The sequence below is a fragment of the Acinetobacter guillouiae CIP 63.46 genome, assembly GCF_000368145.1.
GTDB lineage: Bacteria > Pseudomonadota > Gammaproteobacteria > Pseudomonadales > Moraxellaceae > Acinetobacter > Acinetobacter guillouiae.
Window position 1 is genome coordinate 1,265,168 of record NZ_KB849283.1, and the last position, 115,343, is coordinate 1,380,510.

Consider the following 115,343-nt stretch of genomic DNA (forward strand, 5'->3'; position numbering starts at 1 on the left):
TTTGTGGCGATTCTGCTGGCAATGCCTTTTATTATTTATCAGCTCTGGAGTTTTATTAAACCTGCACTTTATGAAAAAGAAAGATCACTGGCACTTCCCTTGTTGTTAGGTAGCATCCTATTATTTTACGCAGGAATTGCCTTCGCTTACTTTATTGTACTACCTTCTATTCTGCACTTTTTCATTAGCGTCTCTCCCGAAACCGTCGCACCCATGACCGATATCAATAGTTATCTCAGCTTTTGTTTAAAGTTATTTTTGGTGTTTGGGGTAACTTTTGAAATTCCAATGATCACACTTTTATTGATTTTGATTGGTGTGGTTAGCACTCAGAGTTTAATTGCAAAACGCCGCTTTATTATAGTGGGCTGTTTTTTTATCGCTATGTTTGTAACACCACCTGATGCAATTTCCATGATTATGCTTGCGATCCCAATGTGGTTATTGTTTGAGCTGGGTTTATTATTTGGAAAATTACTGGAAAAGCGAAGAAAGCTCTAAACTCATCCAACTAGCTTAAAACACTAAACCTCCAATCTAAGACTAAACCCAAAATTTAAACTTAAAAAACTTATAATCAAAGAAATGGCATGCTCCTCAATGAGCATGCCATGCAAGATTATGCAATTTTAATAATCGGTTTGAGTGTAATACCCTTGTGACTATCTATCGCAGCTTGATTGATTTCATCAAATGCATAGAATTTTACAAGTTGGTCAAAGGGAAATTTCCCTTGTTGATATAAGCGGACTAACTCAGGGATAAATTTCTTGGGCGAACCACTCCCCTCAACGACACCTAAAATCGTTTTCCCACCCAATAACAGATCATTTACATCAAATTGTGCAGTTGTGCCTAATTGAGGTGCACCTACCACGGCGATTTTACCTAAAATACCCAGCGCATCAACACCTTGTTTTAATATCTCAGGTCGCCCAGTAGATTCCAATGCAAAGTTGACTCCACCATCAGTAATCTCTTTAATCGCAGCCACAGGATCTTGAGTTTTACTATTGATCACATGAGTTGCACCCAATTGTTTTGCCAATTCCAAACGTGATTCAACAATATCAACAGCGATAATGATCGAAGCGCCACACACTTTTGCCGCAAGTAAAGCACTCAGACCAACAGCGCCGGCACCCCAAGTCACAAAACTACTGGCAGGTGTCACTTTTAAAGCATTTATACATGCGCCAGCACCTGTTTGAATACCACAACCTAATGGTCCTAATAGTTCAATTGGTACGTCTTTGGTCACTTTAACCGTGTTATTTTCACGACTTAAAGCATAGGTTGCAAAGGAGGATTGGGCAAAAAAATGATCATTTACCACGCCTTGATCATGGGTACAAAGCGCATGATTCCCTTCTGAATCTGCCCCACTAAAATTTCGTCCAAAAAACTCTGAACAATAGGCAGGATTACCAGTATTACATTGGGTACATTTCCCACAATAACCATAGCTTAAAACCACATGATCGCCGACTTGAAGCTCGGTTACGTTAGGGCCAATCGCCTCAATAATTCCTGACCCTTCATGTCCAAGGACGGCAGGCAGCGGTACCGGATAATATTGATCACGTACAATCAAATCGGTGTGGCACATTCCTGTAGCAACCACTTTTACCAATACTTCATCACCTTGCGGCTGACGTATTTTTAAAGCTTGCAGCTCAAAGTCAGCACCTTTACATGGGGTCACTGCGGCAATAATATCTTTTAATTCACTCATGGTATAACGTCCTGTCATGATTTATTTAATTGTTTAAAAAGGATAATGTGGCGCTTGAGCCTGTACTGTAATCCATTGCCACTGGGTAAATTCATCGGCATTGGCAGGGCCGCCAATACGCGTACCATTACCTGATGAACCAAAACCACCAAATGGATTGACCGTTTCATCATTTACGGTCTGATCGTTGATATGTAGCAAGCCCACTTTGAGCTGCGCACCGAGTTGCATACCTCGTCCCACATTGGAGGTAATAATGCCTGCTGAAAGCCCATAATCGCCGTCATTGGCTAATTCAATGGCCTGTTCATCTGAGCTAAACGGGATCAATACCGCAACAGGACCAAAAATCTCTTCACTAAAAATCGAATTGTTTGCAGTCACATCTGTCAGTACAGTCGGTTGAAAAAATACCCCATCGGCATGCCCGCCGATTTCCAATGTTGCGCCTTCATTAACCGCAGCACTGACCAATTGTTCTACACGTTGCGCTTGTTTAGCATTGATCAATGGCCCAATGGTGACATTCTTGTCACAAGGATTCCCTACCACAAAATTCTGCACTTTTTCAATTACACGCTGTTTGACCTGTTGATAAATTTTTTGGTGAATCAAAATCTTGCCAGAAGTCATACAAATCTGCCCAGAATGTAAAAATGCACCCCATGCAATATTTTCTGCTGCTAACTCAATATCCGCATCATCCAAAATAATCAGTGAGTTTTTCCCACCCAGTTCTAGAGAAACTTTCTTTAAGGTCTTTGCCGCATTCGCCCCAACAATCCGTCCAACTTGGGTTGATCCCGTAAATTGGATACTGGCAATATTTTGATCCAAAGTCAGTGCTTCACCAACTTCTACCCCACCTGGCAATACATGCAGCAGCCCCTTTGGTAATCCTGCAAGTTCAAAAATCCGTGCAATCACATAGCCACTGCACACTGCTGTACGCTCATCAGGTTTTAACACCACCGCATTACCAAAGGCCAAAGCAGGTGCCACAGCACGTAAAGCTAAGTACAGTGGAAAGTTAAATGGAGAAATGACCCCAACAACACCTAAGGGCAAGCGTTTCGCTATACTTAGTTTGCCATTTTGCGTAGGTAATAATGTGCCCTGTTCATTTGTAGGTGAAGCAATACAATGTTTAAGCACTTGAATCGCAATACTCACTTCAAAGCCTGCTTTCAGTTGTAATGAGCCACTTTCCTTAACCAGCCACTCAATCACTTCCGCTTGATTTTCTGTCAGTAAAGCAGCAGCTCGCTCAAACACTGCCTGACGCTCTTGATAATTTAAAGCCCACCACTGTTGTTGAGCGGCTTTGGCTTGTTGTGCAGCACTCACCACATCAGCGGCAGTGGCATAACCGATTTCACCAAGCACTTGACCTGTTGCAACCTCAATCACACTGTAGGTGTCTTGGGCTGACTGCCATGAACCGTTAAATAATTTTTTATCCCAAAGCTCTTTTGTGAATATAGACATGATGACCTCTTCAAAATTTATTTAGACAATTGCTTTACTGTTCCAACTGCATCCTTGTAAAAATGACGCAATCAATGTGTTACACCTGCTTTAAATTAAAAAATGTAAAACACACGAAAATTTAGACCGTAATCTTTCTTAAATCCGCTTTCTGTTCGTGTGTCTGAAAGCAACTGTGCACTTAATTGAGTTTTTGCATTCAGCATTTGCTGAAACTCCAATCGCGCTTGTTGCTTTTCCATGTTCTGATCCAGTTTGATTCCATCCAGCTGTTGTTCACCCCCATAATTTGCGGCATAACCGAAGGCGATTCTCTGTTTAGAATTCAAGTCGTAACGTAAGTTAAATTGAGTTTGATAGCTGGTCGCTTGTGAAAGTGTTTGATCACCCTTTCCTGCTTCATCGTTGTCTCCATACCAAATCACATCTTGATAAAGTTCAAAAGCAAACTTGCCATATAGCGGCTGTACCCATGCCAGTTGAAGATCATACTTAAATCGATTTTCGCCTAAATTCACCGCATCATTTCGATCATATTGCCCAACTGGCAAATAAATAAATGGGGTAAATGCCAGATAACGACCCGATGAACCTTGTTCAGGTTGATTAATCAACCAAAATGCAGAAGCAATCACTGGATCTGCAAAACCTGAGGCATTGTTTAAATCAGTATCGCCAATTTGCGTATGCCGTACTGTTCCAAACGGTAAAATTATTTGAGGTGTTGCACGTAACCCAGCGATGTCGGTGTAATGAATAAAGCGCGCGATACCGATATCCGATTTAGATTCAGCTCTGGTTTTTTCACCATTTTGATAATAACCCTCCATTTGACTATGTTGATAATAGAACACACCTGCATTGGTGCCTTTTGGCAACGCTGTATAATCCCCCACATTTACATCAATCGCATGGCTATACTGTACAAACATGCCACTCAACATAAGAAGCAGGCTATTTTTATTGCTAAAACGCATTATCTATTCCCTTTAGTTTCAAGCATCCTTTTCACTGCTCATTGCACTTGTTTAAATTTTGAATCAAAAATCAATCTATTTATCCATGACGAATCGACCATCTACACTTGATAAATCGACTGATAGATTTGTTTTAATCAAATATGAGCCATAGAATATTTGCAGTTAGCGTGCCAATATTTTTATAATTAATAATCATAGACTTAAAATAAAGTCACATTCCCAATGTCCAATAAATGAACAGCATTGAGAAAGCGCTGTCCAATCAATGGACAATCACTGGGGGCCTAAAACAAGGATGGGTTAGCGATGTTGACGAGTAGATGAAATATCTTCTAAACAATTAAATATGGCGCTTGTTGAACTGGTCGTGAACGATAAAGCAAAATTATGTTAGTAAGACAAAAATTAAAATATAAGTTATTAAAAAACACATATGACTAATTCTTAAATTTACTATTTTAATAAATCGTACGATCAGAACATGAAAGCTATAAAAAGACTGTCATTACTTTGAGTAAATAAATTTAAATTATTAAATATAATTAATAATTCAATTAAATTTGTCTTAATATTTGGTTTTATGTTTTAATCTCTATGTTCTTCATTCAATAACAATAATTGGACTAAGTATGACGAAACCTAAATTTTTACATGAACTACCAATTGAACAGTTAAAACAAATGTCTCAACAAGACATAAAGCAAACAATAAAAGCAGAACAGCTTTATTTTCGACATAGGCCGAAAAAGATCTATTACCTTGCGGTAAATAGAGCTAAAAGCAAAAAAGGTGGATTAGTTAAAGCGAGTGCGTTAGTAGGAAGCTTCTTAGAGAATGGTGATGAGATTGTCGATAGCCCTAATAACTCTGTAGCTATAAATATCTTTATCGGTGATAAGGCCCCTGAAGGCTTTTTGTGCCAAGAAGGTGTTAATCATGGCTAAAGGTTTTGCAATTCATAACTCTATGACAAATCATGGAGGAATCATTCAAGCAACACAACAACGAACCTCTCAAATGGGAAACCTATTTCTACGTGCTGGAGATGGTCACTTTTGTCCTAAGTGTAAATGCTGGTCTACAATACAACCAAGTCATAACCATATCATTATGGACGGAAAACCAGTCGCTTACGTTGACGATCTATTAAGTTGTGGAGCTAAAATTTTACCTAAACAAGATCATGTTGTTGGAACAAGTCAAGGGGAAAACTATAGTAAGAATACAAACTCATCAAGCTTTTTAGCTCAAGGCTTAACTCTATATTCAGGTCAATATCAGTTAGTAAATAATTCAAATAATCAACCCTATAGCAATGTAAAATACATTGTTACCTATGCTGATGGTCGTACTATTGAAGGTGTCACTGATGAAAATGGCATGACAGAAAAACTAGAATTTACAGAAAAAGCAGAAGATATTGAAATTAAACTTTTTGAGGCTGATTCATGGTAGATCAACATCAGACTACAACAACCAAAATTGCAAAAGTAGAAATTGTAAAATTAAAATCACCTACCCGCCTCGTCCTATACGGTGGTGCCCGATCTCTTGGAGATAATGGGGCTTTTTTTCATGCCTCTAAAATGTGATTGCTGATTATAAAAATGATCTACCTCTGAAATCTTATTTTATTTCAAATGGAATGAGGCAGTTTATTGATCTAATAAATGTTCAACCTGAAAATTCCATTCAATCTTTAGACGTTTTTAGCCATGGTTCTGATCTAGGTCTTTATAGTGTGATTGGTGCTTCTTTAAAAAAATCAATGACATTTGAATATTCTCAGTCAAATAATTTATCATCTAATTTATATAGAAATAGATCAACAAAATTGGATCAATATGAATTTTTTGGTGGAGCTAATTGGAGAAATTCATTCATTATTTCAGACATTAATTTTAAAGTTTTTACAAATGAATCAAAAATAGAAATACATGGTTGTAATAGTGCATTTGATGGAGAGCTAGACACTCTTAGCTCTTTAATATCAGTTGCTTTATTCAAAGCTGGTAAAAAAAGAAGTGTTGTTATTGGGCATGCGGATTTTGCTAGTCCAAATAGAGGGGGGACAAAGGATATGTCTAAACAAGATTATCGACATGAGACACGAATAATTTATAATAATGGTAAAGTCATTGCTAAAACACGCAGAGAAGGTCGTCTTTCAGCCGAATTTATAAAAAAAGCTTTAGGAGGGTGAAGTCGTGGAAAATTATGAATACTGGGTTAACGTTTATTCTGCTGTTTTTTCAATATTAATTATATCTTTAAGCTTAAATTCTATTATTTTTATAAAAGATAAAATTAATAAAGTACTCTCTTTTTTTGTCTTTACTGGTCTATATTCTTTAATTTTAAGCTACTTTTTTGAAAAATCTTCAATTGGTTATACACAACAAGAACTTTTACCAACGTTTATTTATAAAGGATATAATTCTCATATATTCCAAGGGAATACATATTTGTTAATAACTTTAGTCCTTTTCATTCTATTAATTATAAGACTATTAATTAATAGAAAAACCCACATGGACAAGTAAAGGATTGATCATCTTGAATTTTTCAGGCTCTCTTTCAGCTGAATTTATAAAAAATGAACTAAAGGGCTGAATAGAAAATTACAATTAATTGCCAATATATTTATAAATCGTTGTTCTTGAGATATTTAAGCGCTTCGCTGTCCTTGCGATATTGCCATTTTCTTCTTGTAACACCTGCACAATCATTTGCTTGGTCAAGCTATTTAAGTTTTTATTTTCATCTAATATCAGTTGCTTACTTTGCTGCTGAATCGCTAAATCAGCTTCAGGTAAATATAAATGATTTAAAATTTCACTGTCTTTAAATGCTGCGGATAGCTTCACTACATGAATTAATTCACGAATATTTCCTTCCCATGCGTGCCTATTAAATTGTTGTTCTACATGGCTCGACCATTGCGCTATACCAAATTGATCCAGAACGTGATGTAAAATAACCTGTTTATCTTGACGTAAGCGTAAGGGTTGTAAATGTACCTGAAAACCGCAAATACGATAATATAAATCACGGCGGAATGACTGCTGTTGTATTTTACTTTTTAAATCCTGATGTGTTGCACATAACAGTTTAAATGCTGACTTGATCGGTTTACGTCCTCCAACCCGATAGAACTGCTGATCTTGTAGCACTCTTAAAATTTTCACTTGTAAATGTAAAGGCAAATCACCAATCTCGTCGAGAAAGAGTATGCCCTGATCTGCCAGTTCAATTAAACCTTTTTCGCCTTGCCGTTTAGCACCTGTAAAAGCGCCGCCTTCATAACCAAATAATTCTGCTTCAAGCAAATGATCTGGTATTGCACCGCAATTAATCGAAATAAAAGGTAAATCTACATCCAGCTTCTGATGTAACTGCTGAGCAAAATGATCCTTACCTGTACCTGTTTCTCCGGTAATCAATACAGGAATATCGGCTTTTAATGCTTTCAGCGCCTGATCAAGCAAATGCTGTGTCGTGATTTTGCTTGTTTCATTCTGCAACCGCCCATTCACACTACGTAGCTGGGCATAAAAAAATGCATGGTCAAAACTTTGAATAAAAAAACAATCACTCGAATTTAATGGATTCAAATGCTCAGTGAGTAAAAAATGATCCATTGGTTGCTGCAACAATTGCTCAATAGAACAATTTAGCAGTTTCAACGCCATTTGGTTGGCTTTGAGGATTTTTCCTGATTGATCCAGTACGATCATGCCCGTATAGGCATTGTCCAACAAATCTTTAGAATGTTGAAAATAAAGGACCCGTTGATCAGGTTGTAGTGCTGCCTGAATAATCTTATTTTCCAAAATATAACTTTGGTAAAGTAAGTGACGCAACCAATTGCTCGCCAAAAGCCCTTGTGGTGAAGTGATATCTAAAGCACCGAGTACATCACCACAGCCATTGAATATCGGAACCGATGCACAAGAATAATTTGAAAACTCATCTAGATAATGTTGATGCCCTGTCATGATCATAGGCTGTTTAGACATCACACTACATGTCGGTGCAATCGCACCAAACACAGAGGGCTCAATAATACGACCCGTGCATAAATAATGATATTGGTCATCTAAATCAGGATTGTGACGTTCAGCAATAATTTTAAGCTGATGATTAATTAAGAAAACGATAACATCCTGTTGCCCAAATAAGCGCCAGACATCATTTAATACACCTTCAGCCAATGCGGCTAATTTTATATCGCCCTGTGAAAGGTCAGCGACAGGAAACTCGTCTAAGTCAGTGATTTTGGAGAAAGGACTTAAGCCCGAATTTTTTGCACTTTCCCAAAGCTGTAAAATAGGTGAATCTCGTTGCACAATCTCTGGCAGTTCTCCAGTATTGTAAAAGTTATATTTAATATTTTGCCAAGAAAATTCAGATAACCCATCCATAAGCCTATTCCAAATCCAGCAGTTGCTTTCGATCATCCCTTTGATGATCCCAATATAAAATCACCCTCTCTAGAATATGACAAGGGCTAAATACAATTAAATATGTAGCACAAAATCTGCATCATCACAAAATCCCATACGGAGATTTAAAATAAATACTCATGTAAATCAATTATATTTCACATTGCATACTGTCTTTAAATGCAGTCTAGACTTCATTCTTAAATGTTATTTTTCAATCTAAATAAAATGAAATCAAACAATATGTTTAATCAATGAAATCATAAAGGGCGCAAACAACACCATGATGATTCCTGAAATAATCATGGATAGACTAGCAATCACTCCTTCTAACTCATGACGTTGTCTTGCTCGCGCAATCCCCATCGCATGAGCGGCATTTCCTAGAGCGGCGCCTTGTGCAATACGGTTTTTATAGCGCATCCATAACAGTAAAAAATCACCAAATAACATCCCCACTAAGCCTGTTATGACCGTAAACAAGGGAATTAAACTGATTGAGCCGCCAATTTTTTCAGTCAATTCCAAGGCAAATGGAATAGAAATCGAACGTGCCAAAAGACTATTTTTCAAAATTTCGTCGAAATTGAACATACTTGCCAATAGCCAACTACTTAAAATCCCCACCAGCATAGACACACTAGAACTGATGATTAAAACGAAAAAATACTGTTTGACGATCGCTCTATAACGAAATACAGGAATCGCAAATGCCACTGTAATTGGTCCTAACATGGCAACCAAATATTGGGTATATTGGTAATAGTCTTGAAAGCGATGCTGAAATATAAAGATCAAAATAATACTAAGACTCGGCACCACAATAATCGGAGAAAAATATATTTTCTGGGTAAAAACAAATAAGCGCTTTGCCAAGAAGTAACACAGTACCGTCCAAAGCAAGTAAAAAATTCCCCACAACTCCGTCATTCCATATCATCCTGTTGCAAGAATATTTTCACCATCAACACAGAGCTTGCCATCACCAAAGCTGTACTGAGTAAAATCACCAGAAATATTTTCCAACCACTGATCAAAAGCAATTGCTGATACTGAATCACACCGACCACTGGTGGAATAAAAAACAGCAACAGCTCACCCAATAGAATATCTGCACCTAGACTCACCTTTTCCAAGTTAAGCCATTGCATTTTCAATAAAATCAGCAATATAAAAAAACCTAAAACACCTGATGCAATGGGTAAATTCAACAGTTTTTGCAACATATATGCAAAACCCCAAATCGCTATAATCAAGCTGATTTGGTAGCTCGCGCACTTAATGGTGGTTAACTCAGATATTGTATAAAACACTGTCATTTACATCCGTATATTCATCATGACTCAAGCTAAATTTAACGGTACATACCTTTTTTCAACTTAAAATTGAGTGATATATCCATAGTTTGCAGTGCATTAAAGAAAAAATATAGCAACAAAAACAGCCGATAAAAATATAACAGTTTAGCCATTTTTTAAAAATCTGTTATATTTTTTCTCCTCATTTTCTGTACCTACATCCCAACTAAATAATGGTGCAAGATCATAATAATTATTTCTAAGTAGGTAGTTTTTATGGAACGATCTATGGTTTTTTCCAAACTTAATCATGACGGTCATGGGTCTATAGCGATCCAATGCCTCAAGCAACGATGGGGCATGCAATGAGTCTCGGATTAACTGCACTAGAACTGGCAAGAATTCAGTTTGCTTTCACTGTGTCTTTTCACATTATTTTCCCTGCAACCTCTATTGGTTTAGCCTGTTTCCTTGCACTGCTGGAATGGAAATGGTTGCGTACACAAAACCCAGTTTACAAAGACCTTTTCAAATACTGGATTAAGATTTTTGCTGTTGCATTTGCTATGGGTGTTGTTTCAGGCATTGTCATGGCCTACCAGTTTGGTACCAACTGGAGTGAGTTCTCGCGTATCTCAGGGAGTGTGACGGGGCCATTACTCACCTATGAGGTTTTAAGCGCATTTTTCTTAGAAGCAGGCTTCTTAGGAATCATGCTTTTTGGTTGGGGCCGAGTCACCGCAAAAGCACATTTTTTTGCCACACTTATGGTCGCCATTGGAACCTGTATTTCAATGTTCTGGATTTTGTCCTCCAACAGTTGGATGCAAACACCGCAAGGCTTTGCAATAGAAAATGGCATCATTGTTCCGACGGACTGGTGGGCAATTGTATTTAACCCATCGTTCCCCTATCGCTTTGCACATATGGCAACAGCTGCATTTTTAGTGTCTTCATTATTGGTTGTGGGCACAGCTGGCTGGCATCTGCTTAAAGGTCGTCGTGATGAATTAATTAAAAAATCATTCTCTATGGGTTTATGGATGGTACTGGTAACTTCTTGTTTACAGGTAGTTATTGGCGACAACCATGGTTTAAATACCTTAAAACACCAACCAGCGAAATTGGCAGCAATTGAAGGACACTGGGAGACCAACCGTGACCATGCGATGCCACTTCTGCTGTTTGCGACACCAAACATGCAACAAGAAAAAAATACAACTGAATTCGGTATTCCCTATTTAGGCAGTTTGATTCTAACCCACTCCTTAGATGGCGAAGTCACTGGATTAAAGGACTTTGCAGCTGAAGATCGTCCAAATGTAGTCATCGTTTTCTGGAGCTTCCGTGTCATGGTGGGTCTTGGCATGTTAATGGTGCTGCTGTCTTTAACAGCCTTATGGCTACGCAAAAAGAATCGGCTATACGAGTCTACATGGTTTCATAAATTCGCCATTGTGATGGGCCCAACGGGTTATATCGCTTTACTCGCAGGTTGGGTTACAACAGAAGTAGGAAGACAGCCTTGGGTGGTTTATGGCGTATTACGTACCAAAGATGCGTTATCGCATACCGTAACAGCAGACCAAGTGGGACTCAGTCTGATCATTTTTGTACTGGTGTATACCGTTGTATTTGGTGCAGGGATTTATTATATGTTCAGACTCATGAAATCTGGACCTGAGTTTTTAACTCATTTAGATCCTGAAATAACAGGTTTAGGGCATTTTAAAACCCCATTACGCACCCTCAGTGCTGTGGATGATCCAATCGATGGACAACAAGCGCCGCTAGATCAAAATAAGGAGAAACATCATGATTGATCTCGCTTTAATATGGGTCGGCATTATCGGTTTAGGTGTACTGATTTATGTAGTGATGGATGGCTTTGATTTAGGCATTGGAATTCTCTTTCCATTTATTCCAGACCGACAAGAACGTGATGTCATGATGAATACGGTCGCCCCTGTCTGGGATGGTAACGAAACATGGATGGTGCTTGGCGGCGCGGGATTATTTGCAGCCTTTCCGCTGGTCTATTCTACGGTACTCTCTGCTTTATACCTTCCCATTATATTTATGGTGGTCGCATTGATTTTCCGTGGTGTTGCCTTCGAGTTCCGCTTTAAAGCAACTCGAACCAAATACTTATGGGATCAAGCCTTTATTTGGGGATCGATCTTATCTAGCTTTTTCCAAGGGGTTATCCTTGGTGCATATATCCAAGGTATTCAAACCACTGCGGGTATTTATAGTGGCGGTGTATGGGATTGGTTTACCCCTTTTTCACTTTTCACTGGTTTAGGTGTTGTTGTCATGTATGCCACTTTAGGTTGTGGCTGGTTGATTTTAAAAACGGAAGCGCGTTTACAAGACATCATGTATACGCTGATGCCAAAGCTGTTAATTACGTTAATGATTATTTTTGCTGCCGTCAGTATCTATACCCCGATCACACATCCTGAAATTGCCCAGCGCTGGTTTGCATTACCAAACCTTATATATTTCAGCCCTGTGCCTATTTTAGTTATACTCTTTTCTGGTTTAATTTTACATGCTTGTAAGCAACGGCACGAGGTCAAACCTTTTGTCTATACGCTGGCATTGGTTTTTCTAGCATTTACTGGATTTGTAATTAGTTTATGGCCCAATATCATTCCACCTTCAGTTTCAATTTGGCAAGCCGCTGCACCAGAATCAAGTCTTAAATTTACCTTGGTCGGCGCGGCAATTCTGATCCCAATTATTATCGCTTATACCTTCTTGTCTTACTGGGTTTTCCGAGACAAAGTCCGTATTGGTGATGAAGGCTACCATTGATCAAGGAGTTTTAGATGAACAAATACATCAAACAACTCAACCCTGCAACATGGTTTATTTTGTTGTGGTGTTTCGGTTTTGCAGCATTGGCTTTAATTGCTGGTTTATTTAGATTAATGCTTAGTTTTGCCTATTAGGCATATACCTGTTGATGATCTGACTAGCGAAGAAAGGATAAGCATTTAACTATGCTTATCCTTATTTATTTGGACGCTTAAATATCCTGACTGCTAAAGATGATGCCCCATATTTTTAATAAGGGGCATCATTCGATTTATCGGATTGAGCAAAAATTAGAATTTAAAGGTATAGGTTGTGATAAAACGATTTTCCACAAAATCTCTACCTGGAAGGTTTCCAACACCATATTTAATATCAGCATCAATATAGCGCCATTCCACTCCAAGTCCCTTTAACCATCCTTCTGGAACAGTATAGTTTACAATCAAATTTTTCTCGGTTTCTTTATTATCCTTAAAGCCAGCCCGATAAATGTCACTACCATTCAAATAACGCAAGGTCAGTTTCAAGCCCGGTACGCCATGATCTTTAAAGTCATAACTATATAAGGCATGCCAAGTAAACTCTTTCGCTTTATAAAAAGCAATTGCAGACCAAGTCTGTAAATATCCCTGTGGGACATAACCATTTAAAAGTGGAATATTATCCTCACCGAAATGTTTTTGCACACCCGCTAAAAAGGTATTTGGACCATGTTGTGCACTCGCTTGTAATCCTACAGACTGGACATCGATATTTCCAAAATAAGCATCGCCATCCTCTTTATAATTAAAATAGCGTGCATCTACTTTTAGCTTGGTCTCATTGACTTTTTCTGTATAAACCGCATTGAAATAGTGTTGTTGGTAAATATCTTCCAACTGACCAAACCAGTATGAACCAGTGAAGTTTGGGGTGAGCTTATAGTCTAATCCGATAAAATTTAAACCATCACTTCTTTTGTTGGGATCTGTGGAGTTGCCCAAAGTGAATTTTCTATATTCATCATCATCTCGGGCATTGACATGAGTAAAACGACCTGCGGACAGTTTTAAATTTTGAATGTCTTGGCTTTCTAACATTACCCCAGCATAGGTCGTGACCAATTGTCGAGAATCATCAATAAATAAAACCGGTGTTTTTGGAAAAAGCTCCCCCACTTTAAGCTCTGTATTTTGATATTTAAGTTTTAAGGTGGCCCCTAATTTTAAATAATCCCGTGCTTGTTGGGCTTCACTTTTGTCATATTTAAAAACGGTATCTAAACGTTCATCATAACGATCATTTAAACGTAGGGCATATTGAAAACCAAAATCCAAACCAACTTGTAGCGCAGTGTCGCTATAACCCGATTCAAAGCGCCCAGATGCCGCCTGCGACCAACTGCCGAGGTCATGTTTGGTATCTTCGTAGTCACGTTCATTATAGAAATTACGTAAATAAATACTGGTGTTACTCTCTTCTAAAAACTCGGCATAAGCAGCATCTATACTCAGACATCCAAACAGCGTATAAAGTGCAACTCGTTGAGTTCTATAAAGCAGATCTAGCTTTAACATGGGAAATCCTTTCCTGAATCTTTGAAATTCTTGTTGTGTAAGTTCTAGGGTGTTCTTTGTCTTATCCTCCAGACAAAAACTTTTGCACTTCCTTAAAATATAAATAAATTCAAAATGATATAATTAAGAAAATACATCAGCATTACTCATTATCAGAATTATTAATGTAATTTTCCATGTATAATATGGTATATGTTTATACCTTTTCAGTCATACCACTGCTATTTCAAACCTAGATAAACAATTTTTTATGTATAAAAACATTTTAAGATTTTGAAAAATAAATATTTTTTATTATTTTTAATGATCTAACAACATGGTTATTTTCAAGCTATAGCATGACAGCATCACAGTTTTATGATTTGAGCGGGTTAAATATACCTTTTAAGTATTTAAAGATACCGAATTCAGTCTAGATAAGGGGATTACATTCAATTAAGGTATATAGAAGGATTTATGAACCAAGCAAGATTAGGAATGATGCTGGCTCAACGCACAACATATCTTAAAAGATATGACGCAAACCAGCATTATGGCAAGATTAAGGAGATAGCCATGACAGCCAATAATATTAGAATTTTCGAGACGGAAGAAGTACAGAATTTCATTAACCTACTCAGCGGACTTGAGCAAGACGGTGGAAATCCTCGTACTAAGCAAATCATTCATCGGGTGGTTTCTGACTTATTTAAGACCATTGAAGATTTAGAGATTTCTTCTGACGAATATTGGGCTGCAATTGCATATTTAAACCAGCTAGGTACCAGTCATGAAGCAGGCTTACTTTCTCCTGGTTTAGGTTTTGACCACTTCCTTGATATGCGTATGGATGCAATTGATGCCGCTTTGGGTATTGAGAACCCAACTCCGCGTACCATTGAAGGCCCACTTTATGTCGCAGGTGCACCTGTTGCCCAAGGTTTTGCTCGTATGGATGATGGCAGTGATCCAAATGGTCATACCCTGATTTTGCACGGTACAATTTACGCTGCAGATGGTCAACCACTACCAAATGCACAAGTTGAAATCTGGCATGCCAATACCAAAGGTTTCTATTCACACTTTGATCCAACTGGCGAACAACAGCCTTTTAACATGCGCCGTACCATTATGACAGATGCTCAAGGTCAATACCGTGTACAAACGATTCTGCCTGCAGGTTATGGCTGTCCACCAGAAGGTCCAACTCAACAATTGTTAAATCAATTAGGCCGTCATGGTAATCGTCCTGCACATATTCATTTCTTTGTATCTGCAGATGGTCATCGCAAACTAACCACGCAAATTAACGTTGCTGGCGACCCGTACACTTATGATGACTTCGCCTACGCAACACGTGAAGGCCTTGTGGTTGACGCAATCGAACATACAGATGCAGCAGCGATCCAAGCCAACGGTGTTGAAGGTCCATTTGCCGAAATGGTATTTGACCTCAGACTTAGCCGCCTTGTAGATGGTGTTGATAACCATGTGGTTGACCGCCCTCGCCTACAAGCTTAATTCAGCTAAAAGTCATTTTGTGAATCTTGAAATCAGGCGAGCTGTAACGGTTTAGCCTGATTTATTTTATGGAAAAGATATTTAGATGGATATTCATACTTTTGATGCAGCAAGCAATACTATTTTAACCGTTGTTCCTGAAGATGCGAAAGCTCTGGCTCGACTGCGTGCCATTCTACAGGCGGGGCAATTTCCAACGGTTACAGTGATTGGCAAATATAATCACGGTAAAAGCCGGCTGTTAAATGAGCTTATTGGTCAAGATATTTTCTCAGTTGCGGATAAACGAGAAACGGTGGCCCTCTCCGAACATCTGCAACATCATATCCGTTGGTTAGATGCACCGGGTTTGGATGCTGATGTGGCGACAATCGATGATCAACTTGCTCAAGATGCGATGTGGAATAAAGCAGATATTCGCCTAATGGTCCATTCGGTACGTGAGGGTGAGTTTGATCCTTATGAATTACACTTATTCCAGCAATTCGAGCAAGATGCAAAGCAAACCCAACGACAAAGCTTACTGCTGCTTACCCAAATTGACCAGATTCCAGATCAAACCATTTTAGCGCAGATTATTGGCAGCATTCAAAATCAAGCACCAACTGCAACTGTACTACCTGTATCAGCTACACGGCACCGTCAAGGTATCGAAAATTCCAAACCCGTACTGGTACAACGCAGTGGTATCCCCGAACTACAACACACACTTCATCGGATGCTTGAGCAAGTCCCCGCAATACGTCAATTTGAAAAAAAACAGATCATTGTTGATCTAAAAACGCGCTTATCCCAACACCTAGAAACCATTCAAAGCAACATTCAGCAACTTACAGCAACCTTACAGCAGCAACGCCAAAATTTTGAGCGTGATCTCAATCAAATATTAGATAAAGTACGTCAAGATTTACAACCGGTCCTACAGATCTCTGGGCAGGATAATTCGCTAGAACCAGATTCTTTTGCCAATATGTATAAAGTAACCGCAGGCAAACGTGATCGTAACCGTATTCAAGTGGCTTATTCTCGTGCCTGTATCGAAATCAATAGCCATCTGGTGCACTATGGTGTGGTGGGTTTACCTGATACGCAAAAAAGTAATGTACGCAGTCTAGATACGGTCATGGTTGCGGTGATGGGTGTCTCGGTCAAACTGCGTAAAGATCTCAATCTTATTTTTGTCGAAGAATCAGGTCGTCAGCGTTTACGTGGTGAATTTGCCCATTATTTTGAATTGTCTTCTGATCGAATGCAGTTGCAACAGCAATTACTTAATTTGCAGCAGCAACAGCAGCTCATCATACAAGCCCAACAGGCATCAACCACTTTGGAGCAGGTATAATGACCGTCCATGATTCGATTCAGACGCTGATTGCGAGCACCGAAGCTTTTGATCAGCAGGAACAGGACATCATCCTGCATTTAAATAAGATGCACACTTGGCATCAGCAACTGGCGATCAATCTCAATAAACAACGTATCAATCCCATTGGACTGACATCATATAGTCAGATTGCCCAAGACATCGCAGTACTCAATTCTCAGCTTGAAAGCTATCTCAGCCATTGGGAAACACAATTAGAAACCCTACATGCTGCACAATCCATCGCAGATCATTTTGACGATAAGATTATTTTGCTGATTTTCGGAAAATTCAATGCGGGTAAAAGTTCATTCTGTAATGTATTGGCAGAGTGTTTTCACAGACGTCAGCAAAGCGTTGAATATTTTTATCTCGACTCAGGTCAAATTATCCATAGTCAGGAGCGTTTTAAAGAAGGTGCCACAGAAACCACCACACGCTTACAAGGCGTTTGTTTAGCGAATAATCTCATCCTGCTGGATACGCCAGGACTCCATTCCGTTACGCCAGAAAATGCCACATTGACCCAACGCTTTATGGATAGTGCGGATGGTGTCCTTTGGCTCAGTAGTTCCTCCTCACCCGGTCAGGTCAAAGAATTAGCGGCTTTGGGGCAGGAATTACGCCGACATAAACCGTTATTGCCAGTGCTTACACGAAGTGATTATTTTGAAGAAGATGAAGTTGATGGCGACATTTGCCAGATTCTATGCAATAAAACCTCTGACCAACGTTATCTGCAAGAAACCGATGTTCAAACCCGTGCTATTGACCAACTGATCACAATGCGAGTTGATCCTGTGCTGTTGCAATCGCCAATTTCAACCTCCTCTCAGATGTTGAAAAATGCGGATTTCAATGATCAGGCTATGCAAATGACAGGTTTTAATCGTTTATTTGATGCACTTTTACATTTGATCCAACCTGCTCTGGCTTATAAACAGCGTAAACCTGCGGAAGCCTTGTTACATCATTTACAAGAACAAATTCTAACGCCTTTACAACTTGAAGTTGTGCCACAACTGCATCAATTACAGCAGCAGCTAAGCAATGCTAAGAGCGCCTTAGCACAACATAAACAGCAGATCATTACCCAAACATGGCGTAGTATGATTGCAACCCTGCCAAGCTTATTAGAGCAACATGCCGAGCAGCAAGCGGTGGATGAATTGTATAGTGCACTGACCCAACAGGCTCAACAGCTTCTATCACAACATATTGCAAATACTTTATCGGATTATCAACTGCAATATGCCCCTCTCAATCCGTTACAGTTTGCTGAGCATCTGGCGTATGAAGTGATTTATGCTGATGATGCAACCGAGATCTTAGCCATTGGCCATGACCGTTTATATAGCGAGATCTCACATAGTTTGTGGCAAAAGCTTGATCTATATAGCGATGAAGTTATCGCACAATGCCAAGAACTGCTAAGCAATCTTCAAGAGCAAATTGCCATCATCCAACAAGGCTTAATCAATGACGAACAGGAACTACAATACATTGCGAATTCATTAAGAATGCAAGGATAAAGACTGATAATGTCATTTTAAAATCATTGCTTTCAAATAATTAACTCAATAGATCTCATGCATAAATCAAAAAAATGATCATGTTGAGTGAATCATATTGGTATTGAAAGTCCCTTCTCCCGTTGGGCATTGGTATCTACACATCTTTTTGTAGAGACTCTAATGCAATTTCAGCAATCAGCTTAAGGTCATCAACCGAATGTTCAGATAATAATTGTAGTGTATTCAGTAATATTGACAGTCCAGCCAAAATTGCAGGAGCACTTTCCCTTGTTCCTCTTTTTTGTTGCCTTCCTGATAAACGTGTTAGAAAGACTCTAACTCTTGAATTTTTCTCATCATTTTCTCGCTGTATTCGCCAAGTTAATACACATGCCATACTTGCAATTAAGAGTCGTCTTAATATCGCTTGCGGAGTTGTTTGTAGCCATGACTCAATGTCATGGCCCGCCTGTTTTAACAACTTAAAATAGTTTTCTATTTTCCAACGCCAGTAATACCAAGTTACCAATTCTATACTTGGTATTTCTGATGATACATTACTTAATAAGCTCCAACGAGAAAGTGATTTTCCTTGCTTATTTTTAACTTCAACTACAATCAGTCGAACGGTTAATGACTTTCCCTTTTGTGGTGGAATTCTTTTTCCCGTTTCGTCTTTTTGCATTGGTCTTGCATTACGCGTAATACTGATTTGAGTTTCACCAATATAAAGTTGTTCGCAATTCCCTTTATATTGAATTGTATGGGTTTGTGTAGTTGGTATTTGGTCTGATACGTCTCTTAACTTAACATCTTCTCCTTGATATTCAACACGATTTCCTTCTTTACCTCGAATAAGAAATAAATGTTCTTGTTGATTCAATAACCTAAGATGAGCAATTGAATCTCCTTCACGATCAATAATATGTACGAGTTTCTTTTCTATTGGTAAAGACTCAATATGTTCGATTTGTTCACATAGTGCGTTTAAATGGGTTTCTTTTATTTTATGCCCATCAGTAAATGTTGAATAACGTCCAGTAGCATCACATAAAGTTTGATCTAATGGTGCAATGGGTAAACCGGTTTCAGCATCAATTAATAAACTGCTTTGTAATTCATAGCCTTTGTCACTTGCATGTGTTCTTTTGAATCTACTTAACTTGTTGTTATGTTTTAAATATTGTAGTTGAGACCAATCATGAGCAACTAAGGCATAGTGGTGATTCGATAGAGCGATTTGTTCAAGCGCAAGTTTTTGAATAGGCTGATTGAGTTGCTGAAATGAAACGTTTTCGTTATTTAAGAAACGCCAGACTGCTTGGGTGGTAGCAAAGCTAGTCTTTTGGGTAGAGGCAATATCTTTAAGCGCTGGGGCTAATGAAGCAAGTGGATTCATATTAAGTTTTACAAGACGTCCGTAGCGTTTAACTAATCGGTTATCTAAGTGTGGAATGTTAAATTGGAGAGCATGCTCTCCAATTTAACTTAAATAGATTTAATTGTGTAGATACCTATGCCCGTTGGGAGAAGGCTAGGATGAGGGGATTTTATATTGATCTCAGCGCAGGCCTATACTCGATTAATCCCCATCGAGTTGAAGTGGAATCCCTTCTTCTTCAAAGACCTGTCGAATACATTCTAAAATCTTGGGTAAATAAGGACTTTGATCCATATTTCTCACAGCTAATGAAATAGGACTATAGGCCTCTATATCCAAAATCGGAATATAGACCAGATTTTTCATGCCTATTTCACTGGCGCTTTCAGGAATAATGCATATCCCTTCCCCTGACGACACCAACCCCAAAGCCATATGGATTTCTCGAACTTCAACCATATCTTTCGGTACCAAGCCTAATTCGGTAAAAATGGATTGAATCAAGGTTGAGAAATTGGGCTTCTGTGTGGCTGGATAAGAAAAAATAGGTTCATTGATGATTTGCGATAAATAAATACCTTTATCAATATAACTGGTTAAATGATGATTTTTATGCGCGGCTAATTTTAATTTCTCTTTGTACAATAAAATGCGCTTAATCGATGGATCACTAATTCTTAAACGACCAAAGCCTAAATCTATTTTACCGAGTTTGAGTGCTTCGATTTGATCCTTGGTACTGTGCTCAATCAGCTCAACCTGAATGTCAGGGTTATTTTGACGAAATAAATAAATTACCTGAGGCAGTAATGCATACAGCAATGAACTGACATAACCAATACGGACAATTGTATTCATTGAACTAATACGCTTCGCCATAGAGGTGGCTTGCGCAGTATGAGTCAAAATTTGTACCGCATGTTGGTAAAAGAATTGCCCTGCTTCAGTTGTTCTTACTGGACGTGTGCCACGCTCAAATAGAAGAATACCGAGTTCTTCTTCTAACTTTTGAATCTGACGGCTCAATGGCGGTTGAGCAATACATAATTTTTCTGCAGCTTTGGTAATACTCTGCTCTTCGACCACTGTAACGAAATAACGAAGATATCTTAATTCCATCTCTATAAATCCCTTTTATATACCTTTTAAGTATCTAAAAATACCAAAATCGGCCTAGTTAAAGATATTACATTAAATTAGGGTATATAAATAGATTGATACTTAAGAAATAACCACGATGTACAAGTCCATAGAAACGCTGTTAATCGAAATTCCAACAATACGTCCTCACAAGATGGCCGTTGCGACAATGCAAACCCAAACCTTGGTCCTGATTAAAGTCACGACTGAAGATGGTTTAATTGGCTGGGGTGAAGCGACCACAATTGGCGGTTTAGGTTATGGCGAAGAAAGCCCTGAAAGTGTAAAAACCAATATTGAAACCTATTTTGCGCCATTGTTAAAAACGCTGTCTGGTGCCAATATTGCCCAAACAATGCAAGTGATCCATCGTAATATCAACGGTAATCGTTTTGCGAAATGTGCTGTTCAAACTGCATTATTAGATATTCAAGCGCAACGTTTAGGTCAACCCCTGAGTGAGATTCTAGGCGGTCGCTTACGTGACAGTATTCCTGTGCTTTGGGTTTTGGCGTCGGGCAATACCGAAAAAGACATTGCCGAAGCAGAAAAAATGATTGCGTTAAAACGTCACAATGTCTTTAAGTTAAAAATCGGTTCACGTCCTGTTGAACAAGATGTCGAGCATGTATTGGCAATCAAAAAAGCTTTGGGTGCAGACATCTCAATTCGTGTAGACGTTAACCGTGCTTGGTCTGAACTGAATGCAATTAAAGGGATTCAAATGCTTCAAGATGGTGGCGTTGACCTGATTGAACAGCCTTGTGCAATTCATAATATTGATGCTATGCAACGTCTTAGCCGTAAGTTTGATATCGCGATCATGGCAGATGAATCATTAACTGGTCCACAAAGTGCTTATAACTTGGCAAAAACCAATGCAGCCTCAGTCTTTGCGGTAAAAGTTGCGCAATCTGGTGGTCTGATTGAAGCATGCGAAGTCGGTAAAATCGCCAATCTGGCAGGTATTGATCTTTATGGTGGCACTATGCTTGAAGGTCCTGTTGGAACAATTGCCTCAGCACATGCCTTCTCTACATTTAGCAATCTCGCAGCGGGAACTGAATTATTTGGCCCACTGCTACTAACTGAAGAAATTTTAAAAACACCGCTTCAATATGGCAATTTTGAGCTCAAAATTCCAACTGGTCCGGGCCTCGGCATTGAACTAGATGAAGACAAAATCGACAACCTACGTCGTCAATAATTCAAGGAGCTGACATGCTTTTCCAAGTACGAATGGATGTACACATCCCCCTCGATATGCCCGTCGAAAAAGCCAATGAAATTAAAGCAATTGAAAAGGCTTATTCACAAGATTTACAACGTCAAGGGAAATGGCGTCATATCTGGCGTATTACAGGCCAATACTCAAACACCAGTATTTTTGATGTAGAGAGCAATGAAGAACTCCACAATATTTTACAGGGATTGCCTTTATATCCTTATATGAATATCAAAGTGACTGCCTTAAACCGTCATCCGTCTTCAATTCGAGAAGATGACCATTAAGCAGCGGGTGTAAATTCATTGACTAAATAACTGTGAGATAAGTTCTTTCTCACAGTTTTTTAAGTTTCTATACATGTCTATCTTTGCTAATGCGGCATGTATAGAAATTTAAAAACATGGATAAAAGGTTCATCTTATGATTGATAAAAGTAAGCTCTCGTTGTCTGAGGTTCTGTCCCACATCAAAGATGGTGCAACCATTATGATTGGTGGCTTTGGAACAGCAGGACAGCCCGCAGAGCTGATCGATGGGCTGATTGAACTTGGCGTTAAAGATCTGGTGATTGTCAATAACAATGCAGGCAATGGCGATTACGGTCTGGCTAAACTGCTTAAATCGGGTGCAGTCCGTAAAATCATTTGTTCTTTCCCACGTCAGTCTGACTCTTGGGTATTTGATGAACTCTATCATGCGGGCAAGATCGAACTGGAACTGGTTCCTCAAGGTAATCTCGCGTGTCGTATTCAAGCTGCTGGGATGGGTTTAGGTGCAGTGTTTACCCCAACAGGCTTTGGCACCTTATTGGCAGATGGCAAAGAAACCCGTCATATCGATGGCAAAGACTACGTGCTTGAATATCCAATTAAAGCAGACTTTGCACTGATTAAAGCACATCAAGGCGACCGTTGGGGCAACTTGGTTTATAACAAATCAGCACGTAACTTTGGTCCAATCATGGCGATGGCTGCAGATGTCACCATTGCACAGGTTTCAGAGGTGGTTGAACTAGGTCAACTCGATCCTGAACACATTATTACCCCAGGGATTTTTGTTCAGCATGTGGTTGCAGTTGATGCAGCCAATGGTAATGGAGAATAACAATGAGCTACCAAAAACTAAGCCGTGACCAAATTGCTGAACGTGTTGCCCAAGATATTCCCGATGGGGCTTATGTCAATTTAGGCATTGGTTTACCAACCAAGATTTCAAAATATCTGCCAACAGATAAAGATGTATTCCTGCATTCTGAAAATGGTTTATTGGCTTTTGGTCCTCCACCCGCCAAAGGTGAAGAAGATCCTGAGTTGATTAATGCTGGTAAGGAATATGTCACCATGCTAACGGGTGGCTCGTTTTTCCATCATGGTGATTCTTTTGCCATGATGCGAGGTGGACATTTGGATATTGCTGTATTGGGTGCATTCCAAGTGGCGGCTAATGGTGATCTTGCCAATTGGCATACCGGTGCGCCAGATGCGATTCCTGCGGTGGGTGGTGCAATGGATTTGGCTGTAGGGGCCAAGAAAGTCTTTATCACCACAGATCATGTGACTAAGCAAGGTGAACCTAAGATTGTTGAAGAACTGAGCTATCCTGTGACAGGTAAGCATTGTGTTGATCGTATTTATACCGACTTATGCGTGATTGATGTGACCACTGATGGCTTAAAAGTGCTTGAAAAAGTTGCAGGTCTGAGCTTTGAAGAATTACAGGCTTTGACGGGTGCTCATTTGATTGATGCGACACAGGGATAATAAATCCCTCCCTTGCGGAATGATTAAATCTCTCCTAACGGAATGATTAAATCTCCCCTAACCCCTCTTTATGAAAGAGGGGAACTTCTTCTTTTACAAAGAGGTGAGCTGCGGCTGTAGCAGCGCAAGGGAGATTATTTAAGGATATAAACAACATGAAAAACGCTTACATCATAGATGCCATCCGTACCCCATTTGGTCGTTATGCCGGTGGTCTTGCGCCAATACGTGCAGATGACCTCGGTGCAATTCCAATTCAAGCATTGATACAACGTAATCCAACAGTAGATTGGCAGCAAGTCGATGATGTGATCTATGGCTGTGCCAATCAAGCCGGTGAAGACAATCGTAATGTCGGGCGTATGTCAGCATTATTGGCGGGTGTGCCCTATCAAGTGCCAGCAACCACTGTGAACCGTCTATGTGGATCATCACTGGATGCGATTGCCATGGCAGCTCGCGCCATTAAAGCCAATGAAGCAGATTTAATCATTGCCGGTGGTGTAGAAAGCATGAGCCGTGCGCCCTATGTGATGGGCAAGTCGGACAGTGCTTTTGGACGTAGTCAAAAGATTGAAGACACCACCATGGGCTGGCGCTTTATCAATCCAAAACTCAAAGAATTGTATGGTGTGGACAGCATGCCACAAACTGCTGAAAACGTGGCAGAGCAATTCAATATTAACCGTGCGGATCAAGATCAGTTTGCGCTCAACAGCCAGCAACGTACTGCGGCAGCACAAGCTCAAGGCTTTTTCCAAAATGAGATTGTGCCCGTCACTATTCCACAGCGTAAAGGTGATGCTGTGCTTGTGGATACCGATGAGCATCCACGTGCATCAACCACTTTAGCTGCACTGACAAAACTTAAAGGTGTGGTCAAAGCTGATGGTACGGTCACGGCGGGCAATGCCTCTGGGATTAATGATGGTGCAGCGGCGTTATTGATTGCTTCAGATGAAGCTGTAGAAAAATACCAATTAAAACCACGTGGCAAAATTATTGCAGCAACCACGGTGGGTGTAGAACCAAGAATTATGGGCTTTGCACCCGCGCCTGCAATCAAGAAACTGCTTAAACAAGCTGATCTTAGTTTAGCGCAAATGGATGTGATTGAACTGAATGAAGCCTTTGCTGCCCAAGCTTTGGCGGTAACCCGTGATTTAGGTTTGGCAGATGATGATGCACGCGTCAATCCCAATGGTGGTGCAATTGCTTTAGGTCATCCTTTGGGTGCATCAGGTGCCAGACTGGTGACCACTGCCTTAAATCAACTTGAACAGATCAAAGGTGAATATGCCTTATGTTCAATGTGTATTGGGGTAGGTCAAGGTATCGCGCTCATTATTCAACGTGTTGATCAAAATTAAGGAACGAGCAATGCCAACTTTTCAATCAGCGGATGCACAGATTTATTATCAAAGTTTTGGAAACCCTAACTCCCCTGCACTGGTCTTTTCAAATTCCTTAGGGACCAACTATGGCATGTGGCAAAAGCAGTTCAATTATTTTAAAGAACGCTTTTTTGTCATTTGCTATGACACCCGTGGACATGGTTCTTCATCTGCGCCACAAGGTCCTTATACCTTGCCCCAATTGGCTGAAGATGTGATTCGATTACTGGATCATTTAAATATTGAAAAAGCCAGTTTCTGTGGCATTTCTATGGGGGGGTTAACAGGTCAATGGTTAGCCATCCATTATCCACAACGATTTAATGCTGTTGTTATCAGTAATACCGCAGCAAAAATTGGACAAGAACAAGCATGGCTAGATCGTGCCCAACTTGTCCGAGAACAAGGTTTAACCAGCATCGCAGCAACCGCTGCATCACGTTGGTTTACAGATCCCTTTATCCAAAGTCATCCTGCAATTGTCAATAATCTGTGTAACGACTTAAGTGCTGGCAGCGCAATAGGTTATGCCAATTGTTGTGAGGCTTTGGCTAAAGCGGATGTCCGCAATCAACTCAAAAATATCACGATTCCAGTTTTGGTCATTGCAGGAACGCAAGACCCTGTAACTACAGTTGCAGATGGGCAATTTATGCAACAGCACATTCCGCAATCCCAACTTGTGGAAATTCAAGCATCGCATATTTCAAATATTGAATGTCCTGAAGCATTCAATGCTGCACTTGAAAAATTTCTCTCTGAAATTCTTACGACTGAGCTTTGACACTTAATTTTTGACGCAGCATAAAGGGATAGAACATATCCCTTTATTTTTTGGCATTTCATCAAGACTTGAGAAAGCATATTTAAAATAAAATGATGAGATAAAATTAAGTCTATTTATTTAAAAGTATAAATATATACCCACAAAGTAATAGAAAATTACATATAAAAATAACAATCATTTTATTTATTCAGGACCTGTATATCGATAAATCTACTGTTTTTAGAAAACATCTAAAAGCATTTATTTCCCAACACTCTATTTCTCAACAATAATGAAAAGGATATTTCAATTGAAAAAAAGCCCCTCAAATAATCAACTGAGCGATAAACACCACTTAATCAAATTAGGTGTTTTAAGTTGTTTATTACTTGCAGGATGTAGTTCATCCTCTCGTTTAGAATCAAACCCAGTGCAAAAACAGGTCACGATTCAACGTGACAATTTTGGCACACCGCATGTCTATGCCAAGGATACTTATGGTCTTTTTTATGGCTATGCTTATGCAGTCGCAACTGATCGTTTATTTCAAATGGAAATGTCAAAACGTACAGGTTTAGGCACTGTTGCTGAAGTGCTCGGTCCCGATTATCTACAATATGATATTGCAACCCATAGTCGCTTTAATCCTGAACAGATTAAACAACAAATTGCCCGACTTTCTCCTGAAGATCGTGCCATTTTCGATGGCTATGCCGCTGGTTTTAATAAGCGTGTCCAAGAGGTCTTAGCCAATCCGGAGCTGTTGCCTAAAGAATTTATTGATTATGACTTTAAACCATCGACATGGCAGCAAGAAGATATCGCAATGGTCTGGGTGGGCTTAATTCTCAATCGCTTTTTTTCAGCCAGTTTAGAAGTCTCAAACTTAGATTTACTGACTCAACTACAAAAAGAAAAAGGTCAAGAAACAGGATTAAAAGTTTATCAGCAATTACGTTGGCTAGATGATCCGAGTGCTCCTACAATTATTCAATCTAAAGCAAAACCACAAGTTTCAGCACATCAGCAACACATGTTAAAAGGTATAGCGCCTATCTCAGACCAAGCAGCCAAAAACTATTTAGCTCAAGCGCGTATTGCATTGGGTAAAAGTGTGGTTGATGGCGTCCCTACAGCCAGTAATGCCTGGGTGGTCAAAGGAGATAAAACGGTAGAAGGCCAAACGGTTTTATATAATGGCCCTCAACAAGGCTGGTACACGCCTGCCATTACTTATGCGGTTGGGTTACATGGTGCTGGCTATAATCTCACCGGGATTACCCCCGTCGGTCTACCTGCAATTCTATTTGGAACCAATGGAAAAATTGCTTGGGGTTCAACTGTCGGTTCGCTTGATACCAATGACGTCTATCAACTCAGCTTAAATCCGAGTAATTCAAAACAGTACCGCTATCAAGGCAGTTATATTCCCTTTGAACATCAACAGATCAAAATTAAAGTCCGTAATCAACCAGACCATGTTTTAGATGTGTATCAAAGTAAACAGGGCTTTGTCAGCACATGGGATGAAAAAAATCATACCGCCTATGCACAAAAACGTAGCTGGGAAGGTGTAGAGATTGAAACATTACTGGGCTGGGCCAATGCAGCAAAAGCGAGCAACTGGCAAGAATTCCTAGATCAAGCCAAACGTGTCGCGGCTTCGATTACGTGGTTTTATGCCGATACCCAAAATAATATTGGTGTCGCTGCATTGGGGCGTTTACCGATCCGCCCTGAAAACCAGCATATTCAACTGCCTGCTCAAGGTGATGGCTCAATGGAATGGCAGGGTTTCTATGATTTCTCACATAATCCCAAAGCCTATAACCCTGAAAAAGGCTATATTAGCAGTTGGAACAATAAAGCTTATGCGGATTTACGTTCCGATTCCTCCAACTTCTCTCATGTTGACCGTGTCAATGAACTGATTGAACCCCTAGAAAGTAAAGCAAAATTAAGCCAACAAGACATTTGGGATATCAATAAAATGGGCGCTTGGTCGGATCTGAATGCGCGTTATTTTATTCCCTATATGGTCAAAGCTGCGCAAAGCCCAAACGCATCACCTCTGGCAAAGAAAGTTGCCCCAATATTGGCGGGTTGGGACTTCAAACTTCGTCCTGACAGTGAGGCTAAATTCTATCAAGGCGCAGCACCTGTCATTATGCGTACATGGCTCAATCAAATGATTGAATTGGTGCTTAAACCGAATCTATCTGAAAATATTTATGCACGTTACACAGATACCCTTTACCCAGTAAATAATGACCCACGAAGTACACAACCGGCCAATGCATCCAAACTTATCTGGAATGCACTGCAAGGCAAACAAGCCAGTGTTGCTCAAACCGTTGATTTCTTAAAAGGACAATCAGCAGATGATGTGGTGTTAACTGCCTTGGAAAACACCTTAATTCAGCTTTCAAAACAATATCATTCAGACCAACCCAATGATTGGAAAATTCCTGTTGCCACAATGGGATTCTCCAACAAAAACTCAGTGGGTATTCCATGGGCTGATCAGGCGCATCAACAACAGCTGAGCACCTATGGGAATACAGGGAGTGCAACCTTTAGAGTGGTACTCAATCCCAATCAAGTCGGCATGTGTTCAATTCTTGCACCTGGTCAAAGTGGATTTATTCATCGCAATGGAAAGACCGATGCACACTTTGCCGATCAGCTCCCATTATTTGAAAACTATCAATGTAAGGATGATGCGGTAAGCCAAAAGCAAATTGATCAAGCAACACAACAAAGTATGACTTTAACTTATTAATTTTTACTCGAAACAGCCCAATATATAGATATATTGGGCTGTTTAAATTTTAAAGCTTGTTCAACTTATATATTTTCAGAACTTATCAAGCCTATATTCGCAATCAGTAGATCACTGGAAGCGATATCACTCTTTTTAGACTGTGCTACCTACTTTTAAATATCTATGTACATTTTTAATAGCGAATCATCACTGATTTTAATTCAGTGAAATCTTCAATAAATGCATCTGAAAACTCTCGACCAGTTCCTGAAGCTTTCACACCACCAAATGGAACCGACGGATCTAAAAAAGTATGCATATTGACCCATAAAGTACCCGCTTCAATTTTCGGTATTAAACGCAAAGCTTTGGACAAATCATTGGTCCAAATACTTGCGGTTAAACCAAATCGAGAATGATTCATCAGCTGAATGAGTTCTTCATCCGTTTCAAATGGCATTAATCCTACAATTGGACCAAAGGTCTCTTCTAAAAATAATGGATCATCAATCGCTTTTAAAGAAATTAAAGTCGGTTCGACAAAATAACCTGTTTGTTGCAAAGTATCTCCACCAGCAATAATTTGATTATTGGCTTTGGCCAAATCTAAATAATGCTTTACTTTATCAAAGTGAGGTCGGTTAGACAGCGGACCAAACATACTGCTTTCATCCATAGCCGATCCAATTTTAAATTGAGATAATGCTTTAGAAAGCTTTGCAACAAGCTCATCATATTTTGTCTGATGCACAAAAAACCGTTCTGGCGATGCACATACTTGGCCTTGATGCACAAAAGTTGCTTGTATCAAGGTAGGTAAAATCTCATCTATATTTGCATCAGCCAAAATGGCAATCGCATTTTTACCCCCCAACTCCAAGCTAACACGAGTTAAATCACTGCTCATCGCAAGCTTACCAATAGCAATCCCCGTAGGTACTGAGCCTGTGAAAGAAACCTTTTTAACCAAGGGTGACTCAATCAGATATTGCCCAGTTTCGCCTTTACCCGTCACAACATTGATCACACCTGCTGGAATACCCGCTTCAATTGCTAACTCAGCTAAACGTAGCAATGACAAACTGGCAAATTCACTGGGTTTCAGCACAATGCTACAGCCTGTTGTTAAAGCTGAACCAATTTTCCAAATGCCAATCATGAGTGAAAAATTCCACGGAACAATACCCGCGACGACCCCAACAGGCTGCCTTAAGGTAAATGCGGTATATTTTTCACCTTGTGTAGAAGGAATAGAAGGTTGCATGGTTTGTCCATGAATCTTGGTGGCCCAACCAGCAAAATATCTTAAAAAAATAATAGATTGTGCCACTTCAAGATGACGGGAAATATGAATTAATTTTCCAGTAGACAAAGACTCTAGTTGCGCAAGTTCCTCAGCATATTGCTCAATTAAATCTGCCAATTTATTTAGTTTTACACCACGTTGATACGGTGTCGTTTCAGCCCAAGCATTTTGAAAAGCATGATCTGCACTGGATACTGCATCTACAACATCTTGTTGACTAGCGATACTGATCTGAGCAATGACTTGTTCGGTAGAAGGGTTTACAATATCAACTTTATTTGAATGTTGAGCAGCAACCCACTTTCCGTCAATAAAATGTCCATGCGCTCTATTCAAAAAAGTCTGTACGCTATCTAATATTTTGACTTCATTCATTTTTATTCCTCACACTTAACTTTAAAGGGCTTAATTAATAGATATATTGCAAAATCAATTGAGCATATAGATTGGTCTTATCATCATAGTTCTGAGTACCGCCACTATGGATATCTTGCTTTGGTTTATACAGCCCAATGAGCGGAATAACGGTAACGTTTTTATTTACAGACCAGACCGAAAACACATCCAACTCATGTCCATCAACATTTGTTAAAGCTTTATTTACTGTTTTAAACTTATGTGCCAAAGCACCTAATATAAAATTTTCTTTTAAATTCATCATGTAAGATATTTGATGAATATCGGCATTTTTATTGAAAGGACCCGCATAGTTTCCAGCAACCTCCCCCTGAAACCATGTTCCAAATCCCACGGTATTTCCATAAAACATGGGATCATATTGGTCTGAAAAACGACTAAAGCGATAGCCTAGCGAAGGCGTATATTTTGAGGATAAAAAGTTATAGTTCAGTCCTAAATAACCTGCATTTTCTTGGTGTTCCTTTTTGTCTTGAACAACAAATTCAGATTTAATTTGTAATTCTGGTAACAGTTGATAATTCAAACGTAAAGCATAATTTTTAAGATCTTCCCGCCCTGAAATATGCTCGGCATCGTCAAGATCTAATACATTTAAGTAAGTAAATCCGATACCTTTATCATTAAGTTGATACATCAGATCAGTTACAAAGAGTTCTGATGAAAATTGTGCTTTATTATTCGATTTTAAATAGGCCAGTTTTAAGGTTGTATGATCTTGCAATTTATATTGCAGCAGACTGGTAAAATCAAAACTGCGTCGTGCCGCCAGATAATAGGCCCCTCCACGGTCTAATGCGCCATCTGCGGGTAGTTTCCCAAGGTTTAATGCATCACCAGCAATAAAAAAACCGTCCCCAATCATTATATTTTGTCGACCAATACTTAAATCATATGTGGTCAATTGATCTTTATGAGTACCATCTTTAAAACCAATGACCCATTCATTCACATCAGTTTTACGTTCTTTACCATTACTATTTTGTCCTGCATCCCCCTCTCCAAATGTGGCTGAGCTAATCCCACTCAAACCTGCATAGAGTTGGTTGTTATTCAATGTGTATTGTCCTTTTGCACCATATTTAAGATGCCCTTCTTGCCAATTTATTCTTTGCTCAGCTATGTTTTCACCGTTATAACTTTTCCCACTGCTAAAAGCACCCAAGGTGACTTCAAACATCGGTTGGATTTCTATTTCGCTTGCATAGACAGTTGAAAAAATTGAGACAAAGAGAGTCCCTCTCATCACTTGAGAAAGTAGCGTTTTCATACAAAATTCCTTTTTGTGAACGGTCTACAAGACGCTAAGTTTTGGGTAACTTATTGGTTACCCATACTTGCTGATTGGCATCTTTAGTGATGCTCATGCTGGGTATTTTCTTTTTCATCACCCAAGTTCAAGGTCGGTGTATTGTCAAAGAAATTCCACGGTTTGATTAAGGTATAAACCCATTCTGTTGGCATAATTGGCCATTCTTCAGCACGTGCTACATGGGTTGTTCCTGTCGTCATCCAGACCACAAGGTCTTTATTCTCAATATTGTCATTGTTACGAATAAACTGTCCTAAACCAGTATCTTGCGTTGAGCGATTTGAATATTTACCTTCAGGGTAGCGTTCATCAGCATTGTACTGCGTCACCCAAATTTGCTTATCCATAAAATTCAGACGTTTAAATAACCATTCATCTTTGGCAAAATTTGCCCCCTTCGCCACAGGGTGTGTACCGCCAGCAAACGGAATCAGCTGATAAGAAACTGGGTTACCGAGTTTATTTTCCTTATTAAAGTTGGTTAGCAAACGAATAGTCGACGGATCAAACTTTTCAGCAGCGTTTTGCTCATTGCTAATCACCTGACTGTCAATTTGCATCGTACTTGTACGAACACCACCTCTGTCATTTACCTTCACGACAGGGTCCATATGCATAAAACTATTATTTTCCCCATCGACATCCAGATCTAAACGGAAGTTATAGATATGTTGATGCGTGGTACCAACAATATTATGGTCAATTAACGTGCCGTATTTAGTGTCTTCTTTGGCAGTACTGTCATGCATAGTTCGCGCTTTAACCCCTTTAACAGCTTCAATTCCTGTTGCACCAGCATTAATTCCAATGACACCATTTTGAGCAAATACCCAATCAAACATGTAATCGTAGTTTCCAACCGTACTAATCCAGCGCACCACAAGCTCACGGCGGGCTTCACTTGCATCCTGATCACCAAAAATTTCTTGATGCTTATACTCAGGTCCAGCGTATCGCTCAAAAATTGCGATCGCATTTGGAATAACTTGAGGCTGCCCTTTGTAGTCAGCAATCACGGCATCCAGTAAAACCGCATTTTCTGGCGCATCTGTACCCAGTTGAATCGATGAAGTTAGTGTTCCCATACCATACTCACCTGAGTCTAGATAAGATTTAAAGTACCATCCCATATCTGGGTCACCATATGGAACAACCATTCCACCAAGGTTGCCCTCATACATGACTTTACGCTTTACACCCTTATCTTTATAAGTCACGGTTGAAAGCTGTAGGCCAACACGAGAATCAAGTCCAACATGGAAACACCAGTTTCCCCAATGTACAGTCTGTCCAGTAATTGTGAAGTTTTTACCTTCAGGTTCAATAATGTTCAGTGGTTTAATTTTCGGGGGTTGCGTATTTTTAGTCGCATAAGGTCGATCTGCCATCGGAACGGGAATCATTGCCCCTTCTTCAATTTTAATAATTTTTTCTTTATCTAGATCAACCACAGCAACTAAATTTTCAATAGGATGTGCCCAATAATTACCATCGCCTGTATCTAGATATGACACAACTTTTAAAACGTTGAGTTGTTTGTCTAAACCATCCTTACCGCCAAAATATCCAACAGTTAAAGGATTGGTAATGACCTTTTTAACATCTGTTACGCCTCGTTTACGTAAAGCTTCCTGATATTCTTTGCTTGACTCAATCACACGCTGGACTGTCTCGAAGTTATCTAGCAGGATCATTCCATGTGTATCTTTTAATACATTCCATTTTGTAACTTGCTGAGTATGAAGGTTCACCTCACCTTCAATCGCTTGATTACCTTTTAATAAAATAAAAGATGCTATGCGGTCTTCTTTATAGTCTTTGTGGTTAATAAAATAATCCCACACTTTGGCTTTTTCAGGTTCTTTCAGCTTTAACTCGGCAAAACGCATATTTTTATAGGCATATTTTGAGCGATTAATGCTCTCAAATGTTTTTTTGATTTCTTCTGTATTTAAACTATTGAGTGGGTGAAACGTGTTTTCAATTTTAAATGTTTGATCTAATCCAGACTGAAATACTTCATTGAAAAAGTCTTTGCCAATTACAGGCTTACCCTCTTTAATAATTAATGGCACACTTAACTTTAACGACTTACCATTGACTAAAACCTGATCTGAATTTGGTTTAGCTCTCACCACTATAGAGCCTTTGCTGATCATATATGTATTGGTAAAATCATCTTTTACAACTTTAGCGCCTTGCTCGCTCATATTTTGATATAAAGGGACTAATTCTGCCTGTCCACCATGCGCATAAGCTTGTGTGTTCAGCCCCCAAAAGCTTGCAGCTATAGATAAGTTAAGCGCCAATATTTTTTGTATATCATTGAATAATCGTTGTTTACGCATCAGTTTCATCCTTTTCATCTATCCCTAAACTATCTAAGATAGATAGTTAAATGCACGTTCCTATGTGTGAAATTCGTGAGATAAACTGAATATTTTTAAGTTTATTCAGTCGTTCCTAACTGTTCTCATCGATTTAATTTCAACACACTTGCATGGGGCTAGCTTGTTCAGGAATGACCTCGAACTTGTCTAGAAGTGACATCAAAAAAACAAAAGACTTAAGTCAAGACATGCTCTCTAAATTCTTTAGGAGAGACACCATAATTCTTTTTAAAGATTTTTGAAAAATGCGCGCCATCCCAAAATCCCCATTTCAAGGCAATTTGGGTAATCGAGCTTTGCTTATTTTTTTTATCAAGCAAATCTGCTTTAATTTTTTCTAAGCGTTTGAGCTGTATATACTTGTTAATCGATAAATTTTCTTGAAGAAATAATCGATAAAGATGCCGTAACGATACACCAATATGCTCAGCAATCAGCTTAGGTGTCAGATCTGGTTTGGCTAAACTTTCAATAATATAGCGCTCTGCTTTTTCCATAAGATTATTTGAATCATGCATATTTTTATAATTAATTGTCGGCTTGATTAAAGCAATCAAGGCATCTTCAAAAGCATTGCCATCTTCAGTTGCATACCAAAGTTTAATGTTTTCAGCAGACATATTTTTCATAATATTTTTAAGTAAAAAACCACTCATATTTTGCGTAATGAGTTTGCCAAAATATTCAGAACTAATATTTTCTTTCAACAATTTTTCCCGCGACAGATGCACAGAAATTTGACTGACTAAGCCTTGTGGAAACATAGAAATTGTTTCAACTGGGTCGAGTAATACAATATCGCCCTCATTGAGACTCAAGGTTTCATTTTTATAGTTCAACTGTATTTTGCCCGAATACTGCAAAATCAAAAAACAAAAACGATTATTTACTCGATCGATTTCATCCGCTTTTCGGACAATTTTGTTTGCATTATTTTTAATAAAAGCGATCTCAGTATCGCCCAATAAAAAACATTCGACTTCGCCAATGAACAAATCACGTGTACCATCAAAATCTGTTTCAAAATTACCGCAAACATTTTTGATATTACGCGTCCAAGTTATTAGTGCATCACGTACATATTGGTTCATCCGCTCACTTCCTTGTTTTACGGTTTAAACTGTTCAAAAATCGATATTAAATATACTTCTCGCTCATAAATTCTTTTGTTTATTATATAAATAGCGAATAGTCTAAAGCTGATAGACCCTTACAACCTATCAGCTTGTTAAGCCTTATACAATCCCCGCAATATCCTTTAAAATTTTAATAAAAATTTCCTTTTCATTTTCAGGATATTTTTCAAAAACTTCATTTTGATGGCTATCGGCAATATCAAACAGATAATGTGCGGTTTTCTTGCCCTTTTCCGTTAACTTAAAAAAACCTTCCGTTTCAATCAATAAACCATCTTTTTTTAAGATAAGCGCAGCTTGTTCGATCTCACGCATCGGCATGGCAATATCACGTGGTAAATCTGCTTTATTGGATGCGGTACCACTGCCTAACACCAATAATAATCTTGCTTCACTGGTGCGAAATCCAGTGATTAACTGCTTCGGAATATAATCGGTCTGATAAAATTTAAACGCCCGACTCATTAAATAACAGACATTACTATATAAATGCCCTTGGTGTAATTCGCCTAAGTCTTCTGCTTTTACAGTATCTTTGAGCTGTAATAATGGATGAGGAATCACACCTGAATACGCACCTTGGTGATACACCAACGGACTACGCCCTTGATCATGAAACTTAACGACTTTGCCAATAATAATCCAGTGATCACCACCTTCAATAATTTCATGTCGTTCACATTCAAACACTGCTGAACAATGGTCTAGAACTGGTGATTGACCTGCACCAACCTGATAACTTGTACCTTCATACTTATCGATATTGCGACGGGAAAATTTATTGGATAACTCAATTTGAGAACCCGATAAAATATTTACCGCAAAATGCGTAGCTTGCTCAAATACAGAAAAACTCGATGATTTTTTATCGATACTCCATAAAATGAGTGGTGGGTCTAAAGACACTGAATTAAAACTATTTGCAGTGACTCCAACCTTCTCACCTTGCTCATTTTGTGCCGTAACAATGGTCACACCTGTAGCAAAATTACCCAATGCCCGTCTAAATTGCATTGGATCTATTTTGATTTCATCCATTGATTTTAATGAATTCATTATTCTCTCCTGAATCTTTTATCCTATTTAGCTCGGTATCTGAAATTGCTTAGTCCTGTTAAAAGCAATTAAATATCCAGTACCAATCGTGCTGACTTTGCACGGGAACAGCACACCAGTATTTGTTCATTACTAGCTTTTTCTTCATCAGTAAAATACACATCGCGATGATCAGGCTCACCTTCGATCACATCGCACATACAGGTTCCGCAGACGCCCTGTTCGCAAGACATTTCAATCTCAATCCCTTCACGTGCCAGTGCTTGCAGAATGGTTTCTTCGGCATTGACCATGATGATCTTGCCACTACGCTCAGCAACAACTTCAAATGCATCACCGTTGGTTTCAACCTCAACCTGAAAATATTCCTTATGAATCTGTTGCTCAGGAAAATTTTGTGTCAAAGCCAAATTAATCACCCAATCCATAAATCCATTGGGACCACAGGTATAGATATGGCTTGCTTTGTCTATGTCCTGAATGGCAGATTGAAAAAACTCACGATGGCTGGCCCCTTCCGATTTAAAATGAAAGGTGGTAAATGGCGCCAATACACTATTTCTAATTTCATCAACAAAGGCACATTGCTCTGGGCTTGCCCCGCAATAATGCAGTTCAAAAGATGCGTTTTCTTGTACCAATTGATAGGCCATGGTGATCAAAGGGGTAATTCCAATCCCCCCACCCACCAGTACAGCATGTTTGGCTTTGACTAATGGAAACAGGTTTTTGGGTTCACTGACCTGTATTTGCATACCATCTTTTAAATCATCAAAAGCCGATACTGAACCACCACGCGATTCTGGATCACGTAAAATCCCCAGTCTGAATATGCCAACATCCTTTGGGTTTTGGCATAGTGAGTACTGACGCACCATACCATTGGGTAAGTGCACATCAATATGCGCACCTGCTTCAATTTTTGGTAATGTGGCAGAATTTGCAGATTCAAACTCCATGACTGCAACATTCCCACCTTCTACATGACGGTTTCTGACAACCACGTTATAGAGTGTAGCCATGATTTATCTCCCTTTTATGCATCTCGCCCAAGGCTTAACGCATAAATAATCCACCGTTAATATCCCACGTCGCCCCAGTGACAAATGCAGCGCTTGGGCTTGCCAACAAGGCACAGGTTTCAGCAATAAATTCCATGCTACCTAATGCTTTGACTGGGATATTTTGAATAAATTGCGCCATTTTCTCGTCAGATACCACACTGTGTACAATCGGTGATTCCATTGGCCCAGGTGCTATGGCGTTTACAGTCACGCCTTTAGCAGCAAACTCTTTGGCAAAGATTTTGGTCAAAGTCACAATTGCACCTTTGGTTGCAGCATAGTGTGCTCCTGTTGCAGTACCTCCATTTTGTCCTGCCAATGAAGCCATATTGACGATACGGCCATAGCCTTGATCTGCCATATATTTGCCAATAATCTGACACGCTTGAAAGGTTCCTCGCTGATTCACTTGGGTGATCCAGTCAAAGTCAGCTGCAGTAATCTCTAAAACAGGAGTTGCCTTAGTGACCGTCGCATTATTAATCAACACATCCAATTTGCTGAATTTTTTTTGAATCCACTGCACTGCAGCATGAAAATCTTGCTCAACTGAAATATCCAGTTTTAACGCAAACATATTCTCCGCATTAGGACTACGTGCTTTGGCATTTTCAGCCTTTTCTAAGCTGCTGGCAGAGACAATCACTTGATGCCCCTGTGCTGCAAAATATTCGGCGATCACATTCCCTAAACCAGATGCTGCGCCCGTGACTAAAACAACCTGTTTCATTTTTTGCGCTCCTAGAGGATGTAACTGATACCCGCCAAAGTATCGGTCGAGTTGACTAAGTTGATAATTTTACGATTGATCTTAAAGCCTTGTTCTGGATCACGAACCAAATGAAAAATCACATCTGCGGTGTAATGTTTCAAGCTTTCCTTACGGAATTCACGAAGGTTTTGTGCACAGCGTAAAATGATTTCACCATCCTCATCTTTTACGACACGGATACGTGACACGCTACGGACGGTATTGGCTTTGGGTGCAGTCGAAATCGCTTCACCATTTTCCAAACGTTCGACCCGTAATGTACGCATATGATTATTGTCATAGGCATAGTTCAAATTATTTTCATAATCCTTGAGTGTCGGATCAATCGGAATGATATACACGCCTTTTTCATTCCAGAGATTGAGCCATTCACGGTATTCACTGTGGTCTAACATGTCAGCTTCAGCCCAAACAAAAGCAGTCACTTCATTTAATAATTGCAAATTCATGTTCATGCTACTCTCCTTAAGCCGTCATCATCTTTTTCCACTGCTGATAAGCAGCGCGCATTCCAGTTTCTGCACTGACATCGCTCTTTAAGCCATCTTCAGTTTTTACTTCGCCGGGTAAACCACGGTTCAACATGATCCATAAATCATGACCAGCATTGGCACCATGTTGCACACGTTCCCACGCTTCTGAGTCATCAGGTGTACCGAAACCAAATGGACCTTGGAAATGTTCATGTAGACGTAAGCGATATTGATTGGCAATCTGTGGACCACCATCCATCGTGATCACGGAATGATGAATTTCAGTTTCATTGACTGAAATCGGTTGCATAACACGGAAGAAGGCCATTGAACAGGCAATGTTCGGGAACAGGTTTAAGTTAAAACCAGAGCCACCCACAGCGCGTACAATACGGCGTACTTCAAGTTCTTCATGCCCTTCATCACGTAACGCCTGTGCAAGCTCTTCAAAACGTTCCTGAATTGGGCGTTCCATCAACTCTTCATCTAAATCCACCAGCTCAGGAATCATCACCATGACACTGTGCCCATTACCTAAATCTTCAACGTAGCCAGGTTGATTTTCAAAATTAAATAACTCTTCAGTCTTCTCATCGACTGAACTTAAGAATGACTTATGTACCAACGGAAAATGATAGGCATCGGTGGTATTTTCCAGCTGGATTTTCCAGTTGCCTGGGAAACGGAAACGATGTTCACCCAATACTTTAATTGGATAACCTGCGCCTTGTTTCATAAACAAATCAATCCATTTTTTCGCTGCACCTAAGAAATCTGCTAAAGGTTCAATATCGTCTTTAAAGGTAGCGAAAATCATACCGTTGTATTCTTCAACACGTAGGCTAATCAATGGAAACTCTGATTTATCCAGACATTCACCATAACTTTCAGGTGAAGGTACACCACGTAATGAACCATCCAGTGCATAGCTCCATCCGTGATATGGGCAAACAAAACTGTTGGTTTTGCCTTTTTTATGTTCACATACCGTTGCTGCACGATGGCGGCAACGATTGAGCAATACATGGACTTTTTTCTTACGGTCACGTACAACGACAACAGGTTGCTTACCAATATTAATAGTTTTATAGCTACCACCATCTGGAATTTCGCTGGCATGTGCCACCCAAACCCAAGTGCTGTAATAAATCTTTTCCATTTCATCATCAAAGACACGCGCATCTTTATATAAAGAGGTATGTGCACGATCACTTTGGACTAACTCACTGTAATCAATGTTAATATTCTGCATTGGAATAATACTGTTCATATCCATTATCCTTTTCAATTTATCCATAACTTATTGCTGAGACGGTACTGGCAATATCGCTGTACTGTTCCAGTGAGACACGGGGCGACTAAAAATATTTTCAGTCTGAAAATGTTTGATCTTCCATAGACCATCGGTTTGCTGTTTAAATTTCACACTGAGTTTTGCGGCATTTAAATGGCTATCTCCATTGAGAAAGGTCGAGGTTTGCAACATCAACCAGCTTGCATTGGCCTGATCGCCTGCAATATAAATTTGTTCTGAGCTGACAAAATGCGCATTCATCACAAAATGTGATTCGGCTTGGGTATAGCTTTTAAACATGTCAAAAATGGCTTGCCATGAAGCATAGCGACCAAAAGATTGCGCATATTTCTCACCAATTCCTTCCCAAATACTGTCCTGATCAAATAAATCCATTAATTCATTGAGGTCAGTCTTGGCATTTAATCCATCACAAATTTCCATATAACGATGAATACAATTACGAATCGCGTTTTGCGCTTCGAGCTGCTCTAAGCGTTGTAAGATAACGGTCAAATCCATTTGGCTATTCATGTCATATCATCCTTGGACATCTCGTGATTATTTAAATTCGGCTTATAAATAACCGGGTGCTGGCTGCATACCAAAGCTCACCAAAGCGGCATTTTGTAAAGTGGCATCGCCCATAAAGGCATGCTGAGTCACCACATTGGTATCATTCACAAAACGGCTAAATGGGTTATGGGTATAAATTGCAGTCATGCCCGCCAGCATTTGAATTTTGCGCGTTACGCGTGCGCAAACTCGAGCAACATGGGTACAAGACAAGCGCATCTCACTGATCTGTTCTGGCGTTGGCGTACCACCTGCAATAATCTCATTCCAAACGATTTGCATAGTGTCGTAGAACCAAACACGTGCTGCTTTAAACTCAGCTTCGACTTGGGCAAATTCATATTGAGTGACTGGGCGACTGGCAATTTCAGCACCACCTGTGATAGATAATTTGCCAGGTGCTAATTTTTGGAATTCTTCCAACGCTGCTGCTGCAACGCCGATCCCGACCACAGTTAACACCTGTGTTGCCAATGACAGTGATGGATATTTAAAAAATGGTTCCGAAAGTTTGGAAGGTTCGCCACGGATAAAGGTCCAGTCATTGTTAACAAAGACATTATCCACCAGCAGATCATGACTGCCTGTTCCCTTTAAGCCGACCGTATCCCAAGTCATTTCAATTTGTGCTTGTTTTGCAGGGATAATTGCTAAACGTGGAAGACCTTGTGTGGTGTTATTGACCTGTGGGCTAATCCCCACCCCAATAATATCGGCCCCCATACAACCACTTGAAAATTTCCATCGACCTTTTACCACCACGCCATCAGCTCTTAAATCTGCGGGTTGCGGTGGAAAAATACCTGCTGCAAATACAATATCTGGGCTCTCTTTATATAATTCTTCAAGCGTTGCTTCAGGCAGGCTACCCAAATAAGCAGGGCTCATCCCAAAACTCGCAACCCATCCCACGGACCCATCCGCTTTAGACAAACGTTCAATCAACTCACAAAATTGTTGAGGTGACCATTCATTGCCGCCAAAACGTTTCGGTACCAATGCACGATAGACTCCAACCTGCTTTAACTTATCAATAATGTCTTGACTCACATACGCTTGGTTATCGAACTCGCCTGTACAAGCACGTTCTCGAATCTCCTGACAGAGTGCTTCTAATTCCGTTATTGTTGTGTCCATTACAAATTCCTTTGTCGATAAATTATTCATTACCCAACTCCTTGTCATTTATTGCGCGGCGTCCACGATATATTTCGCAATTGCACACACAAGCTCATCCGAATTTCGTTTTGCCACGATTTGTAAACCCACTGGTTGCCCTTCACTGGTTTTGAGCGGTATTGAAATTGCAGGATGTCCAGATAAATTGAATGGACGCACCAATGAAGTTAAGTTCAACAGTGCAACCATATGTTCTGCATCGATTAATTTGGGTGGGATTTGCGGAAGGGTTGGCAGTAACACGGCATCATATTTTTCCAATAAGCCATCAATTTCATTGATAAATTGTGCTTTGACCGTTTCCGCCTCTTTTACTTGTTGCGCCGTGGTTTGCGCAGATTTGAGCAAGCGAGCATGGATGTCGTCACCCAATAAACCAGTTTTGGTTAATTCGCCATACGCCTGCCAATTTTCATAATTAATGATTTGCATCCCTGCATCATAAGCAGGTTCAAACCATTCAGATTTCACTGGTGTAGCTGACAGATTCGCCTGAGCAAGAAAATGCTGAATACAGTTCAATACCGTTGGGTTCGCATTTACCTCAAGCCAAGCCAGTTTCGGCGTATGCGCTAATTTTTCCAAAGCATGGAAACTTGGATCAATTATCTGCATCGCGGTTTCAATCATTGCAACCGAAGCGGCAAATGGTCCCACGCAATCCAACGAACTCATGGCCGGATGTATCCCTTGACGACTGACGCGATTGAATGTCGGTTTAAAACCATACACCCCACAACATGCCGCTGGCATACGAATTGAACCACCAGTATCGGTACCTAAAGTGAAATCAGCCAGACCCGCGGCTACTGCAGCAGCAGACCCACTCGATGAACCACCTGGAATTAGATCAGGATATTGAGGATTGATTGCAGTGCCAAAAACAGGATTGATCCCGGTAATACCAAAAGCCAGCTCATGCAGATTGGTTTTTGCAGTAATTTGGCAATCCGCTGCCAAAATACGCTCTACCACTTCTGCATTCTTTGTTGCAGAAGGCTTATCCATCAAGGCTTTGCTTCCGATCATGGTCTTTAGACCTTGAATATCAATGGAATCTTTCACCATGACTTTTAATGCACCACGTCCTATTTGTACCTCTTGTACAACAATATTCATTCACTTTTCCATGTATTTTTGTACTTAATACCAATATCGGAAAAAGTAATGTAATTGTCAAGATGTTTTTATCAGAAAGAGCAAAGATTTTTTCTTTAATTTTTGTATAATGATGAATATTCATCTTTATAAAGTTATCACTTTGCTATGCTTACTCATTTAGAACAATTTCTACCTAATAATGAACCTAGCAGCTTACAAAGCTATCCTTTCTTTTGGATTTCTCAAGTGAATGGTAAATACACACAACTTATTGAAAAATCAATAAAAAAACTAGGTATCGACAATACTCGTCGTAAAATCATTTTAAGTACCAATGCTTTGCAACAAGCCAGTATTACCGAAATTGCCAACCTCTCTACCCTTAAATTGACCACAGCAACCAAAGCCATTTATCGCCTAGTTGAAGATGATATTGTGCAGGTTTTTTCTTCAGAGTCTGATGAACGTATTTCGATGGTCAAGCTCACTGACAAAGGCAAAGAACTGGTGGAGCAGATTAATCAAATCAGCCAAGTGACTTTATCTGGGATTTTAAATGCCTTTGAAGATGAAGAATTGCATCAGTTAAATGCACAGTTGAAAAAGCTATTCAATTTGATGCCATCAAGCTAAAAGCTGTAAATAAACGCCCATTAGCTGAATGCAATGGGCGAATTGTTCGGTTCATCACGTTGCGGACTGTAAAATATTAAACGATGGTTTTAACTTACTTTTTTCAATTCGATCTGAAAAGGTCCGTAAAACATCTTGTTTATATTGATGAATATCCACATCTGCATAATTATAAAAACCCTGCTTTTCACGAAGGCCATTACGCTGCTGACGCATATTTTCCGCAATAATTTCAGGTGTACGAAAACGCTCCCCCAGCTCTTTTTGCAAATATTGCGAGGCATAATACAAAATATCGCCACCGCCCCAATCAATAAACTCCAATAAGCCTAAAACAGAAAAACGCAAACCAAAACCAGTACGAATAGCAATATCTATATCTTCTGCCGAAGCGACTCCATCTTCAACCATACGTGCCGCTTCATTCATTGCCAAGGCCTGAATCCTTGGCACGATATAGCCCGCCTTGGCATTACAAACCACAGGTACCTTACCAATCACCTGTAGGAAATGCTTAAGCTGAGTCAGCACCTCATTTGAGGTCTGGTCAGAACGGCTTAACTCCACCAAAGGCATGAGATAAGCAGGATTTAGCCAATGTGCATTGACCACTCGCTCAGGATGCGAAATCATTTGCGCAATATCCGTCACTAAAAATGTAGAGGTGGTCGAAGCCACAATACACTGCTGTGAAAGATATTGATCCAGCCAAGCAAAAATTTCTTGTTTGGCTTGTTTTACTTCTGGTACAGCTTCAAGGATCAACGCACAGCTTGGCAATATGCCTGTAGCAACCTGTTTAGATAAAATCGCAATCTTATCCAAAATAAAATCTTGCTGGTCTGCTTGAATAAACTGAATTTTCTCAAGCAACTGTAACTCTTGCTGTAAATCAGCACGAATTTGAGTTTGATATTGTTCAAATTCAGCTCCACTGCGTTGTTTTGCATCAAGCAAATCAACGTTTAGTCCTGCATAGGCAAAAGCAATCGCAATAGCTTTGCCCATACGTCCAGCACCGAGCACCGCAATTTTTTCGATCATCTGCATTTTAGACTCCTTGTTGCAAAATCGCTTGCAGTTCTACTGGGCTTTTATCCGCAAGACCTAAACACTCAAAAGTACGTCCTTGTTGATATAAATCCTTACCCGTGACCGCTGACGCGATATTCAATAAGCCCTCAGCAACAGGGATTGCGACACCTGCCCAACGTCCCACAGAAACTAAAAAAGATAATCCTAAACGAGTGTCTTCTAACATATAGCGATGTGAATCTAAGTCGATATCCTCACGCCAGTCACCACTGTCAGTTAATTTTCCATGTGCCCCACGTCCATACATCCATTCATCACCCTCACCTTCATGATTATAATGATCCGCCAAAGGAAAATGTGGTGCGGCATATCCCAATGCTTCACGTACTTGCATTCGTTCCGCATCGAGTTGATTGGTGACACGGCGAATTGAGGGTTGAGTACCTTCATTATGAATATCCCATGCTTCAAAATGTTCAAGTGGACCCGCATTCATCAAAATTAAAGGTGGATGAATAATGGGTCCAGCATTCATCAATGCACCACTTAAGCTGTCCTCAACGGGTTCAACGCTAGGATAAGCCTGCTTAAGCACTTGAAATGCATGTTGTGACAATACGCTTGGAAATACGCCTGTGGGTAACCGGGTCGCATAACCACTAATCACAATTTGATTCACCCCATGTTTACGCACCAAATAAGGCAAAGTTCCCGTTTCTGCAAATGCCACTTGCGCAGTGTTGCCTGCTTGTTGCATCGCCTTGGCAAAGATAAAACTACCAAATGTCGCTGGTGGTAAGTACACCACTTGCCCAGCTTTAAAAAATGGCGCCGCTTGATGGGATAAATCATCATGTGTGGTCGCAGGTAATGGAATAATAATCAACTCGGCATGTTCAATGGCGCGTTGCAAATCATCAGACAAATTAATCTGACTCTTTTCAAAACCCACCGTCACAGTACGATCGCCTTGATAATCTTTAATCTTTAATTGCCCAGTGGCAGCAAGTTGTTGCAAAGCATCTGAATCACGGCGCCATAACAGCACCTCATGCCCTTTTTCAGCCATTTCTGCCGCAGCTGCATAACATCCATGACCGCCACCTAAAACTGTAATTTTCATCATTGCTCTTCCTGATTTATTTCAATTCATCATAGAAGCGCAATAACCTGCTGGCTTATCCAAACACGCAACACGTGTTCAGTTTACGAAAGCATTGTACTCATTTGAACAGGGCTCATTTTTAAAGTTTTAGAAGGTAAACACCCATAGCGTTTTTTATACAGCGTAGAAAAATGCCCTAAACTTTGGAAACCGTGACGCAACACAATATCCGTCACTGTTTCATTGGTTTGAGCATGCTGTAAAGCCAGATGTACCCGTTCAAGTCGCTGATCACGGATATACTCGACTGGGGTTTGTTGTAAATACTGGCTAAAGCCTTTTTGCAATGTGCGGATCGACACCTCACAACACTGGCTTAAAGCCGCTAATGAAATCGGTTTTTCTAAATGATTCTGAATATATTTTTGTGCTTTTTTTAGATAGCCGGGCAAAATATGCTGTCTTTGCAAATTAAGCTGGTCACTATAGTTATTTGGGATCTTCAATAAAATCAGTTCAATTAAATACTGGGTAAAACTCGCTGAGATAAAGCTCCAATTTTGAATATGATAATAGGCATGGCACAAATAATTGAGGGTTTCAATAATCGAGTCTATGCCTTCCTCGGTACAGGACAGGCTCATATCAAAGACAACTGGTTCATGACTGGTATGCCCCAACATTTTAAACAATTGGGTTTCTACATCATGTTGAGCAAGTTTTAAAATAATATTTCGGCAATGCTGATTGGTCTGGATTTGCTGTTGAGTATGTGGATGCGTAATTGACATAATCCCGACTGACTGTAGCACCTGTTGGTCTTCTATACCGACTTTACATTGACCTTCCAGTGTCAATCGAAATAAATAAAAATCAGAAACCTCATCAATGGTAATCATCACAGGTGCGCTATATTTAAGATCGTACAAGGCACAATTTCCAAAGCGAAAACCATTTAAACGGGTATTTAACGGTTCACGCACTTCCACCTCAAAACGATGAGGGCTTAAATAATAACTGACCTGATCTTTAATGGTTTGATAATCATCCGATTTAAACAATAGCAGTTCATCCAGATAATCCAATTTGAAAAACTGTTCCATTCTTTCACTCCCTGATTATGGATTGACCAAACAAGTCACAAAGCCCATTACAAAGAATGGGCGTTGTGACTGATTGAGAACACCATTGGATTAAGAGGCATGTTCCTGCTGCATACTGGCGCTAAATGCCTTACAGCCCTTTTTCAATAAGATAAATGCCAACACACATGAAATCGTACCCACGATAGACAAAGACATCCCCACCATTAGTGGATTTTCAAAAATTTTATCTGTAATCAATGCCACCAACGTGGTACCGATCCCAACCGCAACCAAATTACTGATCAGCAAAAACACGGCTGAGATTTGTGCACGCAACTGATTCGGTGCCAGCATTTGCATTGCTGTGGTTGAAATTGGCATTGGGAAAGAGGCAAAAAACATAGCAGGGACCAGAAATACCACAGAAAGCCACAGCTCATTGACTTGGGTAAAGACCATAATTGGTAAAATTAATCCTACGATTCCGATCACCCCCGTAATCATTGGCGCGTCCTTACGTCCTTTTTGAATAAACCAGTCATTGAGCCAGCCTGCACAGAATACGCCAAGAATATTTGCCACCAATAACACCGTGCCTAGCATATAGCCTGCTTCTGTCGGTGTAAGGCCAAACTTACGCATGTAAAATGCTGGTGACCAACTAATCAGGCAATACAGCGCCATTGCATAGAAAGTAAAACCTAAATAATGGCAAGTAAAAGTACGACTATGTTTTTTGATAAACTTAAACGCATCTTTCATATTGGTCTTTTCAACTTGACCTTGTGCATTTAAACGCTGACCTTTTCGTTGCGGTTCTCTCACCGTAAGTAACACCAGTAAGCCAATAAACACTCCAGGTAAGCCTACGATAATAAATGCCGCCTGCCATGCTCTTAATGCACCAAATAAAGGAACCTGAATGGTGTCCATATTTTTAAGCAAGCCAATCACATAACCGCCGACCAGAAAAGCAATCCCTCCACCGACAAATGAACCAATTGAATATACTGCAACAGCACGGCCTAATTTGTCCTTGCTAAACATATCACTAAACATTGAATAAGCTGCAGGAGATAAAGCGGCTTCGCCCACCCCAACACCCATACGGCTTAAAAACAGTTGAATAAAGTTTTTACTTAAGCCACAGAATGCAGTTGCAATGCTCCAAAATACCACCCCGACTGCAATAATTTTTGGTCGAGAAAATCGGTCTGCCAAATAGGCCAGTGGCAACCCCATAAAGGCGTAAAACAATGAAAAGGCAAGACCATGTAATAGACTAAATTGGGTATCTGACAAACCTAGATCAGCCTTAATCGGTTCAATCATCAGTGCCAGTATTTGCCGATCTATAAATGAAAATATATAAGCCAACATGCAAAGTGAAACAACATACCATGCATATGTATTTGAATGAGAGCCTGTTGACTCTGGTGAGTGAGTATCCATTTTTCTTCCTTGTCCATGCATTTTTATGATTGGTATCTTTAAGAAGATGTCGCTTATTCGAGGAAATATCCATTTCCTATCCACCTTCATAAAGAAAAGCTTACCACACTATAGTTATTTTTACATGGAATTTTCCATGTTATTTTAAGTATATAGTTATACCTTTTACTTCACAATGCTCAACTCGAACCAATTTATTTTATTTAAAATAATAGATATCAATAAGATACTATATTTTTAAATTGTAAATTATTTTTGGGAGCGTTCTTGAAACATACGTTAAAAATTTAATTTTAAAATAATATTGAATTTTACATTTATTTTTACATAATATAAAAAATACACCTCTCATAGGAAATGGATATGCCGCTGTCAAAACAAGATGCAATTGAAAGTATACATAGCATGCACGTACTGATTGAACGTATTTTTAACGGGAAACATACAGAACAAGATCTTCCCCTACTTATTGAATATTTTTCCGATCATTTTGAGATGGTCGGTGCAGCTGGAAAGCGTTTTTCCTTGGCCGATGTCAAAGGGCTGTTTAGCAATAATCAGGGCAAGATGCCAGATCTAAAGATCGAAATTTATGATGAACAAATTTTGATGCAAAGTGAACAAAGCATTGTTCTCACCTATACTGAAAAACACACCAAGGAATCAGGAGTTCTAGTTCGACGTTCTTGTGCGCTGATTGAAGAAATTCAAGGAAAAATGCAGTGGAGTTACTTACAGGAGACTTTTTTACCTTAAATAGCGGTTAGTCTTAATAACTTCATTTTTCAATGCAACGCTTTAAGTTCAATAAGATATCAATTTAGAATATAAATGATTGAATTGCGACTTAAAGCTTAGCCTCCCCCCGTTTTGGCAAACACTTTGTCCATTTTCATCCCCAACATTAAAATTTTACTTAAAAAACAAAATTACGGCGAAGTTCAATTCAAAAATATTATTTATTTCAAAAGTATGCATCTTGTTATGTATAAAACAGATTGAAAAATCCTATCGCAATCTCCTCCACAAAAATGTATCCAAGCATTTAATCTGCATAAAGTGGATAAACACATGGAAAATCTGGATAGAGCCTTTCTTTAAATCGCGGTTCAATCAAACAAAGGACTGATTGGATAGAGGAAGAGCCCATGACTGCACGTAACCTCGCCGAATGGCAAAATTTTGTACACAGCTGTATCGATTTTCGACCAAATGATGGTGTTTATCGAATTGCTCGCGATATGTTTACCGAACCAGAACTATTTGATCTCGAAATGGAACTCATTTTTGAAAAGGTCTGGATTTACGCTTGCCATGAAAGTGAAATTGCCAATAACAATGATTTCATTACAGTACAGATTGGCCGACAACCGATCATTATCAGCCGTGATGGTAAAGGCGAACTACATGCCATGGTCAATGCCTGTGAGCATCGTGGTGCAACCTTGACCCGTGTGGCCAAAGGCAATCAGTCTGTATTCACCTGCCCGTTTCATGCTTGGTGTTATAAGTCGGATGGGCGTTTGGTTAAGGTCAAAGCGCCAAATGAATATTGTGAAGATTTTGATAAATCTAGCCGTGGTTTAAAACAAGGCCGTATTGCCAGCTATCGTGGATTTGTTTTTGTCAGTCTGGATACTCAGGCTACAGATTCACTGGAAGACTTTTTAGGTGATACTAAAGTGTTTCTTGACTTGATGGTTGATCAATCACCAACGGGTGAGCTTGAAGTATTACAAGGTAAATCTGCTTATACTTTTGCAGGCAACTGGAAACTACAAAATGAAAATGGTCTGGATGGCTATCACGTTAGTACCGTGCATTATAACTATGTTTCCACCGTTCAACATCGCCAGCAAGTTAACGCAGCCAATGGCAGTGAACTTGACACACTTGATTATAGTAAATTAGGTGCGGGTGATGCCGAAACGGATGATGGTTGGTTTAGCTTTAAAAATGGACATAGTGTGCTGTTTAGTGATATGCCAAATCCAGCGGTACGTCCTGGTTATGATGTGGTGATGCCTTATCTGCTGGAAAGGTTTGGGGAAAAGCGTGCTAAATGGGCCATGCACCGTTTACGTAACCTCAACCTTTATCCAAGCCTGTTCTTTATGGATCAGATCAGTTCACAACTGCGTATTGTCCGGCCTGTGGCATGGAATAAAACCGAAGTCATCAGCCAATGTATTGGTGTCAAAGGTGAATCAGCGGAGGCACGTCGTAACCGTATTCGTCAGTTTGAAGACTTTTTCAATGTATCAGGATTGGGTACACCAGATGATCTGGTGGAATTCCGCGAACAACAAAAAGGCTTTCAGGGCCGTTTAGAACGCTGGAGTGATATCTCACGCGGTTATCATCAATGGAATTATGGCCCATCACAAAATTCACAAGATCTTGGTATTGAACCCGTGATCACAGGGCGTGAATTTACTCATGAAGGGCTATATGTCAACCAGCATGGTCACTGGCAACGCCTGCTCCTCAATGAACTCAATAAAAAAGCACTTAAGATGCAAGAAGTCACTTTTTTAAATCAATCTGTTACGGATGAGGTGTAACCATGTCTCTAGAACTTCATTTTGCAGTGTCTCAATTCCTTTATAAAAAGGCGGAACTATGTGATCGCTATGATTGGGATGCTTATCTCGAACTCTATGATGAAGACAGCGAATATCATATCCCACAATGGATTGATGACCATCACTACGTTGAAGATCCCAATCAAGGCTTGTCCTATATTTATTACCCCGATCGTTCAGGACTTGAAGATCGTGTGTTCCGTATCCGCACTGGAAAAGCGGCTTCTGCAACGCCTTTACCGCGCACTCAACATAATATTCACAATGTACAAGTAAAGACTCAAGAAGATGGTTTGGTTGAGGCAAAGGTAAGCTGGCGCACGCTTTATAATCGTCAGGGCCTTGAAGGGTGCTTTTATGGTCATGCCACTTATTTACTCCGCCCAACTGAAGATAGCTTCCGTATTCGTCGTCAACACAGCGTATTGCTTAATGACAAGATAGATTCGGTTCTCGATTTCTATCACGTCTAAGGAGAAATACAATGAGTCATTCTGTTGCACTCAACTTTGCCGATGGTAGAACATTTTTTATCGCAGTACAGGAAGACGAATTGCTGTTGGACGCAGCGGTTCGTCAAGGAATCCACCTCCCGCTCGATTGCCGTGAAGGTGTTTGTGGAACCTGTCAGGGGAAATGTGAAACGGGTATTTATGAACAAGAATATGTTGATGAAGATGCATTAAGCGAACGTGATTTGGCTGAACGTAAAATGCTGGCTTGCCAGACACGGGTTAAGTCTAATGCCGCTTTTTATTTCGATCATAGTTCCGAAATCTGTAATGCGGGTGAGGCTTTAAAAATCACCACGGTAGTTACTGCTGTTGAATTGGTTTCAGAAACCACCGCGATCTTGCATCTGGATGCCAGTAGTTTTGACAAGGAACTGAATTTTTTACCAGGTCAATATGCACGTTTACAAATTCCAGAGACTGACGATTGGCGTTCTTATTCATTTGCCAATCGTCCCAATGCCAATAATCAACTTCAGTTTTTAATTCGTCTGCTGCCAGATGGTGTAATGAGTAATTATCTCAGAGAACGTTGTCAGATCGGACAAAGCCTGATGATGGAAGCGCCTTTAGGGAGTTTTTATCTACGTGAAGCTGAACGCCCTCTGATCTTTATTGCAGGTGGTACAGGTTTATCGGCTTTTTTAGGTATGCTCGATAATATTGCCGATCAACCAAATCAACCCTCAGTGCAACTCTATTATGGTGTCAATACAGAAGCCGATCTATGTGAACAAAAGCGTTTGATCGCCTATGCAGAAAAGATCAAAGACTTTAGTTATCATCCGATCATTTCAAGCGCCTCAGAACTATGGCAAGGAAAATCAGGCTATATCCATCAACATCTGGATAAACAACAACTTCAACAACAACGCTTCGATATGTACTTATGTGGCCCGCCACCGATGATCGAAGCCGTCAAATCTTGGCTAGATGAGCAGTCTATCGAAGATTGTTCTATTTACAGTGAGAAATTCTTACAGAGCAATACGGTAAGAACTTAGTTTTAACAACAAAATGCGTGTCATATCTTAAGATATGACACCAACTCACAGCAGGATTAAGCTCAAGATGATTCAAATCTTAATTGAGCAACAAAACTTATTAAATAGCGAAATCATATGATGATTTATTGATTGAATTTGGATATTTTTTCTACGTGGCCTGATTATTTCAGTTTGTGATATCCTGATATTTAAAATAATATGAGTATTTTTAATATAATTATATTATTCAATAAGTTAAACCAATAAAAACAACCAAAAATAAATTGATCATTTTAGTCAGATTTGCTATACATAGAGATAGATCTTAAGGAATAGGATCATATAAAGAGTACAAAGCATGATCAACGCTATCCTTTATTTTTTAAAAAATACTATGACGTTTTTTTTTGATTTGATCACGCCAAACTAGACTAAAAATATGTTGTATCGAGGTATTTTACTTGGTCTATTTTTTGCTTAACTCTTTATATCACTGCCAGCCACTTAAAGTTTTAAGTATTGTTTAATGCAGTTTTAATCAGGTCATCATGTGACATAAAGATTAGCTGTAATAAACAAGCCAGCCAAAAGGAATATTTATGAGTCAGGTCGATCCTACTATGGAATTCAATGGACGTCATTTACAACAATGCCCCATTTTTTCATCGCAAAACTTAGTCTTTCAGCATCAAGACTTGGGCGAAACCTGCAAAAGTGTTGGGCAAATCTTCAAACCGCATCTATTAAAAATCGTACAACAACAAAACGATTTTCACTCATCCATGCACCATCTTAAAGCAGGACGATTATCCATCAGTCGTCTTGAATACAGTGCCGATGTCTATATTGAACCTGACCATTTAGAAAAATTTTATCTGATTCAAATCCCAACACAGGGATATGCAGAAATTGAAATGAATCAACAAAAATTTATTTCTTATCCGCAAGTTGCCTCTCTAATTTCACCCGAACAATCGCTAAAAATGCGCTGGCATGCCAACTCCCCACAGCTGATTCTCAAAATTGATAAAGATGACCTTTTACAGCACTGCCGCCAGCATCTTCCAGACGCACAGCAGCACCCTCCTATTTTTGAACCCAAGCTTGATCTTTCTACCCAAGGTGGTGCTTATTTTTTCCAATTGATGCGTACATTGATGGATGCGCTTGCTTGTGAACAGCATCCTTTGCATCACCCAATGGCATTTAAGCAGTTTGAATCCAGTCTATTTAATGCCCTGATTTACGGCCAAGCCAACAGCTTATTGCATCAAATCGATCAGTACAGAGAAAAAGCCATTTCACCTTATTTTGTCAAACGTACCGAAGCCTATATGCGTGAAAATCTACACGCAAATTTAACCATTGAACAATTGGCTGAACAGGCAGGCGTAAGCGTACGTACATTATTTGCAGGATTTAAAAGCTTTTTAAACACTACTCCAATGTCATATTTAAAAGAGTTGCGTTTTGAACAAGCGCATATGGAACTCCTACAAAATGAGCATGTCTCAGTCACAGATGTCGCGTTTAAATGGGGCTTTAGTCATCTTGGACGTTTTTCTCAGGAATATAAACGTCGTTATGGTGAATTACCCTCTTGTACACGCCGTAGCACCCTTGAACAGCAAGATCTTAGGTTTAAGCCATATTCTTAAACAACCGATGAGATTTAGTTAGAGCTTTTATTCATTATAAATAATTAAAAAACCTATTTAGACGTATCTAAATAGGTCAAGTATATCTGTCAGTATGTTGCCATAGCGTTTCAAATCAGAAGTGATGAATATAGCGTAATTGCAAACGAGTTCCTTCAGGACGATTTTTTGCATCCTGTTCAAAATAGGCATTTGTCACGATATGATCATGTTTAGAAAAGCTATACATCGCCCCCGGTCCAATCGCCCACACTTGTTCACGTGTGCCTGTTAATTTTTCACCCTCTACTTCCGTGTCAGTAATTTGCTTGAGCCAGTAACCATTGATCCCTAAGCGTAATTGTGGTGTAAGCGCATAGTCGGTTGCAAAATTGGCATGGATCGCTTGCCCTGCCTGAATATCATCTGCAAGACCGAAGCTATAATTTGGATCATCATTTTTAAAATTGTACAAATAGTGCAGACGTGTAGAAACCGTCCACTTTGGATTAAACCAATAAGTTGCTGCCCAGTATGGATCAAATGAGACGGCATTATTGCCCGGATTAATATTTTTATTCTGATCATATTTCCCTGTCGGTAAATTGACCTGAAATTCAAAACGTTGTACGAATTTGGGCCCATCTTTGCCCATGACTGGGTCAAACTGGATAAATGGCCCAATCATCAGATCACCAAAACCCCCTTGGGCTTTAATCGCGGCATTATTTAAACCATCATCCATATCCATTTTACTGACAAATGGAATCAGCACATTCAATCCTAACGATGCGTGTTCACCTACACGCACATCGGACAGATAACTAACTTGTTCAACAATGACTTGATAATTTAAGTCGGTCTTGGGTAAAGCTAACCGATGAGCTTGATTGTCTTTTAACTTGTTCGAATCATAATTTTGCAGATACGTTTGAGAATACCACCCCGGCCCAGCAGGCAGTCCACCATCCAGAAAACTGGTCATGCCCAGATTCACTGTCGGCAAGTCATATGCCTGTGCTGCAACCGCTGTTAAGACCACTGTTCCAGCAAGAAAACCTCTTTTGATCACATTATTTTTCATTTTCGATCCCCGAAAAAATCACGATCAAAATTGATCGTGATTGTTGCTGTTAAATACTCAGTTCTGGATGCGCTGCAGCAATACGATACTTGCCCGCATGAAACACCAGAGGCTCACCAATACGATGTTGATAATGTTCAATCTGACCAATAAAAATCAGATGATCCCCACCTTCATATTGATTTACGTTTTTACATACCAATGTTGCCAATACATCTTCTAGTAACGGTAAACCGCGCTCACACTCACGATGTGCAATGTTGGCAAACTTATCCTCTGAACCACGGGCAAAATGCCCTGAAAGTGAGTGATGTTCTTGTGCCAGCATATGAATCGCAAAATATTCGGCCTCAGTAAAATCCAATAAACTTGGTGCAGTCTTTGACAAACTCCATAAAATCAGCGGCGGATCGAGTGATAGTGAAGAAAACGAGTTGGCTGTCATCCCAATTTTTCGACCATCTCGTCCACGGGTTGTAATCACCGTAACCCCTGTAGCAAACTGCCCTAACAGGTTGCGGATTTCTCTTGGATTTTCCGTATCAATCGGTTTTAAATCCAGTTCCTGCGATGTGTTGATATTCATACCATTCACCTTTAACTTTGCTTCCCTGTTAAGCCACTTTTTGACAGCTTTTCGATTCGATAAAACGTTGCGCCTGTTCTGGATCAAACCACCATGGAGCAAAATTGCGTGGATTATCAAAATTATTGGCAATACTCGAAGCAATGGCATGGTTCTGCTCAGCCGCCGCCAAAAGCTCAATCATGTGCGGTTGTGGTGGCAACAATAAACTGTTGGTCCAAGCCACGACTTTTTCGGCATATGCCCAATAACGTTCAAATGTCTGTTGCATCCATTCATCTGTAAATGTTTGATTGTCATGCGCTAAAATGGCATCGAAATAAATTTTGCTACACTTGGCGGCATTGTTTGAACCTTGCCCAGTGATTGGGTCGTTCACCACTAACGCATCGGCCATACCAAAAACTTTACGACCAGATGGCAGGGTTAATATCGGTTTACGCACTCCCGGTGGAAAACGTCCAGATAGATAGCCACCAGCGTCGGTTAATTCAATATTTTCACAACGTGCTGCTTCCCAAGGCACATATTTGTTTAAAATATCTTTACTCATTTGCAAATGCTGTTCTGGTGTTTTTGCATCTTGCCAGCAATCCATCGGACCACCGGGAATGCCTTCAAACACCATAATTTCACAAGCACCTGTAACTGTAAGCGCAGGAAAACAGAAATATTCACCCACTTCTGGAATCACGTTAAAAGTCACACGTGAATACGGCGACATCTGCTTCATACCTGTCACATAGGTCAAGGCAAGCGCGCGTTGTGGCTTATCAAAGCAACTACGCGCTTCATCACGCTCAAACTGTTTAACCACTTCCCCCTTACCTGCGGCCAGTAAGACCAGCTCATATTCAGCAGTGAGCTGTTCCAGTTCCTCTATCCCAACATCTTGAATAATCAACTGACCACCATGACGCTCAAACATTTCCATCCAGTACGGCATCTTGACGCGCTGATCTACCGATTGTGCATAACGCTCCAATCGCGCACTCCATGCAAAGGCAGGCTGTTTTGTTTCTGGGTTGACCAGTGTAAATCCAATCCCTTCAACCGCTGGACATTGCTCTTCCCAAAAATTAAGTCCAACATCACGCTCTGTTTGCAAGGCCGTGTGAAACATACACTGACTCGACATGACCTTACCCTGACGAATTTCATCACCAGTACGGTTGGTGACAATCGTCACCTCATAACCTGTGTCTAATAATCCTAAACCGAGCTGCAATCCAGATTGACCCGCTCCTACTATAGCGATACGACGCATCATGGTTCTCCCATATTTTTTAATTCATTGAGTGTTTTAAATGTTTGATTTGCTATCACGCTTCATCGGCTAAACGTGGAATAGCTGGTTGATTCCTTTCAGGCCCCATGACGGAGTAACCACCATCGACGGCATAATCTGCGCCTGTCACAAAACTTGCGGCTGGCGAGAGTAAAAACAGCACCACATTGGCCACCTCTTCGGGATGACCTAGACGTCCCAGTAAATGGTAGTCAGCTGCTACGGCATCAGCTTTGCTTCGGTTATTGCCACTGACTTCGGCAATCACCCGTGACCATGTCCAACCAGGTGATACTGAATTAACTCGTACCCCATCTGCTGCAAAATCCATCGCCATGGACTGGGTGAGTTGTCGCATCGCTGCTTTTGAAACGGGATAAAGCCAGCGTCCTGTTTGCGCAAATTTGGCGGAGATCGAGGTGAAATTGACAATCGCACCATGCTTGGTTTTTAAATCCTCATAAAACGCACGGGTCAGTTCGACTGCTGAAAGCAGATTAATATTCAATGCTTGTAACCAGTCTTCACGTGAGGATTTAAAGCCATCATCCAGATAGGTACAGGCCAGATTGACCAAATAATCAACTTTGCCAAAGCTGTCGTGAATTGTTTTCACTGCGTTTACAATCGCCACATCACTGCTTAAATCAGTTTGAATAAATTGCGCCTGCCCGTGCATGGCATCCGCCACTTGCTGTCCTTGTTGGTCAATATCCAGAATAATGACTTTTGCACCTGCATCGACCAATGCTTGAACTACGGCCTGACCAATCAGGGTTGCGCCGCCACTGACCACAGCGATTTTCTGATTCAATTGAATATCCATATTCCACTCCTAATAGTTAAAACGATTTGCCTTCGCTGCTTGACCAAGACGGCATGAGGGTATTGGATGGCAAATCTTCATCCAGTAGTTTTTGAGCAGTTTCTACACCAGCAACAGGTAGTCCTTTAGGATTGAGTAATCCAATTTGAACCAGAACGGATGCCTGATCCCAGTAGATATGTTCATGGCAGAGTTTTGGGCCACGGAACTGGATCACACCCAACATTGGAATTTCAACATACTTTCCTGTTGGCGCGACGCCCGGCAGTAACCAGTCAATTTCACTGTCATGGGTAAAACTCATAATGAATTCATCCACCACCTGTGTTGAGCCGACGGTGCGTGAGATCGACGTGATCTTCATATCTTTTGGATTTTGATGAACGAAGTGATATTGATAAAAGCGGGCAAGTTGGCTATATCCCACACCACCTGTCAATGTTGGAATATGATTAACATAGGGTTGCGCCACCATGGTTGCCATAGTGGCAGGTACATCGCGTGTATCAAATTCATAACGGATATGCGCTTCCCAAAGTGCAACCAAATCATAGACTGGTCCGATACTTTGATGCAGTGCGGTAATACTGCGTTCATGAGCAAAACGTGCGGAAGGTTTGTGATAATGTTCGCTGTTTGGTCGGGCAAAGGCATGATCTACACCCTCATAGACATAAGCCTGAACATTGCTATATTGGGCGGCAGCATCCAGAATCTTTTGGCGTGCCTCTGGCGGTGTAAACTTGTCTAATTCAGCAATATGTAAAACTACTCGCCCTTGGGCATTTTCAAGTTCATCGAGTGTCTTCTCGATTCCTACCCCGTAATACCCCACTGCACAGGCCACTTCAGGAATACGACAACCTGCCAGATACGCCAGTTTTCCACCCAGACAATATCCCACGACACCTAAGCCTGCAGTGGCATCGCAACTCTCCAAAGTTTTGAGAAAATTCAAGCTATCTTGAATATCTTCGACACCTTGATCTTCATCATAGTGTTGATAAAGCTCGAAGGCTTTTTGAAAATCTTGCTCGGTATAACCCAGTTCAATGCGGGGTGCAGTACGCCAGAATAAATCTGGAACCAATACGGTATAGCCTTCCTCAGCCAAAAAATCAGCCTTGATACGCATTGCTGCATTCACACCAAAAATTTCCTGACACAGTACAATTCCAGGCCCTTTTCCGCCCTCTGCAATTGCCAAATACCCAGCAAATGATTTCCCTGTTTGGGTTTTTACTTCAATATATTGACCTGACATTTCATCCACTCCAGACCTAACCGTTAGCGTTATCATGTCTGTGAAAGGTATTTAACGTCTGTCCAAAATCTGCGAGGATTATCCAATCAGTGCGGAATACTGTGAAAGATGAAAATTCAATGCATAAAAATTTTTTTAGAAATCATTAGATCTTTTTCATAAATCAAAAATGAGCATATTGAGCGAATCGTTTTGATATTGAAATTACCTTTGGGCTGAGGCGAGGATGAGAGGGCTTTTATGTTGAATTATGGTTTTAATAAGGACTTATGATAGAAGCTGATTGCCACTTTTTATAAATATCTTGTCATCTACTATTCTGAACAACATTATCTTAAACAAGATTTTGCTCACCACATCAATAAGCCATAGTTAAATAAGTAAATCTGCAATTTTGCAAAAGTTCTCAATAGAACTCATTGTTAAAGTCCATCTCTCTCAGCAATACATTGCAACAATACCCTGTTGTTCAGTAAGCTATGTTCAACGCTACATGTAATGCACGCTTCTGTGCGATTCGTCCCAACTTCTATAAAGCTGATTCTACCAAGCTGAGTGAATATATTAGACATGGTTTCTGATTTATTAAATTCTAATATGCACCTTGCATTTTCTGACAACAATCAAGTTCGTGTAGTAACGACTTTTTCTGAACTTGTAAATACGACATTTCAAGGCGAGATAAATGCTATTTGTTGGAACAGAGATTTGCTGGGTGATTTTAAAGAAATTGTGTCTAAACTTGAATTAAAAGAAAATATTATCGAAGTTTCCACTGAAGATCTTTTAGCACTACAACTTTCAGAAAAAGGTATTCTGGCAAGGGACATCATCTTAAGCGATATACAACTATTAACTGATTTCGGCGCTTCGCCTTCACTGAATTTACTTAAACATTATGAACGGGACCAAGATCTGGATTTCATTTCTACAGATGTATATTCGTATCATGTTGATCGTTCGCCCATTGAAACAGATACTTTTTTATGTACCTATCATGGCGCTGCCAGTGACATCATCTCCAATGATCAAGTGGAACAAAAAATTTTGATCCCAGAAATCAGGGAACAGCTTAAAGCATTACATGACGGTCCTGAAACGGAATTTGAAACCTTTCTACAAGAGTATTTTTTTGATCTGCATTATCAGCCGAAACCCAACTCAGAATCTGTAAATTTAGGCACAGGATATCTTTGGCGCTTAGCAGTAGATCATCCAACCCAACAGGTTTTACCTTGCGTTCATCGAGCGCCCGTTGAAAAGGATGGCGAGTATAGGTTGTTGTTGATTTGTTAGATCATGATTTAATCAATATAGAGGGCAATTTGATAAGAATTTAGAAATTCTTATGGTTAATCATTTTTAATATTTTTTTCGCTTTATGTCTTACTTTTTGACTATATCTAACTTTATTTGAAAATACTTGATTCAAATATTCAGAAAAAAAATCAAAATTTATTGGATTGGTTTCTTTAAGCCAAGTTAATGAATGATCCACCCAATATTCTGACCCAATTAAGAAACCAGCTTCAATTAACTTAATTTCAGGAAATACTAACCATTTTTGTAAGTCTCCAATCTTTTCTATAATTTTTTCTCTGCCGACCTCTAAAAAAGGTAGCAATGAAAGTATAACGCCATGATTTAAAATATTGATTTCAAAGTATTCATTTTTAATATTAATTTCCCAAGTATTTAAGTCATTATAATGTAAATAAATATCTTCAGATAAAGCGTAAACTCTCATTTTATTTCCACATCTCTCTAGCTCAAACAGCACGAGTAAATTTAATTGTCGATGGATTATGCATCATATTTTTACTCGATTCTTAGTTTCACTTGGATTCTCTCCAAATTCTTCACGATATTCATGTGAAAAACGGCCCAAGTGATTAAATCCCCAATCAAAAGCTAATTTTGAAATGGAAATATTTTTATCCATAGAGGTACTTAAGGTCTTATAGACTTGTTGTAAACGATATCTACGTAAAAAAGTCAAAGGACTTGTTCCATAGTACTGCTGAAATTCAGCATATAATTTAGACTTTGATACGCCAGCTAATCTTAGCAAATCTTCTGCACGAATCTCTTCGTGGGCATACTTCTGAATATAGTCGCACACCTTACGTAAGTATTCTGGCGCTTGTTGATCAGATAAGGATCTTAACAAGCTCGAATAATTATTTTCTTGCGAGAATAATAAAGCTTTAATCAGAAAATTTTCATAATCCTCTGACCAAAGTTGTAAGCCCTGCATACTTTTGTATTGAGATCGAAGCAACAAAAAATGATCAATATTTTGCCACCACATCCCGATACCCTGATCAATCTTCAAACTCATTTCAGGATTGAAAACCACGGGCTCTTCAACAGACCGACGTAGTAATTCGCCTAACACCTTCTGCATACTTTTTTCAGGAATAACCACTTGATATTTTTTACAATCTTTATCAATCGCTAAATCTTGTAAATCTGCATTAGATAAAATTAGGCCTTTATCAGCACTGGAAATATAATTGGTGCCATTGATTGCTAAAGTCTGCTTACCTTGAATCGGCAAGCTAATACTATATGCCCTTAAATTAGACGTGTTAATGAGTACATTTGCACCATAGCTGATCTTACCGATCGCCATACGCTTGTGGGGTAATCGAATCCCTTCATAATGAAAATCCAAGACATTTCGACCGCATGTATCTAAGTGATGCTCCCCACATATTGAGGACATTAAACTGTGTGCAAATTCTGCCTGACGGGAATAGTGATTTAGATCCATCTCTTGGCTTAGTGATAACATATTCTTTTCACCTAGCTAACGCTCAATACTTGTTAAGGGGCAAATTACGTGCCAATTCCTTTACTTAAAATATTAAGCTCTGTTTATCCATAAACAATGTAGAAAATCAATTTTGTATCTTTCTTTATAACAAATTTAATTGAGAACTTATATACTATTTGAGTATGAAATTATTACTAAAATAAGTCCCCTTGCAAAAGGTCTCCAGCGTTTAAAAATCTGACTACAACATAAAAAATATTATTTTCTTTAGCTTGTGATTAAAAATATAAGCATAGATATTAAGATATCCAAAAAACTAGAATTCCCATCATCTATATTGTTTATTTAAGCTATCTTCAACATAATGAAAAATTATGAGGCTATTGACTCTAATTCACCTTAACTTGTAGCGATACTCAATATAACCTGCAATACTTATCATTATTTATTAAAGCTTACATCTAATAATCAAAATTATTTAAAATAATTCGACCTCTATTGAATAAATCAAAAAATAAGCATGTTAAGAAAATCATACTGCTATTCAAAGTGCCTTCTCCACTTTAAAGAAGGCTAGAATGATAGGTTTAATATAGATTTATGCTTTAAAAAAACTTATGCAAGAAAACTACTGATGATTACCATTGATAACGAAGTCTAAATAAATGCAGATCAGGCGTTGCTTTACTATCACTGGTATATAATCGTTCATAGTCAAAACCAATACCATAATTAAAGCGCAATGCCATACCTACTCCCAAATCGCGTCTTGAAAAATCCTCACCTTGAGTATATTTAATATGATCACCCATAACATAAGGTTGTATCGATTGAATACCATAATTTTGCACTTTAAACTTATATCCTGCATAGTATTCAATACCATAAGCTTCAGTATCCAAATAATGTTCTACGCCATAAGGTGCTGGCTGATTGCGCGCAAGATTATTCGGCACTAGGTTTTTATACCATCCTGCTCCCACTCCCCACATCCATTGACCATCAAAATAATATAAAGCTGTAGCGATTACATGTTGAGATAGATCATGATTATCTTGTGAATCAGATAAACTGACTTGATTATGTTTATAAGAAGTTCCCCAATGTAAATTTTTGCTCAAATGAACATCGGTTGCGATCTCTTCACCTGATTTCAACTTATATTGGAAGTTGTTCAGTGAGGTTTCATCTCCAAATAAATACGCTGCATAAAAATCAACATATTGATTTTTCTTTTCATAACGTAATGTTTTACTTGAAACTAATGTACCATCATGAAATGAAAAAGGACTCCACGTAGAAACTTGACCTAGCATATCGTAATCCCAAAGATCTGTTTTTACTCCAACGACATCATGGTAAATACTATACATTTTGCCAAACTTTAATGTGCCATATTGAGAATTTTCCATACCCACATATGCTTGAATCGTTGTGAACTCTTCATCATTCTTAGCATAATGACCATCCCAATCCAAGATTTTTGGTAAATTAAAATAATTTTGATACCCTGCAATTAAATGTGTATTTTCATCCAATTTATAATCAAGATCTAAATACATACGGCTCGCAGCACTATAACCATTTCTACGATATTTTTGACTTTGATTGTTGGCATTATATTGATCAAAGTTTAAAGCTTGTAAGCGCATGCTCCCATGTGTTTTAACTGTAAAACTATCTTGATCAGAAAAAATTTGATCTTGGTGGATCAGCTCAACTTCAGCAGATACTGTTGTTGCATTTAGTATTACCCATGTGGAACACACAATTTTTAATGTTCTTTTTAACATTTCTACATCCTTGTCATTCAGATTTAAATCGTTAGACTATCCTTTCTAACCATAATGAAATTTATAACAATTAAATATTATCCGTGTATTTCAATGTAATATGAAAATTATGATTAAAATTGTTTAAACTTTTTACTTACTCAATTCAGAACATCAACAATCATAATATTAAAGATCACATTTACGGCAAAATACTCAAAGTATCAAAATTTTATAATTACTCATATTACTATAGTTTTTTAATAATTTATTCAATAATCTCTTATTAATGTTCATATTAGTTAAACCTAATATCACATTTATTAGAAATTTTAGAAAAATATATTAATACGACCTTAGGATTATCTCATCGATTTTATGTGTTATTAAAAACCAAATTTCTCTTGGTTTATTCTCTTCAAAAAAACCGAAATGGATAACCAATTCGGTTTTAGATTGCATATCGTCATAAAACTATTTTTTATGAGTATTCCCTTGATTCTGGATAAATTCAGCAATATTAATTACATCAAGATCCTCACTCGCATGGACAGGACCTTTAAACTCACGCCCTGCTGTTGTTTGTAGATATTCACTATTAATTTTTTCATTATCGGGCCAAATATGGTTCAATACCAATCCCTTAGCCCCCATTTTCGTAGCAAATGCACCCACACCTAAGGTTGCTTTACGATTACGAGGATCTGTTCCTGAAATAATCGCTGTATGACCATCTAAAATCTGTGTCGTCATGGTTTTTTCTAAAGGTGTACCTGCAAACACTGCTACGGCTGCATTTACATCCATCACTTCATTAATCAAAATATCGGTATTTTTACCCAAACGAAGTAAATTTTCATTTGGAGCAGTATCACCACTAAATGTGACCGATCCATATTTAGTATCGAAGCGATAAGACCAAGCTGGATATACCAGTGGATGCTGAGCCAATGCTGCTGTCACTTTTACATAATCATCTTGATAGACCTGTATCGGATTCATCACAGGTGACATATTGCTAGGACTGGCATTTTTAGGTGCAGGTAATGCCATAATATTTAACATCCCTTGACCATTTGTTCCTGTTAAATCTCGTGGATGATCATCTGCACGACGTACTGTGTGAATTGCATTATTCATATCATAAGCATTCGCAGCAAAATGCAGCTGCATTAATTCTTTAATGCCTGGCGTTGGGTCCTCAGCATGGATTAATTTAGTATTTGGTAAATGACCAAATCCAGCATCATCACCTAATTTACCATTCGAGTCAGCACGATCTGGTCCAACCAATGCAATTTCTTGTTTGCCATATTTCCAGTTAGGGAAGTTAACATTCACAAATGGATAGAGATCATCCACATGATCAGAGTGCAAGTGTGTAATAAAAATCCCACGCACATCGCCAAAATTCAGACCACTTTCATAAAAGCGTTGTACCAAACCTGATCCTGCATCAATAACATAGACTTGACCATCTACAACCAGTGCTGTTGATGTCGCAGCCCTTAGACTTGGGAAAGGTCCTGCTCTAGTCCCCAACATAACAAGATACATACCATCGCGTGGCGGTGGAGTCGCTCTAACTCGTTTAGCTTGACGCTGCAAATAACTCGGTGTCGCACTCTTTAAACTCTTTGATTGTGTATCAGTACGATTAAAAGCTTGTTCATCTGCTGCAAAACTCAATTGGCCAATAAAACAAGTTGAAATAGCAACACACAAATATTTTTTTAAATTTTTCATATTAATTCCCTTTATATAAAACAGTCTTTAAAAATCACAGCACATCATTTTCTGTAATTTCATCCATTACGGTATTTTCAAAGCAAAACTATTGAGTTAATAGCGTTAGTTTTCTATTAATCTCAGCCAGAAAGAGAGTCCTTCACTTAAGGTTTTACATTTTACTCATCATAATTTTAACAATCATTTTTGAACAATCTTTCTAATTTTTAGGTTAATTACAACGATATTTTGAATAAAATTTAAATAATAATGAAAAATCACTCATTATATTCTATTTTATAGATCCCATCCTATTCACTGGGTCTAGCTAACATTATGCTACTCACCTATATAAAAGCTTAATGTCATTAGACCTCAATAAATTGCTTGATGTTTAACATGCTCTCTTGCATTGTTATAAGACTATTCCTTATCACCTATTCCACGATTTAATAGACAGTGAATTGTTTTAATATTATTCCATTCGTTCAAGAAATTTTCTTTTTAAACCAATAAACTATTAATAACACCATTAAAAATGGAATACCAAACTGCAATGTTGATTTAAACTCGTCGGTAAACCAAGTTGTAATCATAATGCTAAATATACTGACGAAACCTAGTACAGAAATAAGTCGACTTGCTGGAATTTTAAATTTCAGTACCGTTTGATGGCTTGCAAGATGTTTTCGGAAAAAAATATGTGTTACAAAAATACTTCCCCAAGTAAATAATGCACCAAACATGGAAAGTGCAATCATGATAGGAAATGCTGACTCTGGATTAATGCTATAAACTACACTCGCAACTCCAATCCCTATAGCAGACAGCATTAATGCATTTATAGGCACACCATTGCTGCGGATTTTTCCAAAGATTTTTGGAGCATCTCCTGCACGTGATAAACTAAAAAGCATACGGGTTGAAATGTAGAGCATGCTGTTCATCGCTGAAAGTGCGGCCACAACAACAATAGCGTTTAAAATACTGTCCGCATATGGGATACCGACCAGTCTCATGACTGTAACAAACGGACTAGTTGCATCTTTTCCAATCAATTCAGTCCATGGTACTAGCGTCACAATTAAAAATAGTGACAGTAAATAGAATAGAATCAACCGTACAGCCGTACTCTTAAACGCATATTTTACCGCTTTTTCTGGATCAGCAGCTTCACCTGCTGCCACAGCAATCATTTCAATACTAAGATAACTAAAAATAGAAATAATGACACCAATCCAGACCCCACTAAAACCATTTGGGAAAAATCCCCCATGATCAGTTAAATGAGCCGTGATATGGCTTTGCTCAGTATTTTGCGTGAGAATTCCAATTGCGAGTAATATAAATACAATAATGGCAAAAATCTTAATGGTAGAGAACCAATATTCAACCAGTCCAAAGGCTTTAACACTATAAGCATTAACCGCGAGCAAAGTCCCTGAGAAAAACATGATCCAGAACCAAGCATGAACATCTGGAAACCACATTTTCATATAATCAGCGACAGCGGTAATTTCAGTACCAACAGCAAGAACCATACAAGCCCAATAACTATAACGCACTAAGAACCCAGCTAATGGACTAATATAGTGTTCTGCATAAGCTCCAAAAGATCCTGAGGTCGGGTGCTGAACCGTCATTTCTGCAAGACATGCCATCAGTGCAAAAGCGATTAATCCACCAATAGCGTAACTGACAATAACTGCAGGACCCGCATAACTAATCGCAAACTTACTTCCCATAAATAAGCCAGTACCAATCGCACCACCAATGGCAATCATACTCATTTGCTTTGCAGTCAATTTTTTATGTAGGCCCGATTCCCTAGTTTGAATTTCATCAAAATTATTCATAAACCCCTCCTGGGTAAATGTATTTTTGTTTATAAAGCAACTTAGATTAAGTGACTTGCCCGCGAACTTGATATTCGCTGTTCTCCCATTCACCTAATATCATGACTTGCTTTAGGTGCTGTACAGCATCCCAAATATCAACAAAACTGAGATATAAAGGGGTGATTCCAAAACGCAATACTTCAGGCTCTCGATAATCACCTATTACCCCGCGCTTAATTAAAGCTTGGATAATCTCATAACCAAATTGATGTTTATAACTCACATGACTACCACGATGTTTATGAACAACTGGGGTAATCATTTCGAATCCAAAGTCAGTACATTCTTGCTCGACTAAAGCCATAAATAAATCTGTCAGCTTTAGCGATTTTGTTCGAATTTTCTCCATGCTGGTATTGAGGAAAATATCTAAACCACACTCAATGAGACTCATTGAAATAATACTTTGAGTGCCACATAAATAACGACGAATACCTACTGCTGGTTCATAGTTTTGAGCCATATCAAAAGGTTTGTTGTGCCCCCACCATCCAGATAAGGGTTGCCAGAACGTATTGTGATGCTTCGGATTAACCCAAAGTAAAGCTGGAGAGCCAGGGCCACCATTTAAATATTTATAAGTACATCCAATCGCAAAATCACTATCTGTCTGATTTAATTCAATCGGAACAGCACCAACAGAATGACAAAGGTCCCAAATAATCAAAGCACCTTGAGCATGAATTTTTTGGTTAATTTCGTTCATGTCATACAAATAGCCAGTACGATAATTCACATGTGAAAGCACCACCACAGCAACATCGTTTTGATTTAAGAGTACATTTAAGTCATTTTCGTTTTCAATTAATTCCAAACGATAGCCTTGATGAATAAGATCCAAAAATCCTTCAATGATATAGATATCCGTTGGAAAGGCATCCTTCTCAGCAATAATTACTTTACGTGAAGCATCCTTTTCTGCTTGAATTTTCACAGCTGAAGATAAGACCTTAAAAAGGTTTAATGTCGTTGAATCGGAAATAACCGTTTCACCAGCATTTACACCAATTAATTCAGCAACTTTATCTCCCAAACGCGTAGATAATCCCCACCAATCTGCGGTGTTCCAGCTATTAATCAGGTCATTGCCCCATTCTTGAGAAATAACGTGTTGTGCTAAATCTAATGATTTGGCGGGTCGAGCACCTAATGAATTACCATCAAGATAAATAACATTTGTTGGAAGTGAAAATTCGTTTTTAAATTGTGCTAGTGGGTCTTCTTTATCCCAAACTTGACATTGTTCACGTGTAATCATGTTTTCTCCTTATGGAAATCGTCCTTTATTTAGTTAAATATTATCATGATGAAAATATGATTTATTCGATAGTATCTAGTCATTTTCTTATATTTTGATATATAATTCTAATTAAATGGATTATATTTGAAGGATATCCCATCATGGATTTAGATGTTATTGATCTTAAAATTCTAAAACTGTTGCAAGAAGATGCACGCTTAAGCAATCAAGATCTGGCTGATCTTGTGCACTTATCTGCTTCTGCATGTCATCGTAGAGTAAAAATTTTGGAATCAAATGGAATTATTGAAAAATACCAAGCGAAAATAAATTATGCAAAATTGGGTATCAAAATAGAGGCAATGGTTGAAATCAAGTTGGCTCATCTTACAGATGAAGATCATCACACCTTTATGACTCAAATTAGGGATTTTGATGAAGTAATCAACGTTTATATTATTACTGGCGAATCCAACTATGTATTGTGGGTGGCAACAAAAGACCTAGATTCTTTTTCACAATTTATCATCAACAAACTCAATAAAATTAAAGGTATTATGAATATAAATTCGAAGATCGTTTTGAAAAAAGTGGTGCAAAAAAGTTTGATTTAAAATTTACTTAATTGTTGATCATAGCGACTATCTAGCAGAAAGGGTTCAGTAACGCCCTATCATATATGGTTTAGTTAAATACCTATTAAAACCATGAATCAAAGTAATTTTTAAATTTTTTAAAGAATATTCTAAGGTATGTAATTTTTAAACGACCAAAAGCCTCCGTCTAATGAGCTTGAGTATTTTTTTAAGGAGTTCCATTTACTCATTTAGAATATTGTGAACCTTTTTACGTATATTTTGTATTATTTTCTATCGTTTATTTTTTTAGCATGATGTTTGATCAGCTGAAACACCTAACTGGCTTCCATAGCATGCGACGTTATTTCTTCTAGTTCTAGAAAAAATATAAGATGAACTTTTCAAATTAAACCCAATCGACAATCATGATAAGTGCCAAATGGTATCTGTTAACAGTTTGACTTCCTCAATATCATGAGTCACATATAACATAGGAATTTTAATCTCATTCTTTATTTGTTGAAAGAATGGAATAATTTCAGCTTTATGCTCTGCATCCAATGCAGATAAAGGTTCATCTAATAGCAGAATATTCGGCGAATATAAAATCGCACGCCCCAATGCCACGCGTTGTTTTTCGCCTCCAGAGAGGTGTATTGGCATCCGATCAAGTAGATGGCTTAGCTTTAATAATTCAATGATATAGTCCAACTCAAATTGGCGTCGCTCAACATCAATTCGGTTATATCCAAACTTTAAATTTCCCATAACATTTTTATGTGGGAATAATTGGGCATCTTGAAAGACTAACCCCACACGGCGTTTTTGAGTGGGGATATTTATTTTTGTTTCATGATCAAACCAAGTATCTCGGTTCACTTTGATCCAGCCTTGTTGTGGCGTATGTAAGCCAGCTATCGCATTTAAAATGCTGGTTTTACCTGAACCAGAATGTCCAAATAATCCCACAACACTTTCATCAGACTTAAATTGCTGATTTAAATTAAATTTATTAAATTTCAGGGTTATTTTAAAATCGAAATGCATTACGTTAACTCTGTTTTTTCTTTTGATAGCGGTGAAACCACTGTGCAAACCATAATGCCAAAAATGCCACAGTCAATGAAATCATAATCAGACGTTGCAATGCATGATTCATATCAGGCTGTTGCATCAAACTATACATCGCAAGGGGTAAAGTTCTGGTTTCACCTTCAACATTTCCCACAAAAGTAATTGTTGCGCCAAACTCTCCTAAACTACGACAGAAACATAAGATTGCACCAATTAAAATACCGCTACTCGCTAAAGGCAAGGTCACATGCAGAAATGTTGAAAATGCAGATGCACCCAAAGTTTTTGCAGCCATTTCTAGCTTTTGATCAACAAGTTCAATCGCCAGACGAATCGATTGGACCAATAATGGAAATCCCATCACTGCCGAAGCCAAGACTGCACCTTTCCAATTAAATGCAAAATCTAGGCCGAACTCCGTTAAATATTTCCCTAAGAAGCCTCGATTACCAAAAACTTGTAAAAGTAAAAAACCTGGCACAACTGGCGGTAACACCAAAGGTAAAAAAATCAATGTTTCAAATAATGATTTTCCGAAAAAATCTTTACGTGCCAAAATCCAGCCAACGATAATGGCTGGAATCAAGCTAAAAATCAGACAAAAACCAGCAACTTTACAAGAGAGTTTTAAAACTTCAATTTCTGCTGGTGACAGTACATCAAACATAACCGATTTCTAATTGAGAACGCTAAAACCATATTTCTTAAATATGGTTTTAGCTTCATTGCTTTGTAAATATTGATAAAACTTAACAGTTTCAGGGGTCGGTTTTACCATCCCCATTGGGTAAACAATCGGTGTATGCGTGTTTAACGGAAACTCAGCAATAACCTTAACGTCTGGACTAATTGCAGCATCAGTTAAATAAACAATCCCCACATTACATTCCCCACGTGCCACAAAATTCAGTGCAACGCGAACATCTTCTGCTTGAACTAAACGCGGCTGAATTTTTTCCCACCACTGCAATGAGGTCAAAGCTTGCTTTGCATACTTTCCAACAGGAACACTTTTGGTATCGCCTGTACAAAGCTTGCCTTTAAATGCAGTAGTTGGGTCAAATGACGGGGTCATTTTGAATTGTATGTTTTGATTTTTCGGGCTAATCAATACCAAACGATTACCAAGTAAATTCTTTCTATTTTTAGGATTAATCAATTTTTTATCTTGTAAATAATTCATCCACTGCTCATCGGCAGAGATAAATAAATTGGCTGGCGCCCCTGCTTCAATCTGTTTTGCCAGTGTCGATGAACCTGCATAAGATGTTTTAATTTTTATATTATTTTTCTTTTCATATTTTTGATCTAGTTCTGCTAGAACATTGGTTAAACTGGCTGCAGCATAAACTGTGATTGTATCTTCTGCATAAGCATGGCCCATGGCAAGCAAACTTAAACTAAATAAAAATTTTTTCATCGACATCTTCCTTTGAATAACAAAAAATTGATCGCTAAGCATTACTGACTATAAAGGACGAAACCGTCACCCCGACAAAAGCTTGCCAATGTGAGACCTGAAGCTTGTGCCATCTCTATTGCCAGACTGGTAGGCGCAGAAATTGTTGCTAGTAATGCGATATTTAATACAACACACTTTCTAATCAGTTCATAACTTGCTCGACTGGTCATCACCACAAATCCTTTTGACAAATCAAAGTTCTCTGCTGAGATATGGCCCAGTAATTTATCTAGCGCATTATGTCGTCCAACATCTTCAAAAATAGCATGAATGATCCCCTCCACAACCCAAGCAGCAGCATGAGCTCCGCCAGTCACAGCGGTAATCTTTTGCTGGTTTTTTAATTGTTTGATTGCGTTAGGAATTTCTCTTAACCATTCTGATTGAATTGTAGAACTAATTTTTGGTAATGAAAATTGAAGTTGTTGAAGACTTTCTATACCACATAAACCACATCCTGTTCTACCAATCAGCATTCTGCGGTGTTGTTTTAATGCCATAAAAGCTTTTGATGAAATTTTCATCTCAACCTGTATACCAAAATTGTTGTGAATAATATCAAGCGAGTAAAGTTCTTTTAAACTTGCAATTATTCCTTCAGAAAGGCTAAATCCTTTTGCGAATTCAGCGATATCAGTTGGTGTAGCCATCATCACAGCATGAGATATACCGTTATAAACCAATGCGATAGGATATTCTTGAACAACCTGATCAAACTGAACATCTGTTTTATCTTGATCAAATCGTGTAATTTGAACTGACGCATAACCTGAAAATTGTGGTTCCAACTTGAGCTTTCCTTACAATTTAGGATAGCAACCATAGGTTACTATCCAATTTCACGTTTCCTGCAATAAACCAGTAAATAATTAAATCTCAACCTTTTTTTCTGCATTCTCAGGATCGACTTCAGTAAATAAATTGAAGTGCTCAGGTGCATCTCCAGCATGTAAAATAACAGGAACACTTTTTGAAGCTGGAATCTTGGCATATTGATCATGACTTGAAAGCGCAACCAGTGGATTGGTTTCAGGATAATAAGCGGCCAGACTTCCTGGTGGAATGTTATAGGGAACGATTCGGAAACTTTTCACGACTCTTTTTACCCCATCAGAGAATACACTTTCAATATCAACCCATTGATCAGCAACAAAACCGGCTTCATCAATATCTTGTTGATTTATAAATAATACACGGCGCTGGCCAAACACACCTCTATAGCGGTCATCAAGACCGTATAAGGTCGTATTGTACTGATCATGCGAACGAATCGTCATTAAAGTGTAGACTTTGCTCTTCGTATACTGGGCAGAAAATTGATTTTCTTGATCGTTATAGACTTGGGTTAATGGCGTAACGAGGAATTGTGCTTTACCCACGGGGGTATTCCAAACTTTAACATTGGCAGGATGAATAAGATGGAAACCACCTGGTTGATAAGCTCGCCCATTGAAATCTTTAAATTCCTCAAAAACCTCTTCAATAGAATCACGAATACGATCATAGTCCTCAACATACCAACGCCATTTAATTTTAGAGTCAGGTAACGTCGCTTCAGCCATTCGTGCAACAATATCAGGTTCAGAAAGCAAGTTCTTTGATGCAGGTTCATTGCGCCCAGCGGATAAATGAACATTACTCATTGAATCTTCAACTGAGATCGCCTGATTCCCTTTCAATTGTTTATCCAGCTCGGTACGACCTAGACATGGAAGAACCAAGGCGTCTTTACCACATACGAGATGGCTACGATTGAGTTTTGTTGCAATATTTACCACCAGTGAGCAGCGTTTTAGCGCTTCTTGAGTATATGGGGTGTCAGGTGTGGCAACTGCAAAATTCCCGCCTAAAGCAATAAAAACTTTAACATCGCCTTCATACATCGCTTTAATAGTTTCTACCACACCATAGCCATGTTTGCGTGGCGATTTAATGTTAAAAACACGATCAATATCATCCAGCATTTTTTCACTTGGTAATTCATTGATCCCCATGGTCCGATCACCCTGCACATTACTGTGCCCACGAACTGGACATAGACCTGCTCCAGGACGACCAATCTGTCCTTTCGCCAAAAGTAAATTAGCCAACATATGAACATTTGCAGTGCCATGTCTATGTTGTGTTATGCCCATTCCCCAACAAAAAATTGAACGCTCAGACTCACAAAACATTTTAGCAATTGATTCTAAGTTTTCTGGAGAGAGACCTGAATACTGATAAATATCACGCCATTCTGTTCGGTCAACTTCTTTTAACATTTCATCAAAGCCAACAGTATTCTCAGCAATATACTGCCGATCAAATACCCCCGTTTTACCTGCGAGTATTGCCTGTTTATCCCATTCATGAAGATGCTTCATCATACCTAACAGAAGCGCATAATCTCCGCCAATTTTCGGCTGAAAATAAAAGCGACTAATAGGCGTACTGCCATTCGTCATCATCTCAATTGCTGCTTGAGGATCCTGAAAACGCTCTAATCCACGTTCTTTGATTGGATTAATCGCAATAATATTTCCACCTCTACGCGATACTTCACGTAAAGTTCCTAACATTCGAGGGTGGTTGGTACCAGGATTATGCCCAAAGCTAAATACGGTATCCGCTTGATCAAAATCATCTAAAGTAACGGTACCCTTGCCAAGCCCAATTGAATCCTTCAAACCAATACTGGTGGTTTCATGACACATATTTGAACAATCAGGGAAGTTATTTGTTCCATAACTTCTGACAAATAACTGGTACAAGAAAGCCGCTTCATTGCTTGCCCGACCAGATGTATAAAATGCTGCCTGATCTGGATGATCCAAAGCTTGAAGATGTTGAGCGATAAGCTTAAATGCATCATCCCAAGAAATTGGGACATATTTATCTGTAGCCGCGTCATAACGTATTGGATCTGTGAGTCGCCCCAAATCTTCGAGGTAAAAATCATTTTGCTCAGCTAACCAACTCACCGTGTGATGCGCAAAAAATTCGGGAGTAACTCGTTTACAGGTTGCTTCGAATGCAACAGCTTTTGCACCATTTTCACAAAAGTTAAATGCGTGCGTATCTTTTTTTTCAGGCCATGCACAACCAGGACAGTCAAAACCTGTCGGCTGGTTAATATTCATTAATGTAATTGAGCCTTTGGCAAAGACTTCTTGCCTTTTTAAATTTCTAGCAACACTCAACAAAGCGCCCCAACCACCAGCTGGGTGCGTATAGGGTTCGATACGCGCGAAATTGGTATTCTCCTGAATATGGCGTTCTTGGCCTTCTGTTTCAGGTTTATTTTGTTCTAAATCGTTCATTTGAGTGCCCTCTTTAATGGCTTATCTGATTAAAAAAATCAGCTCAAGAAAAAATTCATTTACTTTGCATGGTAACTTTTCATAATATTTATTCATCATTCTTATAACTTTAGCTGCTTAATTTACAACGGCTTAATGAGAATGTGAATTCAAATGAAGATGTTTATGTGCAACATCATCATCTTTTCGGATACAACAGCCAGCGACATATTCACTAGAACCATCTGAGTAAAACTCTTCCTTCCAGACTGGAACTTCATGTTTTACACGTTCTACAGCCTCTTCACACGCCATAAAAGCTTCTCTTCGATGCGGCGCATAAGCCACTGCGATGATTGCTTTGCCTCCGATATCTAGAGCGCCAATTCTATGAATAACCTGAATATATGATACTGCATATTTGTTTTGTATTTCTTGCTCAATTGCACGAATCATTTTTTCAGCAATGGGCGTATAAGCAGTATACTTTAATGCCTTAACACTGCGACCTTCATGGTGATTTCGAACCGTTCCAATAAAAATTCCAATACCACCACACTCAGGAAAATCATCGATGGTTTTAAAATCATCTAAACTCAGATCCGTTTCCTTAATCCGAGATCCATTTGTCATGTTAGCCTCCTGCTACAGGGGATAATAAAACCAATGTACAATGGTTTGTTAATCGATGTCGACGGGGAATAATTTCTTCACCAATCGCACATGCGCATTTCTCTAAAAGACTAGAGCAATCAGGATATTGATCAGAAATTTGCTGCAAAATTTCTAAAACCATACTATTTTCAACACAAGAAAAATTTAAATTTTTAGGTAACAGCCTTTCAATTGCACCATAGGTTTCAATCTTAATTTGAATCTCTGCCATTTAACACCTTTACTTAAGCTTAACGCCACAATGAGTATTTAGGGTGAACTAACTTGATTTTGAATGACTGAATATATGTAATTCTTCACGGTATAGTCTTAACTCCTGTTCTGAATTAATGCTATGAAAACTTATAGGGTTTTCATATTTAACGACCTTTGGATTCAAATCATCAAAGCATTTTCGAATACTTAATTGTTCATTAGCCAAATGCTTTTCGAGCGTAGCTAAGCTGTCTCTTTTTAACAAACAAAATGGGTAAAGGTTTTGTTCGTTTATAGAGATAAATACAGCTTGAGAATTTTCTGCATCCAATAAAGCTTGATGCATTTTTGATAAGACATCTTTAGGGATAAAAGTAATATCGCAGGGAATGAACAGAATATAATCTGTAGTTACATGTGCCCATGCGCTTTTCATTCCCATTAATGGCCCTAAAAATCCCGCCTGATCATCTGAAAAACAGGCTATTTCAGCGATGATCTCCTTATAAACAATACAGTCCTGATGACTATTCGCCCAAATTTTCGCAACCTCATCACAAAATTGATGGTAGATTTTAAGCAGTTGCATTTCATGATCAAACTGCTGCAAAAGTTTGTTTTTACCTTGCATCCGTCTAGCTTGACCACCAGCTAAAATGACTAAGTCAGTATTTGGATATTGAGACATTTTATTGTTACCCAAGCGTATCAGACTCAAAATACTAAAGACGAATGAACTCAATGAATTTGGGGCAATTTTCAGCATTGTTAAACACTGGAATTCGACCAATGACATTCGCTTCACTTAAATTACTTAGCATATGCGATTGCTGTTTTTTGAGTTTTGAAACACTAAGTTGCCCTTGCTCATCAACATTCAGTTTCATACGCAACAGTTGTTCTCGAGTATCACCCTTTACAGCTTCGCTTAAGCTTGCCTTCTCCCATTCTGGTTTTGCTTCTTTTAAACCTTGCATTGCTTTAAGCAAAGTGAATACATGGATTTCTAAACAAACAAATACTGCTGCTGGATTACCCGGCAACCCTAATAAATAGGAAGACTGGTTTGGTTTTTTATATTCAGCAAAATAAATCGGTTTGCCTGGTTTCTGAGCAACTTGCCAAAAAATTTCATTTGCCCCCAATGCAAGAGAAACAGGGCGAATCAAATCATAATCTCCAACTGAAACGCCACCAGTCGTGATAACTAAATCGTAATGATCTAAGGCATTTGCTAAAGCCTTTTTCAGGACAGTTTCGTCATCTATCACATGTTCTAAATGGATCGAGTAAAAACCTCTTTCCTTCAACCATGTCAAAACCATTGGCGAATTCGCATCAAAAACCTGAGCGCTATTATCAAGGCTTTTGCTGACTTCATCCCCTGTAATCAATACAGCAATACGAGGATGGTTAAAAACACTGACCTCTTTTACCCCTGCCATACTTAGTGATGCAACTAAGCCACTTTTTAGATATTGGCCCTGCTTTGCCAATATTGTCCCAATGGATAATTCTTCTCCTTGATAACGAATATCTGTCCCTTTGTTAAGCGCTTGATTTAAGCTGATTCGGCTATCTAGTTTAGATACTATTTCTTGTCTGGCAACTGTATCAGCCGAATCTGGCAATTTACCGCCTGTAAAAATTCGAACACATTGTCCAGACTCGATCTGAACATATTCTTCAATACCTGCGCGTATTTCTCCAACCAATTCAAACACGGTAATACCGGCAAGAATATCTTCGCTTTTTAAGGCATAGCCATCTACTGCACTCTGAGTAAATAGAGGTAATGCAATCTCAGACAGGACATCATGTGCCAGATAATGTTGATGTGCTTCTACCAGTGGCAGAGTCTGAACCGCTAGCGGTTCAACTGTAGAATAAGCTGCCAATGCTTGATCTAAACTTATTAATCCTTGACCAGAACAACTCATTCATAACCTCCTGGATGTGGTAAGTCTCGACATACATCAAAGATATGCACCAAGGCAGGTAAAATCGCGGCCATTGATTCAGAAGCGCCACCACGACTTCCTGGTAACGTAATGACCAATGAACGGTCAATAAAACCAGCAACACCACGTGACATTGCAGCATAAGGTGTCCGTCTTTGACCAAAAGCACGTGCTGCTTCCATCAGGCCATTCAGTTCTCGTTCCAATAATGGTTCTATCGTATCAACAGTAATATCGCGTTTACCTATGCCTGTCCCACCCACCGTAATGATGCATCCATAAGATTGCACCAATTCTGAAATCAACTGTTTTAGCTGCAAAGGCTCATCTGCGATGATTTGATAGTGAATTGGATCAAATCCAGCCTCAGTTAAGGTTTCGACCACAGAACGTCCCGCAGTATCAGGTTTTTTGCCAGAAGCGACACTATCTGATAAAACAATGACTGCAGCTGATACAGCTTGTCGAAGATGACGTTTATAGTGCGATTTCCCGCCCTTTTTCAATTCAAGTTTGCAATGACCAATCATCAGTTCATCTGGTTCACAATGCGGTTTCAACATGTCATAAATCGTAAGCGCAGCCAGACTTGCGGCAGTTAAAGCCTCCATTTCAACACCAGTTGGCGCAATCGTTTCTACGGTTGCCGTAATCTTGACGCGATCTGTTAGTATTTCAAAATCGACATCAGCTCGATAAATAGGTAAAGGATGACAAAGCGGAATAAGCTCATCGGTACGTTTGGCTGCAAGAATCCCTGCGATTCGTGCTGTTTTTAGTGCATCGCCTTTTTCAGTATTACCCTCTGCTAATAATTGTAAACAATGCGGAGGCGCGAATAACTCTGAACTTGCAGTAGCAATACGATAACTCTCAGGCTTCATGCCTACATTTTTCATAAAAACCCCTGTCAATTTAAATAATATACAGCTTCACAATAAACGATTCATTTCAAATAAAAAAAAGCATATACAATTCTATCTCTATGTATAAAATCAACCGCCAATAGAATGCATACTAATCTTACGAATGGGTGCAGCTTGGTAAGCAATATAGCCTGCCTTTTTTTGCCAAACCGTATCCAAAATTGTTGCTATCAATTGTTTTCCCTGAGCTTTATCCAATAAATGTCGAATAGAAATACCTGTATTGGCAAACAAACATGTAAATAACTCACCCGTCGCGGTTAAACGCAAACGATCACAACTTTGACAAAAAGGCTTGCTGATGGTGGAAATAATACCCAGTTTAAAACGTTGATTGAGTGTATATATTGTGGCTGGGTCATTATTTCGCTCTAATTTATCGATGCGAAAATATGACGAAAGTATATTGATAATGTCATCCTCAACCACGACTTTCTCACGCTTCCAATGCTCAGGTTGATCCAATGGCATGTATTCAATAAATCGTAGTTCAAAGTCATTTCGATAAGCCCACTCAGTTAATGGCAATATTTCCTGATGATTCTCTCCATAGACCAAAACACAGTTGAGTTTAATTGGGATATTTGCAGCTTTTGCCGCCTCAATTCCTTTTAATACGGGTGTTAAGGTTTTTTGAGTCATTTTAAAAAAAGTGTCTGGATCAATACTGTCTAAACTTATATTTAGATCATCAAGCCCAGCTTGTTTTAGCTCAACTGCATATTTTTCTAAATAATAAGCATTCGTCGTCATTGAGACACGCTGTAAACCTAATGGTCTTAACTGATTGAGCGTATAAATAAAATTCACGAGCCCTTTTCGCATCAACGGCTCGCCACCCGTTAAGCGAATTTGAGTGATGCCAAGCTTAATCATCACTTCGCAAAATCTATAAAGTTCTTCAAAACTTAAAATATCCTGTTTAGCTAACCAGGTCGGATGATCAGGCATACAATAACTGCATTTAAAATTACATCGATCAGTCAACGAAATTCTTAGTTTTCTTTTGTGTCTTTGAAACTGATCAACTAATTTCGATTCAGGTAAATGTGCTGATAAAATAGATTCAAACTGGCTTTTTGTTTCAGAGCTTATGCTTACAGAGCTTTGTTTTGATACCTTCATCATTTTATTTCTCAGCACTTAAAAACAGTTTTGCTTCATTAAAGTTGCGTGGCAAAAATAGATAAACCAGTAATAACACCTAATCTAGGTACCTTACACCTTGCTCATTCAAAGCCTAATCAACCTTTTTTATTGAACTTTGTTGTAAAACCAGTCCGTATGGCCTTGTTCAGCAATATCATTCACAGATCAACAAACCCGTATCTAAAACCTATCATACAAGCCATTCATCTTCTACTGCCAAGCCTTGATAAATCGATGAAATCTCTCAATAGCTTTGTTCCAAAACGTGATCGTATACACAAGCCAAAGGCAAACATGAAAGAAATACACCATCCAGAATATCTTAGAGCACAAGATATCTTTTACATTGGCAATCACAAAGGTGTTGGTCGAATCTTTCAACAAACTTTCATCGACACCTACAGCAAAGTCGTTCGCAAGCTCTATACAACGAAAATACAGATTACAGCAGCAGATCTTTTTAAATGATCCTGTATACCATTTTATCAGTCACATGATCTACCAATGCTGCGTATCCTGACAGATAGGGTATTGGATATTGCGGTAAGGTTGAACAACATAATTATGAGCTATGTTTAGCCATCAATGATATTGATCACACAAAAACAAAACCAGCATTCCCACAAACGAATGGAATATGCGAGCGTTTCCATAAAGACGATCTTGCAAGAGTTTTATCAAATTACATTTAGGAAGAAGCTATATAGTACATTAGAGGAATTACAAGCTGCTCTAGACGTTTGGCAAAATTCTATAATACTGAACGAACATATCAGGAGAAAAATGTGCAGTGGTCACACACCACTAAAAACATTATTTGGAGGGAAGTGAATTTGGACTGAAAAGAATCTAGCTCAAATTTAACCTGACAGACACACTAAAAAAGGATAACTGTCAAATCGGGTTTGAGCGAGTACATGTAAATTTAACAGAAGTAATCTCTGGGCCATTTCTAATAAAACTTAATGAATTTACCAAAACAAATATAATTCTTTAACTTTACCTATTTCAAATAGCATCTTTATTAAAATCTTTTCTCCATTGTATTGGACTCATACCAAACCAAGTTTTAAATGCTCGGTTGAAAGAACTTTGTTCATTATAAGCGAGCAAAGCTGATATCTCATTAATGTTCAATGACCTGTCCTCAAGGTATTGTAATGCCAGTCCTTTTCTAACTTGGTTAAGACGTTGCTTAAATGTATAACCTTGTTTTTGTAATTTGTATTGAAAAATTCTCGTAGGAAGACCTACTTTTTTGGAAACATATTCAATATTGATATTACCTTGATGAATAGCTTTGATAATATTTTGTTGCACCAACTCATCAAATGAATTCACCTCTGGTAGCTCAGTCAACAAAATGTCTGCTTGCCTATTTAAAATATTTTTTAAAACAGGATCAGCCTTATTTATTGGCAACTCTAAATTACTTTTCGCAAAAAACATCCTTGTTCTATTTTTTGAAAACTCAACATTACAATCAAAATATTTTTCATAAGTACGTGGATTTTTGGGTCGATCGAATACAAACTCCACTTTGTTCAACTTCACAACATTGGGCGCTACAATGATGTTTACAATATTAAAAAATATAGCAATCATTGTCTCATCCGCTAACTTACCCGCTTTAAAGTTTGCATCAAACTCCCATGAAACAACAAGGCTTTCATCTTCAATAGAAACTTCCATTTGCATAAAGTCATAACAGAGCCTTTGATATTTAATAAAAAAAGGCAGTGCATCATATAAGCTTTCACATGATAAGCCGATGTATCCTAAAATACCTAAATGTGAAGGTTTTACATATCTAGCAATTTCTAATCCTAGAGATGGTCTATTATATTTTTCTTCAATTGCTTTCAACATTGCTAACCATTCAGTAAATGGAATTCGTTTGTATTCATGCAAATTGTTTGAAATTTTAGCGACATTTAAATTTTTTTTTAAAACAAAAAGCTCTAACAAATCAATTAAACCGCTCGTCACAGACTTCAAACTATAAATACGCTTCATCTTTAATTTCCCCTGTACATCTAAAAAAGATTAATCGCTAAGCATCAGATTTTATTAGAACATATAGAACTATACCAAGGTTCTATATCATTAGCTAAATGGGTTCAGATTTTTCTGAAAGTGAATTGCATTACCATCATCATCAAGAAAATTAAAGCTAAGTTTATATAAATTATCACTTTTATTAAGTTCACCAGCTATTTCATAACGTTTAGTTGAATACGGGTAGCACATCATGTCCATTTCTGATTGTATATATATTTTTTGAGAAGAACTTTCAATTTTTAAGTTGATCAATGAAGCATGATAAGGCGTGGGATTTTCACACTCGATATAATTTTTTTTATCTTGTTCAACGATTTTGAAATGTATTTTTTCTACAATCATTTCAGGCAACATTTTTGCGATCTGTTTAGGACGATAAAATAATTTAAGCTGAGTATTCATTGCTAAATTCATATACGCAGCTTGATCGCTATGGCGCTTAATCATTGGTATTTCATATAGATTTAACCAAAAAACAGTTTCTCTATCGTTTGGTAGAGCCTTGCCATTATATAAAATTCTAAGCCCGTGAATGTCATTTGATGCGAGTTTTACAAAAGGTGGTAATATTAGAAACGGCATATTATTAATATCAGGATCCCCTTCTCCTTGATCAACCCATGTTTGTAGAATAATAGGATAGTCATTAGTATTTGCTAACATTAGACTTTGTTCATGCTCACCGTCCTTAAAAACTACCCGTGTTTTAGCAGCCAATACCCCAGCTTGACATAGAAATGAATAAAACAAACAAATACATAATAGTGTAAATTTTGTTATTTTCATTACTGTACCTTAACTAATACATATGCTGTGGAATTAACTTTCCCAGCTTTAATTGGTTCAGTTCCAGGTAGTTTTTTTAAGATTGCGGTAAAATTATGTAGATAATGCGTATAGCCTGACTCTGTTGATGCCCCTGTTTGCGCTCCACTTAGTACAGGATACCAACCAGCTGCAGTACCCCCACCTGCTAAACCTGGCTGACCAACAAAATTCATATCTGTCCCAGTATTTGTGTTTTTTAAGAAAATTCCTACACCTTTTGCTGACTGTGCATCAGTATAATTATCTGAGAGTAAAGCAGTCACACCATTTTGGGCATTTACTAAACCTAATTGTTGTGCTGCTGCAAATGCACCATTTGAAGTCTGTATACCAATAGCAGTCTGATTACTTGCTGTACCTGAAGTAACTTGATTGGAACATTCAATAGATACATTAAAGTTCTCTTGTACAGATTGATTTGCACCAAGCGCTAGAGTATTAATCGTATTGAAAAAAACAATAGGAGTCGCATTTCGAGCAACACAAGTTGGCTGATTCGCAAGTGAGTTTCCAGAGCGCATTCCATAGCCTATCCCATTATTTACCCCCCAAAATCTATAATTTGTATTCGAATCTTCTCCAACATTATCACTGGTTAAACCCGGTCCTTTTAATTGAATATATGCATTAGGCTGTATACAGGTATATGAACCCACCGTGATTTGATTGTCTATACCAGTTCCACAATAAGCGCTACCTGAACCAGATTGAGGTGCTAAACGGCTAACTCTATAGAGTTCTGCATAAAGCGATGGGATATCTTGTAGTCTAATTCGTATTTTACTTCCGACAGTTTGGTAATTTTTGACTGGCAAGGATTTCCAATAGCGAGTTAAAACCACCCCATCCATTGTTTGTTTAAGACCAACATACTTATAGTAAGTTGCATATACATTGGGAAGCCCATCATACAGTCCACCCAAATCCCAATAGCCCCCTACTCGATCATCACCATTTGTAGCTACCAAGAATTGGATATTCGGTAAATCTGTAAGGTCACACTCCCAAAATACTGTCGAGGCATTCGCTCCACCATAGGTATAACTTGTTGGAGGGACAACAGCACTCCCCATTAAACTCCCAACAGGTTGTAAATATAAACTTGTTAAGTTTACTTTTCCAAACACAATAGGTGCAGTAGTACCATCAGTTGCTAGAAAGTTTCCCACTTTTGTACAGTTAGCATGGGCAAAGATAGATAAAAAGAATCCCAATAAAATTAATATTTTGAATTGTATGCGGATCATTTCAACTCTCCAGATTTACACGTTTCTTCCAGACGAATAATCGTTTGTTTAAGAAGTTCATCATTCAACTGATAATGAACATCACATTTCTGATCTGATTCTTCGCCCCATTTGACAGTTAGAACCCCTTGCTTTGCTGGAGTACGAACATACATTTGACCACTTTGCCCCACCATTCCAATCACATTATTTTGCGAATCAATTACATCAGCACCTAAAGGAACAAATTCATCAGCATCCAATTTTGCTTGGATGAGTAATGGATAACCCATTCTGGTTTTAAACTTTACTTTTACCGCTGCACCAGCATAGGGAACAATACGTTGATCATTTGTTTCAATCTCAACACGATCAGAAATGCCTTTTGGTTCTAATGAAATATTGTTATAGCGATAAGGTGTAATTGCAGGAATAAGTGCATAGCCTTGATGATTAATTCGTGTACCTTGACCATTGAAGAGTCGTGCACCTTCAGCGCCTTTGGCTTCAACTAAAGCAAAAGTTTCACCAAGGTATGGACCAAATGTGATCCCTCCAGAATGCACCGCTAATGCGCCTTGCAGATTAGTTGAAACTTGCCAGTAGTTATCACTCATTGAAGCATTTAGACCTAAATTACTATTGTCTAGACGTTTATTGAGATTTGTATTCCAAGTCGTCACTTGCATATTTCGATCATGGCTGAGACCTACTGCATAATTCAGTGATTGATCCTGAGTTAAAGAACCAGATAATGTACTTTGATAAAACTCTTTAGCGTTTTCAGCATGTGAGTAAGCTAAATCTAAATTCGGTAAATTTGCTTTTTTGTATCGTCCTAAAGGAAAGCTCAAGGAAAGATTCACTGAGGTATCTTGACGATTATCAAGTAGTTTTGAATCTATTTCATCAAATCTATTGTTGATGATATTGTCATAAGCATAACGTTGTCGCATTACAGCCAGATTGAGCGTCAAACCATTTTGAAATGCTTTGCCGTATCCAATTTGTGCCTGTACATCATTATCACGACCATCACGGTAGTTTTGTGCTGATCCTGATAAAAATAATATCCCATAATCACCAAGGCTTTGGTTCAACGTAATTTCAAAACGGGAGCGTTGTTGGTAAGTCGATGACTCCCAACGATAACCATGTTTATAAGAATTCCTCAGCCCAATAACATCGCCTAGATCTCTATATCCTTCAGTTGAATAACGATAGCCTGCTAAAGATACTGTCGTGTTGGTAGGCTGAAAAGTCTTACTATAGGTCAGGTTAGTCATCCAACCTGTTATTATATTTTCATCAGGTAAATTTGCTCTAGAGTAAGTTAAGTTAGCACCAAAAGCACCGATATGTGATGCATATGTTCCGCCTAAGAGGCCAGCTTGATAACCATCTGCTAAACGTAATCCTGAATTTAAAGTGACGCTATTACTTATTCCTCGTTGATAAGTAAGATTAGAGAAAAAAGTGTCCTCTCCAATATCACGAGTTTTCCCTACATCTAAGTTATAACGTGAAGCACCTAAACGTAGAGACTCAGGTACAGCTGAAAATGGAACACTAAACTGAGAAATCGTTCCATCAGCTTCTCTAACTTTAACGATTAAATCACCATTAAAATTTGTAGGATATAAATCAGAAATTTTAAACGCGCCTGGCGCTACTGTTGTCTGATAAATCTCCTTACCATTTTGCAATATAGAAACATTTGCATTGGTTTTAGCTATACCTTGAATCGTTGGTGCATAGCCTCGTAATGAATCAGGTAACATCCTTTCATCGGAACTAAGGCTCAATCCATTAAAACTTAACCCTGAGAAAAACTTTCCAGAACTATAGGTCTGCCCTAAAGTCAGTACACCTTGAATAGGTTCTATAGGGCGAGAAATATAACTACGAATATTGGTCCATTTTGTCCCTATTTCTGGACTATAATTAATATTAGACTGTTGACGATATTGCCATTTTCCAATGTTTACACCACCATTTAATGATACGTATGCAGCAGATTGAGTCTGCGAATGGTCGTGTAATTGATATGAAGTATGATAATAATTACCCAGATAATTGATAAAGCCAATACTTTCACCCGCATCCCATTGGGATGAATTAACATAACCCCGTGGAATATTATGCATATCATTTTGAGGGATACTAATATCAAGTCGAAGCTTTTCAAAATTAAAATCTATTGAGCTGGATTGAATATAATTTGATAAGAGAACACATTGATCTTGCTGTTTTTTAATATTTATCAAAATTTGCTCTGAAATTCCTAATTTTTCTATAGCAACTAAATCAAAACATGGAGAAATATTTTTTTGTTGGTCTTCTACAAACTTTAAATCCATACGTTCAATAATTTGCTTGTTAACAAAAACATCCACTTTGTAAAAGCCTGGCAATATATCTTCTTTTTCACTTAAACGTTCTAATAGCTTAATTTGATGATCAGATTGCCCACGGAATAATGCTTGATCAAATATATATTCACCATCGTTATTAACATGATCATTTGCATCGGCAGAATTATAACCACCAATCAAGTAACCTACTAAAAATATAGACAATAAGCTTCTACGGCCAAAATATTCAGCAAACATAATATTATACTCGCTTATTATTTATTCAGAGGAATCTCGTGGACGACTAAAGCACCATAATCATTAACAAGGGTAAGTTTAATTTTTGAATCTTTTAAACTATGCGTATTATTATTTATTACCCAATTAACTTTAGCTTTTGGAGCAATTAAGTCATTTTTTTTCACCACGATTTCGCTATTTCCAGCAACTAAACTTAATTCTTTAATATTCACATAATATTCAGATGAATTTTGAATGTTTAATTGCTTTTTTGTTCCATCATTTTCCAAGGCAAATTGAACTTTTTTATAAGCATCTGCTGTAGAACCTTTCAAATTTTTAGGACGGTAAAAAACCTTGACACGATTCTTAAATACAATCATTAAACGGCTACTATCGCTGTCTTGTTTTTTTAGTGCAGGAAACTCAGAAAAATTCAAATAAAACAGTGACTCAACATCCTTTGAGACGTTTTCCTCACCCGTAAATATTAAGCGTACAGTTTGTCCAGTATTTGGATTTATCCGAAAAATCTGTGGACTAACAACAAAGGGAGCTTTGCTTTTTTCAAGAGTAGAATCTTCATCCCCTTCATCTAGCCAAATTTGTACAAGGTTTGGATATTGATCTTTATTTTGTAAGTAAATCGTTTTTTCATTTTGGCCATCAGGAAAAATTACACGTGTTCCTGTAAGAACTACACCTGAGAAGGCAGCGGACATTATGGTTAAGCCACCAATCAAAATATGACTTTTTATAATATTGACGACGATCCACCTACTCATTTTTACCACTCCAACCAAAAAATTGATTGATCTGCTACTTAAGTAGCAGATCAGATAAAACCTTATTGATAGCTTAAGGTGTATTCAACAACTGAGGTCACAGCACCTTGTGTTGCACCACCAGCTTCAGAAATATAACGCGCACCAAAATCATGGCTGGCACTTGTTGCACCATTGAGTAATTTCAGACCTTCAACAGCTGTTGGCCCATTTAGAACAACTGAAGTTGTTCCAGCAGCCTCTTTAGTCAACTGAATCGCAACATTAGTAGCAGGATTAACTGTTGCTACATTGCTTAAATTGCCACTCGTAGTTACTGAGTGACCTAAAAATTTTGTTTTAATATCAAGATCTGAGCTAGGTGCAGTACATCCAGTGACATTAATCGTAAAAGGTGTCAAACCTGCTGTGGCACCAGAAGAAGTTAGCGTATTTGCTGATACCGTAGGTAGTAAAACCACGCCATTGGTTCCACCATTGATTGAAGCTTGGCAAGTTTGATCTGTAACTTCCCCTTGAAATGTTACTGTAGGCGCAGCATTTGCAACGCCTGTAACCATAATGCTCATAGTTGCTATTGCTAGAAAACGATTTACTAATTTCATAAATACACCTTTAAATGATAAATAAAACCAAATGAAACTATGAGGATAATAATCTTTAAGCGATAAACACTTCTTTACATTTCACACAAATTACTTATACATTTAAAACAAATTTTCTTAAAAATTTAAATATAAATTTACTATTTTAAAAAATTATTTATTGAATTCAATTAGATAAATTTACTCATAACTCACAAGGAAAAGAGTGATAAGTTTAACAAAAATAATAAAATACCCAATACAAGACAAATTATTGAATTTTAATAATGACTTAAAGAAATAAAATGAAATCAATCATATTTATCAAGTTTATTTATCAAATAACTTGATAAATAAATATTTTTCAAACTAAAATAAAAACAATCAAACGCTAAAAAGGAAATAACCTGAATGAATTTTTATAAATGTATTGCTACAGCCTCAATAATCTTCGTATCAATTAACACTTCAAATGCTCAAAATTTTCAATCATGCGAATCAAAACAACAAGAAATCGAAAGTAAATTAAAAATTGCAATACAACATAATAATACATACGAAATAAATGGTCTTAAAAAAGCACTAAAAGAAAATCAGATACATTGCAATAATGTGACATTAAAGCAAAAAACAGACACTAAAATCAAAGAAAAAGAAATTAAAATACAAAAACTTAAATCAGAAATACAACTAGAGCAAAAATCTGGAAATTTAAATAAGATTAAAAAGAAAGAACGTAAAATTGAAGCCTTAGAAAATGAAATAAAAACATTAAAATCTCAATAATTAAAAAGGGAAATTCAGTTCCTTTGAACTGAATTTCCAATATACCTTAAATATTTTCCTTATCTAAACTCATTTTTAAAGTAAAATATAAATATTCATAATCTTTACTTGTCGCTTCTTTCAATACTTTTTTAATTTGTCCATCATTCCAACCTTGATATTTAACTCTCGTTAAGAAGATAGAAATGAGAATAAATGCATGATCACCTTTCCTTAGATAAGTTCGATTATATTTTCGTTTAACCTTTGTGCTTGATTTTGACAAAACAATAATTACTTAAAAAAACTGGACGTTAAAGTTTAAAATTATTGATTATTATTTTCTTTACATCTTAAACATTTTGTTTATCATATAAAACAAAAATGCTAAATAATCAGAAAAATTCTATAAATATCTTACATTAAAACCATTAATCATACTACCATTTCAAATTAAGTAATCAATTGTTTAACTTCCAAACATAAATAAATATAGATGCTTTAATTTAGCGTAATTAATTGTTTTTAAAAAATATTGATCATCTAATAATAAAAACGGAGTCCTACTAGATGAGCTTTAAATTCCAGTCCATGATCTCAAAATTCTCAATAGTGGTTTTGGACTTCCGTAGTAAATCTTGCCCCCCTTTCCTTCAAAAATAAGGGAAATAATCTTTTTCGGTATATTATTATTTTCATACTAACCTTTGATTTTAATTCCAATAATTTTCGATTCCATAAAAATGATTTTGACCATTTGCAAAGTGCGTAGAATGATAAATTTTATGATGGCAGAACCCGCTATATCTAGAGAATTTTAACTACGCCATTAATCAGATCAGGTGTTATTTTATCTGTAATTACATAAGCATATAGTTCGTCTTGCTTCAAGTTGTCCTTTTAAATTTCGCACACCTTGTATATTTTTCTTAACTTCAGAGCGTAAAACAATAATCACTTTAGTTAAATAGAGATAACCCACCTCTTTTACGACATCCCCTATCTTCATCTTATCAATAGCACGAGCAGATCATGCCATTTTCTTTTTGTTGCTAATTTCCGCACTCATCTTCGGATTCCTTTTTGTGAATCAGCCTCAATTTGTTAAGATGGCGACCGAGAGAAACCAATTTGTTTCCTCACACATTGTTGACTCAATTTTGGCACTAATAAAAGTACACTAAAGCGATGCTTTTTCCTTTGCTTAGGTCAGATTTGCACAGAAGTTGTTAGAATTGGTTAGATAGCCAAACTTTCAAAATAAACTTATTTATTATTTAAATTTAGAGATTTAACATACATGAATAGCATGGAAACAATGGCTGACTTATCCTCCCACACCCCTATGATGCAGCAATATCTAAAAGTAAAAATGCAGCATCCACACTCTTTAATGTTCTATCGCATGGGCGATTTTTACGAACTGTTCTTTGACGATGCAAAAAAAGCCGCAAAACTTTTGGGTATTACCCTCACTCATCGTGGTAAAGCCAATGGTGAACCTATTCCAATGGCAGGTGTTCCATACCATGCTGCGGAAGGCTATTTGGCGCGTTTGGTTAAAAAAGGCGAAGCGGTTGTCATCTGTGAGCAAATTGGTGAAGTCACAGGTAAGGGACCTGTTGAACGCGGTGTAGTGCGAATTATTACCCCTGGAACATTGACCGATGATGCCCTGTTAACCGCAACACAAGCATCGAATCTTGTTGCAATCTGCTTTCAACAAAACCAAATTGGTATGGCACTACTGGATTTAAGTGCGGGTATTTTTAAAGTTCAACAACAAGAATTTAAATCTGAAAGCTTGGCGATTGAATTAGCTCGCTTAATGCCAAGTGAGATATTGGTCGATGAGGACATTGTCGACCCAAATATTATTGAAGATATTAAACGACAAATTGAATGCCCGATTACCAAACGGCCCAATGTCGATTTTAATTTAAATAACGCACAAAAAACCTTATGTGACCAATTCGCAGTTTCCACACTTTCTGGTTTTGGTATTGACCATCTACCCTTGGCTAAAGCGGCTGCCGCTGCACTGATTCATTATGCCAAAGAAACTCAAAAAACTGCGTTACCACATATTCGTTCAATTAAATTAGAACAAAGCTCAGATTTTATTGCACTTGATCCTGTTACACGCCGTAATTTAGAAATTATTGATCCTTTATTTGAGCACGGCATTTCGCTGTTTAGCTTAATCAATGACTGCCAAACAGCAATGGGCGGACGATTGCTGGCACGTACCTTGATGCAGCCCATTCGTGATACTCAAATCTTAGATGCACGTTTAGATGCAACGGATACTTTACTGAAAGGCTACCATGAAAGTCCTGTTCGCTTAGTCTTAAAAGAAATTGGCGATATTGAACGGGTTTTAAGTCGTGTTGCACTTGGCAGTGCACGTCCTCGTGATTTGGTGCAGCTTCGTCAAGCATGTGCACAAATCCCATTTTTAAGACATGCAATCCAACCGATTCTTGAAACTCAACAATCTAAATTGATTGTGCAATTGAATGAAGAATTGGGCGATTTTAATGGATTACACCAACGTTTACTGTCTGCGATTGTTGAACATCCTCCTGTACTATTGCGTGATGGCAATGTAATTGCAGAAGGTTTTGATGATGAGCTCGATGAACTGCGCAAAATCCGTGATCACGCAGGCCAATTCCTGATTGATTTAGAAATCAAAGAGCGAGAAAACACAGGCATCAATACCCTGAAGATTGGTTATAACCGTGTCAGTGGTTACTATATCGAACTCACCCGTGCCCAAGCTGAACAAGCGCCTGATCATTACATCCGTCGTCAGACGTTGAAAAATGCCGAGCGTTATATCACTCCAGAGTTAAAATCTTTTGAAGATAAAGTGCTTTCCAGTGAATCACGTGCGCTTGCGCGAGAAAAACTACTCTTTGAAATGTTACTGGAAGAATTAAGAGCGGATATTGCCAATTTACAAATGATGAGTGCATCGATTGCCCATATCGATTTATTGGCAAACTTTGCCCATCAAGCCCGTTTGAATAATTGGAATCGACCTGAATATAGCCCAGAAATCGGGATCAAAATTACCGCAGGTCGCCACCCTGTAGTTGAGTCACTCAGTAAAACACCATTTACCCCTAACGATACCCTACTCGATTTCAATCATCGTATGGCGATCATTACAGGGCCAAACATGGGCGGAAAATCAACCTTTATGCGTCAAACTGCTCTGATTAGTTTGCTGGCGTATTGTGGTAGTTTCGTCCCAGCTAAAACAGCGAAGTTAGGACCAATTGACCGTATATTTACTCGAATAGGCTCTGCTGATGATTTATCTACTGGTAAATCTACCTTTATGGTGGAAATGACAGAAACATCTCAGATTTTGCACCATGCAACCAATCAGTCTTTGGTGCTTATGGATGAAGTTGGTCGTGGTACAAGTACTTATGATGGACTATCCCTAGCTTGGGCATGTGTGCTTGATCTAACCAAACGAATCAAATGTTTATGTCTCTTTGCCACACATTATTTTGAATTAACTGAACTTTCAAAAGAAGTGGCTATTGATAACTACCATGTGACTGCCAAAGAGTTAAATGGTAATTTGATTCTATTGCATAAAGTACAACAAGGTCCTGCCAGCCAAAGTCATGGTTTACAAGTTGCAAAACTTGCGGGGATCCCTGCGGGGGTGATTAAAGAAGCGCAAAAGCGTTTAAAAATTTTAGAGAAACAACAACAGCAACAATTGCAATCCGTTGTGCAAAATGACTTATTTGCAGAAGTTGAAACCGTTGAGCCTGAAAAGTTTGAACACATCATTGAAATTGAAAAAGTCGTTGAAGTTGAAAAATCATCACCAGTACTCGATGCTTTAGCAAATATTGATGTCGATGATTTAACCCCTCGCCAAGCGCTTGATCACCTCTATGCATTAAAAGCAGCACTAAATGCATAAGCAGTAACAGCTATCCAGTCTAAGTAAGTTTGAAATCCTCTACTTAGGCTGGAAATAACTTGCGTCTATTAATCTTTAAAGAGCAATCTAGACGATAACTTAAGCCAGTCTAAAGCGTAAAATAGCACTCCATAATAGGTGATGGAGTACTAAGTTTTAGGAGAATAATATCAATATCTCACTTAGGCCCTTGCAGCTTTCCGATATAGATCTCATTTGGCAACATATTGATCGACGTGAATTAATCACTCAAATGTATCTACAACAAAAGCAAAATTTACATTTGGTCGATTGTTTTTATGATGTGCAAAGCTGGGATGAATATCATTTAGAAAATGATCCCCTGCTGTTAAAGCAGCATCTTATTCAAGGTGGACGATGTGTGGGCGCATTTAATCAATTGAATCGATTAATTGGTGTGCAACTGGTATCTAATCAAGTCATCACTGATTATCCAGAGGCGAAGCTATTACAATATTTTTATGTCGATGCAAATCATCAAGGCCTTGGTCTTGGTACACAGCTCATGCACTCAGCGATAAAATCAGCTGAGCAACTTGGTGCACAACAACTGTATATTTCAGCAACACCAACCCAGCGTACTGTCGACTTTTATCTTAAACAAGGCGCGCTGGTCTTAGAAAAACCTGATCAGCAATTATGGGAATTAGAACCTGAAGATATTCATCTTATCTATACTTTGTGATGATCTGACTCATACTGAAAATACAGGTCTAAAGAATTCTAAATAGTTCTGAATATAGCAATTGGCTAAAAAAACAGCATACCAAGGTAATAACCCCATTTCGCTTCTGTGATTTAGTCTCATATTTATGTTCTTTTTTGAATATGTTTAGCATTTTTTCACCTATGGCAACATCAAAATTACAGCGCATATTTTAAAAAATGCATAATTCATCACAAGTTAGAAGAATTTTCTATAAAAAAAATTGATTTAGCAGGTTCTTCTATATTAAATATCAATAAAAGCAATTGTTAGTTTGCGGCGTTTTCCCTAAAATACAGCATTATTAATTAGAACCATATTTTTAGGTAGCTGACGCCATGACCTTTGTTGTCACTGAAAATTGTATTAAGTGTAAATATCAAGACTGCGTAGAAGTATGTCCAGTAGACTGTTTTTATGAAGGTCCAAATTTCCTAGTCATTAGTCCAGACGAATGTATTGACTGTGCGCTATGTGAACCTGAGTGTCCTGCAAATGCAATTTTCTCTGAAGATGAACTCCCTGAAGGTCAAGAAGTATTTATTGAATTAAATGCTGAACTTGCTCAAAAATGGCCAAACATTACTCAAATCGGTGATCAACCTGAAGATCGTGAAGAGTGGAATGGTAAAGCCGATAAATTACAATACTTAGAAAAATAAGTATTGTATAAAAAAGATCAGCTTAGGCTGATCTTTTTGCATTTTAATATGTAAATTGTACATTTATTTGCAATTTATCCATAATACACGCGCCAAACTAGACTAAAATAGCCCGTTACTTGCTTTAGCTAATATTGAGAATGAAATTTATTTTGAAAGGTTTACTTGCTGTCGGTGTTACTACAATGATTCTGGCTGGATGTACATCTTCCCCTCAAAAGAATCCAACAATTAGCACGTCGCATGGTCAGCGTATTTACATCCCCGAAGAAAAAATTACGATTGAGCGACCCATTCCTCCTAAAACGATGCCTTCATCTTATCGCCAATGGCTGATCTATGGAGACAATCAATCACGTGCACGTGATTATGAACGTTTTCTTGAACAAAATAATGCTGGAAATATTATTCCTAGTTTTGAGTTATTTAAAACTGCACGGGATTGGGACAAGTGTGGTAAGTCTGAATATATGATTCCAAGCCGTGAGCTTTGGAGTAATCAATTACCGACATTAAAAGTATTTAAATACTTGGTTGCTTCTAAAGTTCTGACTGATTTTACTGTAACCTCAGTATATCGAGACTTACCTTTAAACCAATGTGCCGGTGGTGCTGGATCTTCACGTCACCTATTCAATTCAGCCATTGATTTCCGTATTGGGCCAGAAAATCCGCAACCTCAAGATTATGCGTATATTGAACATACCAAATTCAAATTATGCCAGTTCTGGTCGCAGTATGGTCAAAGCTTAAACATGGGCTTAGGACTGTATGCTTCAGGGCAAATCCATATTGATACTCAAGGATATCGTACTTGGGGACCTGATCTCACCCGTAATAGCTCAATGTGTAATTTTTAATACCCCATATTCAATTTAAAAGAAATCAATAAGATCTCTTTTTTATGACCAAGTCTTTGATCATATTTTAGATCAAAACACCCTTAAATAAAAAACGCCCGATGAAATTCATCGGGCGTTTTTTTGAAATAAAATCAATCTATTTCAAACGTCAATCAACTGGATATCAATCTAGTCAATTGCAGGCGTATAGGTACCATCAGCAATCGCATCTTTAATACGATCCGCTTCTTCTAACACCAAGGCAAGAAGATTCTTCACGTTTTCTAAAGTTGCAACTGGACTTAAAGTGGTCATTTTCAAAGATTGAACCTGTCCAACTTTAGTTACACCAATATTAGCTTCACCACGCGCAAATAATTCATCTGCAACGTTTTGGTTCAAAGTATCAAGCAATTCAACTGGATAATTATCAGGTATTACACGGAATAATACCGATGCAAATTGTGGATCAACCAGCATTTCCAAACCAGCAGTAGCATTGATGTAATCTGCCACTTCACGAGTTAGCTTAACGCCATGGTCAATCATTGAACCATAAAGCTCTTCACCTAGGTTTTCAATCGTCATCCACAATTTCAATGCATCAAAACGGCGTGTAGTTTGTAGAGATTTAGACACTAGGTTCGGTACACCATGTTCTTCATCATAAGCAGAATTTAAATATTCAGCTTCATAATGCATGAAACGATAGTTCGCTTCATCTTTCAACAAGAACGCACCACATGAAATACTTTGGAAATAATGCTTATGGAAATCCAATGTAATCGAATCAGACAATTCAATACCATCAAGCATTGAACGGTAGTCATTCGATAAGATCAGTGCACCACCCCACGCTGCGTCGATATGCATCCACGCGCCATATTTATTGGTGATTTCACGCACTTTCTTCAATGGATCAATCGCACCTGCATCGGTTGTCCCTGCAGTCGCAACGACACAAGCAACAATTTTACCTTCAGCCTGTAAATGCGCCATGGTTTTTTCTAACGCATCAACATCCATCTGCGCATTTTCATTGACTGGAACAGTCACCACAGATTGGAAGCCCATGCCCATCATCGCCATGTTCTTTTGCACAGAAAAATGTGCATTTTCAGAACAGATCACTTTGACATTACGCATGGCATCACTTGGAACGCCATCACGTTGCACAGACCAAGGCAGACCATTTTCGTCTTTCCAGTTCTTGGCAATACACCAGTCACGCGCTAACAATACGCCCATCAAGTTAGATTGAGTGCCGCCAGAGGTGAACACACCTGCCTGACCTGCACCATAACCTACTTTTTGACGCAGCCAGTCGATCAATTGAACTTCCATCAAAGAACCTGCTGGGCTTTGATCCCATGAGTCCATTGATTGGTTGGTCGCATTAATCAAGACTTCAGCAATTTGACTTGTCACCATAGTTGGGCAATGCAAATGTGCTAAAGAGTGTGGATGATGTACTTTCAAACTTTTGTTCAGGAAAAGCTCAACCATACGCTCAAGCGATTGGTGTAAACCTAGACCTTGTTTAGACGGTGCAAAAGAAATCGCTTCACGAAGTTCTTTAATGCTCCCACCTGTATACATTTTGTCATTTTGCAACCATGCTGCGACCGCTTTAGTCGCCTCACCCATTGCTGACTCATAGTCAGCAATAGATTGAGCATCATTGCAGAGTAACGCTTTACGATGTTCTGCAAAATCTACCATGAATTAAGCGCCTCGAACTGCAATAAGAGCCTCTGCAACCGCTTTCTTAAAGCGCGCAATAGCTTCTTCACATTCTTCTTGAGTAATGATCAATGGGCAAAGTAAACGAATCACTGTACCGCTACGGCCGCCTTTTTCTAACAATAATTTATTGTTAAAACATGCCGTTTGAATTGCAGCAGCCAACTGTGAATCCGCAGGAAGAGAACCCATATGATCCGCTTGCTTACGCTCATCCACAATTTCGATACCGATCATTAAACCGCGACCACGAACATTACCAATACATGGGAATTCTTGCGCTAATTTTTTCAATTCAGCTTGTAAGAAATCACCACGTTGTTGCGCATTTTGTGCAAGGTTTTGCTCTTTAATGGTATTGATCGTTGCAAGACCAGTACCCATTGCAAGTTGGTTACCACGGAAAGTACCTGTGTGACCTGCAGGTTGCCAAGCATCAAACTTACGTTTAATACCCAAAACAGCCAATGGTAAGCTACCACCCACTGCTTTTGACATCACCACAACATCAGGTTCAATACCAGCATGTTCAAAAGCAAACATTTTGCCTGAACGTGCAAAGCCCGCTTGAACTTCGTCCAAAATCAACACAATGTTATGACGCTCAGTCACTTCACGGATTTTTTGCAACCATTTCGCAGGTGCTGTAACCACACCGCCTTCACCTTGAATTGCTTCAAGAATCACAGCTGCAGGCTTAGTTACACCGCTTTCGACATCTTCAATGAAGTTTTCGAAATAATAAGTTAAGGCATCAACACCTGCTTCACCGCCAACACCCAACGGGCAACGGTATTCATGCGGGTATGGCATAAATTGTACGCCTGGCATTAAGCCATTTACCGCATTTTTAGCAGATAAGTTACCTGTCATCGCTAACGCGCCATGAGTCATCCCATGGTAACCGCCAGAGAAACTGATAACTGTATTGCGACCTGTATAGGTTTTCGCCAATTTAATCGCTGCTTCTGTACCATCTGCACCAGATGGGCCACAGAACTGTAAGCAATACTCTTCTTGCCCACCCGGAAGTTGTGCAAGCAGTGCTTCAGTGAAAGCATCTTTTAAAGGCGTTGTTAAATCTAAAGTATGTAAAGGGAGACCACTCGCTAAAGTGTCTTGAATACTTTTAATCACCGCAGGATGGTTATGGCCTAATGCCAATGTTCCTGCCCCAGCTAAACAATCGAGGTACTTTGTACCTTCAACATCGGTAACCCAACAACCATGTGCTTCCGCTATCGCTAACGGTAATTTACGTGGATAACTACGAACATTCGATTCCATCTGACTTTGGCGAGTCAAGTAGTATTCGTTTGTGGAAGTGGCAGCAGGATTTACAGAAGTAACGCTCATATCGAATTACCATCTCTGATATGGGTTGAAAGAAATAAGTCGGGTGACTTGTGGTCCTTTGACTCGGTGCTTTATAGAAATCTAGTTAGAGTGCTTTTAATCTTCATAACTAGGAGCGCGATAATACAGTTTTTTACAAGAAAATAAATATCTTTTATGTACTTATCCACACTCCATTTATCGAAAAAAACATTTAGCTAAATCTAATTGGTTATTATCATCATACTATGTGACAAAGCAAAGAAAAGCCGATAATTAAAATCACTTTATAAATCTCAACCACTCTGATCATTTTTTACCACAATCAAACTTGATAAGCTTTTAATTTTAAAAAAAATTTTACTAAAAATAAAATTGCAATTCATATGCAAATTATTACAAATGCACCACAAAATCTGCCATAGTTTTCCGCAAACCAGATTTATGATTAAAAACAGATTCAATTTATACAATATATCTTTCGGTCATAAAATTTAGTCAAACAATTTTAAGGATTCATTATGCGTTATTTAGCTTTAACTACTTTACTCTTGGGAACCACACTGAGCACAATGACGATGGCAGCAGAAAATGACCCGTTAAACTACAATATTGTCAACGTTCAAGCAGATGCGACACGTCAGGTGTCTAATGATGAAATGCATGCTGTACTTTTTATTGAGAAAAACAACAAGCAACCTGCTGAGTTATCTTCTCAAATCACCCAGTTAATGAATCAAGCCATTAGCATTTCCAAAAAGTATCCACAAGTTAAAGTCGAAACAGGCTCACAAACCACTTACCCTGTTTATGACAATGACAACCAAAAATTGAAAGAATGGCGTGGTCGTGCAGAAATTCAAATTGAAAGTAAAGATTTTAAAGCGGCAAGCCAATTAATCAACGAATTGCAAACTAGCTTCCAAACACAATCGATTAATTTCACAGTGTCTGATGAACAACGTAAAAAAGTTGAAAATGAGTTGATGGTTGAAGCTTCAAAGAACTTTCAGCAACGTGCGCAAATTTTAACGCAAGCGTGGAATAAATCGTCTTATAACTTGGTCAATATCAACATCAACACCAGTAACTCTTATCCGCAACCAGTATATGCAGCGCGTGCATCTATGGCTAAGTTCGAAGCTGCCGATGCCGTTGGTGGTCAAAATATGGCAGCGGGAGAATCAAAAATCACAGTCAATGCCAATGGTTCGATCCAGTTTAAATAAGTTTTTGATCAGGGTCTGTAGACATTTCATAAATGGCTTGCGTTGTAGGCTAAAATTGAGCAGGCAAGGCATGAAATGAAGAGAATAGCGAGACTATTTTCGAGTTTCATAACGAAGGCTGAGATAATTTTAGTCACAACCCTTCGGGACTAGCGTGTTTTTTGCCGCTACGTCGTTACAAACTACTTATTTAGCATGACTAAATTTCGTATTTCGCGTCTAGTATCGCCTAAAAAACACACGTAGTCGCAAACGTAGACGAATTGTCAACAGCCCCTAATATAAAGACCGTGCTTATGCACGGTTTTTTGCTATTGCGCTATATAAATTTGCGATTGCAATATAAAAAAGTGAATCTTTGATTAAAAAATCTATTAATTTGAATTAAACAATAGTTTTAAATGATAATCATCCTGATTTAAAAATATGCTTGAAGAGATTAAGATACGCACAATTTCAAATGCCTATCTCTTTATGAAAATTTTAAGCCATAGAACACCTGACTTCGCCCTGTTTAAACCCTCACATCTCAGCCTTGCAATTGCTGTTTCACTTAGCTTTATATCCAATGCTGCTTTTGCCGAGGACAATCAAGAAACTTCAACGCAAACACTTAAAACAATCACCGTACAAGCTGAAGGAAACTGGCTTGAAGCAGCCAATGCTGAAAAAGTTCATAAACATGCAGGCGCACGTACCATTATCGATCGTAAAAAAATGGACGAATCTGCGGTGACCTCTATCCGTGATGCGTTAAAACAAGTGCCAGGGGTTCAGGTTCAGGACAGCAATGGAACAGGTGGTAGTGATGTTTCACTCAATCTGGGTGTACGTGGCTTAACCTCTCGCCTCTCACCTCGCTCCACGGTCTTGATGGATGGTGTTCCATTATCCTTCGCGCCTTATGGTCAACCACAATTGTCTATGGCACCTGTTTCAATGGGCAATATTGAATCTGTGGACGTTGTTCGTGGCGCAGGTTCAGTCCGCTTTGGGCCTCAAAACGTGGGGGGAATCATCAACTTTAATACCCGTGCAATCCCTGAAAAACTATCAGGCTCTGTTGGTTTAACCACTGAATTCGCCACAGGTACCGACCAACTCAAGTACAGTCCAAACCTCTTTATCGGCGGTACGATGGATAATGGTTTAGGTCTTGCGCTACTTTATTCAGGAACCAAAGGAAATGGCTATCGCGAAGCCAATAACGACATAGATATCGATGACATCATGTTAAAGTCGTCATATCAGTTTACAAATGCAGATTCGATTGCACTTAATCTGCATCATTATGAAGGCCGTGGCGAAATGTCAGAGGGCTTAACGACTGCAGATTATGCCAAAAACCCATACCAGTCGAACCAATACCGTAACTATTTTGCAGGTCGTCGTTCAGATGTTTCTGTGAAATATAGCCATAAAGATGAACTCAATAACTTTGAAATCTTAGGCTATTATGTCGATTCATTCCGTACCAGTGATCTAGAGTCAGCTGTAGAAGGTACTGCAAATAGTCGAATTAGTAACTCTCCACGTGATTATAAATATTTTGGCATTGAACCACGTTATTCACGCGCCTACTCTTTGGGCAATATGAATAATGAAGTCACTGTCGGTTATCGCTATTTACAAGAAGACAGTTCAGAGTTTTCGGGTCGTACAGCACCATATAATACTGCAACAGGTACACCGGGTGAACGTCTTTCCAACACCACTAGTGAAGGTGGAACCAAAGCGCATGCCGTGTATATTGATAACCGTTTTGGTCTAGGTGCACTAACCATCACTCCGGGTGTACGTTTTGAGTCTATTAAAACCCATAATGATTATACCGCTTATCAAAATGGTAAATTTATCAATACGGTGCATCCAAAAATTAATTCTGATGAGTTTTTACCAAGCCTTGCAGTGCAATACAATTTCAATGAACAATGGAATGTTTTTGCCAATGCAGCGGTTTCTTTTGGCCCTCAACAATATAACCAGTTGGCTAAAGTCGAAAGCAATAAAGCTGTAACCACTTTAGATGGTCTCCATCCTGAAAAATCCAACAACTATGAAATCGGCACAAAATACCTCGGCAATGGTTTAAATGCTGAATTTACAGTGTTCTATTTAGACTTTGATAAAGAATTATTACTTGAACGCCCAGACACTATTGGAACAGGCATTTGGACCAATCTGGGGGCAACGACTCATAAAGGCGTAGAACTCGGTCTAAGTTATGACTTTGGTAATCTCAACGACTCGCTGCAAGGCTTAAAAGTCTATAGTAATTATACCTTTACCAAAGCAATGTCTGAAGCAGGTAAATTTGCTGGTAAGGACTTACCTTATTATTCACGACATGTTGGAAATTTAGGGCTTGGTTATAGCTTTGACAAATGGTCTGTCAATGCAGATATGTTTGCTCAATCTAAACAACATGCGCCGGGTTCAGGCAATGTTTACCAAACCGTTGAAACGGCAGATGGCCGTACTGGCGATATCCCAGGTTACTCAACTTTTGCTGTGCGTACAGCTTATGATTTTGGGCAAGATTTTTACGGCTTAAAAGTTGCAGGTGGGATTAAAAACCTATTTGATCAAGAATATTTTACTCGTTCATCTGACTCTACAGGTGGTAAATACGTAGGACAGCCACGTACTTTCTATCTACAAACTTCTGTTGATTTCTAATTTTTTGAAAAACTTGTAGATTTACAAAGCATTTAAAACTAATGCGCTAATCTCATGGATTGAGATTAGCGCTTTTTAATTACTTTTATTTGAATATATTCTATGATTATTCTCTTAAAATAGCAGTTAGAACAATCTGTAATGGAATACGAGACAATACTTCTGAGTTTAGGCTTCTTCGCTTTTTGTGCGGGTTTAATTGATGCTGCGGTCGGTGGAGGTGGATTAGTTCTACTCCCAGCACTAATGCATGCCTTTCCCAATCAAAGTCTCGCCACAGTTTTTGGAACCAATAAAATCATTGCCATGGCAGGGACTGTATCTTCTGCATTTGCTTACTTTAAGAAAGTTACAATCAATTGGAAACTTATACTACCCACAATGTTGGCAGCATTTATATTTTCTTTTTTAGGTGCAATGTCAGTTTCATTGATACCTAAAGAGTTGATGCGTTATATTGTATTCTTTTTACTGATCTTGATTGCGATCTACACCTTTGCCAAAAAAGACTTAGGTAAAATCCATACTGTGTTACAGACGGGTAAAAAAGAAATTGCGTTAGGTTTATTTTTTGGCGCATTAATTGGATTTTATGATGGAATTTTTGGCCCAGGGACAGGTAGTTTTTTACTCTTTCTGTTTGTGAAAGTATTTGCTTTTGATTTTTTAAATGCTTCTGCATCTGCCAAATTGGTCAATGTCGCTACCAATATTGCTGCCATGTTTTTCTTTATCCCTTCTGGGCATATTTTATGGATGGCTGGCATCATTTTAGCAGTTTGCAATGTTTTAGGCTCACTTGCGGGTACCGCTTTAGCATTTAAATATGGAAGTGGTTTTATTCGTATTTTCTTTTTAATTTTACTGGTATTTTTAATTGGCCGAATGGGCTATGACTTATTTATCGGTTAGTCATTCATACTAAATATACAAATTGAAACAAGCCCGCCAAAATGCGGGCTTCTAAACTAACATTATAAAAAAACTTCCTATGGAAGTTTTTTCAAAAATTTAAATCTTTTCAGCTTTATCTAAAAAGTATTGTGTGGCTTCAGTTAAATCCATATCTAATTCATTGGCAATAATAGCTAACCACCAAACACATTCACCTAGCTTATGCTGCAACTCTTGCTGAGCATCGCCTTTGTGTAGCCACTTCCCCGTCTGCGCCATGACTAATCTCCCAACCAATCCAGCATCAGATAAAAATGCCAAAGCATCCTCTTGCACTGTCCATTCAGCATGATGATTTATTCGCTCTAGCTCATGATAACGTTCTCTGATTTTTACTGAACGTGCTACAACCTCATCAACCGTTATTTTATGATCCATCATTTTGCTCGTTTAAAAATTAGAGCTTACTTGATTTTGTAAAATTGATTCGATTAGAAATGTAATACGTTCAAAACTGAGTGTGTAGCAATAATCGCTATTGATACACTTTTTATGAGTGAAGCGTTCAAACATAATTTTATAAAATGATTTTTCTAAAAAAATCTAAGTAAAATCAGAACGTGCCCAGCGTTCACTCATATGCCAATTGACCAGATCAATAGCTGCATCACTTTCTAAAAACTCATTTTCATCTTCTAAAGCATCTTCATTCAACTGATATAAGTCATTGTCTAAATCATCTGAAAATTGTTGAAGTAAATCGGTAATCGAGTTAGCGACCAAAATCCCAACATCATATTCATGATCAATAAAGATCACCTGCCCAATTTGACCTACGGCGGTGGGGACTAAATCCACATACAAACCTGTTCGCCCACCATCGTGCGCAAACTGAACCCAATCTCGATGGTGGGCATTGGTTGGATTGATTTGTGGGTCAGCATGTTGAAGTACAAATAACTCATCAACTAGATCTGCAAGGTCAGCACGTTTAGTTTCAATATTGGTCAGCGATAAAAATTCCATACCATAAAATAAACTGCCTAAATTTTCCTCTTCATTCATCCCATTATGCCAACAGTACAACTGTTTAAAATCTTCAGGTAAGTGTTTAGAAAGCCTTTGTTCAAATTGTTCTATATCAGCAATACTTGCAGCAGGATTGAGTGATTGATTTGCGATCTTTGCCGCATGTTGCGCTAACCAATTTTGTATATTTTCTAATTGTTTTTGAATCATGTTCTTCTCATTTATCTTAGGGTCTGTTGACATTTCATAAATGGTTTGGGTTGTAGGCTAAAATTGAGCAGGCAAGGCATGAAACGAAGAGAATAGCGAGACTATTTTCGAGTTTCATAACACAGGCTGAGATAATTTTAGCCACAACCCTTCGGGACTAGAGTGTTTTTTGCCGTTACGAGTTACCTTGCGAAACGTTGTTTCTCATCATTTAGAATGACTAAATTTCATACTCCGCGCCTAATATCGCCTAAAAAACACTCGCAGTCGCAAACGTAGACGAATTGTCAACAAACCCTTATAACAGTCAAATAAACTTTACTGAAAAACCCAATCATTGACAATAAAAAAAGCCACTTAAAAGTGGCTATAGCTTTAGGAAATCAACTACTTTTTAAATGGAAATGCATATTTCACAATACGTCCAAGGACTTGACCATACTGCTTAAACAAACTTGCATTGTTGTAGTTTAAACCATACTTTTTACATACCGCTTCAACTTTGGGCGCCATTTTACGATAGCGACGAGCAGGCACTTCAGGGAATAAATGATGCTCGATTTGATGGCTCAAATGTCCCGTCAAAATATGAAATGCTTCTGAACCGGTTAAATTCGAAGAACCTCGAATCTGGCGCATATACCAATGTCCACGACTTTCATCCTGTAAAACAGTTTTAGGGAACACTTCGACATCTTTGGTAAAGTGACCACAGAAAATGATACTAAATGTCCAAATATTACGGATACCATTGGCGACTAAATTACCTGTAAATACAGGTAAAGCTGCTGGACCAGCAATCACGGGGAAGAAAAGATAATCTTTAAAAAACTGTTTACCAATTTTCTTCTGGGTCGGCTTCCACTCTTCTTTAAACTGCGCCCAAGTTTTACGTTTATAAACCAATTTACCAATTTCAAGGTTTTGGATTGCAACGCCCCATTGGAACAATAGACAGAACGGAATTGCATATAAAGGCTGCAATAAAAAACCCGGTTTCCAACGTTGCTCAGGAAATAAACGCAATAAACCATAGCCGATATCATCATCCATACCTTTGATATTGGTATAGGTATGATGCTTATAATTATGGGTCTGGCGCCAATTGTCAGAGGTTCCAACAATATCCCATTCGTAAGTTGTACCTTTAAAGCGTGGATCATTCATCCAGTCATATTGTCCGTGCATGACATTATGACCGAGTTCCATGTTTTCCATGATCTTGGCAAAACTCAGTAAACCTGTACCCAGTAACCATGCAGGTGGAAACCAACCCGCAAATAAGCATGCTCGGCCTAAAATACTACTATAACGGATAGCGGCATATACTTTTTTGATATATTTGGCATCTTTTTCGCCAATATCATCTAAGACTTCTTGCTTAATCGCATCTAGCTCGCGCGCTAAAGCATCTAGCTCAGTCTGGGTCAGTTCACGGTTTTTGGTGTTTTTAAAATATTGAATTTTAACTGGCATATTCATGATAAAACTCGCTTAAAGATCAATAACTAAATCAGTTTTGGCAGTATTTACACAAATTCTCAGCAAATTATTTGGTTCAAAATTTTCTTGACCATTAACTAAGTTTTTTGTGGCACCCTGTGCTTTATTACATGCACATTTATTGCAAATACCCATTCTACAACCATGTTCTGGTTTGATATTTTGTTGTTCTAAGCCGACTAAAATGGCTTGACCTTTGGGGATTGCAACCACTTTATTGGATTTGGTTAATGTGACATTGATAAAACCGGTGTCATCAGAAATCACTGGGCTTAGGCTAAATGCTTCGCTTTTGAGTACTTTGGCCTGTTTAAATAATTGCCCAGCTGTTGCGACAAAACCTGAAGGACCACATACATACACCGTACTTTGCTCAAGATTTTTAATGATATGTAAGTATTCATTATTTAAACGTGCGTCTGCGGGTACTTCTTGGGTATAGAACACATCAAATTTAAAATCAGGATACTGTTGAGCAAATTGCTCAAACTGTTGTTTAAAGGCAACGTCTGCATTTTTTTTAACCCAATACATTAAATGTACTGGCTGACGATCAAGCTGCTGGTTCGCTGCCAATGCCTGAATCAAGCTATACATCGGCGTAATACCACTGCCCGCAGCGACCAGAATCAATGGACTGGCAACTTGAGGCAATAACATATCACCATAAGGTCGACCAAATTCAATCACTTCACCCACTTGGGCATGTTCAAACAACCAGTTACTCACAATGCCTTTTTCTACTTTTTTTGCCGTGAGTAGTACATGTTGTGTATCTAATTGAGTCAGACTATAGGTACGTTCATAACGACGACCATTGATTTCGACAGTGATCGGATGATGCTGCCCAGCTAACCCCATTTTAAACAAACGGTTAATTTTGATGGTTAAGCTGATCGTATCTGCGGCGGATTGTTCTTTTTCAACAATTTTCCCCAAAGCTTGTTGAACTGACCACAATGGATTAATTTTCTGTAGCCAAAAATTAGTCGTATGAGTACCTAACACCATATCAAATATAGCGTTTACGGGAGATTTTTGCTTTTCAATAGCGTGCATACTAGGCTCACCATCTGAGTGATTTTTAATTATTATACACATGTATATATATTTGTATATACGCGTGTATTGTATCTAGACATTTCATTTATGTAATGACAAAGGCTATAATGAAAAAAATATTTTAACTATTTGATACTTTATGAATCCAACGTCCGTATTACCTCAGAACCCAGCTACCCTTCAAGATCAAATTCATGAGCTTGAAAAAGTTTCTGTACGTACTGTTGGACGCAAAGCGACAATTACCAAAGAAGAATTATTCCAAGCCGCCTTAAATTTGATTGGACCGCAAAAAAGTATTTCATCTTTAAGTTTAAGAGAAGTTGCTCGTGAAGCTGGGATTGCGCCAAATAGTTTTTATCGTCACTTTAAAGATATTGATGAGTTGGCGATTGAACTGATTGATCGTTCAGGCGTGGTGCTCCGTCAAATTTTGCATGAAGCTCGAATCAAGGCAATTAGACAAAGCAGTATTATTCGCAGTTCAGTTGAAGTATTTATTGAACAACTAGATGCCGATGAAGGTAATCTAAGTTTACTACTGCGTGAAGGTTATACAGGATCAAAGCAATATAAACTTGCTGTAGACAAACAACTTAATTATTTCCAACAAGAACTCCAAGAGGATTTGATTCGAATAGAACGCATCAATCACAGTAAATTAACCCATCCTGATTTAGTCGCCAAAGCCATTACTCAGCTGGTATTTAATATGGGTGCCAAGGTGATTGATTTGCCGATTGCTGAACGTAAAGAAGTCGCTGAACAAACCATGGTGATGATTCGCATGTTACTCGAAGGTTCGCGTCATTTAGACGAAGCGCAAATTAAATAATACCTATTCTTTCATAGCCTATTAAATATAAGTATCAAGACCCAATGATCAGTCACAATCAACAAAATATTCGTGTAGGCATACTTGGTGTGACTGGCCGCATGGGACAAATGCTAGTTCAGGCCTGTCTCAATGTGGGACTAAACATTACTGTTGCTACAGCAAGAGTTGCAAGTGCAGCGATTGGTCATGAACTAGGACAGTATCTCAATCTAGCACCGTTAAATGTGCTTATTTCAGATCGTTTGGAAGACGTCATTCAGCATTGTGATGTGGTAATTGATTTCACTACAGCAGAAGCATTATCGCAACATTTAAAAATTTGTCAGCACGCTAAAAAGCCAATGATTATTGGTATCACTGGTTTATCTGAGCAATTAAATCAACACATTGCTCAAGCCACGCAAGATATTGCTATCGTGCATTCAGGCAATTACTCCATTGGTGTCAATCTTAGTGTTGATTTGGTTCGAGTTGCTGCCCAATTATTAGGTACAGGATTTGAAGCTGAAATCATCGAAGCACACCACCGACAAAAAATAGACGCACCATCAGGTACTGCATTGATGTATGCAGAAGCAATTGCTCAAGTCAGAACGAAATTGCTCAGTGATTTAGCGGTCTATCAACGCCATGCTCAGGTTGCTGAGCGAGCACCCCAACAGATCAGCTTACAAGCCATACGTGGTGGAGACATTGTTGGTGAACATAACACAATATTTTATGGTCATGGGGAACAGGTCGAAATCAAACATATTGCAAGCAATCGGATGAACTTTGCGACTGGTGCAATTCGTGCCGCAATGTGGTGTATTTCTCAACCCGCTGGCTTATATAACATGCATGACGTAATTCATTTGAATCACTCGCTTTAATAGCGCTCTATGTACTATTAAATGTACGCAGCATTAAAGTTTTTCTGATCAATCCCACGATAGTGATCTTTTATCTTTCTATAACGTTTTTTAAAGACTTTTCACCCAGTATTGAGGTCAAATATTTTCACATTGAATTAAGCTTTGTATTTAAAAATAGCTATCTCGCCGCGAGTTAGAGTGATATAAATCTAACTTGGTATTTTTATATTCCCCTATACATCAATTGTATAATTGAGCTCTATTCACATGAAACTGTTAAATGATCGTCAAAGTATTATTGCAAGTTACGTACTCATGCTGATCTTTTTGTCTTTACTGATTCCCTTGCATCTTTTAGCATCATTTTTTGCAGGTTTTGTTGTTTTTGAAATCATCAATAGTTTAGGTAGCATTACGGAGAGATATATTGATGGTCAAAGAGCTCGCTTGACCATTAGCATTATTCTAGCCGTCTTTATTATTTCTTTGATTGTGCTCAGCATCACAGGCTTAATCAGCTTTGTTCAACATGATTTGCAAGGTGCGGGAATCAATGCCATCAGTGACCAAGTCGATAAAACCTTACAAAAGCTACAACTTGAAGTGGCACAATATATTCCCGGATTTATTCCTTATTCACTCACTGAATTAAAAGATCAAACCTTTGATTTAATCAAAGATAATTTATCAACTTTAAAAAGTACCGGAACAGGCTTCTTACATAATTTAGCCACCATGCTGATTGGTATGATTGTGGGGATCCTTGTCTCATTAAACCAACTGCGTCCACAGCCGGATCAGCCAGAATTTAAGCGTGCCATGATCACACGTATTGAGAATCTTTCGTCATCTTTTAAAAATGTGGTGTTTGCTCAGTTTAAAATTTCGTTAATCAATACCTTTTTATTTTTGATTTTCTCTCACCTGATCCTTCCTGTATTTGATATACATTTACCTTTTGCCAACACCTTAGTGATCCTGACTTTTATTTTTGGATTAATTCCAATTGTCGGAAACTTACTCTCCAATACCATTATTGTGATGGCAGGTTTAACCATTTCAGTATCTACCGCAGGTATCGCATTACTTTATCTGATTTTTATCCATAAGCTGGAATACTTTATTAACGCCAAAATTATTGGCACAAAAATCCATGCAGCGTCATGGGAAGTGTTATTGGCAATGTTAGTCTTTGAGTCGTTCTTTGGCTTAGCGGGTCTAATTGTTGCACCCATCTTCTATGCCTATATCAAGTTAGAACTTAAACAAGCCGAAATGATTTAAAGCTGAAATGATCTAAAACATAAATCATTTGGTCGTCAAGAAACCCTTCTTTTAAAGGTGTGAAGTATTACTTTGTAAAAGAAGAGAATTAAAAAAGCCTGAACTGAACAATATTACAATTCAGGCTTTTTTCCTAATAATGCGAATGTAGTTAAAAACTTTTATTCCCAGACCACTTCTTTTTTCTGTTGTGCCCAAGCGTCTAAAAATGGCTCATAGCGACTTTCAATTTTATTACGTTTAATTTTCATCGTTGGAGTGAGTAAATCATTTTCCATGGTCCATGGTTCATTTACTACGACAAAGAAGCTGATTTTTGCATGGGGCTCAAGTTCTTCATTGATCTTCACTCTTAATGCTTTTAAGGTGTTTTCAATTTCATCTCGCTTCGGGTTCTGCTTCAGACTGTTACGAATATCTTCAGCCAACATAATAAAGGCAACTGGTTGTGGTTGGCTTGAACCACCAATACATACAGATTCAATTAAGGCCTGATTGCCGATTTTTTGCTCAGTCGGAACTGGCATGATGTATTTGCCTTTGCTTGTTTTAAAAATATCTTTAATTCGACCAGTAATTTTTAACCGCCCTTCAGCATCGATCTCGCCCAAATCCCCAGTACGTAAAAATCCATCTTCGGTCATATCTTCTGCAGTTTTTTCAGGATTTTTATAATAGCCCAACATAGTTCCTGGGCTTTTTACCAGAATTTCACCATTTTCATCAATTTTACACTCCACTTTAGGTTGGGCATGCCCCACATAACCACTGGCAAACTGCCCCACACGTGTCACATGCGAATAACCACAATTTTCAGTCATACCATAGACTTCAAGTAACTCTAAACCTAAATTTCGATACCATAAAATAATATCTGTAGGTAATGGTGCAGCAGCAGTAAATGCATAACGGACATGATTTAGCCCGAGCTTGGTGAGTAATTTCTTTTTGACCAATTTACCCAACACAGGTATTTTGAATAAAATCTTTTGTATATGGAGGGGTATTTTTTCATTAACCCCCAAATAGAACTTGGTCCATAAGCGTGGCACTGAAAAGAATAATGTAGGTTTGGCACGATTCAAATCTTCGACAAAGGTTTCAATTGAATTTGCAAAATACACGGTAAAACCGCAAACCATCAATGAAGATTGAATAAAAATTCGCTCAGCAACATGTGCAAGTGGTAAATAAGATAAGGCCCGATCAGATGTTGTCACTTGATAAGTCAATCTGAGTTCACGAGCGCCAGATAAAAGCGTCGCAAAACTTTGCATAACCCCTTTAGGTACACCAGTACTGCCAGACGTATAAACGATGGTCGCTAAATCATTTTTATTGGGTAATACTGGGTTTTCTAGTGGCGCAACAGATTGCACAATATCATTCCATTGCGGTGCGTCGAATTCAGGTGATAATGCCAAACGCACACAAGCTAAATCTTGTGGAATGATTGTTTTTACCTCATTCCAGCTATCCGCTTTACCGTCCAATTTTCCAATAAATAAGAGTTTTGCTTCACTATGGTTGAGTACATAAGCTGCACCTTCCGCATTGAGTGTTGGATAGAGTGGGACTGAGATATGACCTGACATCCAGATCGCTAAATCTGCCATAAGCCAATGCGCACTATTTTTACCATAAATTGCGATCGCACTCTTTTCAGGCAAGTTTAAAGACTGTAAATAACTCGCCATACTGCGAACTTGTTGTGCAACTTCCGACCATGTGTAATGCACCACATTGCCATTGGCCAATGGTTGTACAAACACATCTTTTTGCGGTAATTGCTTTTCCCAATGAAGTAGATAGTGCACATGGGTATCATGAAACTCAACAAAATCCTTGTTTTCCATATCATTTCTTCCATTATTTTAAGTTTTTATCTTGGCTATAGACGGTTACTTTCGAACTTGTCTATTTGGATACACAATACTGAATGATCAAATTACATGGGTGAGTAAACTTTATCTCTAAGGAACAAATCTAGATCAAAGTAGACTATTTTAATAGCATAAAAACGGTTGCGATGTATACAACAAACTCCCTGTAAATCCTTCATTGATTATTGTTGTAAAGTAGATCTCATCCAATGATACATGGCGTTTCTATCGCGTGGTGACATTGAAGCATGGTCTATAGCCCCTCATACAAGATATGACCATATAAATGGTGCAATAATAGGAATTAATTTTTATAAATGGTTATAACTTTTACATTTAAAATCAAATAAATAAAAATAACCCAATAATTGATTATTTAAATATGCATAACATATACATCAAAAAAGCCCCCGAAGGAGCTTTTATAATCTAGATAAAATTACACTAAATTAAGGTTTAACCACAACCAATACCTGAATCGCTTCTGGGGTCACAGAAACACCTTCCAATAAGCTTAAACCTTCTTTCTGGAATTTCTGTAAACGTTCAATTTCATCTGCACGAATACTTGGATTGAATTGCTTTAAGTAGCTTAAACGATCAATTTCATATTGCCATTTGCTACCATAAATTTCTTTAGCTTGCTCTTTTAACTGCGGTAAAACACCTTTAGCAATATCTAAAGCTTGTGCATAGCGTTCTTCAATCACTTCACGACGTGCTTTCACCACTTGACGACAGCTGTTGCTATCTAAATGATGTAAATACGGCTTAATAATTTCTGGATCAAGCTTAGCAGTAATATCCTGACCCGTTTCAGTCAATAACACTCGAATCAATTGTGTCGGCAAACTTGAAGGTAGGTTTAATGCTTTAGGTGCGACCACATCCACTTTAAACCAAACTTCCAACAAGATCGTGCCTTGTTTAAGTGCATTGGTTTTTAGAATTGCAACATTGGTACTACCAAAAGATTGAGTACGGATAATTTCCATCACACTTTCAGTAAACGGATGTTCAAGTGTTAAATATTGCGCGTCTTCACGGATCTGTGCCTGATCACGATAGAAGGTTGCAGTCATGCCCTCTTCGTCGATATCCAAGCCTTGCACTTGCATTTGATCGGTTGGTTTAATAATCACCGTACCATTGCTTTGCTCATCAAAGTCAATGTTGGTTGATGCCATAAACCGCTTCATAAACATTGGCAATAAAGTATTGTCATCATAGTCTTCAAGCGCAGTAACAATTTCTTGTGCCACGATCGGACGACATGAATTGTATTCCAATAAACGGTCACGACCATCTTGCAATTCAACTTCAAGTGCTTGACGCTGTACATTGACAGCTTCAAGAAGTTCTTCAAAGGCTTGGCCTTTATCATCCAATAAGCAATCTTTTAAATCGACAATAAAGTTTTCTTGTAAGGTTTGTGCTGTAGGCGAAATATTACTGAAAATATTCAGCGCTTCATTATACCAACGGAACATACGCTCTTGCGCTGTACCTACAAGATAAGGCACATGAATCTGAATACGGTTTTCCTGACCAATACGGTCTAAACGACCAATACGCTGTTCAAGTACATCTGGATTTGCTGGCAAATCAAACAACACAAGATCAGAAGCAAACTGGAAATTACGCCCTTCTGAACCAATTTCAGAACACAGTAAAATCTGTGCACCATAAGAATCTTCAGCAAAATAAGCCGCTGCTTGGTCACGTTCCAATAAGCTCATGCCTTCATGGAACATTGCGGTGCGGATACCCGCATGGATGCGTAAAGCATTTTCAAGTGCTTCAACAACTGGACCACTACGTGCAATCAGCAATACTTTTTTATGTTTTAAATCAGAACGTAATCGTTCCATCAACCACATAACACGTGGGTCTGTTTCCATCCATGCGCCATCAAGTTGCAGCTCTTCTGGCCACATTTGTTCGCGTAATTTTCCATCTTTAGACCAGTTTTCTGGTGCTGGCAATGGTGCAGGTTGGCAATCACGTCCAGGGAAACCTTGAATTGCTTCACGGGTATTACGGAACAAGATACGACCTGTACCGTGACGGTCTAAAAGCTCATGAATTGCACGGAAACGATGTTCAGGCTGATCTTCAATCGGATGACCTAATAATTTTTCAACTGCTGCCAAATGTTCCGCTTCAAGTGGCAAATCTGACATCAACACTTCAGCAATTTTAGCAGTGTGATGATATTGCTCTTCTTCATCAAGGAAACGATCAAGCGAACTAAAACGTTGTGGATCAAGTAAACGTAAACGGGCAAAATGGCTTTCTACACCTAACTGTTCAGGTGTTGCAGTTAAAAGCAGCACACCTTCAGTTTTTTCAGCAAGCTCTTCAACAAGGTCATAACGGTCATTACCGCCTTCCTCTTCACTCCACATCAAATGATGCGCTTCATCGACCACCAACAGATCAAAACCAGCTTCAATGGCTTGCTCACGCAAATCATCATGATCAATCATCAAATCTACTGAAGCAATGATACATTGTTCAGTCAGGAATGGATTGAGTTCAGGATCATGCTCTTTGATTGAAGCTGTACGAGTAAGATCAAACAATGAGAAATTCAAATTGAAACGACGACGCATTTCAATCATCCATTGATATTGTAATGAATCTGGCACAAGAATCAGAATTCGCTCAGAACGACCGGTTTTGAGTTGTTGATGGATGATGAGTCCCGCTTCGATTGTTTTACCTAAACCGACTTCATCTGCAAGTAATACACGAGGTGCAAATCGCTTACCCACTTCATGTGCAATATACAGCTGGTGTGGAATCAAGCCTACACGCGCACCAACCAAACCACGTAATGGTGACGTTTGCATATTGGCTTGCATTTGCATCGCTTCAATACGTAAGTCATACCATTCTTTATAGTCAATTTGGCTTGCCAATAAACGCTCTAAAGGCTTTGACAATTGAATTTGTGCGCCAATACGCGTTTCGTTTAACGCTTTTTTCTCTTGTTCACCATTATCTAATGTACGAATAACATTGTAACGAATCACACCACTACGATCATCTAAAGACTCGACAATCCACTTGATGCCTTCTTGGTCTTGAACTTCATCATTGATATTAAAAACAATACGAGATAATGGGGCATTATTACGTGCATAGACACGAGTTTCGTCACTTTTTGGAAAAAGAATACTGATTGAACGTTCATCGACGTCAATCAATACACCTAAACCTAACTCAGTTTCTGTGTCCGATAACCAACGTTGACCTATAGCAAATTGTTGCAATTTTTCCACCTTTATCTCATGTTAGGGCTAAAACACGGTTGCTCAAATCAGGAGAATATTTGAACAAAGTTTATACCCATTACGCAATACTTTTTGACATAAAGCTCATTAAATTTTGAGCGACTTAATTTCAACTTAAAAATCTAAACTAAAACGGAACTGGACAATCAAATTGTACAAGCTCCTCTGTTTTAGGATGATGAAAACTCAGTTGTTGTGCATGTAGACAAAGTCGTGGCATAAGCTGCTGTTGTTCTACAGTTGCATATAAAGTATCACCAATAATAGGATGTCCTAAATATTGCATATGCACGCGTAACTGATGTGACCGTCCTGTAATTGGTGTTAACTCAACACGGGTTACAGCCTGTCCTTGAATTTGAAAATGTTGGGTTGCTTTCCAATGTGTTAATGCAGGCTTGTTATGTTCTGGATCTGCAATATGTAAGGGTGGATGTTCTGGATCATAAATCACAGGAACATCAACTG

At 38.4% G+C, this 115,343-nt stretch carries 99 protein-coding genes and 2 pseudogenes (2 of these 101 running past the window's edge); 38 read left to right on the forward strand and 63 right to left on the reverse strand.

All coding sequences use genetic code 11. The annotated features are described in order from the left end of the window. On the forward strand, positions 1-501 hold the 3' portion of the coding sequence (gene tatC / locus F981_RS11075) for a twin-arginine translocase subunit TatC (protein ID WP_004721530.1). The gene continues 285 nt to the left of window position 1, outside the view; 501 of the gene's 786 nt are visible here — the last part of the coding sequence; its start codon lies beyond the left edge, outside the window; it ends in the stop codon at positions 499-501. A 118-nt stretch (positions 502-619) separates the two neighbouring features. On the opposite strand, the gene F981_RS11080 is transcribed toward tatC, so the two are convergent. The 3 genes from F981_RS11080 to F981_RS11090 form a co-directional block, all read right to left on the reverse strand. Then, positions 620-1,735 (reverse strand): NAD(P)-dependent alcohol dehydrogenase, encoded by a 1,116-nt coding sequence (locus F981_RS11080; protein ID WP_004721533.1) that lies wholly within the window; start codon positions 1,733-1,735, stop codon positions 620-622. A gap of 33 nt (positions 1,736-1,768) precedes the next feature. Continuing rightward, positions 1,769-3,223 carry a benzaldehyde dehydrogenase gene (locus tag F981_RS11085; RefSeq protein WP_004721535.1) on the reverse strand — a complete coding sequence of 485 codons (1,455 nt, stop codon included), beginning with the start codon at positions 3,221-3,223 and terminating at the stop codon, positions 1,769-1,771. A 95-nt stretch (positions 3,224-3,318) separates the two neighbouring features. Beyond that, entirely contained in the window at positions 3,319-4,200 is an 882-nt protein-coding gene (locus tag F981_RS11090; RefSeq protein WP_004721536.1) for a transporter, read from the reverse strand. A 632-nt stretch (positions 4,201-4,832) separates the two neighbouring features. Here F981_RS11090 and F981_RS11095 point away from each other — a divergent pair. The 4 genes from F981_RS11095 to F981_RS23930 all read left to right on the forward strand — a co-directional run bounded on the left by F981_RS11095 (position 4,833) and on the right by F981_RS23930 (position 6,746). Next, a complete protein-coding gene (locus F981_RS11095) occupies positions 4,833-5,147 on the forward strand; it encodes a hypothetical protein (RefSeq protein ID WP_004721539.1) in 315 nt (104 codons plus the stop codon). Further along, on the forward strand, positions 5,140-5,658 hold the full coding sequence (locus F981_RS11100; protein WP_004721541.1) for a PAAR domain-containing protein: 519 nt from the start codon (positions 5,140-5,142) through the stop codon (positions 5,656-5,658). Before F981_RS11095 ends, F981_RS11100 begins: the two co-directional genes overlap by 8 nt. A 133-nt stretch (positions 5,659-5,791) precedes the next feature. Beyond that, the gene (locus F981_RS11105; protein WP_004721544.1) at positions 5,792-6,406 is read left to right on the forward strand and encodes a hypothetical protein; all 615 of its coding nucleotides are present in this window, start codon (positions 5,792-5,794) and stop codon (positions 6,404-6,406) included. 4 nt (positions 6,407-6,410) lie between these two features. After that, entirely contained in the window at positions 6,411-6,746 is a 336-nt protein-coding gene (locus F981_RS23930) for a hypothetical protein (RefSeq protein ID WP_004721546.1), read from the forward strand. A gap of 84 nt (positions 6,747-6,830) precedes the next feature. Here the strand turns inward: F981_RS23930 and F981_RS11110 are convergent, their stop codons facing one another. From F981_RS11110 to F981_RS11120, 3 genes are all read right to left on the reverse strand, one after another. After that, positions 6,831-8,627: a sigma-54-dependent Fis family transcriptional regulator gene (locus F981_RS11110; protein ID WP_004721548.1), complete on the reverse strand. Its 1,797-nt coding sequence runs from the start codon at positions 8,625-8,627 to the stop codon at positions 6,831-6,833. 255 nt (positions 8,628-8,882) lie between these two features. Beyond that, positions 8,883-9,578 carry an LrgB family protein gene (locus F981_RS11115; protein ID WP_004721549.1) on the reverse strand — a complete coding sequence of 232 codons (696 nt, stop codon included), beginning with the start codon at positions 9,576-9,578 and terminating at the stop codon, positions 8,883-8,885. Further along, positions 9,575-9,967 (reverse strand): CidA/LrgA family protein, encoded by a 393-nt coding sequence (locus F981_RS11120; protein ID WP_004721550.1) that lies wholly within the window; start codon positions 9,965-9,967, stop codon positions 9,575-9,577. The genes F981_RS11115 and F981_RS11120 overlap by 4 nt, the downstream gene beginning before the upstream one ends. Before the next feature lie 344 nt (positions 9,968-10,311). Between F981_RS11120 and F981_RS11125 the strand changes: the two genes are divergently transcribed. From F981_RS11125 to F981_RS23310, 3 genes are read left to right on the forward strand one after another with little or no spacing between them, the layout of a single operon-like run. Continuing rightward, positions 10,312-11,769 (forward strand): cytochrome ubiquinol oxidase subunit I, encoded by a 1,458-nt coding sequence (locus F981_RS11125; protein WP_035372079.1) that lies wholly within the window; start codon positions 10,312-10,314, stop codon positions 11,767-11,769. Then, positions 11,762-12,766: a cytochrome d ubiquinol oxidase subunit II gene (gene cydB / locus F981_RS11130; protein WP_004721552.1), complete on the forward strand. Its 1,005-nt coding sequence runs from the start codon at positions 11,762-11,764 to the stop codon at positions 12,764-12,766. Before F981_RS11125 ends, cydB begins: the two co-directional genes overlap by 8 nt. 14 nt (positions 12,767-12,780) lie before the next feature. Next, the gene (locus F981_RS23310; protein WP_004721553.1) at positions 12,781-12,903 is read left to right on the forward strand and encodes a DUF2474 family protein; all 123 of its coding nucleotides are present in this window, start codon (positions 12,781-12,783) and stop codon (positions 12,901-12,903) included. 156 nt (positions 12,904-13,059) lie between these two features. On the opposite strand, the gene F981_RS11135 is transcribed toward F981_RS23310, so the two are convergent. Then, positions 13,060-14,325, reverse strand: coding sequence for an OprD family outer membrane porin (locus tag F981_RS11135; RefSeq protein ID WP_004721554.1), 1,266 nt, complete (start codon positions 14,323-14,325; stop codon positions 13,060-13,062). A 555-nt stretch (positions 14,326-14,880) separates the two neighbouring features. Here F981_RS11135 and catA point away from each other — a divergent pair. From catA to F981_RS11150, 3 genes are all read left to right on the forward strand, one after another. Continuing rightward, complete coding sequence (gene catA, locus F981_RS11140; protein ID WP_004721555.1) at positions 14,881-15,825, forward strand: catechol 1,2-dioxygenase; 945 nt, start codon at positions 14,881-14,883, stop codon at positions 15,823-15,825. 85 nt (positions 15,826-15,910) lie between these two features. After that, entirely contained in the window at positions 15,911-17,167 is a 1,257-nt protein-coding gene (locus F981_RS11145; RefSeq protein ID WP_004721557.1) for a GTPase, read from the forward strand. Further along, positions 17,167-18,720 carry a GTPase gene (locus F981_RS11150; RefSeq protein WP_004721559.1) on the forward strand — a complete coding sequence of 518 codons (1,554 nt, stop codon included), beginning with the start codon at positions 17,167-17,169 and terminating at the stop codon, positions 18,718-18,720. The genes F981_RS11145 and F981_RS11150 overlap by 1 nt, the downstream gene beginning before the upstream one ends. Before the next feature lie 136 nt (positions 18,721-18,856). On the opposite strand, the gene F981_RS11155 is transcribed toward F981_RS11150, so the two are convergent. Together F981_RS11155 and catM are read right to left on the reverse strand one after the other, a co-directional pair. Next, positions 18,857-20,101 carry a hypothetical protein gene (locus F981_RS11155; RefSeq protein ID WP_004721561.1) on the reverse strand — a complete coding sequence of 415 codons (1,245 nt, stop codon included), beginning with the start codon at positions 20,099-20,101 and terminating at the stop codon, positions 18,857-18,859. A gap of 183 nt (positions 20,102-20,284) precedes the next feature. Beyond that, complete coding sequence (gene catM / locus F981_RS11160) at positions 20,285-21,202, reverse strand: cis,cis-muconate-binding transcription regulator CatM (RefSeq protein WP_004721564.1); 918 nt, start codon at positions 21,200-21,202, stop codon at positions 20,285-20,287. Between the two features lie 118 nt (positions 21,203-21,320). On the opposite strand from catM, the gene F981_RS11165 reads away from it, so the two are divergent. From F981_RS11165 to F981_RS11195, 7 genes are all read left to right on the forward strand, one after another. Then, positions 21,321-22,430, forward strand: a complete 1,110-nt coding sequence (locus F981_RS11165) for a muconate/chloromuconate family cycloisomerase (RefSeq protein WP_004721566.1) — start codon at positions 21,321-21,323, stop codon at positions 22,428-22,430. A gap of 14 nt (positions 22,431-22,444) precedes the next feature. Next, the gene (gene catC, locus F981_RS11170; protein ID WP_004721568.1) at positions 22,445-22,735 is read left to right on the forward strand and encodes a muconolactone Delta-isomerase; all 291 of its coding nucleotides are present in this window, start codon (positions 22,445-22,447) and stop codon (positions 22,733-22,735) included. Between the two features lie 136 nt (positions 22,736-22,871). Then, the gene (locus F981_RS11175; RefSeq protein WP_004721570.1) at positions 22,872-23,555 is read left to right on the forward strand and encodes a 3-oxoacid CoA-transferase subunit A; all 684 of its coding nucleotides are present in this window, start codon (positions 22,872-22,874) and stop codon (positions 23,553-23,555) included. Between the two features lie 2 nt (positions 23,556-23,557). Continuing rightward, complete coding sequence (locus F981_RS11180) at positions 23,558-24,211, forward strand: 3-oxoacid CoA-transferase subunit B (RefSeq protein WP_004721573.1); 654 nt, start codon at positions 23,558-23,560, stop codon at positions 24,209-24,211. A gap of 155 nt (positions 24,212-24,366) precedes the next feature. After that, on the forward strand, positions 24,367-25,581 hold the full coding sequence (gene pcaF / locus F981_RS11185; RefSeq protein WP_004721575.1) for a 3-oxoadipyl-CoA thiolase: 1,215 nt from the start codon (positions 24,367-24,369) through the stop codon (positions 25,579-25,581). A 10-nt stretch (positions 25,582-25,591) separates the two neighbouring features. Further along, complete coding sequence (gene pcaD / locus F981_RS11190; RefSeq protein ID WP_004721577.1) at positions 25,592-26,389, forward strand: 3-oxoadipate enol-lactonase; 798 nt, start codon at positions 25,592-25,594, stop codon at positions 26,387-26,389. Positions 26,390-26,663: 274 nt separating this feature from the next. Continuing rightward, positions 26,664-29,153 carry a penicillin acylase family protein gene (locus F981_RS11195; RefSeq protein ID WP_042140770.1) on the forward strand — a complete coding sequence of 830 codons (2,490 nt, stop codon included), beginning with the start codon at positions 26,664-26,666 and terminating at the stop codon, positions 29,151-29,153. Between the two features lie 175 nt (positions 29,154-29,328). On the opposite strand, the gene F981_RS11200 is transcribed toward F981_RS11195, so the two are convergent. From F981_RS11200 to F981_RS11255, 12 genes are all read right to left on the reverse strand, one after another. After that, complete coding sequence (locus F981_RS11200) at positions 29,329-30,816, reverse strand: NAD-dependent phenylacetaldehyde dehydrogenase (protein WP_004721583.1); 1,488 nt, start codon at positions 30,814-30,816, stop codon at positions 29,329-29,331. 34 nt (positions 30,817-30,850) lie between these two features. Next, positions 30,851-32,128, reverse strand: coding sequence for a hypothetical protein (locus F981_RS11205; RefSeq protein WP_004721585.1), 1,278 nt, complete (start codon positions 32,126-32,128; stop codon positions 30,851-30,853). 83 nt (positions 32,129-32,211) lie between these two features. Continuing rightward, complete coding sequence (gene tynA / locus F981_RS11210) at positions 32,212-34,527, reverse strand: primary-amine oxidase (protein ID WP_170266081.1); 2,316 nt, start codon at positions 34,525-34,527, stop codon at positions 32,212-32,214. 209 nt (positions 34,528-34,736) lie between these two features. Then, positions 34,737-35,651 (reverse strand): transcriptional regulator FeaR, encoded by a 915-nt coding sequence (gene feaR / locus F981_RS11215; RefSeq protein WP_004721588.1) that lies wholly within the window; start codon positions 35,649-35,651, stop codon positions 34,737-34,739. Between the two features lie 144 nt (positions 35,652-35,795). Continuing rightward, positions 35,796-36,755 carry a p-hydroxyphenylacetate 3-hydroxylase reductase component gene (locus tag F981_RS11220; protein ID WP_409360505.1) on the reverse strand — a complete coding sequence of 320 codons (960 nt, stop codon included), beginning with the start codon at positions 36,753-36,755 and terminating at the stop codon, positions 35,796-35,798. Between the two features lie 65 nt (positions 36,756-36,820). Further along, positions 36,821-37,774 (reverse strand): PDR/VanB family oxidoreductase, encoded by a 954-nt coding sequence (locus tag F981_RS11225; protein ID WP_004721592.1) that lies wholly within the window; start codon positions 37,772-37,774, stop codon positions 36,821-36,823. A gap of 34 nt (positions 37,775-37,808) precedes the next feature. Beyond that, positions 37,809-38,546: an SDR family NAD(P)-dependent oxidoreductase gene (locus F981_RS11230; RefSeq protein ID WP_004721594.1), complete on the reverse strand. Its 738-nt coding sequence runs from the start codon at positions 38,544-38,546 to the stop codon at positions 37,809-37,811. An 11-nt stretch (positions 38,547-38,557) separates the two neighbouring features. Continuing rightward, the gene (locus tag F981_RS11235) at positions 38,558-39,043 is read right to left on the reverse strand and encodes an aromatic-ring-hydroxylating dioxygenase subunit beta (RefSeq protein WP_004721595.1); all 486 of its coding nucleotides are present in this window, start codon (positions 39,041-39,043) and stop codon (positions 38,558-38,560) included. A gap of 10 nt (positions 39,044-39,053) precedes the next feature. Continuing rightward, the gene (locus tag F981_RS11240; RefSeq protein WP_004721598.1) at positions 39,054-40,331 is read right to left on the reverse strand and encodes an aromatic ring-hydroxylating oxygenase subunit alpha; all 1,278 of its coding nucleotides are present in this window, start codon (positions 40,329-40,331) and stop codon (positions 39,054-39,056) included. A 30-nt stretch (positions 40,332-40,361) separates the two neighbouring features. Continuing rightward, the gene (locus tag F981_RS11245; protein WP_004721599.1) at positions 40,362-40,889 is read right to left on the reverse strand and encodes a nuclear transport factor 2 family protein; all 528 of its coding nucleotides are present in this window, start codon (positions 40,887-40,889) and stop codon (positions 40,362-40,364) included. Positions 40,890-40,931: 42 nt separating this feature from the next. After that, positions 40,932-42,098, reverse strand: a complete 1,167-nt coding sequence (locus F981_RS11250; protein WP_004721601.1) for an acyl-CoA dehydrogenase family protein — start codon at positions 42,096-42,098, stop codon at positions 40,932-40,934. An 18-nt stretch (positions 42,099-42,116) separates the two neighbouring features. Further along, on the reverse strand, positions 42,117-43,229 hold the full coding sequence (locus F981_RS11255; RefSeq protein ID WP_004721602.1) for an amidase: 1,113 nt from the start codon (positions 43,227-43,229) through the stop codon (positions 42,117-42,119). A gap of 147 nt (positions 43,230-43,376) precedes the next feature. Here F981_RS11255 and F981_RS11260 point away from each other — a divergent pair, with 147 nt between their 5' ends. Then, entirely contained in the window at positions 43,377-43,844 is a 468-nt protein-coding gene (locus F981_RS11260) for a MarR family winged helix-turn-helix transcriptional regulator (RefSeq protein WP_004721604.1), read from the forward strand. A 54-nt stretch (positions 43,845-43,898) separates the two neighbouring features. Here the strand turns inward: F981_RS11260 and F981_RS11265 are convergent, their stop codons facing one another. The 4 genes from F981_RS11265 to F981_RS11280 form a co-directional block, all read right to left on the reverse strand. Continuing rightward, positions 43,899-44,894 carry a 3-hydroxybutyryl-CoA dehydrogenase gene (locus F981_RS11265; RefSeq protein WP_004721606.1) on the reverse strand — a complete coding sequence of 332 codons (996 nt, stop codon included), beginning with the start codon at positions 44,892-44,894 and terminating at the stop codon, positions 43,899-43,901. A 1-nt stretch (position 44,895) separates the two neighbouring features. Next, on the reverse strand, positions 44,896-46,002 hold the full coding sequence (locus F981_RS11270; protein ID WP_035371555.1) for an NAD/NADP-dependent octopine/nopaline dehydrogenase family protein: 1,107 nt from the start codon (positions 46,000-46,002) through the stop codon (positions 44,896-44,898). 83 nt (positions 46,003-46,085) lie between these two features. Beyond that, positions 46,086-47,087 carry an AraC family transcriptional regulator gene (locus F981_RS11275; protein WP_004721610.1) on the reverse strand — a complete coding sequence of 334 codons (1,002 nt, stop codon included), beginning with the start codon at positions 47,085-47,087 and terminating at the stop codon, positions 46,086-46,088. Positions 47,088-47,177: 90 nt separating this feature from the next. Further along, positions 47,178-48,521 carry a spinster family MFS transporter gene (locus tag F981_RS11280; protein WP_004721612.1) on the reverse strand — a complete coding sequence of 448 codons (1,344 nt, stop codon included), beginning with the start codon at positions 48,519-48,521 and terminating at the stop codon, positions 47,178-47,180. A gap of 363 nt (positions 48,522-48,884) precedes the next feature. On the opposite strand from F981_RS11280, the gene F981_RS11285 reads away from it, so the two are divergent. The 5 genes from F981_RS11285 to F981_RS11305 all read left to right on the forward strand — a co-directional run bounded on the left by F981_RS11285 (position 48,885) and on the right by F981_RS11305 (position 54,262). Further along, positions 48,885-49,277, forward strand: coding sequence for a hypothetical protein (locus tag F981_RS11285; protein ID WP_004721615.1), 393 nt, complete (start codon positions 48,885-48,887; stop codon positions 49,275-49,277). Positions 49,278-49,669: 392 nt separating this feature from the next. Continuing rightward, positions 49,670-51,085, forward strand: coding sequence for an anthranilate 1,2-dioxygenase large subunit (gene antA / locus F981_RS11290; RefSeq protein ID WP_004721617.1), 1,416 nt, complete (start codon positions 49,670-49,672; stop codon positions 51,083-51,085). A gap of 2 nt (positions 51,086-51,087) precedes the next feature. Next, entirely contained in the window at positions 51,088-51,579 is a 492-nt protein-coding gene (gene antB / locus F981_RS11295) for an anthranilate 1,2-dioxygenase small subunit (protein WP_004721618.1), read from the forward strand. Between the two features lie 11 nt (positions 51,580-51,590). Then, positions 51,591-52,622, forward strand: a complete 1,032-nt coding sequence (gene antC, locus F981_RS11300; RefSeq protein ID WP_004721619.1) for an anthranilate 1,2-dioxygenase electron transfer component AntC — start codon at positions 51,591-51,593, stop codon at positions 52,620-52,622. 581 nt (positions 52,623-53,203) lie between these two features. Beyond that, complete coding sequence (locus F981_RS11305) at positions 53,204-54,262, forward strand: AraC family transcriptional regulator (RefSeq protein WP_004721620.1); 1,059 nt, start codon at positions 53,204-53,206, stop codon at positions 54,260-54,262. Positions 54,263-54,377: 115 nt separating this feature from the next. Here F981_RS11305 and F981_RS11310 read toward each other — a convergent pair whose 3' ends face one another. From F981_RS11310 to F981_RS11330, 5 genes are read right to left on the reverse strand one after another with little or no spacing between them, the layout of a single operon-like run. Beyond that, positions 54,378-55,325 (reverse strand): SphA family protein, encoded by a 948-nt coding sequence (locus F981_RS11310; RefSeq protein WP_004721622.1) that lies wholly within the window; start codon positions 55,323-55,325, stop codon positions 54,378-54,380. A gap of 49 nt (positions 55,326-55,374) precedes the next feature. Continuing rightward, positions 55,375-55,911, reverse strand: a complete 537-nt coding sequence (locus tag F981_RS11315; RefSeq protein ID WP_004721623.1) for a flavin reductase family protein — start codon at positions 55,909-55,911, stop codon at positions 55,375-55,377. 28 nt (positions 55,912-55,939) lie between these two features. Further along, a complete protein-coding gene (locus tag F981_RS11320) occupies positions 55,940-57,178 on the reverse strand; it encodes a styrene monooxygenase/indole monooxygenase family protein (RefSeq protein ID WP_004721626.1) in 1,239 nt (412 codons plus the stop codon). Between the two features lie 55 nt (positions 57,179-57,233). Next, positions 57,234-58,025 carry an SDR family oxidoreductase gene (locus tag F981_RS11325; RefSeq protein ID WP_004721628.1) on the reverse strand — a complete coding sequence of 264 codons (792 nt, stop codon included), beginning with the start codon at positions 58,023-58,025 and terminating at the stop codon, positions 57,234-57,236. A gap of 16 nt (positions 58,026-58,041) precedes the next feature. Then, a complete protein-coding gene (locus F981_RS11330) occupies positions 58,042-59,289 on the reverse strand; it encodes a dienelactone hydrolase family protein (protein WP_004721631.1) in 1,248 nt (415 codons plus the stop codon). Between the two features lie 597 nt (positions 59,290-59,886). On the opposite strand from F981_RS11330, the gene F981_RS11335 reads away from it, so the two are divergent. Beyond that, positions 59,887-60,585 (forward strand): DUF1826 domain-containing protein, encoded by a 699-nt coding sequence (locus tag F981_RS11335; protein WP_035371563.1) that lies wholly within the window; start codon positions 59,887-59,889, stop codon positions 60,583-60,585. A 40-nt stretch (positions 60,586-60,625) separates the two neighbouring features. Here the strand turns inward: F981_RS11335 and F981_RS11340 are convergent, their stop codons facing one another. The 6 genes from F981_RS11340 to kynU all read right to left on the reverse strand — a co-directional run bounded on the left by F981_RS11340 (position 60,626) and on the right by kynU (position 68,724). Further along, entirely contained in the window at positions 60,626-61,036 is a 411-nt protein-coding gene (locus tag F981_RS11340; RefSeq protein ID WP_004721636.1) for a hypothetical protein, read from the reverse strand. Positions 61,037-61,099: 63 nt separating this feature from the next. Continuing rightward, complete coding sequence (locus F981_RS11345) at positions 61,100-62,086, reverse strand: AraC family transcriptional regulator (RefSeq protein WP_004721639.1); 987 nt, start codon at positions 62,084-62,086, stop codon at positions 61,100-61,102. A gap of 620 nt (positions 62,087-62,706) precedes the next feature. Then, the gene (locus tag F981_RS11350) at positions 62,707-63,861 is read right to left on the reverse strand and encodes a porin (RefSeq protein ID WP_004721640.1); all 1,155 of its coding nucleotides are present in this window, start codon (positions 63,859-63,861) and stop codon (positions 62,707-62,709) included. Between the two features lie 453 nt (positions 63,862-64,314). Beyond that, a complete protein-coding gene (locus tag F981_RS11355) occupies positions 64,315-65,586 on the reverse strand; it encodes an MBL fold metallo-hydrolase (RefSeq protein WP_004721642.1) in 1,272 nt (423 codons plus the stop codon). A 470-nt stretch (positions 65,587-66,056) separates the two neighbouring features. Next, a complete protein-coding gene (locus F981_RS11360) occupies positions 66,057-67,424 on the reverse strand; it encodes an amino acid permease (RefSeq protein WP_004721645.1) in 1,368 nt (455 codons plus the stop codon). Positions 67,425-67,470: 46 nt separating this feature from the next. Continuing rightward, positions 67,471-68,724 (reverse strand): kynureninase, encoded by a 1,254-nt coding sequence (gene kynU, locus F981_RS11365; protein ID WP_004721647.1) that lies wholly within the window; start codon positions 68,722-68,724, stop codon positions 67,471-67,473. Between the two features lie 143 nt (positions 68,725-68,867). Between kynU and gigD the strand changes: the two genes are divergently transcribed. Beyond that, positions 68,868-69,320 carry an Lrp/AsnC family transcriptional regulator GigD gene (gigD, locus tag F981_RS11370; RefSeq protein WP_004721649.1) on the forward strand — a complete coding sequence of 151 codons (453 nt, stop codon included), beginning with the start codon at positions 68,868-68,870 and terminating at the stop codon, positions 69,318-69,320. A 387-nt stretch (positions 69,321-69,707) separates the two neighbouring features. On the opposite strand, the gene F981_RS11375 is transcribed toward gigD, so the two are convergent. From F981_RS11375 to moaA, 11 genes are all read right to left on the reverse strand, one after another. Further along, on the reverse strand, positions 69,708-70,331 hold the full coding sequence (locus F981_RS11375; protein ID WP_004721651.1) for a molybdenum ABC transporter ATP-binding protein: 624 nt from the start codon (positions 70,329-70,331) through the stop codon (positions 69,708-69,710). 4 nt (positions 70,332-70,335) lie between these two features. Further along, a complete protein-coding gene (gene modB / locus F981_RS11380; protein WP_004721653.1) occupies positions 70,336-71,025 on the reverse strand; it encodes a molybdate ABC transporter permease subunit in 690 nt (229 codons plus the stop codon). Positions 71,026-71,034: 9 nt separating this feature from the next. Then, complete coding sequence (gene modA / locus F981_RS11385) at positions 71,035-71,778, reverse strand: molybdate ABC transporter substrate-binding protein (protein ID WP_004721655.1); 744 nt, start codon at positions 71,776-71,778, stop codon at positions 71,035-71,037. 41 nt (positions 71,779-71,819) lie between these two features. After that, positions 71,820-72,608, reverse strand: a complete 789-nt coding sequence (fdhD, locus tag F981_RS11390; RefSeq protein WP_004721657.1) for a formate dehydrogenase accessory sulfurtransferase FdhD — start codon at positions 72,606-72,608, stop codon at positions 71,820-71,822. An 81-nt stretch (positions 72,609-72,689) separates the two neighbouring features. Next, positions 72,690-75,119 (reverse strand): FdhF/YdeP family oxidoreductase, encoded by a 2,430-nt coding sequence (locus F981_RS11395; RefSeq protein ID WP_004721659.1) that lies wholly within the window; start codon positions 75,117-75,119, stop codon positions 72,690-72,692. Positions 75,120-75,251: 132 nt separating this feature from the next. Then, positions 75,252-75,731, reverse strand: a complete 480-nt coding sequence (locus tag F981_RS11400) for a molybdenum cofactor biosynthesis protein MoaE (RefSeq protein ID WP_004721660.1) — start codon at positions 75,729-75,731, stop codon at positions 75,252-75,254. Position 75,732: 1 nt separating this feature from the next. Continuing rightward, the gene (locus F981_RS11405) at positions 75,733-75,984 is read right to left on the reverse strand and encodes a MoaD/ThiS family protein (RefSeq protein WP_004721662.1); all 252 of its coding nucleotides are present in this window, start codon (positions 75,982-75,984) and stop codon (positions 75,733-75,735) included. A 48-nt stretch (positions 75,985-76,032) separates the two neighbouring features. Then, positions 76,033-76,656: an NTP transferase domain-containing protein gene (locus tag F981_RS11410; protein ID WP_035371556.1), complete on the reverse strand. Its 624-nt coding sequence runs from the start codon at positions 76,654-76,656 to the stop codon at positions 76,033-76,035. A 34-nt stretch (positions 76,657-76,690) separates the two neighbouring features. Beyond that, positions 76,691-77,908 (reverse strand): molybdopterin molybdotransferase MoeA, encoded by a 1,218-nt coding sequence (locus tag F981_RS11415; RefSeq protein ID WP_004721666.1) that lies wholly within the window; start codon positions 77,906-77,908, stop codon positions 76,691-76,693. Further along, positions 77,905-78,828 (reverse strand): bifunctional molybdenum cofactor biosynthesis protein MoaC/MoaB, encoded by a 924-nt coding sequence (gene moaCB, locus F981_RS11420; RefSeq protein WP_004721668.1) that lies wholly within the window; start codon positions 78,826-78,828, stop codon positions 77,905-77,907. The genes F981_RS11415 and moaCB overlap by 4 nt, the downstream gene beginning before the upstream one ends. 96 nt (positions 78,829-78,924) lie before the next feature. Further along, a complete protein-coding gene (gene moaA / locus F981_RS11425) occupies positions 78,925-79,983 on the reverse strand; it encodes a GTP 3',8-cyclase MoaA (protein ID WP_004721671.1) in 1,059 nt (352 codons plus the stop codon). A gap of 321 nt (positions 79,984-80,304) precedes the next feature. On the opposite strand from moaA, the pseudogene F981_RS11430 reads away from it, so the two are divergent. Further along, a pseudogene (locus F981_RS11430) lies at positions 80,305-80,835 on the forward strand (integrase core domain-containing protein); the annotation flags it as partial. Positions 80,836-81,012: 177 nt separating this feature from the next. Here the strand turns inward: F981_RS11430 and F981_RS11435 are convergent. The 6 genes from F981_RS11435 to F981_RS11460 all read right to left on the reverse strand — a co-directional run bounded on the left by F981_RS11435 (position 81,013) and on the right by F981_RS11460 (position 88,103). Beyond that, positions 81,013-82,020: an AraC family transcriptional regulator gene (locus F981_RS11435; RefSeq protein WP_004721674.1), complete on the reverse strand. Its 1,008-nt coding sequence runs from the start codon at positions 82,018-82,020 to the stop codon at positions 81,013-81,015. Positions 82,021-82,110: 90 nt separating this feature from the next. Beyond that, positions 82,111-82,851, reverse strand: a complete 741-nt coding sequence (locus F981_RS11440; protein ID WP_004721676.1) for a fimbrial biogenesis chaperone — start codon at positions 82,849-82,851, stop codon at positions 82,111-82,113. Then, on the reverse strand, positions 82,851-84,140 hold the full coding sequence (locus tag F981_RS11445) for a fimbrial protein (RefSeq protein WP_004721678.1): 1,290 nt from the start codon (positions 84,138-84,140) through the stop codon (positions 82,851-82,853). Before F981_RS11445 ends, F981_RS11440 begins: the two co-directional genes overlap by 1 nt. After that, the gene (locus tag F981_RS11450) at positions 84,137-86,731 is read right to left on the reverse strand and encodes a fimbria/pilus outer membrane usher protein (protein ID WP_004721680.1); all 2,595 of its coding nucleotides are present in this window, start codon (positions 86,729-86,731) and stop codon (positions 84,137-84,139) included. Before F981_RS11450 ends, F981_RS11445 begins: the two co-directional genes overlap by 4 nt. A gap of 17 nt (positions 86,732-86,748) precedes the next feature. Further along, on the reverse strand, positions 86,749-87,435 hold the full coding sequence (locus F981_RS11455; RefSeq protein ID WP_228129025.1) for a fimbrial biogenesis chaperone: 687 nt from the start codon (positions 87,433-87,435) through the stop codon (positions 86,749-86,751). Positions 87,436-87,560: 125 nt separating this feature from the next. Next, entirely contained in the window at positions 87,561-88,103 is a 543-nt protein-coding gene (locus F981_RS11460) for a fimbrial protein (RefSeq protein WP_004721682.1), read from the reverse strand. Between the two features lie 390 nt (positions 88,104-88,493). On the opposite strand from F981_RS11460, the gene F981_RS11465 reads away from it, so the two are divergent. Beyond that, positions 88,494-88,868: a DUF1090 family protein gene (locus F981_RS11465; RefSeq protein ID WP_004721683.1), complete on the forward strand. Its 375-nt coding sequence runs from the start codon at positions 88,494-88,496 to the stop codon at positions 88,866-88,868. 556 nt (positions 88,869-89,424) lie between these two features. On the opposite strand, the pseudogene F981_RS24420 reads toward F981_RS11465, so the two are convergent. Next, positions 89,425-89,650 (reverse strand): annotated as a pseudogene (locus F981_RS24420) (IS1595 family transposase); the annotation flags it as partial. A 497-nt stretch (positions 89,651-90,147) separates the two neighbouring features. Between F981_RS24420 and mutS the strand changes: the two are divergent. From mutS to F981_RS11485, 4 genes are all read left to right on the forward strand, one after another. Continuing rightward, positions 90,148-92,802, forward strand: coding sequence for a DNA mismatch repair protein MutS (mutS, locus tag F981_RS11470; protein WP_004721684.1), 2,655 nt, complete (start codon positions 90,148-90,150; stop codon positions 92,800-92,802). Positions 92,803-92,977: 175 nt separating this feature from the next. After that, a complete protein-coding gene (locus F981_RS11475; RefSeq protein WP_035371558.1) occupies positions 92,978-93,508 on the forward strand; it encodes a GNAT family N-acetyltransferase in 531 nt (176 codons plus the stop codon). 359 nt (positions 93,509-93,867) lie between these two features. Next, positions 93,868-94,191 (forward strand): ferredoxin FdxA, encoded by a 324-nt coding sequence (fdxA, locus tag F981_RS11480; RefSeq protein WP_004721686.1) that lies wholly within the window; start codon positions 93,868-93,870, stop codon positions 94,189-94,191. A 140-nt stretch (positions 94,192-94,331) separates the two neighbouring features. Beyond that, positions 94,332-95,051 carry a D-Ala-D-Ala carboxypeptidase family metallohydrolase gene (locus F981_RS11485; protein WP_004721687.1) on the forward strand — a complete coding sequence of 240 codons (720 nt, stop codon included), beginning with the start codon at positions 94,332-94,334 and terminating at the stop codon, positions 95,049-95,051. A 171-nt stretch (positions 95,052-95,222) separates the two neighbouring features. Here F981_RS11485 and F981_RS11490 read toward each other — a convergent pair whose 3' ends face one another. Both F981_RS11490 and F981_RS11495 read right to left on the reverse strand, forming a co-directional pair. Further along, positions 95,223-96,755: a pyridoxal phosphate-dependent decarboxylase family protein gene (locus tag F981_RS11490; protein WP_004721689.1), complete on the reverse strand. Its 1,533-nt coding sequence runs from the start codon at positions 96,753-96,755 to the stop codon at positions 95,223-95,225. Positions 96,756-96,758: 3 nt separating this feature from the next. Then, positions 96,759-98,132, reverse strand: coding sequence for a diaminobutyrate--2-oxoglutarate transaminase (locus F981_RS11495; RefSeq protein WP_004721690.1), 1,374 nt, complete (start codon positions 98,130-98,132; stop codon positions 96,759-96,761). A 500-nt stretch (positions 98,133-98,632) separates the two neighbouring features. Here F981_RS11495 and F981_RS11500 point away from each other — a divergent pair, with 500 nt between their 5' ends. The 3 genes from F981_RS11500 to F981_RS11510 all read left to right on the forward strand — a co-directional run bounded on the left by F981_RS11500 (position 98,633) and on the right by F981_RS11510 (position 102,931). After that, a complete protein-coding gene (locus F981_RS11500; protein ID WP_004721692.1) occupies positions 98,633-99,340 on the forward strand; it encodes an SIMPL domain-containing protein in 708 nt (235 codons plus the stop codon). 474 nt (positions 99,341-99,814) lie between these two features. After that, positions 99,815-102,019, forward strand: a complete 2,205-nt coding sequence (locus F981_RS11505) for a TonB-dependent receptor family protein (protein ID WP_035371568.1) — start codon at positions 99,815-99,817, stop codon at positions 102,017-102,019. A 141-nt stretch (positions 102,020-102,160) separates the two neighbouring features. Next, complete coding sequence (locus tag F981_RS11510) at positions 102,161-102,931, forward strand: sulfite exporter TauE/SafE family protein (RefSeq protein ID WP_004721696.1); 771 nt, start codon at positions 102,161-102,163, stop codon at positions 102,929-102,931. Positions 102,932-103,030: 99 nt separating this feature from the next. Here F981_RS11510 and F981_RS11515 read toward each other — a convergent pair whose 3' ends face one another. The 4 genes from F981_RS11515 to F981_RS11530 all read right to left on the reverse strand — a co-directional run bounded on the left by F981_RS11515 (position 103,031) and on the right by F981_RS11530 (position 106,714). Further along, a complete protein-coding gene (locus tag F981_RS11515) occupies positions 103,031-103,351 on the reverse strand; it encodes a nucleoside triphosphate pyrophosphohydrolase family protein (RefSeq protein WP_004721698.1) in 321 nt (106 codons plus the stop codon). 165 nt (positions 103,352-103,516) lie between these two features. Then, complete coding sequence (locus tag F981_RS11520; RefSeq protein WP_004721701.1) at positions 103,517-104,152, reverse strand: SMI1/KNR4 family protein; 636 nt, start codon at positions 104,150-104,152, stop codon at positions 103,517-103,519. Positions 104,153-104,539: 387 nt separating this feature from the next. Further along, positions 104,540-105,634 carry a fatty acid desaturase family protein gene (locus tag F981_RS11525; RefSeq protein ID WP_004721703.1) on the reverse strand — a complete coding sequence of 365 codons (1,095 nt, stop codon included), beginning with the start codon at positions 105,632-105,634 and terminating at the stop codon, positions 104,540-104,542. Between the two features lie 12 nt (positions 105,635-105,646). After that, complete coding sequence (locus F981_RS11530) at positions 105,647-106,714, reverse strand: ferredoxin reductase (RefSeq protein WP_004721704.1); 1,068 nt, start codon at positions 106,712-106,714, stop codon at positions 105,647-105,649. 142 nt (positions 106,715-106,856) lie between these two features. Between F981_RS11530 and fabR the strand changes: the two genes are divergently transcribed. The 3 genes from fabR to F981_RS11545 all read left to right on the forward strand — a co-directional run bounded on the left by fabR (position 106,857) and on the right by F981_RS11545 (position 109,693). Next, positions 106,857-107,552: an HTH-type transcriptional repressor FabR gene (gene fabR / locus F981_RS11535; RefSeq protein ID WP_004721706.1), complete on the forward strand. Its 696-nt coding sequence runs from the start codon at positions 106,857-106,859 to the stop codon at positions 107,550-107,552. Positions 107,553-107,596: 44 nt separating this feature from the next. Further along, positions 107,597-108,427 carry a 4-hydroxy-tetrahydrodipicolinate reductase gene (gene dapB / locus F981_RS11540; protein WP_004721708.1) on the forward strand — a complete coding sequence of 277 codons (831 nt, stop codon included), beginning with the start codon at positions 107,597-107,599 and terminating at the stop codon, positions 108,425-108,427. A 249-nt stretch (positions 108,428-108,676) separates the two neighbouring features. Further along, positions 108,677-109,693 (forward strand): AI-2E family transporter, encoded by a 1,017-nt coding sequence (locus F981_RS11545; protein ID WP_004721710.1) that lies wholly within the window; start codon positions 108,677-108,679, stop codon positions 109,691-109,693. 161 nt (positions 109,694-109,854) lie between these two features. On the opposite strand, the gene F981_RS11550 is transcribed toward F981_RS11545, so the two are convergent. From F981_RS11550 to F981_RS11560, 3 genes are all read right to left on the reverse strand, one after another. After that, a complete protein-coding gene (locus F981_RS11550) occupies positions 109,855-111,549 on the reverse strand; it encodes an AMP-binding protein (protein ID WP_004721712.1) in 1,695 nt (564 codons plus the stop codon). A gap of 476 nt (positions 111,550-112,025) precedes the next feature. Continuing rightward, complete coding sequence (gene rapA, locus F981_RS11555; RefSeq protein WP_004721713.1) at positions 112,026-114,863, reverse strand: RNA polymerase-associated protein RapA; 2,838 nt, start codon at positions 114,861-114,863, stop codon at positions 112,026-112,028. Between the two features lie 139 nt (positions 114,864-115,002). Next, positions 115,003-115,343: the 3' portion of an RluA family pseudouridine synthase gene (locus F981_RS11560; protein ID WP_004721716.1), read on the reverse strand. Its footprint extends 304 nt past the window's final position; 341 of the gene's 645 nt are visible here — the last part of the coding sequence; its start codon lies beyond the right edge, outside the window; it ends in the stop codon at positions 115,003-115,005.

Bases quoted from the DNA above. Each gene is read 5' to 3' on its own strand.
- F981_RS11150 (WP_004721559.1), top strand. From the start codon at position 17,167: ATGACCGTCCATGATTCGATTCAGACGCTGATTGCGAGCACCGAAGCT.
- F981_RS11445 (WP_004721678.1), bottom strand. From the start codon at position 84,140: ATGATCCGCATACAATTCAAAATATTAATTTTATTGGGATTCTTTTTA.
- F981_RS11230 (WP_004721594.1), bottom strand. From the start codon at position 38,546: ATGAAACAGGTTGTTTTAGTCACGGGCGCAGCATCTGGTTTAGGGAAT.
- F981_RS11240 (WP_004721598.1), bottom strand. From the start codon at position 40,331: ATGAACAGTATTATTCCAATGCAGAATATTAACATTGATTACAGTGAG.
- F981_RS11100 (WP_004721541.1), top strand. From the start codon at position 5,140: ATGGCTAAAGGTTTTGCAATTCATAACTCTATGACAAATCATGGAGGA.
- F981_RS11265 (WP_004721606.1), bottom strand. From the start codon at position 44,894: ATGCAGATGATCGAAAAAATTGCGGTGCTCGGTGCTGGACGTATGGGC.
- F981_RS11340 (WP_004721636.1), bottom strand. From the start codon at position 61,036: ATGAGAGTTTACGCTTTATCTGAAGATATTTATTTACATTATAATGAC.
- F981_RS11175 (WP_004721570.1), top strand. From the start codon at position 22,872: ATGATTGATAAAAGTAAGCTCTCGTTGTCTGAGGTTCTGTCCCACATC.
- catC (WP_004721568.1), top strand. From the start codon at position 22,445: ATGCTTTTCCAAGTACGAATGGATGTACACATCCCCCTCGATATGCCC.
- tynA (WP_170266081.1), bottom strand. From the start codon at position 34,527: ATGAAACTGATGCGTAAACAACGATTATTCAATGATATACAAAAAATA.
- F981_RS11315 (WP_004721623.1), bottom strand. From the start codon at position 55,911: ATGAATATCAACACATCGCAGGAACTGGATTTAAAACCGATTGATACG.
- F981_RS11305 (WP_004721620.1), top strand. From the start codon at position 53,204: ATGAGTCAGGTCGATCCTACTATGGAATTCAATGGACGTCATTTACAA.
- F981_RS11250 (WP_004721601.1), bottom strand. From the start codon at position 42,098: ATGAATAATTTATCGACAAAGGAATTTGTAATGGACACAACAATAACG.
- F981_RS11120 (WP_004721550.1), bottom strand. From the start codon at position 9,967: ATGACAGTGTTTTATACAATATCTGAGTTAACCACCATTAAGTGCGCG.
- F981_RS11115 (WP_004721549.1), bottom strand. From the start codon at position 9,578: ATGACGGAGTTGTGGGGAATTTTTTACTTGCTTTGGACGGTACTGTGT.
- F981_RS11200 (WP_004721583.1), bottom strand. From the start codon at position 30,816: ATGAATGAAGTCAAAATATTAGATAGCGTACAGACTTTTTTGAATAGA.
- F981_RS11450 (WP_004721680.1), bottom strand. From the start codon at position 86,731: ATGTTTGCTGAATATTTTGGCCGTAGAAGCTTATTGTCTATATTTTTA.
- F981_RS11285 (WP_004721615.1), top strand. From the start codon at position 48,885: ATGCCGCTGTCAAAACAAGATGCAATTGAAAGTATACATAGCATGCAC.
- catM (WP_004721564.1), bottom strand. From the start codon at position 21,202: ATGGAATTAAGATATCTTCGTTATTTCGTTACAGTGGTCGAAGAGCAG.
- F981_RS11465 (WP_004721683.1), top strand. From the start codon at position 88,494: ATGAATTTTTATAAATGTATTGCTACAGCCTCAATAATCTTCGTATCA.
- F981_RS11490 (WP_004721689.1), bottom strand. From the start codon at position 96,755: ATGGTAGATTTTGCAGAACATCGTAAAGCGTTACTCTGCAATGATGCT.
- F981_RS11095 (WP_004721539.1), top strand. From the start codon at position 4,833: ATGACGAAACCTAAATTTTTACATGAACTACCAATTGAACAGTTAAAA.
- F981_RS11330 (WP_004721631.1), bottom strand. From the start codon at position 59,289: ATGTCAGGTCAATATATTGAAGTAAAAACCCAAACAGGGAAATCATTT.
- F981_RS11245 (WP_004721599.1), bottom strand. From the start codon at position 40,889: ATGAATAGCCAAATGGATTTGACCGTTATCTTACAACGCTTAGAGCAG.
- modA (WP_004721655.1), bottom strand. From the start codon at position 71,778: ATGAAAAAATTTTTATTTAGTTTAAGTTTGCTTGCCATGGGCCATGCT.
- F981_RS11435 (WP_004721674.1), bottom strand. From the start codon at position 82,020: ATGAAGCGTATTTATAGTTTGAAGTCTGTGACGAGCGGTTTAATTGAT.
- F981_RS11395 (WP_004721659.1), bottom strand. From the start codon at position 75,119: ATGAACGATTTAGAACAAAATAAACCTGAAACAGAAGGCCAAGAACGC.
- F981_RS11085 (WP_004721535.1), bottom strand. From the start codon at position 3,223: ATGTCTATATTCACAAAAGAGCTTTGGGATAAAAAATTATTTAACGGT.
- F981_RS11155 (WP_004721561.1), bottom strand. From the start codon at position 20,101: ATGAATCCACTTGCTTCATTAGCCCCAGCGCTTAAAGATATTGCCTCT.
- catA (WP_004721555.1), top strand. From the start codon at position 14,881: ATGACAGCCAATAATATTAGAATTTTCGAGACGGAAGAAGTACAGAAT.
- F981_RS11500 (WP_004721692.1), top strand. From the start codon at position 98,633: ATGCGTTATTTAGCTTTAACTACTTTACTCTTGGGAACCACACTGAGC.
- pcaF (WP_004721575.1), top strand. From the start codon at position 24,367: ATGAAAAACGCTTACATCATAGATGCCATCCGTACCCCATTTGGTCGT.
- F981_RS11350 (WP_004721640.1), bottom strand. From the start codon at position 63,861: ATGTTAAAAAGAACATTAAAAATTGTGTGTTCCACATGGGTAATACTA.
- F981_RS11320 (WP_004721626.1), bottom strand. From the start codon at position 57,178: ATGCGTCGTATCGCTATAGTAGGAGCGGGTCAATCTGGATTGCAGCTC.
- F981_RS11205 (WP_004721585.1), bottom strand. From the start codon at position 32,128: ATGAAAACGCTACTTTCTCAAGTGATGAGAGGGACTCTCTTTGTCTCA.
- F981_RS11255 (WP_004721602.1), bottom strand. From the start codon at position 43,229: ATGAATATTGTTGTACAAGAGGTACAAATAGGACGTGGTGCATTAAAA.
- F981_RS11405 (WP_004721662.1), bottom strand. From the start codon at position 75,984: ATGGCAGAGATTCAAATTAAGATTGAAACCTATGGTGCAATTGAAAGG.
- F981_RS11195 (WP_042140770.1), top strand. From the start codon at position 26,664: ATGAAAAGGATATTTCAATTGAAAAAAAGCCCCTCAAATAATCAACTG.
- pcaD (WP_004721577.1), top strand. From the start codon at position 25,592: ATGCCAACTTTTCAATCAGCGGATGCACAGATTTATTATCAAAGTTTT.
- F981_RS11520 (WP_004721701.1), bottom strand. From the start codon at position 104,152: ATGATTCAAAAACAATTAGAAAATATACAAAATTGGTTAGCGCAACAT.
- cydB (WP_004721552.1), top strand. From the start codon at position 11,762: ATGATTGATCTCGCTTTAATATGGGTCGGCATTATCGGTTTAGGTGTA.
- F981_RS11495 (WP_004721690.1), bottom strand. From the start codon at position 98,132: ATGAGCGTTACTTCTGTAAATCCTGCTGCCACTTCCACAAACGAATAC.
- F981_RS11515 (WP_004721698.1), bottom strand. From the start codon at position 103,351: ATGGATCATAAAATAACGGTTGATGAGGTTGTAGCACGTTCAGTAAAA.
- F981_RS11410 (WP_035371556.1), bottom strand. From the start codon at position 76,656: ATGTCTCAATATCCAAATACTGACTTAGTCATTTTAGCTGGTGGTCAA.
- F981_RS11530 (WP_004721704.1), bottom strand. From the start codon at position 106,714: ATGCACGCTATTGAAAAGCAAAAATCTCCCGTAAACGCTATATTTGAT.
- F981_RS11090 (WP_004721536.1), bottom strand. From the start codon at position 4,200: ATGCGTTTTAGCAATAAAAATAGCCTGCTTCTTATGTTGAGTGGCATG.
- F981_RS11525 (WP_004721703.1), bottom strand. From the start codon at position 105,634: ATGAATATGCCAGTTAAAATTCAATATTTTAAAAACACCAAAAACCGT.
- F981_RS11275 (WP_004721610.1), bottom strand. From the start codon at position 47,087: ATGGAACAGTTTTTCAAATTGGATTATCTGGATGAACTGCTATTGTTT.
- antC (WP_004721619.1), top strand. From the start codon at position 51,591: ATGAGTCATTCTGTTGCACTCAACTTTGCCGATGGTAGAACATTTTTT.
- F981_RS11325 (WP_004721628.1), bottom strand. From the start codon at position 58,025: ATGGATATTCAATTGAATCAGAAAATCGCTGTGGTCAGTGGCGGCGCA.
- F981_RS11345 (WP_004721639.1), bottom strand. From the start codon at position 62,086: ATGTTATCACTAAGCCAAGAGATGGATCTAAATCACTATTCCCGTCAG.
- F981_RS23310 (WP_004721553.1), top strand. From the start codon at position 12,781: ATGAACAAATACATCAAACAACTCAACCCTGCAACATGGTTTATTTTG.
- F981_RS11440 (WP_004721676.1), bottom strand. From the start codon at position 82,851: ATGAAAATAACAAAATTTACACTATTATGTATTTGTTTGTTTTATTCA.
- gigD (WP_004721649.1), top strand. From the start codon at position 68,868: ATGGATTTAGATGTTATTGATCTTAAAATTCTAAAACTGTTGCAAGAA.
- F981_RS11080 (WP_004721533.1), bottom strand. From the start codon at position 1,735: ATGAGTGAATTAAAAGATATTATTGCCGCAGTGACCCCATGTAAAGGT.
- moaA (WP_004721671.1), bottom strand. From the start codon at position 79,983: ATGATGAAGGTATCAAAACAAAGCTCTGTAAGCATAAGCTCTGAAACA.
- F981_RS11355 (WP_004721642.1), bottom strand. From the start codon at position 65,586: ATGAAAAATTTAAAAAAATATTTGTGTGTTGCTATTTCAACTTGTTTT.
- F981_RS11375 (WP_004721651.1), bottom strand. From the start codon at position 70,331: ATGCATTTCGATTTTAAAATAACCCTGAAATTTAATAAATTTAATTTA.
- F981_RS11360 (WP_004721645.1), bottom strand. From the start codon at position 67,424: ATGAATAATTTTGATGAAATTCAAACTAGGGAATCGGGCCTACATAAA.
- F981_RS11485 (WP_004721687.1), top strand. From the start codon at position 94,332: ATGAAATTTATTTTGAAAGGTTTACTTGCTGTCGGTGTTACTACAATG.
- F981_RS11460 (WP_004721682.1), bottom strand. From the start codon at position 88,103: ATGAAATTAGTAAATCGTTTTCTAGCAATAGCAACTATGAGCATTATG.
- F981_RS11550 (WP_004721712.1), bottom strand. From the start codon at position 111,549: ATGGAAAACAAGGATTTTGTTGAGTTTCATGATACCCATGTGCACTAT.
- fabR (WP_004721706.1), top strand. From the start codon at position 106,857: ATGAATCCAACGTCCGTATTACCTCAGAACCCAGCTACCCTTCAAGAT.
- F981_RS11510 (WP_004721696.1), top strand. From the start codon at position 102,161: ATGGAATACGAGACAATACTTCTGAGTTTAGGCTTCTTCGCTTTTTGT.
- F981_RS11545 (WP_004721710.1), top strand. From the start codon at position 108,677: ATGAAACTGTTAAATGATCGTCAAAGTATTATTGCAAGTTACGTACTC.
- F981_RS11135 (WP_004721554.1), bottom strand. From the start codon at position 14,325: ATGTTAAAGCTAGATCTGCTTTATAGAACTCAACGAGTTGCACTTTAT.
- F981_RS11145 (WP_004721557.1), top strand. From the start codon at position 15,911: ATGGATATTCATACTTTTGATGCAGCAAGCAATACTATTTTAACCGTT.
- kynU (WP_004721647.1), bottom strand. From the start codon at position 68,724: ATGATTACACGTGAACAATGTCAAGTTTGGGATAAAGAAGACCCACTA.
- F981_RS11165 (WP_004721566.1), top strand. From the start codon at position 21,321: ATGTACAAGTCCATAGAAACGCTGTTAATCGAAATTCCAACAATACGT.
- F981_RS11260 (WP_004721604.1), top strand. From the start codon at position 43,377: ATGCTTACTCATTTAGAACAATTTCTACCTAATAATGAACCTAGCAGC.
- F981_RS11335 (WP_035371563.1), top strand. From the start codon at position 59,887: ATGCACCTTGCATTTTCTGACAACAATCAAGTTCGTGTAGTAACGACT.
- F981_RS11415 (WP_004721666.1), bottom strand. From the start codon at position 77,908: ATGAGTTGTTCTGGTCAAGGATTAATAAGTTTAGATCAAGCATTGGCA.
- F981_RS11225 (WP_004721592.1), bottom strand. From the start codon at position 37,774: ATGGCTACACTCTATAACGTGGTTGTCAGAAACCGTCATGTAGAAGGT.
- moaCB (WP_004721668.1), bottom strand. From the start codon at position 78,828: ATGAAAAATGTAGGCATGAAGCCTGAGAGTTATCGTATTGCTACTGCA.
- F981_RS11400 (WP_004721660.1), bottom strand. From the start codon at position 75,731: ATGACAAATGGATCTCGGATTAAGGAAACGGATCTGAGTTTAGATGAT.
- feaR (WP_004721588.1), bottom strand. From the start codon at position 35,651: ATGAACCAATATGTACGTGATGCACTAATAACTTGGACGCGTAATATC.
- dapB (WP_004721708.1), top strand. From the start codon at position 107,597: ATGATCAGTCACAATCAACAAAATATTCGTGTAGGCATACTTGGTGTG.
- F981_RS11125 (WP_035372079.1), top strand. From the start codon at position 10,312: ATGAGTCTCGGATTAACTGCACTAGAACTGGCAAGAATTCAGTTTGCT.
- fdxA (WP_004721686.1), top strand. From the start codon at position 93,868: ATGACCTTTGTTGTCACTGAAAATTGTATTAAGTGTAAATATCAAGAC.
- antB (WP_004721618.1), top strand. From the start codon at position 51,088: ATGTCTCTAGAACTTCATTTTGCAGTGTCTCAATTCCTTTATAAAAAG.
- F981_RS11270 (WP_035371555.1), bottom strand. From the start codon at position 46,002: ATGAAAATTACAGTTTTAGGTGGCGGTCATGGATGTTATGCAGCTGCG.
- F981_RS11110 (WP_004721548.1), bottom strand. From the start codon at position 8,627: ATGGATGGGTTATCTGAATTTTCTTGGCAAAATATTAAATATAACTTT.
- modB (WP_004721653.1), bottom strand. From the start codon at position 71,025: ATGTTTGATGTACTGTCACCAGCAGAAATTGAAGTTTTAAAACTCTCT.
- F981_RS11505 (WP_035371568.1), top strand. From the start codon at position 99,815: ATGAAAATTTTAAGCCATAGAACACCTGACTTCGCCCTGTTTAAACCC.
- F981_RS11280 (WP_004721612.1), bottom strand. From the start codon at position 48,521: ATGGATACTCACTCACCAGAGTCAACAGGCTCTCATTCAAATACATAT.
- F981_RS11235 (WP_004721595.1), bottom strand. From the start codon at position 39,043: ATGAACATGAATTTGCAATTATTAAATGAAGTGACTGCTTTTGTTTGG.
- F981_RS11310 (WP_004721622.1), bottom strand. From the start codon at position 55,325: ATGAAAAATAATGTGATCAAAAGAGGTTTTCTTGCTGGAACAGTGGTC.
- mutS (WP_004721684.1), top strand. From the start codon at position 90,148: ATGAATAGCATGGAAACAATGGCTGACTTATCCTCCCACACCCCTATG.
- F981_RS11180 (WP_004721573.1), top strand. From the start codon at position 23,558: ATGAGCTACCAAAAACTAAGCCGTGACCAAATTGCTGAACGTGTTGCC.
- antA (WP_004721617.1), top strand. From the start codon at position 49,670: ATGACTGCACGTAACCTCGCCGAATGGCAAAATTTTGTACACAGCTGT.
- F981_RS11455 (WP_228129025.1), bottom strand. From the start codon at position 87,435: ATGTCCGCTGCCTTCTCAGGTGTAGTTCTTACAGGAACACGTGTAATT.